This is a genomic window from Microbacterium sorbitolivorans (assembly GCF_003327285.1).
Taxonomy (GTDB): Bacteria; Actinomycetota; Actinomycetes; order Actinomycetales; family Microbacteriaceae; genus Microbacterium; species Microbacterium sorbitolivorans.
On the sequence record NZ_KZ848473.1, the window covers coordinates 227,660 to 335,457 of the forward strand.

126 protein-coding genes, 1 tRNA gene and 1 other RNA gene (2 of these 128 running past the window's edge) are annotated in these 107,798 nt (G+C 68.4%); 81 read left to right on the forward strand and 47 right to left on the reverse strand.

Annotated features, from left to right (window positions below):
- Nucleotides 1-43: the final stretch of a methionine ABC transporter permease gene (locus tag DTO57_RS01080; protein ID WP_114116385.1), read on the forward strand. It extends 626 nt beyond the left edge of the window; only the last 43 of its 669 coding nucleotides appear in the window; its start codon lies off the left edge, out of view; it ends in the stop codon at nt 41-43.
- Between the two features lie 60 nt (nt 44-103).
- Here the strand turns inward: DTO57_RS01080 and DTO57_RS01085 are convergent, their stop codons facing one another.
- From DTO57_RS01085 to xseA, 5 genes are read right to left on the reverse strand one after another with little or no spacing between them, the layout of a single operon-like run.
- Nucleotides 104-1,492 carry a class II fumarate hydratase gene (locus tag DTO57_RS01085; protein ID WP_114116386.1) on the reverse strand — a complete coding sequence of 463 codons (1,389 nt, stop codon included), beginning with the start codon at nt 1,490-1,492 and terminating at the stop codon, nt 104-106.
- Nucleotides 1,489-2,184, reverse strand: coding sequence for a carbonic anhydrase (locus DTO57_RS01090; protein ID WP_114116387.1), 696 nt, complete (start codon nt 2,182-2,184; stop codon nt 1,489-1,491). The genes DTO57_RS01085 and DTO57_RS01090 overlap by 4 nt, the downstream gene beginning before the upstream one ends.
- Nucleotides 2,177-2,842, reverse strand: coding sequence for a DUF4245 family protein (locus DTO57_RS01095; protein WP_114116388.1), 666 nt, complete (start codon nt 2,840-2,842; stop codon nt 2,177-2,179). The genes DTO57_RS01090 and DTO57_RS01095 overlap by 8 nt, the downstream gene beginning before the upstream one ends.
- Nucleotides 2,842-3,075, reverse strand: coding sequence for an exodeoxyribonuclease VII small subunit (locus DTO57_RS01100; protein WP_114116389.1), 234 nt, complete (start codon nt 3,073-3,075; stop codon nt 2,842-2,844). The genes DTO57_RS01095 and DTO57_RS01100 overlap by 1 nt, the downstream gene beginning before the upstream one ends.
- Nucleotides 3,076-3,085: 10 nt before the next feature.
- A complete protein-coding gene (gene xseA, locus DTO57_RS01105; RefSeq protein WP_114116390.1) occupies nt 3,086-4,378 on the reverse strand; it encodes an exodeoxyribonuclease VII large subunit in 1,293 nt (430 codons plus the stop codon).
- A 52-nt stretch (nt 4,379-4,430) separates the two neighbouring features.
- On the opposite strand from xseA, the gene DTO57_RS01110 reads away from it, so the two are divergent.
- Entirely contained in the window at nt 4,431-5,471 is a 1,041-nt protein-coding gene (locus DTO57_RS01110; protein ID WP_114116391.1) for a 4-hydroxy-3-methylbut-2-enyl diphosphate reductase, read from the forward strand.
- On the forward strand, nt 5,468-6,022 hold the full coding sequence (locus tag DTO57_RS01115; RefSeq protein ID WP_114116392.1) for a DUF6264 family protein: 555 nt from the start codon (nt 5,468-5,470) through the stop codon (nt 6,020-6,022). The genes DTO57_RS01110 and DTO57_RS01115 overlap by 4 nt, the downstream gene beginning before the upstream one ends.
- Before the next feature lie 61 nt (nt 6,023-6,083).
- Here DTO57_RS01115 and fbaA read toward each other — a convergent pair whose 3' ends face one another.
- Nucleotides 6,084-7,115 carry a class II fructose-bisphosphate aldolase gene (fbaA, locus tag DTO57_RS01120; protein WP_114116393.1) on the reverse strand — a complete coding sequence of 344 codons (1,032 nt, stop codon included), beginning with the start codon at nt 7,113-7,115 and terminating at the stop codon, nt 6,084-6,086.
- Nucleotides 7,116-7,306: 191 nt separating this feature from the next.
- Between fbaA and glpX the strand changes: the two genes are divergently transcribed.
- Together glpX and DTO57_RS01130 are read left to right on the forward strand one after the other, a co-directional pair.
- Entirely contained in the window at nt 7,307-8,308 is a 1,002-nt protein-coding gene (glpX, locus tag DTO57_RS01125) for a class II fructose-bisphosphatase (RefSeq protein WP_114116394.1), read from the forward strand.
- 24 nt (nt 8,309-8,332) lie between these two features.
- Nucleotides 8,333-8,533 (forward strand): UDP-N-acetylmuramyl pentapeptide phosphotransferase, encoded by a 201-nt coding sequence (locus DTO57_RS01130; RefSeq protein WP_114116395.1) that lies wholly within the window; start codon nt 8,333-8,335, stop codon nt 8,531-8,533.
- On the opposite strand, the gene DTO57_RS01135 is transcribed toward DTO57_RS01130, so the two are convergent.
- Nucleotides 8,514-9,731 (reverse strand): DNA recombination protein RmuC, encoded by a 1,218-nt coding sequence (locus DTO57_RS01135; protein ID WP_114116396.1) that lies wholly within the window; start codon nt 9,729-9,731, stop codon nt 8,514-8,516. The genes DTO57_RS01130 and DTO57_RS01135 overlap by 20 nt on opposite strands.
- Before the next feature lie 62 nt (nt 9,732-9,793).
- On the opposite strand from DTO57_RS01135, the gene ychF reads away from it, so the two are divergent.
- The 3 genes from ychF (at nt 9,794) to DTO57_RS01150 (ending at nt 12,030) form a co-directional block, all read left to right on the forward strand.
- Nucleotides 9,794-10,867 carry a redox-regulated ATPase YchF gene (ychF, locus tag DTO57_RS01140; protein ID WP_114116397.1) on the forward strand — a complete coding sequence of 358 codons (1,074 nt, stop codon included), beginning with the start codon at nt 9,794-9,796 and terminating at the stop codon, nt 10,865-10,867.
- Nucleotides 10,868-10,922: 55 nt separating this feature from the next.
- Nucleotides 10,923-11,357 carry a hypothetical protein gene (locus DTO57_RS01145; protein ID WP_114116398.1) on the forward strand — a complete coding sequence of 145 codons (435 nt, stop codon included), beginning with the start codon at nt 10,923-10,925 and terminating at the stop codon, nt 11,355-11,357.
- A 280-nt stretch (nt 11,358-11,637) separates the two neighbouring features.
- Nucleotides 11,638-12,030: a VOC family protein gene (locus DTO57_RS01150; RefSeq protein ID WP_114116399.1), complete on the forward strand. Its 393-nt coding sequence runs from the start codon at nt 11,638-11,640 to the stop codon at nt 12,028-12,030.
- 324 nt (nt 12,031-12,354) lie between these two features.
- Here the strand turns inward: DTO57_RS01150 and DTO57_RS01155 are convergent, their stop codons facing one another.
- Together DTO57_RS01155 and DTO57_RS01160 are read right to left on the reverse strand one after the other, a co-directional pair.
- Nucleotides 12,355-13,137 carry a MerR family transcriptional regulator gene (locus DTO57_RS01155; protein WP_229730346.1) on the reverse strand — a complete coding sequence of 261 codons (783 nt, stop codon included), beginning with the start codon at nt 13,135-13,137 and terminating at the stop codon, nt 12,355-12,357.
- A 41-nt stretch (nt 13,138-13,178) separates the two neighbouring features.
- Nucleotides 13,179-14,087: a DUF2268 domain-containing putative Zn-dependent protease gene (locus DTO57_RS01160; RefSeq protein WP_114116400.1), complete on the reverse strand. Its 909-nt coding sequence runs from the start codon at nt 14,085-14,087 to the stop codon at nt 13,179-13,181.
- A gap of 145 nt (nt 14,088-14,232) precedes the next feature.
- On the opposite strand from DTO57_RS01160, the gene DTO57_RS01165 reads away from it, so the two are divergent.
- From DTO57_RS01165 to DTO57_RS01175, 3 genes are read left to right on the forward strand one after another with little or no spacing between them, the layout of a single operon-like run.
- Nucleotides 14,233-14,514 (forward strand): type II toxin-antitoxin system RelE/ParE family toxin, encoded by a 282-nt coding sequence (locus DTO57_RS01165; protein WP_114116401.1) that lies wholly within the window; start codon nt 14,233-14,235, stop codon nt 14,512-14,514.
- Nucleotides 14,489-14,809: a HigA family addiction module antitoxin gene (locus tag DTO57_RS01170; RefSeq protein ID WP_114117235.1), complete on the forward strand. Its 321-nt coding sequence runs from the start codon at nt 14,489-14,491 to the stop codon at nt 14,807-14,809. Before DTO57_RS01165 ends, DTO57_RS01170 begins: the two co-directional genes overlap by 26 nt.
- Entirely contained in the window at nt 14,806-15,351 is a 546-nt protein-coding gene (locus DTO57_RS01175; protein ID WP_114116402.1) for an AAA family ATPase, read from the forward strand. The genes DTO57_RS01170 and DTO57_RS01175 overlap by 4 nt, the downstream gene beginning before the upstream one ends.
- A 91-nt stretch (nt 15,352-15,442) precedes the next feature.
- On the opposite strand, the gene DTO57_RS01180 is transcribed toward DTO57_RS01175, so the two are convergent.
- Nucleotides 15,443-15,697, reverse strand: coding sequence for a DUF1272 domain-containing protein (locus DTO57_RS01180; RefSeq protein ID WP_114116403.1), 255 nt, complete (start codon nt 15,695-15,697; stop codon nt 15,443-15,445).
- Between the two features lie 645 nt (nt 15,698-16,342).
- On the opposite strand from DTO57_RS01180, the gene DTO57_RS14830 reads away from it, so the two are divergent.
- From DTO57_RS14830 to DTO57_RS01195, 4 genes are all read left to right on the forward strand, one after another.
- Nucleotides 16,343-16,960: an alpha/beta fold hydrolase gene (locus DTO57_RS14830; protein ID WP_114116404.1), complete on the forward strand. Its 618-nt coding sequence runs from the start codon at nt 16,343-16,345 to the stop codon at nt 16,958-16,960.
- The gene (locus DTO57_RS14265) at nt 16,903-17,073 is read left to right on the forward strand and encodes a hypothetical protein (protein ID WP_162785598.1); all 171 of its coding nucleotides are present in this window, start codon (nt 16,903-16,905) and stop codon (nt 17,071-17,073) included. Before DTO57_RS14830 ends, DTO57_RS14265 begins: the two co-directional genes overlap by 58 nt.
- A gap of 301 nt (nt 17,074-17,374) precedes the next feature.
- Nucleotides 17,375-17,617 carry a type II toxin-antitoxin system Phd/YefM family antitoxin gene (locus tag DTO57_RS01190; RefSeq protein WP_229730345.1) on the forward strand — a complete coding sequence of 81 codons (243 nt, stop codon included), beginning with the start codon at nt 17,375-17,377 and terminating at the stop codon, nt 17,615-17,617.
- Nucleotides 17,614-17,871 carry a type II toxin-antitoxin system RelE family toxin gene (locus DTO57_RS01195; RefSeq protein ID WP_114116405.1) on the forward strand — a complete coding sequence of 86 codons (258 nt, stop codon included), beginning with the start codon at nt 17,614-17,616 and terminating at the stop codon, nt 17,869-17,871. Before DTO57_RS01190 ends, DTO57_RS01195 begins: the two co-directional genes overlap by 4 nt.
- A gap of 100 nt (nt 17,872-17,971) precedes the next feature.
- Here DTO57_RS01195 and DTO57_RS01200 read toward each other — a convergent pair whose 3' ends face one another.
- The 4 genes from DTO57_RS01200 to DTO57_RS01215 all read right to left on the reverse strand — a co-directional run bounded on the left by DTO57_RS01200 (nt 17,972) and on the right by DTO57_RS01215 (nt 19,653).
- Entirely contained in the window at nt 17,972-18,259 is a 288-nt protein-coding gene (locus DTO57_RS01200) for a transcriptional regulator (RefSeq protein ID WP_114116406.1), read from the reverse strand.
- A gap of 5 nt (nt 18,260-18,264) precedes the next feature.
- Nucleotides 18,265-18,696: a hypothetical protein gene (locus DTO57_RS01205; RefSeq protein WP_114116407.1), complete on the reverse strand. Its 432-nt coding sequence runs from the start codon at nt 18,694-18,696 to the stop codon at nt 18,265-18,267.
- A gap of 62 nt (nt 18,697-18,758) precedes the next feature.
- Entirely contained in the window at nt 18,759-19,217 is a 459-nt protein-coding gene (locus DTO57_RS01210; RefSeq protein WP_114116408.1) for a phage tail protein, read from the reverse strand.
- A 31-nt stretch (nt 19,218-19,248) separates the two neighbouring features.
- Nucleotides 19,249-19,653 carry an arsenate reductase ArsC gene (locus tag DTO57_RS01215; protein WP_114116409.1) on the reverse strand — a complete coding sequence of 135 codons (405 nt, stop codon included), beginning with the start codon at nt 19,651-19,653 and terminating at the stop codon, nt 19,249-19,251.
- A gap of 202 nt (nt 19,654-19,855) precedes the next feature.
- Here DTO57_RS01215 and DTO57_RS01220 point away from each other — a divergent pair, with 202 nt between their 5' ends.
- A complete protein-coding gene (locus DTO57_RS01220; protein ID WP_222843209.1) occupies nt 19,856-20,161 on the forward strand; it encodes a hypothetical protein in 306 nt (101 codons plus the stop codon).
- Between the two features lie 43 nt (nt 20,162-20,204).
- Here the strand turns inward: DTO57_RS01220 and DTO57_RS01225 are convergent, their stop codons facing one another.
- Together DTO57_RS01225 and DTO57_RS01230 are read right to left on the reverse strand one after the other, a co-directional pair.
- Nucleotides 20,205-20,402 carry a helix-turn-helix transcriptional regulator gene (locus tag DTO57_RS01225; RefSeq protein WP_114116410.1) on the reverse strand — a complete coding sequence of 66 codons (198 nt, stop codon included), beginning with the start codon at nt 20,400-20,402 and terminating at the stop codon, nt 20,205-20,207.
- Between the two features lie 2 nt (nt 20,403-20,404).
- The gene (locus tag DTO57_RS01230) at nt 20,405-20,803 is read right to left on the reverse strand and encodes a hypothetical protein (protein WP_114116411.1); all 399 of its coding nucleotides are present in this window, start codon (nt 20,801-20,803) and stop codon (nt 20,405-20,407) included.
- Between the two features lie 205 nt (nt 20,804-21,008).
- Between DTO57_RS01230 and DTO57_RS01235 the strand changes: the two genes are divergently transcribed.
- On the forward strand, nt 21,009-21,416 hold the full coding sequence (locus DTO57_RS01235) for a VOC family protein (RefSeq protein WP_114116412.1): 408 nt from the start codon (nt 21,009-21,011) through the stop codon (nt 21,414-21,416).
- Nucleotides 21,417-21,458: 42 nt separating this feature from the next.
- Nucleotides 21,459-22,409 (forward strand): type VI immunity family protein, encoded by a 951-nt coding sequence (locus DTO57_RS01240; protein WP_114116413.1) that lies wholly within the window; start codon nt 21,459-21,461, stop codon nt 22,407-22,409.
- A gap of 2 nt (nt 22,410-22,411) precedes the next feature.
- Here DTO57_RS01240 and DTO57_RS01245 read toward each other — a convergent pair whose 3' ends face one another.
- Together DTO57_RS01245 and DTO57_RS01250 are read right to left on the reverse strand one after the other, a co-directional pair.
- A complete protein-coding gene (locus DTO57_RS01245; protein WP_114116414.1) occupies nt 22,412-22,705 on the reverse strand; it encodes a DUF4287 domain-containing protein in 294 nt (97 codons plus the stop codon).
- An 88-nt stretch (nt 22,706-22,793) separates the two neighbouring features.
- A complete protein-coding gene (locus DTO57_RS01250) occupies nt 22,794-23,093 on the reverse strand; it encodes an EamA family transporter (RefSeq protein ID WP_229730344.1) in 300 nt (99 codons plus the stop codon).
- A gap of 13 nt (nt 23,094-23,106) precedes the next feature.
- Between DTO57_RS01250 and DTO57_RS01255 the strand changes: the two genes are divergently transcribed.
- Nucleotides 23,107-23,463, forward strand: a complete 357-nt coding sequence (locus tag DTO57_RS01255) for a LysR substrate-binding domain-containing protein (protein ID WP_114116416.1) — start codon at nt 23,107-23,109, stop codon at nt 23,461-23,463.
- Here DTO57_RS01255 and DTO57_RS01260 read toward each other — a convergent pair.
- Nucleotides 23,449-23,838 (reverse strand): barstar family protein, encoded by a 390-nt coding sequence (locus tag DTO57_RS01260; protein WP_114116417.1) that lies wholly within the window; start codon nt 23,836-23,838, stop codon nt 23,449-23,451. The two genes, DTO57_RS01255 and DTO57_RS01260, sit on opposite strands and share 15 nt — an antisense overlap.
- A 177-nt stretch (nt 23,839-24,015) precedes the next feature.
- Nucleotides 24,016-24,474, reverse strand: a complete 459-nt coding sequence (locus DTO57_RS01265; RefSeq protein ID WP_114116418.1) for a GNAT family N-acetyltransferase — start codon at nt 24,472-24,474, stop codon at nt 24,016-24,018.
- Between the two features lie 71 nt (nt 24,475-24,545).
- Here DTO57_RS01265 and DTO57_RS01270 point away from each other — a divergent pair, with 71 nt between their 5' ends.
- Nucleotides 24,546-24,629, forward strand: a complete 84-nt coding sequence (locus DTO57_RS01270) for a PhnA domain-containing protein (protein WP_229730373.1) — start codon at nt 24,546-24,548, stop codon at nt 24,627-24,629.
- A 69-nt stretch (nt 24,630-24,698) separates the two neighbouring features.
- On the opposite strand, the gene comJ is transcribed toward DTO57_RS01270, so the two are convergent.
- Nucleotides 24,699-25,190 (reverse strand): competence protein ComJ, encoded by a 492-nt coding sequence (gene comJ / locus DTO57_RS01275; protein WP_114116419.1) that lies wholly within the window; start codon nt 25,188-25,190, stop codon nt 24,699-24,701.
- Nucleotides 25,191-25,379: 189 nt separating this feature from the next.
- Here comJ and DTO57_RS01280 point away from each other — a divergent pair, with 189 nt between their 5' ends.
- A complete protein-coding gene (locus DTO57_RS01280) occupies nt 25,380-26,540 on the forward strand; it encodes an MFS transporter (protein ID WP_229730343.1) in 1,161 nt (386 codons plus the stop codon).
- Nucleotides 26,541-26,673: 133 nt separating this feature from the next.
- Here the strand turns inward: DTO57_RS01280 and DTO57_RS01285 are convergent, their stop codons facing one another.
- On the reverse strand, nt 26,674-27,504 hold the full coding sequence (locus DTO57_RS01285) for an endo alpha-1,4 polygalactosaminidase (RefSeq protein WP_222843210.1): 831 nt from the start codon (nt 27,502-27,504) through the stop codon (nt 26,674-26,676).
- Nucleotides 27,505-27,540: 36 nt separating this feature from the next.
- Here DTO57_RS01285 and DTO57_RS01290 point away from each other — a divergent pair, with 36 nt between their 5' ends.
- Nucleotides 27,541-27,894: a DUF2200 domain-containing protein gene (locus DTO57_RS01290; RefSeq protein WP_114116422.1), complete on the forward strand. Its 354-nt coding sequence runs from the start codon at nt 27,541-27,543 to the stop codon at nt 27,892-27,894.
- Nucleotides 27,895-27,897: 3 nt separating this feature from the next.
- Here the strand turns inward: DTO57_RS01290 and arfB are convergent, their stop codons facing one another.
- The gene (arfB, locus tag DTO57_RS01295; RefSeq protein WP_114116423.1) at nt 27,898-28,326 is read right to left on the reverse strand and encodes an alternative ribosome rescue aminoacyl-tRNA hydrolase ArfB; all 429 of its coding nucleotides are present in this window, start codon (nt 28,324-28,326) and stop codon (nt 27,898-27,900) included.
- 62 nt (nt 28,327-28,388) lie between these two features.
- Between arfB and DTO57_RS01300 the strand changes: the two genes are divergently transcribed.
- From DTO57_RS01300 to ssrA, 3 genes are all read left to right on the forward strand, one after another.
- Complete coding sequence (locus DTO57_RS01300; RefSeq protein ID WP_114116424.1) at nt 28,389-28,781, forward strand: fluoride efflux transporter FluC; 393 nt, start codon at nt 28,389-28,391, stop codon at nt 28,779-28,781.
- Nucleotides 28,778-29,134: a fluoride efflux transporter FluC gene (locus DTO57_RS01305; RefSeq protein ID WP_114116425.1), complete on the forward strand. Its 357-nt coding sequence runs from the start codon at nt 28,778-28,780 to the stop codon at nt 29,132-29,134. The genes DTO57_RS01300 and DTO57_RS01305 overlap by 4 nt, the downstream gene beginning before the upstream one ends.
- Nucleotides 29,135-29,237: 103 nt before the next feature.
- Nucleotides 29,238-29,605: a transfer-messenger RNA gene (gene ssrA, locus DTO57_RS01310) on the forward strand.
- A 60-nt stretch (nt 29,606-29,665) separates the two neighbouring features.
- Here ssrA and DTO57_RS01315 read toward each other — a convergent pair.
- Genes DTO57_RS01315 through DTO57_RS14835 form a run of 4 tightly spaced genes read right to left on the reverse strand, consistent with a single transcriptional unit; the run spans nt 29,666 to nt 32,167 of the window.
- Nucleotides 29,666-30,499 (reverse strand): Ltp family lipoprotein, encoded by an 834-nt coding sequence (locus DTO57_RS01315; RefSeq protein ID WP_114116426.1) that lies wholly within the window; start codon nt 30,497-30,499, stop codon nt 29,666-29,668.
- Nucleotides 30,500-30,524: 25 nt separating this feature from the next.
- On the reverse strand, nt 30,525-31,043 hold the full coding sequence (locus tag DTO57_RS01320; RefSeq protein ID WP_114116427.1) for a hypothetical protein: 519 nt from the start codon (nt 31,041-31,043) through the stop codon (nt 30,525-30,527).
- Nucleotides 31,040-31,816, reverse strand: coding sequence for an inositol monophosphatase family protein (locus DTO57_RS01325; RefSeq protein WP_114116428.1), 777 nt, complete (start codon nt 31,814-31,816; stop codon nt 31,040-31,042). The genes DTO57_RS01320 and DTO57_RS01325 overlap by 4 nt, the downstream gene beginning before the upstream one ends.
- Nucleotides 31,817-31,825: 9 nt before the next feature.
- Nucleotides 31,826-32,167: an MmyB family transcriptional regulator gene (locus DTO57_RS14835; RefSeq protein WP_222843211.1), complete on the reverse strand. Its 342-nt coding sequence runs from the start codon at nt 32,165-32,167 to the stop codon at nt 31,826-31,828.
- Here DTO57_RS14835 and DTO57_RS01330 point away from each other — a divergent pair.
- Nucleotides 32,151-32,594 (forward strand): aldo/keto reductase, encoded by a 444-nt coding sequence (locus tag DTO57_RS01330; protein WP_114116429.1) that lies wholly within the window; start codon nt 32,151-32,153, stop codon nt 32,592-32,594. The two genes, DTO57_RS14835 and DTO57_RS01330, sit on opposite strands and share 17 nt — an antisense overlap.
- Here the strand turns inward: DTO57_RS01330 and DTO57_RS01335 are convergent.
- Nucleotides 32,573-32,648 (reverse strand) — tRNA-Lys (locus DTO57_RS01335). The two genes, DTO57_RS01330 and DTO57_RS01335, sit on opposite strands and share 22 nt — an antisense overlap.
- Before the next feature lie 126 nt (nt 32,649-32,774).
- Here DTO57_RS01335 and DTO57_RS01340 point away from each other — a divergent pair.
- From DTO57_RS01340 to DTO57_RS01380, 9 genes are all read left to right on the forward strand, one after another.
- Nucleotides 32,775-33,776, forward strand: coding sequence for a LacI family DNA-binding transcriptional regulator (locus DTO57_RS01340; RefSeq protein WP_229730342.1), 1,002 nt, complete (start codon nt 32,775-32,777; stop codon nt 33,774-33,776).
- A 74-nt stretch (nt 33,777-33,850) separates the two neighbouring features.
- Complete coding sequence (locus DTO57_RS01345; protein ID WP_114116431.1) at nt 33,851-35,419, forward strand: FGGY-family carbohydrate kinase; 1,569 nt, start codon at nt 33,851-33,853, stop codon at nt 35,417-35,419.
- A 14-nt stretch (nt 35,420-35,433) separates the two neighbouring features.
- Nucleotides 35,434-36,138, forward strand: coding sequence for an L-ribulose-5-phosphate 4-epimerase (locus tag DTO57_RS01350; protein WP_114116432.1), 705 nt, complete (start codon nt 35,434-35,436; stop codon nt 36,136-36,138).
- 6 nt (nt 36,139-36,144) lie between these two features.
- Nucleotides 36,145-37,650 (forward strand): L-arabinose isomerase, encoded by a 1,506-nt coding sequence (gene araA / locus DTO57_RS01355; protein ID WP_114116433.1) that lies wholly within the window; start codon nt 36,145-36,147, stop codon nt 37,648-37,650.
- 81 nt (nt 37,651-37,731) lie between these two features.
- On the forward strand, nt 37,732-38,667 hold the full coding sequence (locus DTO57_RS01360; protein WP_114116434.1) for a sugar phosphate isomerase/epimerase family protein: 936 nt from the start codon (nt 37,732-37,734) through the stop codon (nt 38,665-38,667).
- A 15-nt stretch (nt 38,668-38,682) separates the two neighbouring features.
- On the forward strand, nt 38,683-39,633 hold the full coding sequence (locus DTO57_RS01365; RefSeq protein ID WP_114116435.1) for a 3-hydroxyacyl-CoA dehydrogenase family protein: 951 nt from the start codon (nt 38,683-38,685) through the stop codon (nt 39,631-39,633).
- 105 nt (nt 39,634-39,738) lie between these two features.
- Complete coding sequence (gene arfA / locus DTO57_RS01370; protein WP_114116436.1) at nt 39,739-41,250, forward strand: arabinosylfuranosidase ArfA; 1,512 nt, start codon at nt 39,739-39,741, stop codon at nt 41,248-41,250.
- A 12-nt stretch (nt 41,251-41,262) separates the two neighbouring features.
- Complete coding sequence (locus tag DTO57_RS01375; protein ID WP_114116437.1) at nt 41,263-42,507, forward strand: D-arabinono-1,4-lactone oxidase; 1,245 nt, start codon at nt 41,263-41,265, stop codon at nt 42,505-42,507.
- Between the two features lie 13 nt (nt 42,508-42,520).
- Complete coding sequence (locus tag DTO57_RS01380) at nt 42,521-43,522, forward strand: LacI family DNA-binding transcriptional regulator (protein WP_114116438.1); 1,002 nt, start codon at nt 42,521-42,523, stop codon at nt 43,520-43,522.
- Nucleotides 43,523-43,526: 4 nt separating this feature from the next.
- Here DTO57_RS01380 and DTO57_RS01385 read toward each other — a convergent pair whose 3' ends face one another.
- Nucleotides 43,527-43,796 (reverse strand): hypothetical protein, encoded by a 270-nt coding sequence (locus DTO57_RS01385; protein ID WP_114116439.1) that lies wholly within the window; start codon nt 43,794-43,796, stop codon nt 43,527-43,529.
- Nucleotides 43,797-43,840: 44 nt separating this feature from the next.
- Here DTO57_RS01385 and DTO57_RS01390 point away from each other — a divergent pair, with 44 nt between their 5' ends.
- The 6 genes from DTO57_RS01390 (at nt 43,841) to DTO57_RS01415 (ending at nt 50,880) form a co-directional block, all read left to right on the forward strand.
- Nucleotides 43,841-46,012, forward strand: a complete 2,172-nt coding sequence (locus DTO57_RS01390) for a bifunctional alpha,alpha-trehalose-phosphate synthase (UDP-forming)/trehalose-phosphatase (RefSeq protein WP_114116440.1) — start codon at nt 43,841-43,843, stop codon at nt 46,010-46,012.
- Nucleotides 46,013-46,418: 406 nt separating this feature from the next.
- Nucleotides 46,419-48,224, forward strand: a complete 1,806-nt coding sequence (locus DTO57_RS01395; protein WP_114116441.1) for an acetolactate synthase large subunit — start codon at nt 46,419-46,421, stop codon at nt 48,222-48,224.
- Nucleotide 48,225: 1 nt separating this feature from the next.
- Nucleotides 48,226-48,732 (forward strand): acetolactate synthase small subunit, encoded by a 507-nt coding sequence (gene ilvN / locus DTO57_RS01400; protein WP_114116442.1) that lies wholly within the window; start codon nt 48,226-48,228, stop codon nt 48,730-48,732.
- 48 nt (nt 48,733-48,780) lie between these two features.
- Nucleotides 48,781-49,806 (forward strand): ketol-acid reductoisomerase, encoded by a 1,026-nt coding sequence (gene ilvC / locus DTO57_RS01405; RefSeq protein WP_114116443.1) that lies wholly within the window; start codon nt 48,781-48,783, stop codon nt 49,804-49,806.
- Nucleotides 49,807-49,970: 164 nt separating this feature from the next.
- Nucleotides 49,971-50,327: a TraR/DksA family transcriptional regulator gene (locus tag DTO57_RS01410; RefSeq protein ID WP_114116444.1), complete on the forward strand. Its 357-nt coding sequence runs from the start codon at nt 49,971-49,973 to the stop codon at nt 50,325-50,327.
- A gap of 91 nt (nt 50,328-50,418) precedes the next feature.
- The gene (locus DTO57_RS01415) at nt 50,419-50,880 is read left to right on the forward strand and encodes a hypothetical protein (protein WP_114116445.1); all 462 of its coding nucleotides are present in this window, start codon (nt 50,419-50,421) and stop codon (nt 50,878-50,880) included.
- On the opposite strand, the gene DTO57_RS01420 is transcribed toward DTO57_RS01415, so the two are convergent.
- Both DTO57_RS01420 and DTO57_RS01425 read right to left on the reverse strand, forming a co-directional pair.
- The gene (locus DTO57_RS01420; RefSeq protein ID WP_114116446.1) at nt 50,857-51,594 is read right to left on the reverse strand and encodes a Pr6Pr family membrane protein; all 738 of its coding nucleotides are present in this window, start codon (nt 51,592-51,594) and stop codon (nt 50,857-50,859) included. The genes DTO57_RS01415 and DTO57_RS01420 overlap by 24 nt on opposite strands.
- 109 nt (nt 51,595-51,703) lie before the next feature.
- Complete coding sequence (locus tag DTO57_RS01425) at nt 51,704-53,275, reverse strand: HNH endonuclease signature motif containing protein (protein WP_162785615.1); 1,572 nt, start codon at nt 53,273-53,275, stop codon at nt 51,704-51,706.
- Nucleotides 53,276-53,546: 271 nt separating this feature from the next.
- Between DTO57_RS01425 and rpsA the strand changes: the two genes are divergently transcribed.
- From rpsA to coaE, 4 genes are all read left to right on the forward strand, one after another.
- Nucleotides 53,547-55,004 (forward strand): 30S ribosomal protein S1, encoded by a 1,458-nt coding sequence (gene rpsA, locus DTO57_RS01430; RefSeq protein WP_114116448.1) that lies wholly within the window; start codon nt 53,547-53,549, stop codon nt 55,002-55,004.
- Nucleotides 55,005-55,142: 138 nt separating this feature from the next.
- A complete protein-coding gene (locus DTO57_RS01435) occupies nt 55,143-55,637 on the forward strand; it encodes a hypothetical protein (RefSeq protein ID WP_114116449.1) in 495 nt (164 codons plus the stop codon).
- Between the two features lie 50 nt (nt 55,638-55,687).
- Nucleotides 55,688-56,569 (forward strand): hypothetical protein, encoded by an 882-nt coding sequence (locus DTO57_RS01440; protein ID WP_114116450.1) that lies wholly within the window; start codon nt 55,688-55,690, stop codon nt 56,567-56,569.
- Nucleotides 56,570-56,586: 17 nt separating this feature from the next.
- Nucleotides 56,587-57,186: a dephospho-CoA kinase gene (gene coaE, locus DTO57_RS01445; protein ID WP_114116451.1), complete on the forward strand. Its 600-nt coding sequence runs from the start codon at nt 56,587-56,589 to the stop codon at nt 57,184-57,186.
- On the opposite strand, the gene DTO57_RS14275 is transcribed toward coaE, so the two are convergent.
- On the reverse strand, nt 57,173-59,017 hold the full coding sequence (locus DTO57_RS14275; RefSeq protein WP_162785616.1) for an FAD/NAD(P)-binding protein: 1,845 nt from the start codon (nt 59,015-59,017) through the stop codon (nt 57,173-57,175). The two genes, coaE and DTO57_RS14275, sit on opposite strands and share 14 nt — an antisense overlap.
- A gap of 51 nt (nt 59,018-59,068) precedes the next feature.
- Here DTO57_RS14275 and uvrB point away from each other — a divergent pair, with 51 nt between their 5' ends.
- The 16 genes from uvrB (at nt 59,069) to DTO57_RS01535 (ending at nt 76,536) form a co-directional block, all read left to right on the forward strand.
- Entirely contained in the window at nt 59,069-61,150 is a 2,082-nt protein-coding gene (gene uvrB / locus DTO57_RS01460; RefSeq protein ID WP_114116453.1) for an excinuclease ABC subunit UvrB, read from the forward strand.
- 49 nt (nt 61,151-61,199) lie between these two features.
- Nucleotides 61,200-61,892, forward strand: coding sequence for a DUF4129 domain-containing protein (locus DTO57_RS01465; protein WP_114116454.1), 693 nt, complete (start codon nt 61,200-61,202; stop codon nt 61,890-61,892).
- Entirely contained in the window at nt 61,889-62,344 is a 456-nt protein-coding gene (locus DTO57_RS01470) for a hypothetical protein (RefSeq protein WP_114116455.1), read from the forward strand. The genes DTO57_RS01465 and DTO57_RS01470 overlap by 4 nt, the downstream gene beginning before the upstream one ends.
- A complete protein-coding gene (locus tag DTO57_RS01475; protein ID WP_114116456.1) occupies nt 62,341-63,306 on the forward strand; it encodes an AAA family ATPase in 966 nt (321 codons plus the stop codon). Before DTO57_RS01470 ends, DTO57_RS01475 begins: the two co-directional genes overlap by 4 nt.
- The gene (locus tag DTO57_RS01480) at nt 63,303-64,595 is read left to right on the forward strand and encodes a DUF58 domain-containing protein (RefSeq protein WP_114116457.1); all 1,293 of its coding nucleotides are present in this window, start codon (nt 63,303-63,305) and stop codon (nt 64,593-64,595) included. The genes DTO57_RS01475 and DTO57_RS01480 overlap by 4 nt, the downstream gene beginning before the upstream one ends.
- Nucleotides 64,592-65,089, forward strand: coding sequence for a hypothetical protein (locus DTO57_RS01485; protein ID WP_114116458.1), 498 nt, complete (start codon nt 64,592-64,594; stop codon nt 65,087-65,089). The genes DTO57_RS01480 and DTO57_RS01485 overlap by 4 nt, the downstream gene beginning before the upstream one ends.
- 49 nt (nt 65,090-65,138) lie before the next feature.
- Nucleotides 65,139-68,021 carry an excinuclease ABC subunit UvrA gene (gene uvrA / locus DTO57_RS01490; RefSeq protein ID WP_114116459.1) on the forward strand — a complete coding sequence of 961 codons (2,883 nt, stop codon included), beginning with the start codon at nt 65,139-65,141 and terminating at the stop codon, nt 68,019-68,021.
- 3 nt (nt 68,022-68,024) lie between these two features.
- Complete coding sequence (uvrC, locus tag DTO57_RS01495; RefSeq protein WP_114116460.1) at nt 68,025-69,881, forward strand: excinuclease ABC subunit UvrC; 1,857 nt, start codon at nt 68,025-68,027, stop codon at nt 69,879-69,881.
- Between the two features lie 13 nt (nt 69,882-69,894).
- Entirely contained in the window at nt 69,895-70,782 is an 888-nt protein-coding gene (rapZ, locus tag DTO57_RS01500) for an RNase adapter RapZ (RefSeq protein WP_373285630.1), read from the forward strand.
- A 115-nt stretch (nt 70,783-70,897) separates the two neighbouring features.
- Complete coding sequence (whiA, locus tag DTO57_RS01505) at nt 70,898-71,878, forward strand: DNA-binding protein WhiA (protein ID WP_114116462.1); 981 nt, start codon at nt 70,898-70,900, stop codon at nt 71,876-71,878.
- Nucleotides 71,879-71,992: 114 nt separating this feature from the next.
- A complete protein-coding gene (locus DTO57_RS01510; RefSeq protein ID WP_114117238.1) occupies nt 71,993-72,619 on the forward strand; it encodes a superoxide dismutase in 627 nt (208 codons plus the stop codon).
- Between the two features lie 100 nt (nt 72,620-72,719).
- The gene (gene gap, locus DTO57_RS01515; protein ID WP_114116463.1) at nt 72,720-73,727 is read left to right on the forward strand and encodes a type I glyceraldehyde-3-phosphate dehydrogenase; all 1,008 of its coding nucleotides are present in this window, start codon (nt 72,720-72,722) and stop codon (nt 73,725-73,727) included.
- Between the two features lie 94 nt (nt 73,728-73,821).
- Nucleotides 73,822-75,036, forward strand: coding sequence for a phosphoglycerate kinase (locus DTO57_RS01520; RefSeq protein WP_114116464.1), 1,215 nt, complete (start codon nt 73,822-73,824; stop codon nt 75,034-75,036).
- Entirely contained in the window at nt 75,027-75,815 is a 789-nt protein-coding gene (gene tpiA / locus DTO57_RS01525; protein WP_114116465.1) for a triose-phosphate isomerase, read from the forward strand. The genes DTO57_RS01520 and tpiA overlap by 10 nt, the downstream gene beginning before the upstream one ends.
- 110 nt (nt 75,816-75,925) lie before the next feature.
- A complete protein-coding gene (secG, locus tag DTO57_RS01530) occupies nt 75,926-76,180 on the forward strand; it encodes a preprotein translocase subunit SecG (protein ID WP_114117239.1) in 255 nt (84 codons plus the stop codon).
- Entirely contained in the window at nt 76,180-76,536 is a 357-nt protein-coding gene (locus tag DTO57_RS01535; RefSeq protein WP_114116466.1) for an RNA polymerase-binding protein RbpA, read from the forward strand. The genes secG and DTO57_RS01535 overlap by 1 nt, the downstream gene beginning before the upstream one ends.
- A gap of 69 nt (nt 76,537-76,605) precedes the next feature.
- On the opposite strand, the gene pgl is transcribed toward DTO57_RS01535, so the two are convergent.
- The 5 genes from pgl to tkt form a co-directional block, all read right to left on the reverse strand.
- Nucleotides 76,606-77,331: a 6-phosphogluconolactonase gene (gene pgl / locus DTO57_RS01540; RefSeq protein WP_222843212.1), complete on the reverse strand. Its 726-nt coding sequence runs from the start codon at nt 77,329-77,331 to the stop codon at nt 76,606-76,608.
- Nucleotides 77,328-78,263: a glucose-6-phosphate dehydrogenase assembly protein OpcA gene (locus DTO57_RS01545; protein WP_114116467.1), complete on the reverse strand. Its 936-nt coding sequence runs from the start codon at nt 78,261-78,263 to the stop codon at nt 77,328-77,330. The genes pgl and DTO57_RS01545 overlap by 4 nt, the downstream gene beginning before the upstream one ends.
- Nucleotides 78,260-79,807, reverse strand: a complete 1,548-nt coding sequence (gene zwf, locus DTO57_RS01550; protein WP_114116468.1) for a glucose-6-phosphate dehydrogenase — start codon at nt 79,805-79,807, stop codon at nt 78,260-78,262. The genes DTO57_RS01545 and zwf overlap by 4 nt, the downstream gene beginning before the upstream one ends.
- Nucleotides 79,808-79,887: 80 nt before the next feature.
- Entirely contained in the window at nt 79,888-80,994 is a 1,107-nt protein-coding gene (gene tal / locus DTO57_RS01555) for a transaldolase (RefSeq protein ID WP_114116469.1), read from the reverse strand.
- On the reverse strand, nt 80,991-83,075 hold the full coding sequence (gene tkt / locus DTO57_RS01560) for a transketolase (RefSeq protein ID WP_114116470.1): 2,085 nt from the start codon (nt 83,073-83,075) through the stop codon (nt 80,991-80,993). The genes tal and tkt overlap by 4 nt, the downstream gene beginning before the upstream one ends.
- Before the next feature lie 240 nt (nt 83,076-83,315).
- Between tkt and DTO57_RS01565 the strand changes: the two genes are divergently transcribed.
- From DTO57_RS01565 to DTO57_RS01575, 3 genes are read left to right on the forward strand one after another with little or no spacing between them, the layout of a single operon-like run.
- Nucleotides 83,316-84,287, forward strand: coding sequence for a heme o synthase (locus tag DTO57_RS01565; protein ID WP_114116471.1), 972 nt, complete (start codon nt 83,316-83,318; stop codon nt 84,285-84,287).
- 16 nt (nt 84,288-84,303) lie between these two features.
- Complete coding sequence (locus tag DTO57_RS01570) at nt 84,304-85,788, forward strand: MFS transporter (protein WP_308420486.1); 1,485 nt, start codon at nt 84,304-84,306, stop codon at nt 85,786-85,788.
- Nucleotides 85,785-86,930 (forward strand): hypothetical protein, encoded by a 1,146-nt coding sequence (locus DTO57_RS01575; protein WP_114116473.1) that lies wholly within the window; start codon nt 85,785-85,787, stop codon nt 86,928-86,930. Before DTO57_RS01570 ends, DTO57_RS01575 begins: the two co-directional genes overlap by 4 nt.
- A gap of 3 nt (nt 86,931-86,933) precedes the next feature.
- On the opposite strand, the gene DTO57_RS01580 is transcribed toward DTO57_RS01575, so the two are convergent.
- Nucleotides 86,934-87,980, reverse strand: a complete 1,047-nt coding sequence (locus DTO57_RS01580; protein WP_114116474.1) for a COX15/CtaA family protein — start codon at nt 87,978-87,980, stop codon at nt 86,934-86,936.
- Between the two features lie 234 nt (nt 87,981-88,214).
- Between DTO57_RS01580 and sufB the strand changes: the two genes are divergently transcribed.
- The 6 genes from sufB to DTO57_RS01610 all read left to right on the forward strand — a co-directional run bounded on the left by sufB (nt 88,215) and on the right by DTO57_RS01610 (nt 93,786).
- On the forward strand, nt 88,215-89,633 hold the full coding sequence (gene sufB / locus DTO57_RS01585; protein ID WP_114116475.1) for a Fe-S cluster assembly protein SufB: 1,419 nt from the start codon (nt 88,215-88,217) through the stop codon (nt 89,631-89,633).
- Between the two features lie 2 nt (nt 89,634-89,635).
- Nucleotides 89,636-90,826: a Fe-S cluster assembly protein SufD gene (sufD, locus tag DTO57_RS01590; RefSeq protein ID WP_114116476.1), complete on the forward strand. Its 1,191-nt coding sequence runs from the start codon at nt 89,636-89,638 to the stop codon at nt 90,824-90,826.
- A complete protein-coding gene (locus DTO57_RS01595; protein WP_114116477.1) occupies nt 90,823-91,149 on the forward strand; it encodes a non-heme iron oxygenase ferredoxin subunit in 327 nt (108 codons plus the stop codon). The genes sufD and DTO57_RS01595 overlap by 4 nt, the downstream gene beginning before the upstream one ends.
- 1 nt (nt 91,150) lies before the next feature.
- Nucleotides 91,151-91,921: a Fe-S cluster assembly ATPase SufC gene (gene sufC / locus DTO57_RS01600; RefSeq protein WP_114116478.1), complete on the forward strand. Its 771-nt coding sequence runs from the start codon at nt 91,151-91,153 to the stop codon at nt 91,919-91,921.
- 20 nt (nt 91,922-91,941) lie between these two features.
- Nucleotides 91,942-92,271, forward strand: coding sequence for a metal-sulfur cluster assembly factor (locus tag DTO57_RS01605; protein ID WP_114116479.1), 330 nt, complete (start codon nt 91,942-91,944; stop codon nt 92,269-92,271).
- A 108-nt stretch (nt 92,272-92,379) separates the two neighbouring features.
- Entirely contained in the window at nt 92,380-93,786 is a 1,407-nt protein-coding gene (locus tag DTO57_RS01610) for an MFS transporter (protein ID WP_229730341.1), read from the forward strand.
- A 9-nt stretch (nt 93,787-93,795) separates the two neighbouring features.
- Here DTO57_RS01610 and DTO57_RS01615 read toward each other — a convergent pair whose 3' ends face one another.
- Nucleotides 93,796-94,329, reverse strand: coding sequence for a TetR family transcriptional regulator (locus tag DTO57_RS01615; protein WP_114116480.1), 534 nt, complete (start codon nt 94,327-94,329; stop codon nt 93,796-93,798).
- Between the two features lie 55 nt (nt 94,330-94,384).
- On the opposite strand from DTO57_RS01615, the gene DTO57_RS01620 reads away from it, so the two are divergent.
- The 5 genes from DTO57_RS01620 to DTO57_RS01640 all read left to right on the forward strand — a co-directional run bounded on the left by DTO57_RS01620 (nt 94,385) and on the right by DTO57_RS01640 (nt 98,280).
- Entirely contained in the window at nt 94,385-94,981 is a 597-nt protein-coding gene (locus tag DTO57_RS01620) for a biotin transporter BioY (protein ID WP_114116481.1), read from the forward strand.
- Nucleotides 94,982-95,009: 28 nt separating this feature from the next.
- Nucleotides 95,010-95,687, forward strand: a complete 678-nt coding sequence (locus DTO57_RS01625) for an energy-coupling factor ABC transporter ATP-binding protein (protein ID WP_114116482.1) — start codon at nt 95,010-95,012, stop codon at nt 95,685-95,687.
- Nucleotides 95,684-96,277, forward strand: coding sequence for an energy-coupling factor transporter transmembrane component T family protein (locus tag DTO57_RS01630; protein WP_162785617.1), 594 nt, complete (start codon nt 95,684-95,686; stop codon nt 96,275-96,277). The genes DTO57_RS01625 and DTO57_RS01630 overlap by 4 nt, the downstream gene beginning before the upstream one ends.
- Nucleotides 96,274-96,594: a CHY zinc finger protein gene (locus DTO57_RS01635; RefSeq protein WP_114116484.1), complete on the forward strand. Its 321-nt coding sequence runs from the start codon at nt 96,274-96,276 to the stop codon at nt 96,592-96,594. Before DTO57_RS01630 ends, DTO57_RS01635 begins: the two co-directional genes overlap by 4 nt.
- Nucleotides 96,595-96,681: 87 nt before the next feature.
- Nucleotides 96,682-98,280: an ABC-F family ATP-binding cassette domain-containing protein gene (locus DTO57_RS01640; protein WP_114116485.1), complete on the forward strand. Its 1,599-nt coding sequence runs from the start codon at nt 96,682-96,684 to the stop codon at nt 98,278-98,280.
- 100 nt (nt 98,281-98,380) lie between these two features.
- On the opposite strand, the gene DTO57_RS01645 is transcribed toward DTO57_RS01640, so the two are convergent.
- Genes DTO57_RS01645 through DTO57_RS01655 form a run of 3 tightly spaced genes read right to left on the reverse strand, consistent with a single transcriptional unit; the run spans nt 98,381 to nt 99,842 of the window.
- On the reverse strand, nt 98,381-99,247 hold the full coding sequence (locus DTO57_RS01645) for an SURF1 family cytochrome oxidase biogenesis protein (protein WP_114116486.1): 867 nt from the start codon (nt 99,245-99,247) through the stop codon (nt 98,381-98,383).
- The gene (locus DTO57_RS01650; RefSeq protein ID WP_114116487.1) at nt 99,247-99,492 is read right to left on the reverse strand and encodes a hypothetical protein; all 246 of its coding nucleotides are present in this window, start codon (nt 99,490-99,492) and stop codon (nt 99,247-99,249) included. Before DTO57_RS01650 ends, DTO57_RS01645 begins: the two co-directional genes overlap by 1 nt.
- Nucleotides 99,489-99,842, reverse strand: a complete 354-nt coding sequence (locus DTO57_RS01655) for a DUF3099 domain-containing protein (protein WP_114116488.1) — start codon at nt 99,840-99,842, stop codon at nt 99,489-99,491. The genes DTO57_RS01650 and DTO57_RS01655 overlap by 4 nt, the downstream gene beginning before the upstream one ends.
- 109 nt (nt 99,843-99,951) lie before the next feature.
- Here DTO57_RS01655 and fabG point away from each other — a divergent pair, with 109 nt between their 5' ends.
- On the forward strand, nt 99,952-100,674 hold the full coding sequence (fabG, locus tag DTO57_RS01660; RefSeq protein ID WP_114116489.1) for a 3-oxoacyl-ACP reductase FabG: 723 nt from the start codon (nt 99,952-99,954) through the stop codon (nt 100,672-100,674).
- Nucleotides 100,675-100,767: 93 nt separating this feature from the next.
- Here fabG and serB read toward each other — a convergent pair whose 3' ends face one another.
- Nucleotides 100,768-101,400, reverse strand: coding sequence for a phosphoserine phosphatase SerB (gene serB / locus DTO57_RS01665; RefSeq protein ID WP_114116490.1), 633 nt, complete (start codon nt 101,398-101,400; stop codon nt 100,768-100,770).
- A 44-nt stretch (nt 101,401-101,444) separates the two neighbouring features.
- On the opposite strand from serB, the gene DTO57_RS01670 reads away from it, so the two are divergent.
- Nucleotides 101,445-102,242 (forward strand): ABC transporter ATP-binding protein, encoded by a 798-nt coding sequence (locus tag DTO57_RS01670; protein ID WP_114116491.1) that lies wholly within the window; start codon nt 101,445-101,447, stop codon nt 102,240-102,242.
- Nucleotides 102,243-102,324: 82 nt separating this feature from the next.
- Nucleotides 102,325-102,573: a type B 50S ribosomal protein L31 gene (locus DTO57_RS01675; RefSeq protein WP_114116492.1), complete on the forward strand. Its 249-nt coding sequence runs from the start codon at nt 102,325-102,327 to the stop codon at nt 102,571-102,573.
- A gap of 57 nt (nt 102,574-102,630) precedes the next feature.
- On the opposite strand, the gene DTO57_RS01680 is transcribed toward DTO57_RS01675, so the two are convergent.
- Nucleotides 102,631-103,539 (reverse strand): exonuclease domain-containing protein, encoded by a 909-nt coding sequence (locus DTO57_RS01680; RefSeq protein WP_373285628.1) that lies wholly within the window; start codon nt 103,537-103,539, stop codon nt 102,631-102,633.
- A gap of 60 nt (nt 103,540-103,599) precedes the next feature.
- Here DTO57_RS01680 and DTO57_RS01685 point away from each other — a divergent pair, with 60 nt between their 5' ends.
- Nucleotides 103,600-104,481, forward strand: a complete 882-nt coding sequence (locus DTO57_RS01685; RefSeq protein ID WP_114116493.1) for an alpha/beta fold hydrolase — start codon at nt 103,600-103,602, stop codon at nt 104,479-104,481.
- Here DTO57_RS01685 and DTO57_RS01690 read toward each other — a convergent pair.
- Complete coding sequence (locus DTO57_RS01690) at nt 104,478-104,957, reverse strand: Lrp/AsnC family transcriptional regulator (protein ID WP_114116494.1); 480 nt, start codon at nt 104,955-104,957, stop codon at nt 104,478-104,480. The two genes, DTO57_RS01685 and DTO57_RS01690, sit on opposite strands and share 4 nt — an antisense overlap.
- An 83-nt stretch (nt 104,958-105,040) precedes the next feature.
- Nucleotides 105,041-105,607, reverse strand: coding sequence for a histidine phosphatase family protein (locus DTO57_RS01695; RefSeq protein WP_162785618.1), 567 nt, complete (start codon nt 105,605-105,607; stop codon nt 105,041-105,043).
- Between the two features lie 42 nt (nt 105,608-105,649).
- Between DTO57_RS01695 and DTO57_RS01700 the strand changes: the two genes are divergently transcribed.
- Nucleotides 105,650-106,471 (forward strand): TrmH family RNA methyltransferase, encoded by an 822-nt coding sequence (locus DTO57_RS01700; protein WP_114116496.1) that lies wholly within the window; start codon nt 105,650-105,652, stop codon nt 106,469-106,471.
- Here the strand turns inward: DTO57_RS01700 and DTO57_RS01705 are convergent.
- Nucleotides 106,464-107,201 (reverse strand): SGNH/GDSL hydrolase family protein, encoded by a 738-nt coding sequence (locus DTO57_RS01705; RefSeq protein ID WP_114116497.1) that lies wholly within the window; start codon nt 107,199-107,201, stop codon nt 106,464-106,466. The genes DTO57_RS01700 and DTO57_RS01705 overlap by 8 nt on opposite strands.
- 163 nt (nt 107,202-107,364) lie before the next feature.
- On the opposite strand from DTO57_RS01705, the gene DTO57_RS01710 reads away from it, so the two are divergent.
- A protein-coding gene (locus DTO57_RS01710; RefSeq protein WP_114117243.1) for a DEAD/DEAH box helicase crosses the window boundary here: on the forward strand, nt 107,365-107,798 show its 5' portion. It continues 1,315 nt past the right edge of the window; only the first 434 of its 1,749 coding nucleotides appear in the window; it begins with the start codon at nt 107,365-107,367; its stop codon lies beyond the right edge, outside the window.

A 107,798-nucleotide genomic window follows, 5' to 3' on the forward strand; every position in this document is an offset into this window, starting at 1 on the left:
GGCGCTCGGTAACTGGCTGGCACGCCTCGTGCTTCGCCGCTAATCGGATACGCGAAAGGGCGGGCCAGGATGTGGATCCTGGCCCGCCCTTTGTGCATCGTGCTTAGCCCGCGTGGGTCATGCTGAGCAGGTCGAGCTTCTCGTCGAGCTGCTCGATCGTGAGCTCGCCGCGCTCGACGTAGCCGAGGTCGATGACGGCCTCGCGCACCGTGATGCCCTTGGCGACCGAGTGCTTCGCGATCTTCGCGGCGGCCTCGTAGCCGATGAGCTTGTTCAGCGGCGTGACGATCGACGGGCTCATGCCGGCGAGGGCTGTGACGCGCTCGACGTTGGCCTTGAGGCCGTCGACGGCCTTGTCGGCCAGCACGCGCGACGCGTTTGCGAGGAGGCGGATCGACTCGAGCAACGCGGTGCCCATAACCGGGATTGCGACGTTGAGCTCAAAGGCGCCCGAGGCACCGGCCCAGGCGACGGTGGCGTCGTTACCGATGACGCGCGCGCACACCATGAGGGTTGCCTCGGGGAGCACGGGGTTGACCTTGCCGGGCATGATCGACGAGCCGGGCTGGAGGTCGGGGATGTGTATCTCGCCGAGGCCCGTGTTGGGGCCCGAGCCCATCCAGCGCAGGTCGTTGTTGATCTTCGTCAGCGAGACGGCGATCGTGCGCAGGGCGCCCGACGCCTCGACGAGACCGTCGCGGTTCGCCTGGGCCTCGAAGTGGTCGACGGCCTCGGTTAGCGGCAGACCCGTCTCGGCGACGAGGTTCGCGATGACCTTCTGCGGGAAGCCCTTGGGGGTGTTGATGCCCGTACCGACGGCCGTGCCTCCCTGGGGAACCTCGGCGACGCGGGGGAGGGCCGCCTCGACGCGCTCGATGCCGAGACGCATCTGGCGGGCGTAGCCGCCGAACTCCTGGCCAAGCGTCACGGGCGTCGCGTCCATGAGGTGGGTGCGGCCCGACTTGACGACCGACTTCCACTCTTCGGCCTTGCGCTCGAACGACTTCGCGAGGTGGTCGAGGGCGGGGACGAGGTCGGTGATGAGCGCCTCGGTCACGGCAACGTGAACCGACGTCGGGAACACGTCGTTCGACGACTGCGACGCGTTGACGTGGTCATTCGGGTGCACCTCGCTACCGAGCTTCTCGGTCGCGAGGGTCGATAGGACCTCGTTCATGTTCATGTTCGAGCTCGTGCCCGAACCCGTCTGGTAGGTGTCGACCGGGAACTGGGCGTCGTACTCGCCCGTCACGACCTGGTCGGCGGCCCAGGCGATCGCGTCGGCGATGTCGCCGTCGAGCGTGCCGAGATCCTTGTTCGCGAGGGCGGCAGCCTTCTTGATGCGGGCGAGCGCGGCGATGTGGCGCGACTCGAGGCCCTTGCCGGAAATGGGGAAGTTCTCGACGGCGCGCTGGGTCTGCGCACGGTAAAGCGCGTCAACGGGGACGCGCACCTCACCCATGGTGTCGTGCTCGATACGGTATTCGGTCACTTCAGCGCTCCTTCATCGTGGGCGGTGGGTGTGGTTTCGGTCACGGTGTCGTCCGCGATTCCGAGCATGACGTCAGGGACAGCGGTGCCCTCGGCGAGACGGTAGTTTGCTCCCACGATGCCCAATGTGCCGTTCTCGACACCGGCCTTGATCATGTCGGAAGAGTGCATGAGCGCTTTGATCGTGTCGCGCAGGTGTTCCTGGCCGACGCGCCATGCATCGAGGGGCTCTCCGGTGCGGCCCGCCGCGATCTGCTCCTGGCGCACGCGGCGCGCGGCAGGAACGATCGGAGAGACCTGGCGCCATATTGACGGCGCGATGACGGGAGCGTCGGGCTCGAGGCTCTGGATCGCTGCCGCGACGGCGCCGCACGAGTCGTGGCCGAGCACGACGATGAGGGGGACGTCGAGGATATCGACCGCGTACTCGATGGTGCCCATGATGGACTCGCCGGTCACCTGGCCCGCGTTGCGAACGACGAACAGGTCGCCGAGGCCGAGGTCGAAGATGATCTCAGCAGCCAGGCGCGAGTCACTGCACCCGAAAAGCACGGCCAGTGGCTTCTGGCCCTCGGCGAGGTCCTCGCGGCGGGCGACGTCCTGGTGGGGGTGTGCGGGTGCGCCGGCGACGAATCGTCGGTTACCGTCCTGCATCCGTTGCCAGGCCTGCGTAGGGGTAAGACGGTCACTCATGTGTGGCCCCTTCCTGCTGCAAAGCAGCAATATCGTCAGCGACATGCTCGGCGAGCTGCGCCGTGATCTCCGCCGAAGCGGAGCCGTAGAGGAGAACGAAGTCGGTGCCGGCCTGCACACCGAGCGCGTACGAGATGTTGCTCGTCGACGACGGATCCTTCACGACGTATTCCGTGAATTCGACGCCGTCGATCGTGACGGTGCCCGTCGGCTGGGTGCCGCGGAGCGCCTGAGCGGCCCACACCTCGTCGGCGTCGAACGCCTGAGCGAAGCGGATGTACGCGTGGCCGGCGTCGGGGATCGAGTTGTAGTTGATCGTCCACACCGACGGCGAGCCGGGCTCGATCTCGGCGATGTTCATCGTCCACCCCTCCGGGGCGTCGGGCGTGACGACGGTGCGCTCGTACTGGTCGGCGACCTGAGAGGCGATCTCTGCCACGTCGGGCTGGGGCGCGTTGTCGACCTCGCCGCGAGGGACGATGAAGTAAACGACCGCGACGATCGCCAGGCTCACGACAAGCGCGAAGATGAGGTTCTTGAAGCTCTGGCTCTGCCGGTAGTTGCGCGAATTCTCGGCCTTGCGGGCCGCGGTCTCCTCGGGTGTCTCGGGGCGGCCGAGGTGCGCGGCGATGCGCGGTTCTGCGTTGCGGCGCGCCATTAGTTGTCGCCCTCCGCTGCCTTGTCGGACGCGGCCTTGGCCTCGTCGAGGCGGCGCTTCGCGCCGAGCAGCCACTCCTCGCAGCGGGCGGCGAGTGCCTCGCCTCGTTCCCACAGCGCGAGAGACTGTTCGAGGGACGACGCCCCCTGCTCGAGTTCGGAAACAACGCGGACGAGTTCGTCGCGGGCTTGCTCGAACGAGAGCTCCTGGATGTCGGGGAGAGAAGCAGTCATCGTTTCTATCCTACTTCCGCGAAGGGGCCGCCGCGGACGCGGTGCTGCCGTGCGAGGTCGCCGCGATGGCGCCCTCGTCGAGGGTGATGGTGAGGGCCGCGCCGTCGGGCGCCGACGCGGAGTCGCGCACGATGGATCCGTCGGCGAGCTGCGCGATCGCGTACCCGCGGGCGAGCGTCGACGCGGGCGAGAGCGCGCGCAGCGACGCGCGGAGCTCGCCCGTGCGGCGCTCGGCGCGATCGATTCCGCGGGCCATGAGGTCGCGGCCGCGGGACAGCGAGAGGAAGACCTCCTGCTGCCGCGAGCGGATCATCGAGTCGGGGTCGCGAAGCGAGGGGCGCGAGCGGATCTGCTCGACCTGCTGGATGCCGTGGGAGATCTGCTGTTGCAGGCGCGTCGTGAGCCGCGCGCGGAGCTGCCCGACGAGCGCCCGCTGCTCGCCCACGTCGGGCACGACGCGTTTCGCCGCGTCGGTCGGGGTGGAGGCGCGGAGGTCGGCGACCTCGTCGAGCAGGGGGCGGTCGTTCTCGTGGCCGATCGCACTGACGACCGGGGTCGTCGCCGCCGCGACGGCGCGGACGAGCTTCTCATCGCTGAAGCCGAGGAGCGTCTGCGGGTCGCCGCCGCCGCGAGCGATGATGATGACGTCGACCTCGGGGTCGGCGTCGAGCTGCTCGAGCGCCGCGAGGATCTCGGGGACGCTGCGATCGCCCTGCACCGTCGCGTGGATCGTGTGGAACTCGACCTGCGGCCAGCGCAACTGCGAGTTGCGGAGCACGTCTTTCTCGGCGTCGGAGCCCGCGCCTGTGATGAGACCGATGCGCGAGGGGAGGAACGGCAACGCCTTCTTCCGCGAGGCCGCGAACAGCCCCTCCTTCTGGAGCTGGCGGCGGAGCTTCTCGAGCCGCTCGAGCTGCGTGCCGAGCCCCACGTGTTTCATCGACGCGACCTGGAACGAGAACGAGCCGCGCTTGACGAAGTAGTCGGCCTTGAGGCACGCGATCACGTGGTCGCCGACGTGGAAGTCGTCGGTGAACTGCGCCACCACGTTCGACCAGACCTGCAGGTTGACCTGCGCGTCGGAGGTGAGGTCTTTCATTCCGCCGAAGACGTTGCGGCCGCGCACGTTCCACTGCGTGATCTCGCCCTCGACCCACACCGAGCCCCAGCGATCGATCGACGACTTGATCGTCTGGTTGAGGCGCGCCACCGACGTCGGCTGGTCGGGGCCGGAGTCGCGCGGCGAGACCTGATCGCTCGTCGGAGCCGCATCTGGGCCGGGAGAGGGCTGGAAGGTAGTCACACATCTAGGCTATTGCGGGCGTCTGACAAAGGAAGACACGTACCCTGGAGTCATGAGCCAGACCGCCGTAGCACTTCCGATCCCTCGCGTCCCCAGCCGGCGCGAGCGCCTCCAGGATATTCCCGTCGACGGTGACAAGCGGATCCTTCTTGCCGCGCCCCGCGGTTACTGCGCGGGAGTCGACCGGGCCGTGATCACCGTGGAGAAGGCTCTGCAGCGATACGGCGCACCCGTTTACGTGCGCAAGCAGATCGTGCACAACATCCACGTCGTGCGCGAGCTCGAGCAGCAGGGCGCGATCTTCGTGGAGGAGGTCGACGAGGTCCCTGAGGGATCCCACGTCGTCTTCAGCGCGCACGGCGTCTCGCCCATGGTGGTCGACGCGGCCGAGGAGCGCGGCCTGCAGGCCATCGATGCCACGTGCCCGCTCGTGACGAAGGTGCACCGCGAGGCCAAGCGCTTCGCGCGCGATGACTTCCACATCCTCCTCGTCGGCCACGAGGGCCACGAAGAGGTTGAGGGCACGGCCGGCGAGGCCCCCGACAACGTGACCATCGTCAACAACCCGGCCGAGGCCGACACGATCGAAGTCGAGGATCCGTCGAAGCTCGTCTGGCTCTCGCAGACGACCCTCTCGGTCGACGAGACGATGGAGACGGTGAACCGCCTGCGCGCGCGCTTCCCCGAACTGCAGGATCCGCCGTCGGACGACATCTGCTACGCGACCCAGAACCGCCAGGTTGCGATCAAGAAGGTCGCCGAGGGCGCCGATCTCGTGATCGTCGTCGGATCCGCGAACTCGTCGAACAGCGTGCGCCTCGTCGAGGTCGCGCTGCAGTACGGCGCGAAGGCCGCGTACCGCATCGACTACCCGGACGAGGTGCGGCAGGAGTGGCTCGAGGGCGTCAAGACCATCGGCATCACGAGCGGCGCGAGCGTGCCCGACGTGCTCGTGCAGGAGCTCATGCGCGAGCTTGCACACGCGGGCTACGGCGACGTCGAAGAGGTGCGCACCGCCGAGGAAGACCTGATCTTCTCGCTGCCCAAGGAGCTGCGCGACGGCCCGCGCGGCGGACGCCGGAGCCAGGAATGAGCGACGAGCGCCCGCGCCCGCAGTTCGGCGCGTATTCGAGCCCCGAAGAGCAGCGCGCTCGCAGCGGACAGGACGTCCCGAAGCGGGTTTTGGATCCGGCGCTCGTGCCGCGCGACATGCCGCCGGAGGACGCCGCGGCGCCCAAGCGACCCGGCCAGTATGAGCAGGTCAGCCAGGCGACCGTCGTCGATCGCGTGATCACCGTCGCGCTCATGGCGTTTGGGCTGTACTCGGTGCTCGGGGCGCTGCGGTCGTACACGGATCCGTACGCGCTGCTCGACGCGATCGGGATGAGCGACGTCGAGCTGACCGATCCCGCGGGCCTTCGCGTCGCGGGGATCGTCTCGATCGTCGTGATGCTGATCGGCTGGGGCGGCACGGTGTGGATTCTGTGGCGGCGGCACGCGCGCCGCAAGACGATGTGGTGGATCGCCGTGATCGCGGGCATCGTGTTCACGATCGTCGGGGCCCTGATCGTCGCGGTGCCGTTCGCGATGGATCCGGCGGTGCTGCAGAAGTTCGCGGAGCTGCAGGGCATCGAGCTGCCGTAACCGCACACGAAGATCGCCCCCGTTCCTTTCGGAGCGGGGGCGATCGTCGTCTGTCAGCGAATTAGGCGCTGATCGACTTGCCGAAGGAGCCGAGCTGCTTCGTCGCCTCGACCACGCGAGCGGCCATCGCCGTCTCGGCGACCTTGCCCCATGCGCGGGGGTCGTACTGCTTCTTGTTTCCGACCTCGCCGTCGACCTTCAGCACGCCGTCGTAGTTGGCGAGCATGTAGCCGGCGACCGAGCGCGTGAACGCGTACTGCGTGTCGGTGTCGATGTTCATCTTGATGACACCGTTCGCGACGGCCGTCGCGATCTCCTCGGCCGAGGAGCCCGAACCACCGTGGAACACGAGGTCGAGGGGCTTGGCGTCGGTGCCGAACTTCTCGGCGATGCCGGCCTGGATCTCACCCAGGAGCTCGGGACGGAGCTTCACTCCACCCGGCTTGTACACGCCGTGCACGTTGCCGAAGGTGAGGGCCGAGATGTACTTGCCCTTCTCACCGAGACCGAGGGCCTCGACGGCCTTGGTCACATCGCCGACGGTCGTGTAGAGCGCGTCGTTCGAACCCTCGTGCTGAACGCCGTCTTCCTCGCCGCCGACAACGCCGACCTCGATCTCGAGGATCGCGCCGATGTTGTGCGTGCGGGGGAGGAGCTCCTTGGCGATATCGATGTTCTCGTCGAGCGGCACGGCCGAGCCGTCCCACATGTGCGAGTTGAAGATCGGGGCGCCGCCGGCCTTCACCTGCTCCTCGCTCGCGGCGAGGATCGGGAGGAGGAAGTCGTCGAGCGCGTTCTTCGGGCAGTGGTCGGTGTGGATCGCGACCGTGACGCCGTAGCTGTCGGCGACGGTGCGAACGTACTGCGCCATGGCGATTGCGCCGGTTGCGCGCGCCTTGACGGTGTGGCCAGCGAAGTAGTCAGCGCCACCCGTCGTGACCTGGAGGATGCCATCCGAGCCAGCTTCGGCGAGGCCCTGCAGGACGGCGTTGATGGTCTGCGAGCTCGACACGTTGAATGCGGGGAAGGCGTATCCGCCATCCTTCGCACGGGTGAGCATCTCGGCGTACTGTTCCGGGGTTGCGACCGGCATTGTGCGTCTCCTTACGGATAGCGGTGTTGGGGTTCCAGCCTATTGTCTGCATGCCGCAGGAGGAATTCGAGACGGAGTCCGGGCGGGTGAAACGTCTCATTTATCTAAAATGTTAAAAACCGTAAATCCTTCGTTCTTGATGTTCGTTAAATGTGCGTTTCTTGCGTAGCGTTCTGAGTACTGTCGGAGTCATGACCGCTGATCACGAGATCCACGACACCGACGACCTCATCCCCCTGACGCCCGACCGCAACATCGCGCTCGAGCTTGTTCGCGCGACGGAGGCCGCCGCGATTCGTTCCGTTCCCTTCATTGGGCGCGGTCAGAAGGAACTCGCCGACGGCGCCGCCGTCGACGCCATGCGCGCCTTCCTGACGACCGTCGAGTTCGACGGCCGCATCGTGATCGGTGAGGGCGAGAAGGACAACGCGCCGATGCTGTTCAACGGCGAGCACGTCGGCACGGGCCGCGGTCGTTCGTACGACATCGCGGTGGATCCCATCGATGGCACGACGCTGACGGCCGAGGGCCGCAACAACGCCCTGAGCGTGATCGCGATGTCGGATCGCGGCACGATGCTCGACGCGTCGAGCGTCTTTTACATGGACAAGCTCGTGACGGGCCCCGCGGGCGTCGGCGTCGTCGACATTCGCCTCCCCGTGCAGGAGAACATCCGCTTGCTCGCGCAGGCGCTCGGTAAGCCGATCGACGAGATGGTGGTGTCGGTGCTGAACCGCCCGCGTCACCAGCAGCTGATCGCCGACATTCGCTCGACCGGTGCCGGCACGCGCCTCATGAGCGATGGCGACGTCGCGGGCGGCATCAACGCGGCGCGCCACGACGCGCGCACCGACATGTGTGTCGGCGTAGGCGGCAGCCCCGAGGGCATCGTCACGGCGTGCGCGATTAAGGCGCTGGGCGGACACATTCAGGGCCGCATGTGGCCCCGCGACGACGATGAGCGCCAGCGCGGCATCGATGCGGGCCTGCCGATGGACGATGTGCTCGAGGCCGAAGACCTCGTGAAGGGCAACAACACGATCTTCGTCGCGACGGGCGTGACCGACGGCGCCCTCGTTGCCGGCGTGAAGCGCCAGGACGGATACCTCTACACCGAGAGCGTCGTGCTTCGCGGTCACTCGGGAACCTTACGTCGAATCTCGAGCGACCACCTCGAGTCGAAGTGGCTCTAAGCCGACACATGCGATAATCAGGGCATGACCGAAGCCTCGGAAAAGTCTGCCTCTGAAGGTGCGCGCGCGGTGGTCGCCGACGCGCAGGATCCGGCACGCCGACCCGACGTGCTCTTCCGCGTGCGGCGACCCGAAGGCACTGAGCCGAGCGTCTGGTGGTCGGTCGGTGGCTTCGTGGTCATCGCCGCGGGCATCCTGCTCTCGCTTAACTGGCTTCCGGGCTAAGCTCCGCGGCGAGCATTTCGGGCGCCGATAGGCGGCGCACTGGCGAATCGATCACCTGGGGCGAACGCGCGCTATTGAGCTTGGACGCGTCGATGCCCGGGAACTTCCGCGCCGTGACGAGCACGCGCGATTCGAGCGAACCGACGAGACCGTTATAGGCGTCGACGGTTCGCTCGATCGCGCGGCGCATGTCGTCGGCCTTGCCCGCGAGCGAGCCGAGGCGCTCGTAGAGCTGGTTGCCGAGGTCGAAGAGCGTCTTGGCCTCGACCGAGACCTCCTGCTGAGTCCAGGAGTAGGCGACCGTCTTCAGAACGGCCCAGAGGTTGACGGGCGAAGCCAGCGCGACGCGCTTGCTGAACGCGTACTCGAGCAGCCCCGGATCCTCCGCGAGCGCCGCCGATAGCACCGACTCGCTCGGGATGAAGCAGACGACGAACTCCGGGCTTGCGTCGAGGCCCGTCCAATAGGCCTTCTTCGCGAGCGCGTCGACGTGCGCACGAACGGCCTTGACGTGCTTCTGCAGGAGCTCGGCGCGCCGCGCGTCGTCGTCTCCGACGGCCGTCTCGGGGATGGCCTCGGCGTCGAGGAACGCCGCGAGCGGCGCCTTCGCGTCGACCGCGATCGACGTGCCGCCCGGCAGGTGCACGAGCATGTCGGGGCGGCCCGCGCCCGCGTCCGACGAGATCGACGACTGCTCGTCGAAGTCGACGCGTGCGATGAGGCCGGCCGATTCGACGATGCGCCGGAGCTGGGTCTCGCCCCACACGCCGCGCGTCGTGTTCGAGCGCAACGCGCCGGCGAGCTGCTCGGTCGTCGCGCGGAGCTGCTGGTCGAGGGCATGCGCCGTGCGGAGCTGCTCGGACACCTGACCGAATTGCTCGGTGCGCTCGCGCTGCATCTCATCGACGCGCTGCTGCATGCGCTGGAGGGATTCGCGGACGGGGGAGAGCGCCTGCATGACGGCGCTCTCGCGCTGCGCCCGGAGCGCCTGCTCCTGGCGTTCGGTGCGGTCGCGCTCCGCGGCCTCGCGGGCGCGCTGCTCGGAGCGCTCGAGCGCCTCGCGCAGCCCCGCGGCCTCCGCGGTCGCCCTCGTGGCCTCCGCCTCGGATCCGGCCGAGCGTGACGCCCGCGCGAACCACCCGATGGTGGCGCCGGCGGCCACCCCGATCAGCACCATGAGAACCCAGAAAAACTCCATGGATCCAATTTCTCCCGAACCACTGACAAACGAACCAGGTGGCCCGGATAGAATCGACTCCCGTGGCTCTGACTATCGGCATCGTAGGACTTCCCAACGTGGGAAAGTCGACCCTGTTCAACGCTCTCACCGAGAACGACGTCCTCGCAGCGAACTACCCGTTCGCGACGATCGAGCCGAACGTCGGTGTCGTCGAGCTCCCGGATCCGCGACTGAACCGCCTCGCGGAGATCTTCGGATCCCAGAAGCTTCTTCCGGCGCCCGTGTCGTTCGTCGACATCGCCGGTATCGTGCGCGGCGCGAGCGAGGGCGAGGGCCTCGGCAACCAGTTCCTCGCGAACATCCGCGAGGCTGACGCGATCGCGCAGGTCGTGCGCGGTTTCACCGACAGCGACGTGACGCACGTCGACGGTCGTGTCGACCCGCACAGCGACATGGAGACGATCAACACCGAGCTGATCCTCGCCGACATGCAGACCCTCGAGAAGGCGGTTCCGCGTCTCGAGAAGGAAGTGAAGGGCAAGAAGGCCGACCCGGCCGTGCTCGACGCCTCCAAGGAAGCCCTCGCGATCCTCGAGACCGGCAAGACGCTGTTCCAGGCCGGCTTCGACACGACGCCGATCCGAGAACTCGGCCTGCTGACGGCAAAGCCGACGCTGTTCGTCTTCAACGTCGACGAGGGCGTGCTCACGGACGAGGCGCGGATGAACGAGCTCCGCGAGCTCGTCGCCCCCGCGAAGGCCGTCTTCCTCGACGCCAAGGTCGAGTCTGAGCTCGTCGGCATGGACCGCGACGAGGCGCTCGAGCTGCTTCAGGCTCTCGGCCAGCCCGAGTCGGGCCTCGACCAGCTCGCGCGCGTGGGCTTCGAGACCCTCGGCCTGCAGACCTACCTGACGGCGGGCCCGAAGGAGGCGCGCGCCTGGACGATCCGCAAGGGCGCCACCGCCCCGCAGGCCGCCGGCGTGATCCACACCGACTTCGAGCGCGGCTTCATCAAGGCCGAGATCGTGTCGTTCGAAGACCTCGACCAGTACGGATCCATGGCAGACGCCAAGGCCGCCGGCCGCGTGCGCATGGAGGGCAAGGACTACGTGATGGTCGACGGCGACGTGGTGGAGTTCCGCTTCAACGTCTGACCCTTCGATGAGCGGCGGTGCGTGAGTGGTCCCCGGGCGATCCAGGTGGATGCAGATGCATCTCGCGAGGAAGCACTGGGCGATCGTCGCTGTCACGGCGGCGCTGGTGGTCGGCGGGTGCGCGATGGCCTGGTCCTGGGGGATCTGGGGCGTGTTCGTCGCCTGTGCTGCTCTGACGTTGGTGGGTTCGACGGGCCCGGCTCTATTGCTTCTGCCGCGGTCCGCGGTGACGCCGATGCTGGTCGCGCAGGTGGCGTCGTGTGCGGTGTGGTTCATGCTCATCGGATGGGGGCTGGTCCTGCTGCTGGACCCGGCGTACACCGTCGGATGGGTGTTCCCAGGGAAGAGCGGCGTCGGCGCGCGTGTGGTGGACGAGGATGATGCATGGTGGATCGGCTGGCTGATCCTCAGCCTTGGGCTCTTCTGCACGGTGACGGTCATCGCCGTCGAGATCATTCCTCGCCTCCGCCGCGCGCGGCGGGAGTCGTGACCTCGAGGGCGTCGCGGTCCGGGGTGGGCTGTCCGCGGTGCCCGCGGGCCGCCCACCCGACGCGGTGGTTTCTCTCCAGAGGCTGCTCCGTGCCGGAACTTGGTGGAATTTGGTTCTGCCGTATCGCCTCCGGTAGTGCGTGGTGTCATGCGCTTCCGCTGCGTTTGGTCACCGCGTTGCTGCCCTTGTCCATGACCTCCCTGGTCCGCTCGTGTCGGTGGACAGCTGGATGACGACCCTGCGAGCCGATCCGCGAGACCCGTTGCCATACGATTGAGCGGTGACGACTCCTATACGCCGCGAGATCGGCCAAGTCTTCATCCCGGTGCGGGACATCCACCGCTCTGTCGACTGGTACGGCAGGCTGCTCGGTGCGGAGGTGTCCCTGCCTTCGCATGGCGACACGATCGTCGACGTCCCGATGGAAACGGGCCCCGGCCTTGCTCTGGACGCGAACGCGCCGTTCACGCCGGACGGTCCGCCACGCTTCTTCTGGTGGGCCGATGACCTCGGCGCAGTCGTGGCGCATGTGCGCGATCTCGGGGCCGAACTTGCCTCGGACGTAGTCGACATCGGGAGCGTGGCCTTCGTCCAGTTCCGGGATCCTGACGGGAACCTGCTCATGGTGTGCGCTCGAACCGAGGGCGACGAGTCCGCTCACACCGTTGTCTGACCGCCGGTGCGCGAAGGCGCGGCTCATCAGTGCTGGCCCGCACAACGACAGTGGCGGAGGAGATTGCTCGATGTCGGAATGGGGTGGATTTCCGTTTCTCGAACTAAACCTTTGGCGCGCTCGCACTTCCGGATTGAAGCCGACGCGCACAGCTTCGCTCGCCGTCAATAATCAGTACCGTGTCGAAGTCGGCGTAAGCCCTCTGTGTCAGCCTTGAGTGAGATCCCCGGTGACCCTCTGTGGATCTGTACCCCGGAGTTGCACCCTTACTGCAAAGTGACAGGTTGGTATGTACCGGAACTCGGTGGAGTTTAGATTTTCAAATTAACCTCTGAGGTCATCCGCAGGAGAAGGCTTTAGTCCTCGCACGTGAAGTCGCAACGCGTTTGCAGCGAAACTTGCGGCCTCCGGGGTTCCGAAGGCGACATGGAAGTCGGGGTTCGTTTCGTACTGGTCTGCGAGACCACGGATCATGTCGACGGACTTCGCCGTGTCGCCTGCATGGGTAGGAGTTCCCGGAATCTCCTTGAACCACTCCACGTGAACGGCCGCATGCTCCTGCGCTATCGCGGAGTCCAGTTCATGCCCTTCCTGCTGGATCACACGCCACCGGGTGAGTAGGGCGTCGGCTCTGACTTTCCATGCCTTTTGCTGCTGGACCGATTTCCCGTGCCACCACTGATTCGATGCGTCGAATGCGTCGCGGCCCCAGCGCTCGACGACCTCAACCTCATATCGGTCGTTGAATCCCTCGAGCATGACATCCATGCGAGGTTCGCGGCCCTGGCGACGCATGGACAAGGTGTGCTCCACCGCGTTGATGCGTCGATTCAGAGAGTCGCGTTCCCTAGCGAGATGCTCCAAGTGCCCGGTGAGCGCTTGGACTTCCACCTCAGGAGTTGTGGGCACATCAAGTACGTCCGCGATGTCGGCCAGCGGCATGCCCGTTTCTCGCAACAGCAGGATTCGCTGCAGGCGGGAGACTGCGTCGGGCCCGTAGTACCGGTAACCGTTGGACCCGACGCGGTCTGGCTCGAGCAGCCCAATCTGGTGGTAGTGACGCAGCGTTCGCCCGCTGATGCCCGCACGTTCTGCGAGCTCGTGCACGGTCCACTCCACGGACTGCCTCCAGCTGGTTGACGTCGTTCTCATTCTTCCCGATTGAGGCGCAAGCCCAGTTGAGGCGCGGCGACACGCAGAACCTCGTCCACAGGCACGGCAATGCTCTGTGCCGCGGTGGCTCCTGTGGCATCGAGGTAGGCGCGAACTAGCCGTATGCCGGCTGCGTAGCCAGCACCCGTGGGCAGACCAACTGGCTCTGCGCCGAGGAGGCGCGCGCTCGCGTCACCATGCACCCACGCCGTGAAGTTCTGCATGCCTGTGACGTGCAGCCCGCTTGCGACCTTCGCAAGGACTTCGGCATCGTTGTGGGTGCTTTCACTGACGAAATGCGTGTACCCGCGGTCGCCGAACAGCTCCGCAGCGAACACGTCCGCAAGCCCTTCCGAGATTACCTGCTCGCCGACGGTGACCGTCATCGGGTCCCATACGACTCCGCCCGGCGAGTACCGCACATTGTGGTGCAGTTCATGAACGGTAATCGCTTCGAGTCGCTCCAGAACCTGGGGCGTGGGCCAGACGGTGATGGTGATGTAGCCGCTGATTCCACCGAATGCGGACAGCCCCTGGATCTCGTCGACGAAGTGCTTGTTGTCGGGATCGGCTAACACGAGGAGCACCTGCAGATCGGGCACCTCGATGCCCGGGGCAGCTGCCCGGAGTGCCGCGGCTCCGGACTCGAGCGCCGTAGTGATGCGGTTCCAGGCGTCTGCCTCGACGAGACGCTCGAGGGCCCCCTGGATCGGTTCGGTTGCGCCCTCCCAGTCGAAGCCGAAGTTCTGTCGGTGCACGGTGGCCATGTCGCCCCCTCCCGGGATGAAGTGGTACATCCCAGCCAGGGGAGACCACATCTCACGGACCAGATCGGCGCGGTCATCGGGTGTCGCTGCGAGCACTCGGCGCATGCTCGACGCGCTGTCAATCACTGAAATAGTCATAGCAAGAGACGGTAAACCTTGCCGTTACGACAAGGTCAAACCCGGGGAGTAGCTAACTTCTCCAGAGGTTGGTATCTGCGGCGACGTGGTGGAGTTCCAGTTTAACGTATAGCGTTATTGACGATCTCCGTTATACACTTACCGTGTGATCAGATCGTTCGGGAGCAAAGACACCGAGCGCATCTGGCGTGAGCAGTACGTCAAGGGTGTTGATCGAGCCGTGCAGCGGGCGACGCTGCGCAAGCTCGAGCTGATTCATGCGGCGAAGGACGTCGACGACCTGCGGATCCCACCGGGGAACCGGTTGGAGAGGCTGGCCGGCGACCGTCGCGGTCAGCACAGCATCCGGGTGAATACCCAGTGGCGGATCTGCTTCGTCTGGAGAGATGGAGGTGCAGAAGATGTCGAACTCGTCGACTACCACTGAGGCCGACCTGATAGAGCCGATCCACCCGGGGGAGATCCTGATGGAGGACTTCATCGAGGGATTCGGGATCACTCAGAACAAGCTCTCGGTATCGATCGGTGTGCCGCCGCGGCGGGTCAATGAGATCGTGCACGGCAAGCGCGGGATCACTGCGGACACGGCGATCCGGCTGGCGCGCTACTTCGGCACGTCCGAGGAGTTCTGGATGAATCTGCAGTCGAACTACGAGCTTCGGCTCGAGCGCCGAGCGCTACGCGACAAGGTCGCTGAGATCACGCCGCTGCAGGTCGCATGAGACCTAAATTGACCGGCTCGGAAAGTTCTCGTCTGATCATCATCCGCGGGAACTCGGGCAGCGGAAAGTCGCACTTGGCGCACGCAGTCCGAGCTGCGCGACCGCGGGGCGTGGCGATCATCGCTCATGACGTGCTGCGGCGAGAGATCTTGCATGTTCGCGATCACCCCGGTGCATTGAGCGTTCAATACATCGATCTGTCGGCGCGATTCGCCCTCGATAACGGGCTCGACGTGGTGATCGAAGGCATCCTGCATTCCGAGAGTTATGGCGAGATGCTGTCTCAGCTGCGAGACGACCATCGTGGTCTGACTCGTTGTTACTACTACGAACTCAGCCTTGACGAGACACTTGAACGGCATCGAACTAAGGCGCTGGCCGCTGAGGTGTCGGAGGCTGACGTCGCATCCTGGTACCGCAGCGACGACCGAGTCGCTGCCTTGGATGAGGCGACGTTCGATGCCACAGTAAGCGCCGCCGAAGCTCTGCAGCGTGTCCTTATGGACGTGGGGTGGAGCAGAGACCTCGACACTGCCTTATAACTGATCCTCATGATGCCTGCCCTGACGTGATGCGGTCGAGTAACGAATCCGGCAGAGGTTGTTCCGTGCTGGAACGTGGTGGAGTTCCGCTTCAACGTGTGATCGCTGAGGCGGTGCGACCCACGCAGTCCGGTGCGATGACTCGGGTGTTCGACGGCGGGTGATCTGCGAGGGTGCTAGCCGGTCGGATCGGCCGAGGGGTGAGGTTGCCGGAGCAGTTGGGGCACGTCATGCTGAGGCGCTTGCGCGCGCATTCGCCGCACCAGGTGCACTCGAAGCTGCAGATGTAGACGTCGGGGTCGGATACCGCGAGGTCGCGGTCGCAGCACTCGCAGTTCGGTCGCAGTTCGGTCGCAGTTCCAACATGCCCCTAGTGTACTGGCGGCCTCGTGAGTGGTCGTGCCCACTGCTGGAGCGGCGCGCGGGACCATGCCGTCGGGGCCGGATCCGGTCGCGATCACGGACATCGGGCTTCGCCCGGTGATCCGTGTGCGCGGAGCGTGTGTTGAGGACGTCGTCTCCCGGGCGTGACCTGCGGCCCGCGGACTCGAAGCCGAGATGCCGAGTCGCACGCCCGACGATGTCGATGGCGATAGGGTCGTGAGGTCGGTCCGTGCCGGAACGCGGTTGAATTCAGGTTCAATGTCTAATACAGGCTTCTTGCCCACCTACCTGCGCATCAGTCCCTGACGCCGGGCACTCCCGTAACATTGCGGGTATGAATGGGGCGCTTTCGAAGGGTCGAGCGAATGTGCCACCGGCACGGGCTGGCCGACTTGACTCCACGGACCGCCGGTACGAGCCTTTCGTGCGCCTCGTCCCTGCACCAGTGCGGCGGGTGGCCTCGTCGTGGAGGTGGGATGCGCCGGACGGGGGTGGTTCGTGGGACCTGCACATCGAGCACGTGGGTGCCCCGACGGCTTCGGTCCGAATGCTGCTTGTCCATGGAGCGGGAGGGAACGCGGCGGCGATGTAGCCCTACGCTGCACACCTGAGTCGCCTGGGCGCTCGGATTACGGTGGTCGATCTGCCCGGTTACGGGCGAACGATCCGGGTGCGGCGTGGACGCCGCAGCGTTAGTTATGGCGACTGGCAGCAGCTGCTCGTCGATCTCGTGGGTCGCGAGCATGACGAGCGGCCACTCGTCCTCGTCGGGGCGAGCATGGGTGGTGCCCTCGCGGTCGACACCGCTGCAGTGACCGGACTGGCCAAGCGGGTCATCGCGACTTGCCTGCTCGACCCGACTCGGCTGGGCATCGCTGCCGCCATCGTGCGAGCCCCGTGGATAGCGCGGCTGGGATTGCCACTGCTGCATTTCGCCCGGGGGCTAGCGGCGAATCCACGGATCCCGGTCCGCGTGCTGACCCCTATGTCTGCGATTTCGAACGACCCTGGCCTCAGTCATGCAGTGCTCACCGACCCGTGCGGCGGTGGTGGCGCGATGCCGGTGGCTGGTACCGCTCGTTCCTCGAGGCAGGTCCGGCTATTCCACCCGAGCAATACCAAGGACCACCGGTCGTGCTGTTGCATCCGGCCGAGGATCGTTGGACTATGCCGGAGCTCAGCCTCGACTACCTTGGTCGGCTTCACGGCAAGGCCCGGGTCGTGATGCTTCCTGGCTGCGGCCACTTCCCCCTCGAGGAGCCCGGCTTCCAGGTCCTCCTGGACGAGGTTTCGGATGAGATGGAACAGGTGCTGGATGACCAGCGGAGAGGCAGCTGAGTCGGCCATTCGCGGTGAGGGACCGTAGCCCTGAGACCGGTCTGGCCCGGTGAGGCGTGTATGCGTTCCTGGCCGTGGCGACGTGGTGGAGTTCCGCTTCAACGTGTGAGCTCGCTTCCACCCCCTCGAGCTGCCTCGTCTGGACCTCTCGGAAGATGACCATCTGTGTCTTGGCGTGCTCGGGCCGGCGACCGGTCGGATCCAGGCGGCCACTGACTAGCGACCGCTCCGCGCTTCGGATGGCGTCATGGGCGAAGTCTTCACCCTCCCGATAATGTACATTTCCGGGTATTCTTGAGTCATGGAGATCACCGCAACCAAGGCGCGCGACCAACTCGGTCGGCTCATCGATCGGGCACACAGCGAGCCCGTTTACCTCACTCGTCACAATCGGCGAGTGGGTGCGATCGTGAATGCCGAAACGCTCGATCGGCTGATGGAAGCGGCGGAGGAGCTTGACGACATCGCGGCCTATGACGCGGCGAAGGCTGACGGCGGAGAGAGCATTACGCTCGATGAGCTCCGTCGCGAACTTGGCCTGTGACCTATACGGTTCGAATCGGGTCCGCCGCGCGCCGTCAGATCCGCAAGCTCCCGCGTGACGGTCAGGAGCGAGTCAGCGCCGTACTTGTCCTCCTGGCGGACGAGCCGCGGCCGCCCGCGTCGAAGAAACTCACCGGGCGTGACGCTTGGCGCGTGCGCACCGGGAGCTGGCGAGTGATCTACGAGATTCACGATAACGAACTGCTCGTCATGGTCGTCGCGGCGGGGAACAGGCGTGATGTCTACCAGCGCTGATGTAAGTCAAGCAGTGTGCTTTCCAGCGGGCTAAAGCTCTCACCGACGATGCGGGTGGTCTTGCGATGCATAGCGTTTTTCGTCGAAGGGCCCAGTCAGATTAGTTTCCGGCAATGCGATTCAGCGTCTCGATCAGGTTGCGGAACGTGCGTCGGCCCTCTGGGGTGAGTCGCACGAGTGTCGACCCGTACCGGTTCTTGCGTTCCTTGGAGATCTCGACCAGACCGCGCTCCTCGAGATCTCGCAGGATCTTGGATAGATCCGGCATCGAGAGATCCGTCGATTCTTGGAGCGCGGGATAGTCGGCTTGCTCGACCTGGCTGAGGTGCGACAGCGTGACGAATCGCTTTGGCGCAACGAGGTGGGGGTCGATGTCGGTGTATGCCATTGTGGTCAGCGGCGAATGAGAAGCACGAGGTAAAGCACGAGCCACGCGGCCGGTGCGAGGGCAGCAAACAGAAAACCCTCGGGCAGAGGGACTGTTTCTCCGTGAACGAGAACGCGCCAGATCGGGATCAGTAGCCAGACCGTGAATGCTGTCGCAACGGAAGCGCCCTTCAACCGAGGCTCGTTGGGGCGGTCGAGTCGGCTCTTGATCCATCCGTGCGCGATGACGATCGCGCCGAGGGCAAGGGGGATGGCCCACCACACGTGACCCACCATGGTGAGGAGCCCGGCGGCGAACGACAGTAAAACCGTGGCTGCCGTGCTGAGGTGATCGCGTGCGGTGAAGACGCGTCGAGGGCGACGCGGAATGGAGTCGAGCAAGCCCTGCGCGTGCTCAGGGGAGACGGGCGAGGGGCCTTGGGATCCGTCGGCAGGCATGCCTCACACCGTAGCAACTAGTTTCTAAATTTGAAAGTAGAGAATTGCTGCAACGCCCCGGATCAATACTCGCCCTTAATAACGAAGTAGGATCCGCGGATCGTGCCCGCGAGCTTCGACTTCTGACGCGCGAACTTGAAGGATCCAAGCTCCTCGGGGACCTCCATGCCATCGGAGAGCTTGAAACCCACGGCGTGCTTGCCGCCCTCCGCGAGCTCGTACAGAACATTGATCGACAGTCCCGATTCGTAGAACACGTACGCCCAACGGATCCCCGGCACGGGCGGCTCGGCGACCTCGAGCGCGGGGGAATCGATCACGATGCCGCGCTCGTCGGCCAGGATCTTCGTGACCCATGCCAGCGTCTCGGTGCCCTCGGCGGGCACGGTGGCGAAGTCGAGCTTGTACTTGTTGTGGATATAGCGCGCCTCGTTGGCGCGGAGGCCCGCGAGGGCGGGTGCGACGGGCGATGATTCCAGCCCGGAGGTGGAGACGTTCACGAAGTCGATAACGTGCGGCATGCGACCACGCTATACCTTCGGCGGCGGCTACTCAGCTGATTACGAGCTCGGCGATGAGCTTCTCGACGCGCGCGCGAATCTCGTCACGGATCCGCCGGACGGTGCCTTCATCCCGCCCGGCCGGGTCGTCGAGAACCCAGTCTTCGTAGCGCTTGCCGGGGAAGATCGGGCATGCGTCGCCGCAGCCCATCGTGATGACCACGTCGGACTCACGCACGGCCTCGACGGTGAGGAGTTTCGGCGTGTTCGATGCGATGTCGATGCCCTCCTCGGCCATCGCGGCGACCGCGACCGGGTTGATCTGATCGCGCGGCTCGGATCCGGCCGAGAGAACCTCGATCCGGTCCCCGGCAATGGCCTGCAGATAACCAGCCGCCATTTGCGAGCGGCCCGCGTTGTGCACGCAGACGAACAGGACGGTGGGCTTCTCGGCCATGATGCTCCGGCTCCTCGGCCATGATGCTCCGGCTCCTCGGTGGATGACGTTGCTAGTAATGCCCATTCTCTCGCAGGTGGGCGGGCCGCCGTCGAGGGTCAGCGGCTTCGACCGGCCCGTCACGGGAGCAGACGCCGAGTATCCTGGCGCCATGCGGATCACCGTGCCCGACGATTGCGGAAATTCTCCGAGGAATCTTCTCGTGAGCCAGCTCTCGGTCGACTGGGCCGCGGGCAACCTCGACGACGTGCGAGCGTGGCTCGCCGACGATGTTCGGTGGGAAGTGCTGGGGGATCCGGGCCGCGATGTCGAGGGTGCTCTCTCGCTCCCGCGCGATGTGCAGGAGGTTGAGGTTTATACCGCGATCAACCACGGCAAGGCGGCGAGCTGCAATGGCTGTCTGGTGACGCCGACGGAACAGATCGACTTCTGCCACGTCTTCCGCTTCTCTGGGGTGGCAAAAACCGCGAGAATCGTCCACATTCGCACGTATCTTGTCCGAAGCTGACATGTGGCGTCGCGCGGGGCGTGGCGGCTGACTGCGACGATTCTCAGTCGGCGCTGGGATCGAAGAGATCCTCGATCCGGCAGCTGAAGACATCGGCGAGCCGGAAGGCAAGGGGGAGCGACGGGTCGAATCGTCCGCGTTCGATCGAGATGATCGTCTGCCGCGAGACTCCGAGCTCATCGGCGAGACGCTGTTGCGACCAGTTGCGATCGAGCCGACGCTCCTGAAGCGAATTCTTCACCGTCAGCCGCGCTTCTTCGCCATGAGGTAGCGCACGAATGTGCTGAAGAAGGCGATCCAGATCACTCCGATGAGCGCCCAGGTGCCGTCGAGGGCAATGCCGGCGATCGAGACGACCGCGAGCGTGAGTCCCGTGAGCATGACCGTATCGCGGAGCGCGCCCGACATTGCGGCATCTAGCCACTTCGACTCCACCGACTCGTCGGGCCTGTCGATCGCGTCGCGGAGGGTCGAGCGATCGACGATCATCGCCCAGATGAGGCCGATGAACCCCCAGGACATGACGAGTGCGAATACCGCCGCGACGATAAGGGCCTGCTCGCCCTCGGCGACATCCGTGAGGAGCGTGAGTGCGCCGACCCCGATGGCCAGGAGCAGCCCAGCGGGTACTGCGACGGCCATTGCGGGGACCCTGCCCTGTGCGAACCGGGTCTGCCCCCAGCGTGTTTTGGTGTTCATGATCTCTTCCGTTGTAAAGCAGCCTTAACGTGTGAAGCTAGCTTGACATGCAAAGGTTGCTTTACACAAGCCCGGGGCTCCAAAATTCGAATGTCACCGCTGGGTGCAATCATGAGAGCCTCGTCATGAGACCGCAGAGGAGGCCAGCGTGGACCAGAGGGTGAGTTTCATTACATTGGCGGTGGCCGATGTGCGCCGCAGCCGACAGTTTTACGTCGACGGTTTGGGGTGGCGGCCGATGTTCGAGAGCGACGACGTGCTGATGCTGCCGGTGGGTGAGCACCTCATGCTGTCGCTGTGGAGCGTCGAGGGATTCACCGCCGAAATCGGGCATGCCCCGGCCGCGGGCATCGCGCCGTTGACCCTCTCGCACAACATGCCGACCGAGGCCGGCGTTGATGAGGTACTCGCGATGGTGGCTTCGTTGGGCGCCGAAGTGAGTTCCGCAACGCGACGCGAGTGGGGTGGATACTCCGGCTACTTCGTTGATCCCGATGGCTTCCGGTGGGAGGTCGCGATGAACCCGGGGCCGACCGGCGATTATGTGTTGCCGTAGAGTCGCGCCCGCGCGCGCGTATTGGGATTCGGGGGAGGCGAGATGGGCGACCTCGACGAGCTGACGATCCCGGCGCCCCAGACCGGGGCTCCGCTGCAGAGGCTCGGAGTCACCGCGCAGCTGTACATCCCCGACGGGCACCGGCCGGATCCGCGGCGCGCGGCGCTCGCGGTCGTGCGCGACATCGTAGAGCTCGCGCCGGGACGGTTCCCGCTGTGGATGGGGAGCGAGCACAACCGGCCTCGCCAGGTGCGCGAAGGTACCGGCGACGAAATGGCGCGCTCTGCGGAACGGGTCATCGATCACCCGGATCAGGTGTTGAGCATCGCGCTCCTGCAGCGCGAGAACCCACCACGCTGGCAGGCGGAGACGATGATGCTCGCGGAGGATCCGCGGCGTTCCTGGCTCTCGCGCGTGACCTTTTCGGCGCCGCCGTCCTTCGCTCTCAGAGACACGGAACGATACGTCGACCTCGTCGCGCGGTGGGCGCAGGCGACGCGGCCCCAATACGGCACGGCCGGGCTCGCCCTCGTCGACGAGGCGGGCATGGTGCACCACCGCGGCGGTGCGGCGCTTCCATGGCTCGATCGCTATCCCGGGCTCGACTGCGAGACGTTCAACCTCCAGCCCAAGCCCGGCCGCTACATGACGGTGAACTGGCTTACAGTCGTCGGGGATCCCGTGATCGACGAACTCGGCGGAGACGACGCGATTCGGTCGCGGCTGGCGCTCGCCGCGGAAGAACGCGGCATCGAGACCCCGCGGATCCTGCGCTACGACGGCGGCGTCGTGATCCGCGCGAGCGACCTGCCCCTTCTTGGCGACCGCGGGAGGGGTGACATTCCCGCCCCGTATCGCGTGGTCAACGCGGCGCTCCGCGAGGCGCGCTTCGAGGACTATCCCGAGGGCCCGAACATGCACCTCATCGACGCGCCGCGCGGCACCGACCTCCGGCAGGCGACCCTCGATTGGATCCGCCGCTTCGACGACTGATCTCAGCTCGCGGGCTTGGTCGCGACGCCGTCGAGCCAGAGGGTCTCCGACTCGTCGCGGTGCACGCCGTCGGATCCGACATGCTTGCTGCTGATCGTCGGGCCCTTCTGGATCACGTGCACGAGCGCCATGCCGTGCCCGCGGCCGAGGTCGTAGTCGTCCTTCAACCAGGTGAGGATCTCGCCGGCCTTCACGCCGTCTCTATCGAGCCCCTTCTCGTGCGCGATGTCGACGAGCTGGCGCGGCGTGAGACCGGTCTTCTTTTCGATGGTGTCGAGGTATGCCTGAAACGACATGCGTGCTCCCGTGTGTGCGAACGGCGGTGATCGGTACCGAATGTAGCGACTGCCGGCCGCGGGCGCGACGGGGTTCGGTGGAAAGTCCTCAGCGGGATCCGTCTGTCAGCTCGGCGGCGTAGGCGCGCATTGAGCGCCGGGCAGCCCGCGGCGAGCGCGGGGCCGGGAGCTGCCCCGCGAGCATCGCGACGAGCGAGATGGCGAAGCCGAGGATCTGGATCGGGGCGAGCGCCTCGCCAGCGATGAGGGATCCGAGCGCGGCGGCCATGAGCGGCGAGAGGAGTCCGAGTAGCGCGGTCGAGGTGACGGGGAGCAGGCCGATGCCCGCGAACCAGAGCGTGTAGGTGAGGAGCGCGCCGACGAGCCCGAGCCAGGCATACTCGAACACGGCGGAGCCGTCGATGTCCCAGGATCATCCGCTCGCGCGCTGCCGCGCGCTGAGCCTCGAAGATATGGCCGGCACGCCGTTCGTCGATTTCCCCGAGGGAACCCCGGGGCAGATCCAATCGGATCTCGCGTTTCTTGCCGCTGGCGTGCGCCGCGATGTCGCGTTCGAGGCGACGAGTGTCGACGTGATCGTCGGGCTCGCCCGACAGGGGATCGCAGCCGCACTGCTCTCACCGGCGCTGGTCACGGGTGACCTCGTGGCGATCGAGGTCGAGGCGGGCCCCACTCGCGTCGAGTATCTGGCGTGGAGCGACTTCAACCCGTCGCCCGCCCTGCGCGCGTTTCTCGCGTCGGCGCTACTGCAGGCGTAGCTCGATCGCCGGGTGATCGGCGAAGATGTCGAGCACGATCTCGAAGTACGTCGGTCCCGTGCCGGCGCGGAGCGCCGCGAGGTCGCGTCCGAACTTTTCGGCGTTGGACGTGCCGGGCTGGGCGAGCTTGTCGAGGATCCACCGCTCGGTCGCGTCGAAACCGAGCGACGCGCGGCTGTGCGCGTGGTCGTCCCAGACGACGACCGCCGGATCCCCGTCGCGGGCTTCCGCGTCGAGCCGGTAGAGCACGTCGTTCAGCGCGTCGAGGCTCGCGCCCATCCGCCAGTCTTCGTCGCGCATGAACTCGTGATTGAACTGGTCATAGAGGTCGGCGATCTCGTCGACGCTCGCGCCGTGGATGCGGTACTCGGGCATGGAGCTACCCTGTCACACGGGTGCGCTCAGACCGCGAGCCAGTTCTCTTGGTAATCCTCGAGGCGCTCGCGCGAGGGGTAATCTGTCGATCCTTGGACATGGGTTCGTTTCCGCGATTCTCGGACAAAGCAGTGGGCCGGTCGGCGGCCTCACGACGCAGTCTAGGGTCGCGCCGCGTCAGAGCGCGATCGTGAAGTAGACGCTGTTTGGATCCTCGACATACGTGCCGAACGGGCCACACTGCTCAAAACCGGCGCTCCGATAGAGGCTCCGCGCGGCCGAGAAAAAGTCGACGGATCCGGTCTCGAGCGATACCTGCCCGACGCCGCGTGATCTCGCGTCGTCGAGCGCCTCGGCGAGGAGCGTGCGTGCGATGCCCTGCCCGCGGTGGTGAGGCGAGGTACGCATGCTCTTGAGCTCCTCGTGGCCGTCGTCCATCACGGCGAGCGCGACCGTTCCGACGATTTCTCCGCCGATGTGGGCGCACCAGAGGCGCACCCATGGGCAATCGAGCTCTGACAGCTGCAAGGCATGACGTGACTCGGGCGGGGCCGTCGGCTGCATATCGTCGAGGTGTTCCTGGAGGAACCGGGCGAGTGCCGGATCCGTGAAATCGGCGGGGGAAATACTCAGCACGGTTCACATACTTCCATGCGCAGCAGACTCCCCGTTCCGGGGCATCGCAGGGCGGGCAGCTCGCTTACCACATGTGCGACCACGATATCGATGCGACGGTGCCCGGCTTCGGCCGTATGCAGCTGAAGTCGAGCGTGGTGAAAAAGGCTCTCTGACCCCGACCTCGCGAAATCGGCGCCGCACCTATGGTCGACCCGGACCCGTCCCGCGGTGAATAATGCCTTCTAGAAGAGGCCGGTCTGCAGGGGGGCGCCGACCTCGCCGCCCCACTCGTCTTCGAGGAAGTAGCGCGGGGCGCTCGGCGTCTGTGTGGGCACGAAGGTGAAGCGGTAGTAGATCTCTTCCTCCTCGTCCTCGCCATCGCAGATCTCGAAGTACACGTCGTAGTGTCCGGCGGCGAGGTCGATCTCGACGGGGAAGCTCTCCATCGCCGATGCGACCTCGACGAGCCCCGGGTTGGTGACGACGAACGGCGCGGCGATGCCGCGCGCGGCATCGGGGTCCGGGGCGAAACCATCGGTCACCGCAAGCTTCACGTTGGCGCCGAACGTCTCGTCGGGCAGCGGGTCGAACGTGAGGTAGTCGGGGTACAGGATCGCGCCCTGGTCGGCGTTACCCTCGCCCCACTCCGCGAACTGCTCGTCGAAGGGGCGGGACCGGAGGACGATCTGGTTGTGCGAGATCAGCAGGTCGACGGTCTGCTCGGTGCTGGTCATTTCGGCTCCTTCGCTGGGCGTTGTTGGCCACGACTATACGGATCCGGCGCCAAAAGAGGGCGCGCACGGCGCTGAACGGCGCGTGAACTCTTCTGAGGTGGGAGCTATGCGTGGGTGCTGCCAGGCTTGGCGCCCGCCCGGGTCTAGCATCGTCACTATTCCCGACGACAGAACGGAGCGGAAGCCCCCGTGAGCCCCGCGCGCCTCTTGGTTCCCAGCTCGGCCATGCTCTGGGGCATCCAGGCCTCGTTCCTCAGCCCCGCCCTCGCCCTCATCCTCGTCGACCTCTTTGACGCGACGACCGCCGAGGTCGGCTGGGTGCTCGCGGCGTACAACGCCAGCGGCTTCGTCTTCTCGCTCCTGATCCCCGCTCTCGCCGATCGGCGGCGCGACTACCTCGGCCCGATGCTGCTGTGCGGCGTGCTGACGTGCCTGCTCGCGGGCGCGCTCAGCATCGTGACGACGATCCCCCTCGCGGCGATCGCGCTCATCGTGCTCGCGGGGCCCGCGGGCGTCGGTAGCTCGCTGCTCTACGCGCACCTCCGCGCGACGGGTGCGCGCCCGGCGGACGTCGTCAATACGCGCGCGATCTTCTCGGTCGCCTGGATCGCGGGTCCGCCGCTCGCGACCTTCATCATGGGATCCTTCGGCACCCGCGCGATCCTCGTCGCGATCGCCGCCGTGGCGATTCTCGGGATGGCGACGACCGCCGCGATGATGCGCGGCAAACATGGGGGCACTGCGGCATCCGGCCCGAAAACCGAGGCGGAGCCGGGCGAGGCGGTCGGGAAGCTCGGCATCGTGCTCATCGTCCTGGCGTTCGTTCTTCTGCAAGCAGGCAACTTCACGGGCATGAGCATCATGGCGGTCTACGTGACCGAGACGCTTCACATCGACATCATCTGGGCCGGCATCGCCCTCGGCGTCGCGGCCGCCCTCGAGGTTCCCGCGCTCCTCATCATCGGCCGCATCGGCGAGCGCGTGTCGCCGCTCGTGCTGATCGCGACGAGCTGCCTGGCGGGCATCGCCTACTACGCGGGCGTCGCCTTTGCGACGGGGCCGGTGGCGCTCATCGCCCTGCAGATCCTCAACGCCTGGGCCTTCGCCGGCATCGCGGGCGTCGGCCTCACGCTCTTCCAGCAGCTGATCCCGCGCCCCGGGCTCTCGACCGGCATCTTCCAGAACACCCGCCGCATTGGCGCGATCGTCGCGGGCCCGGTGATCGCGATCGGCGCGATGACGGCGCTCGAGCAGCGCGGAATCTTCGTCGCGTGCGCGATCATCACGGCGGTCGCGCTCGTCGTCATCGCGCTCGCCGCGCGCGCGAGCGGCCGCCGGGCACCGCGGTAGCGGATCCGGCGGCCGGGGTCGTCAGTCGCCCGTGACGACGAGCTCGGGAACGGCGCGCGAGACGTGCAGGTCCCAGTACAGCTCGGCGAGCGTCGTGAATGAGTAACCGACCGCGGGCGCGCCGAGTAGCGCGTCAGCTGGGGCAGCGCTCCAGCACGTAGTCCTCGTCGTCGGGCGTGACGAGGTCGCGGTCGCGCAGGATCATCGCGGCGGGGGAGTCGGCGTCGGCGCACACCTCCGCGAAGCTACGGGGGAGCGTATCGGTGTACTCGATGTCGATCACCGCGTCGCCGTACGCGTCGGTGTACGCCGTGCACTCGTCGTACGCCGCGCACTCCTCGGCGACGGCGAAGTCGAAGCCGGCGTCGTTCCGCAGGCGGTCGGTGTGCTCGGCCGAGTTCTTCTGCCCGGCGGCGAGACCCGCCTCGTGCGCGATGCCCGCGAGCTTCTCGGCGAGCGCGAGGTTGTCGTCGATCGTGAGCGCGTCGCCCGATCGCGAGAAGCTGTCGAGGTTGTCGAACTCGACGGCGTCGAACCCGTCGTCCGCGCACCCGCGGATCCAGGATCCGAGTACCTCGGCGATCGCGTCGCGCTTGTCGGCCGTCGACGTGTCGAGCAGCACCTCGTCGGGCCAGTCCGGGTCGGCGACGGGCTCGCCGTCGCGCGTCAGGAGGAGGTCACTCGACCAGGCATCGAGGTCGCCCGGCTGTGTCTGGAAGGCGTTGACGTAGCAGACCGAGTACACGCCGTCCTCGGGCTCCGCCGTGCGGTCGCGGACGACGAGCTCAACGTCGTCCTGCGGCGTGTACGCGCCACCGAGCTGGTAATCGAACGCGGTGACGTCCGGGAACCCGACGGTCTCGGATCCGTTCGCCGGGCCATCGGATCCGCACCCCGCGGCCGTGACGGCGATCGAGCAGAGCGCGATCGCGGTGATCGCTCGGGACCGGAGGATGCTTCGCACCGAATCAGCGTAGCTGGCGTGGCGTACGCTCGAGCCATGGATCGCAATCAGCGCGTCTTTCAGATGACGTTCGCATCGGTGTACCCGCTCTACGTCGCGAAGGTCGAGCGCAAGGGCCGCACGGAGGCCGAGCTGCGCGAGGTCATCTCGTGGCTCACGGGCTACGACGACATGGGAATCGACGCGCAGATCGCCGAGGAGAAGACGTTCGAGACGTTCTTCGCCGAGGCCGACCTGAACCCCGCGTCGTCGCTCATCACGGGCGTGATCTGCGGCGTGCGCGTGCAGGAGATCGAGGATCCCCTGATGCAGAAGATCCGTTACCTCGACAAGGTCGTCGACGAGCTCGCCAAGGGCAAAGCGATCGAGAAGATCGAGCGCACCCTGTAGCCGCTAGTCGCCCGCGGGGCGGCGGCGCGACTGCTTGAGCTCCGCGCGCTGGCGCTTGCCCTCGAGCCTGCGCCGCTGCGATCCGCGGGTCGGCTTCGTCGCCCGACGCTGCACCTCGGGCATGACGGCGTCGCGCAGGAGCTCCGCGAGCCGCGCGCGAGCCGCCTGCCGGTTCTGCCGCTGCGAGCGCTCCTCGGACGCGGCGATCGTGACGACGGGGCGCCCGAGCTTCGCGAGGATCCGCGCACGCTGCGCGTCGGTAAACGACGCGGACGACGCGACATCGAAACTCAGCTGCACGCGCGAGTCGGTCGTATTGACTCCCTGGCCGCCGGGGCCCGACGACCTCGAGAACTGTTCGACGAGCTCGGCCGCGGGCACGCGGATGCCACCCGGGGCACCGGGGCCGGGCGGCACGAGCAGGTCATCCATCCCTCCATTGTCTCGCGTCGCGGGGCGCGGCATAAACTGCACGAGGAGAGAGGGAGAAATACGTGAGGCTACACCCCGCGATCCTCGTCGGTCTCGGCGGCGCGATCGGCACGGTCGTGCGATATCTGCTGGGCCTCGCGGTTCCCGGCATCGTCGGCATCTTCGCGATTAACCTCTCGGGTGCGCTGATTCTCGGCTGGCTCCTGACGGCGCTCAGGATGCGCGGGCCCGACGAGGGCCGCCGCGCGAGCGTGCGGCTGTTCGCCGGCACCGGCGTGCTCGGCGGCTACACGACCTACTCGACGTTCGCGTTCGGATCCGCCGGGCTCGTCACGGGCGGCGACGTCGCCCTCGGCATCGCCTACGCGCTCGCGACGGTCGTGCTGGGCACGGCGTGCGCGGCCATCGGGATCCTGCTCGGCCGCCGCTTCTCGGGCGCGGGGGAGAAGAAATGACCCTGCTCCTGGCCCTCGCCGTCGGCGCCGCGGGCGGCGTCGGCGCAGCACTCCGCTACCTCGTCGACAACGCCGTCCCGGCGCGGATCCGGGCGCGGTATCCGTGGGGAATCGTGCTCGTCAACCTCACCGGATCCTTCGCCCTCGGCGCGCTCACGGGCGCGGTACCCGGGATGTGGCTGACGATCGTCGGCACGGGGCTGCTCGGCGGGTACACGACGTTCAGCACGGCGGCGGTCGACGCCGCGCGCCTGCTGCTCGATCGCCGCATCACCGCGGGCGTCGTCGGCACCCTCGTGACGATGATCGGGTGCGTGGCGCTCGCCGCGCTGGGCTACGCCGTCGCCTCGTAATGGGGTAGACTGAACTGCTCGGGAGCAATCCCGATTCGATCACGCGAGAGCGTGGTGGCAATTCCACAGCGTGTGTATGCGGTTCCCTTCGACGAAGGATCCCGGGGCTGATCGGTTTCGACAGTCGCTGCTGATCTGAGTGAAGCGGGCCGAGGATGCAGAGTTATCTCGTAAACGCTCTCTGCAAACCAATAAGTGCCAACTCTAAGCGCACTGACTTCGCCCTCGCTGCCTAAGCGAGCCCGAGTCCGTTAGACCGTGGGCGATCCCGCCACGGACCCTAACGTCATTTAGGGATCTTGCTGTGACACGGGGTCGCGACGTGTCACGGGACTTTTCTGCGGCTGGGCCCGTCGATCTATGTGTCTGTGCTAAAGATCGGGGCCGAGTAGAACGCCTCCATAGACTGCGCCCGGAGAAACCTTAGTGAACCGGTGCTGGACGCGGGTTCGATTCCCGCCAGCTCCACGACCGCAATGCACATGCTGTTCACGCGAATGCCCCGGAACCCTCACGGTTCCGGGGCATTCGTCATTCTGCGGGCTCTTCTTCTTCTTCAACGCCGCTGTAGTCGAGGCTGTCGGCGCCGTGCTCGGCCTGGTCCGCCGTGAACTTCTGCTCGCCCAGATAGGTGACGACGTCGGCGCGGGGCACGGGCGATCCGCCGGAGAACTGCTTCGCGGCCTCGACGGCCTCGGCGTTCCAATCGGCCTCGACATGCGCGACGCCGTACGTCGCCTGCTCGGTCGTGAAGCCGTCGTAGGTGACCTGCGTGATGAGCATCTGCTGCGAGAACGCGGTTGAGTCGACGTAACCCTGGGCGGCCTCCGTGGCCTCGGCGTTCCAATCGGCGCCGCATGCGTCGGCGGCCTTCTCGGCCTGCTCGGTCGTGTAGCCGCGGAACTCGAGCTCAGAGATCAGGCCGCTGCGCGAGAGCGCGCGCGCCCGCACGGCTTCCTTCGCGACCGCGGTCGCGTCGGGGAGCCCCGGATCCGCCGTGTTGCTCGCCTTCGGCGTCGGGGTGCTCGTCGGCGCGGTGGTCGGTTCCGACGACGGATCCGCGTTCGGCTCGGCGGACGGATCCGCAGGCGTTGTCGCGCCGGGTTCCGCGGGCGTCTGCGGATCCGCCGGTTGCGAGCCCGTGCCGGCGCTCGGCGCCGACGCGGTCGGGGAGGGCGTCGCGGTCGGCGTGCTGGTCGCGGTGGGCGTCGGTGTTGCCGTCGCCGCGCCCCACCACGCGCCCGTCTCGGACGGAATCGCGTCGGTGGGGGTCGATGCGCAGCCCGCCGCGAGGGCGAGCGTCAGCGTCGCAAGCGCGACGACCGACACCTGCTTCGCGCCGCGAAAGAACGTGTGCTGGGCCATGACTCGATGTTATCGAGGGGCGCGGTCAGCCCCGCCAGGTGACCAGCGCGAGTCCGGATTTGGTGTCGGCGAGCGCGACCCAACCGGGCGCGAACTGGTAGGTGATGACCTCGTCGGCGTTCTCGGCGTAGCTGCGCTCGGGGTCTTCGCTGAGGTAGACGTACTCGCCGTCGTCGGAGTGGATCCACCCGTTGTCTTCGAGGTAGGTCTGCATCTCGGTCGAGGTGGCGTCGTCGATCGGCGCCCAGCCGTACATCTGGCCGCTGTCGAGGCCCGACTCGTCGCCCCAGACGCACTGGATCCCGCCGTCGAGCACGTGCTCGCCGATGCGGAACTGCGAGGCCTGGGCGCCCCAGCCGAGGTCCTTCAGCTGGTCGACGAACGAGGTGCGCATGATCGAGTCGCACGTCATGTCGACGGCGGGCGTCGTCACGGCCTGCGTCGGCGTCGAGACGGGCGTGGGATCGGCGTCCGCGTCGGCGGAGCAGCTCGCGAGGGCGAGCGCCGCGACGGGTAGGGCGAGGACGGCGGCGGCGCGCTTCACTCGGATCCCCCTGCGAGCGCCGCGAGGACGTCGTCGTGCAGGGCACCGTTGGTGGCGATGGCCGAGAGCGTGTCGAGCGAGTCGGATCCCTCGAGCGAGGTGAACCGGCCGCCAGCCTCGCGCACGATGGCGGCGGCGGCCGCGACGTCGTACTCCTTGACGTCGAACTCGCCGACGATGTCGACGCGGCCCTCCGCGAGGAGCATGTAGGCCCAGATGTCGCCATAGGCGCGGTCGCGCCAGACGCGCTCCTGCAGGGCAAGGAGGGCGTCGAGGTGGCCGGCGTCGCGCCACTGCGCGATCGACTGGAAGCTGAGCGACGCCTCGTCGAGCGAGTCGACGCCCGACACCGCGATGCGGCGGTCGCCGTCGGTGAAGGCGCCGAGACCGTTGGCCGCCCACCAGCGGCGGCCCATCGCGGGCATGCTGACGACGCCGGCGCTGATGACGCCGTCGATCTCGAGCGCGATCATGGTGCCCCAGGCGGGCACGCCACGCAAGAAGTTCGCGGTGCCGTCGATCGGGTCGATGATCCAGCGGCGGTCGCCCTCTGTCGCGCCGTACTCCTCGCCGAAGATGGCGTCGCCGGGGCGCTCGGCCTCGATGAGGTCGCGGATGGCGCGCTCCGCGGCGAGGTCTGCCTCGGTCACGTGCGACCGGTCGGCCTTGAGGCTGACGGCGAGGTCGGCGCGGTCGAAGCGCGACATCGTCTGCTCGTCGGCGGCGTCCGCCAGTCGGAGGGCGAAAGCGAGATCTTCGGCGAGAGCGACCATGCCCTCAGGCTACCGGCGACGACATAGGCGCCGGGTGCGTACGCGCCGTCCTCCGGGCACCTTGAAAGGAACGGGGCCGTCAGCCGGCCTGCCGCGCCGCCTGCCGCTGTTCCGCGACCCACGAGGTGAGCAGCGCGAGGGTCTCGGCGTCGAAGTCGAGCGTGATCTCGCCGAACAGGGGCGGCGGAACCGTTTGGCTCCCGTGTCGTGGGTACGCACGTCGTGCGCGGCGCAGCGGGTGCGCAAACCCTCGCTGCGGGTAGAGAGCTCGCCGATGAGCTTGATGAGCGCGGTGTCTCGCGGGTTCTGACCCGCCCGGTAGCGCAGGATCGCGATGGGCGCGTTCGCCACCGCCGACTACGGCAACGAGCGGGGAGTCGGCGAGGGGGGGAAGCGCTCCGGTCTCGCCCGCGACGACGTGTTCGTCGAGACGAAGGTCTGGACGGTCGACCACGGCTACGAGCAGTCGCTGCACGCGTTCGACAAGAGCGCCGCGAAGCTCGGCATCGACCAGATCGACCTGCTGATCCTGCACCAGGCATGCCCGAAGTCGTTCGACAAGACGATCGGTGCTTACCGCGCGCTCGAGAATCTGCACGCCGACAACACGGTGCGCACCATCGGCGTGAGTATCCTCCTCCCGCATCTCGGAAGGCCCGGCGCCCGTGATGTGCGCGGGTCGGGCCTTTTGGTGCCCGCGCCGCGGCGCACGAAAAAGGTCCCGATTCGCTGTTTCCAGCGGATCGGGACCTTCTGTGGTGCGCCCCCAGGGACTTGAACCCTGAACCCATTGATTAAGAGTCAATTGCTCTGCCGATTGAGCTAGAGGCGCATGTCTTCGGAGCTCATTTCGCCCCGGCAACAAGGAATACATTACGGGGATCCGGATGCTCGCGCCAATCGAAGTGCACGGCGGGCGTGTCTGAATGGCGGCTGGGTGGGCGATACGCTGGTGCGCATGCCTTCTACTCGTCCGCCCTCGATGGCCGACGTCGCCGCGGCGGCGGGCGTCTCGCACCAGACCGTCTCGCGGGTGCTGAACGGCCACTCGTACGTGAAGGAATCGACGCGCGAGCGCGTGCTCGCCGCGATCGACGAGCTGGGCTACCGCCGCAACCAGGCCGCGCGCACGCTCGCGACGAGCCGGTCGGCGACGATCGGCATCGTCGCGACGGATACGGCGCATTTCGGCCCCTCGAGCACCGTCCTCACGGTCGAGCAGGCCGCGCGAGACGAGGGCCTGTTCGTGTCGATCGCGACGGTCGCGTCCGACGACCCGGGCGCCGCGATCGAGCAGCTGATGGATCAGGGCGTCGACGGCATCGTCGTCGTCGCCCCGCACGTCGAGGTCGCGAAGCTCCTCGACGAGGCGCCCGTGCGGATCCCGATCGTCGTGATCGCGGCGCGCTCGGACGCGCCGCGCGAATCGCAGGTCGCCTATATCGCGGTCGATCAGGCCACGGGCGCGGCCCGCGTGGCCGATCACCTCGTCGACCTCGGACACCGCGGCCTCGCCCACATCGGCGGCCCCGCCGACTGGTTCGACGCGATCGAGCGCTCGCGCGGCTTCGGCGAGCGCGCGCGGGAGCGCGGCGCCGAGGTGCGGATCCTGCCCGCCGGCGGGTGGGGAGCGCGGCAGGGATACGACGCGGGTCGCGAGATCGCCGCCGCCGTCGCGGCGGGGGAGGTGACCGCCGTGTTCGCGGCGAACGATTACCTCGCGATCGGCGCGATGCGGGCGTTCGGTGAGGCGGGGATCCGCGTGCCGGGCGACGTCTCGGTCGTCGGCTTCGACGACGTCGAGGGATCCGCGTTCCTGTCGCCCGCGCTGTCGACGGTGCGGCAGCCCTTCGCGGAGCTGGGGCGCGCGGCGGTGCGCGCGCTGCTGACGCATGGCGAGGCGGCGCGCCTGCTGCCCGAGCTCGTCGAGCGCGAGAGCGTCGACGGCCCGCCGAGATAGACACGCGGACGGGGTCGCGCGCACCACATGTGAGCGCTAACATAATCTCAGCACCCCTCGACGAAAGCGAAGCAATGACGCAGCTGTCCTCTTCCGGCGCCACCGCGCTCGGCATCGAACTCGGATCCACGCGCATCAAGGCGTGCCTGACCGACGCCTCGGGCGCCGTTCTCGCCGTCGGCAGTCACGAGTGGGAGAACTCGCTCATCGACGGCCTCTGGAGCTACTCGCTCGACGAGGTGCACGCGGGCGTTCGCGCCGCGTACGCCGACCTGGTGGCCGCGCTCGGCGAGGCGCCCTCGACGATCGACGCCATCGGCGTCTCGGCGATGATGCACGGCTACCTCGCGTTCGACGAGGCCGGCGACCTGCTCGTGCCGTTCCGCACCTGGCGCAACGTCAACACGGGCCGCGCCGCGGCGGCCCTCTCCGACGCGCTCGACATCAACATCCCGCTGCGCTGGTCGATCGCCCACCTCCACCAGGCCGTGCTCGACGGCGAGGAGCACGTCGCCCGCATCGCCCACGTCACCACCCTCGCGGGCTACGTGCACGAGAAGCTCACGGGCGAGCGGATCCTCGGCGTCGGCGACGCGTCGGGCGTCTTCCCGATCGACTCCGCGACCGGCGGCTACGACGCGGCGCGCCTCGCGGCCGCGGAGTCGCTGATCCACGAGGCGGGCGCCTCGCACCTCAGCCTCGAGGCCGTGCTCCCCGAGGTCCGCTCGGCGGGCGAATCGGCCGGCCGCCTGACCGCCGACGGCGCGGCCTTCCTCGACGCGTCCGGCACGCTGGCCGCCGGATCCCTCGTCTGCCCGCCCGAGGGCGATGCCGGCACCGGCATGGTCGCGACGAACGCGGTCACCCCTCGCACCGGCAACGTCAGCGCCGGCACCAGCATCTTCGCGATGATCGTGCTCGAGAACGCGCTCGCGTCGCGCCACGAGGAAATCGACCTCGTGACGACCCCCGCCGGCCACCAGGTCGCGATGGTGCACTGCAACAACGGCGCCAGCGAGATCGGCGAGTGGGCGGGCGTCTTCCGCGAGTTCGCGCGCGCGATCGGATCCGACGCGTCGGCCGACGACGTGTTCGGCGCCTTCCTCGCCGGGGCCCTGGAACAGGGATCCGATGACGGCCTCTACGCCTATAACCACCTCTCGGGCGAGCCGATCGCGGGCCTCGAGGCGGGTCGCCCGCTCGTCGCGCGCACGCCCGACTCGCGCCTCACCCTCGCGGGCCTCGCCCGCTCGCAGGTGCGCGGATCCTTCGCGACCCTCGCGCTCGGAATGAAGACCCTCGCCGCCGAGGGCGTCGCGGTCGACGGGATCCGCGCGCACGGCGGCGTCTTCCGCACCGCCGGCGTCGCGCAGACCCTGCTCGCCGAGGCGCTCGGCGCGCCCGTCACCGTCGGTGAGGGCGCGAGCGAGGGCGGAGCGTGGGGCATGGCGCTCCTCGCGGCCTACGCGCTCGCTGAGGCCGACGAGTCGCTCGCCGAGTGGCTCGGATCCGCCGTGTTCGCGGGCGAGGAGACCTCGACCGTCGAGGCTGACCCGTCGGCCGTCGCCGACCACGCAGCCTTCCTCGACCGCTGGGCCGAGGGACTCGAGACCGAGCGCGTCGCGGCGCGCACCATGAAGTGACCCCAGGAGACGAGATGACGACCACACTTCCCGCAGACGGCCCCATGCGCGCCGCCATCGACGCCGCAAAGCAGCGCGTCGCCGACCTGCACGCCGAGCTTCCGCGCTGGAACCTCGTCGCGTGGACGGCCGGCAACGTGTCCGAGCGCGTGCCCGGCACCGAGGGCTTCGACGACGTGCTCGTCATCAAGCCGTCGGGCGTCAGCTACGACGAGCTCGATGCCGACGCGATGGTCGTCTGCGACCTCGACGGCAACCTGCTCGAGGGATCCCGCAACCCCTCGTCCGACACCGCGGCGCACGCCTACGTGTACCGCCACATGGCCCACGTGAACGGCGTCGTGCACACGCACTCGACGTACGCGACCGCCTGGGCCGCGCGCGGCGAGGAGATCCCGTGCGTGCTCACGATGATGGGCGACGAGTTCGGCGGGCCGATCCCCGTCGGCCCATTCGCGATCATCGGCGACGACTCGATCGGTCACGGCATCGTCGAGACCCTCACGGGCCACCGCTCGACCGCCGTGCTCATGCAGAACCACGGCCCCTTCACGATCGGCACGTCGGCGAAGGCCGCCGTCAAGACCGCCGTGCTGCTGGAAGAGGTCGCGAAGACGGTTCACGTCTCGCGCCAGCTGGGCGAGCCGCTGCCGATCGAGCAGACCCACATCGATTCGCTTTACGACCGTTATCAGAACGTCTACGGACAGAAGGGCTGAGACCCCATGACTAAGCCATACGCAGACAAGAAGGTCTGGTTCCTCACGGGCAGCCAGGGCCTCTACGGCGAGGACACGCTGCGCCAGGTTGCCGAGCAGTCGCAGGGCGTCGTTGCCCTGCTCGACGGCGCCGAGCAGATCCCCGCACCCATCGAGTGGAAGCCGGTCCTCACGGACGCCGACTCGATCCGCCGCGCCATGCTCGACGCCAACTCGGCCGACGACGTCATCGGCGTCGTCGTCTGGATGCACACCTTCAGCCCCGCGAAGATGTGGATCAAGGGCCTCGAGGAGCTCAACAAGCCCCTCCTGCACCTGCACACGCAGGCGAACGTCGAGCTGCCGTGGAACGACATCGACTTCGACTTCATGAACCTGAACCAGGCCGCGCACGGCGACCGCGAGTTCGGCTACATCGCCACGCGCCTCGGCAACGCCCGCAAGACCGTCGTCGGTCACGCGAGCGACCCGCGCGTGCTCGGCGAGGTCGAGACGTGGATCCGCGCCGCCGCGGGTATCGCGGAGGCGAAGAGCCTCAAGGTCGCCCGCTTCGGCGACAACATGCGCTTCGTCGCCGTCACAGAGGGCGACAAGACCGAGGTCGAGACGAAGCTCGGCACCGAGGTCAACACCTGGGGCGTGAACGAGCTCGTCGAGAAGGTCGACGCGGCCACCGACGCCCAGATCGACGCGCTCGTCGCCGAGTACATCGAGCAGTACGACGTCGTCGAGGAGCTGCTCCCCGGCGCCGAGCGTCACGAGTCGCTGCGCGACGCCGCGGCGATCGAGATCGGCCTGCGCGCCTTCCTCGACGAGGGCGGCTTCAAGGCGTTCACCGACAACTTCGAGGACCTCGGCGCGCTCAAGCAGCTGCCGGGCATCGCGGTGCAGCGCCTCATGGCCGAGGGCTACGGCTTCGGCGGCGAGGGCGACTGGAAGACCGCCATCCTCGTGCGGCTCTCGGCCGTCATGGGCGCGGGTCGCGAGGGCGGCGCGAGCCTCATGGAGGACTACACCTACGACCTGACGCCGGGCGACGGCAAGATCCTCGGCGCGCACATGCTCGAGGTGTCGCCGTCGCTGTCGAGCGCGAAGGCCCGCGTCGAGATCCACCCGCTCGGCATCGGCGGCAAGGCCGACCCCGTGCGCCTGGTCTTCACGGCCGACGCCGGCCCGGCCGTCGTCGTCGCCCTGAGCGACATCCGCACGCGCCTGCGCCTCGTCGCGAACGTCGTCGAGAACGTGGATCCGCCGGAGCTGCCGAACCTGCCCGTCGGCCGCGCCGTGTGGCAGCCGAAGCCCGACCTGCCGACGTCGGCGGCGTGCTGGATGGCGGCGGGAGCCGCGCACCATACCGTCATGTCGACGGCCGTGGGTCTCGACATCTACCGCGACTTCGCCGAGATGGCGGGCATCGAGCTGCTCGCGATCGACGAGGACACGACGCTCCGCGGCTTCCGCAACGAGCTGAAGTGGAACCAGGTCTACCACCACATCGCCGAGGGCTTCTAAGCTGAATGAATCCGGTCGTGCGGGGTCTCACGACCCTGCGCGGCCGGATTTTCTCGTTCTTCAACAACGGAGTTGAGCCGAATGATCAGCGCACCCTTGACCCGCGATACCTGGCCGATAGCGACCTGCATGCACGGCTTCGCCGCCGTCGGCCGCGACGGCACCCGCCTGCACGACGCGCCGCCCGAGACCTGGGACGCCATGTTTGCGCAGATCGAGAACCTCGGGTTCACGGCGGTGGAGATCGCCGATAGCCACATCCGCCCGTCGGAGCTCACGCCAGAGCGCCGCGGGCTGCTGAAGCAGATCGCGACGAGCCACAGCGTCGAGCTGACGAGCGTGCACGTGCAGCGCCAGAGCGTCATCGAGCCGGGCAGGGGAGAGGAGAACCTCGCCCATGCCCACGCCGAGATCGACGCGGCCGCCGAACTCGGCATGCGCGTCTTTTCCACGGGCCTGCACCAGCCGTTCTCGGAGGCCCAGCGCAGGGCGCTGTGGTTCTGGACGGCGCCGGGGCCGGTGGATCCGGACGACGAGGACACCCGCGCCCTCGCGGTGCGGCGCCTGCGCGAGCTCGGCTCGCACGCCGCCTCCGTGGGGCTGCCGATGGCGCTCGAGATGTACGAGGACACCTACCTCGGGACCGCGGACAGCGCCGTGCGGCTCATCGAGGAGATCGACCTCGACAACGTCGGCCTCAACCCCGATATCGGCAACCTCGTGCGCCTGCACCGCCCCATCGACGACTGGCGCGAGATGCACGAGAAGACGCTGCCCTACGCGGTGTACTGGCACGTGAAGAACTACGCCCGCGACGAGGCGGGCGACGGCAGCTGGTTCACCTCGGTGCCGACGAGCATGGAGCTCGGCCTCATCAACTACCGCGAGGTGGTCGCCCGCGCGATCGAGCTGGGCTTCCGCGGCCCGTTCCTCATGGAACAGTACGGCGGCGACAGCCTCGGCGTCTGCGCGACCAATCGCGACTACCTGCGCACGCTGCTGCCGGCGAGCGCCTGAACGAGGAGCGGGACAATGACGAACCCCACCTACGCCGTCATCGGAAGCGGATACATGGGCGGCGGCATCGCGCAATCGCTCGCGCTCTCGGGCGCCGACGTGCGCATCGCCGACGTGAGCCTCGATATCGCCACCGCCAACCGCGAGCGCCTCATCGCCGAGGCGGCCGCGTTCGAGGGCGATGAGCTGTTTCCGGAGGGCGCGGCCGAGTTGATCGCCGAGCGCGTCACCGCCGCGACCGTCGAGGACGCCGTCGACGGCGCGAGCTTCGTCGAGGAGGCCGTGCCTGAGAAGATCGAGATCAAGCACGAGACGCTGCGGCGCGTCTCCGCCGCCGCCGCACCCGACGCGATCATCGGATCCAACACCTCGACGATCCTCATCTCGCGCATCGCGGAGGCGGTGGAGCGCCCCGAGCGCTTCCTCGGCGTGCACTTCTCGAACCCGGCCCCGTTCATCCCGGGCGTCGAGTTGATCCCGCACGCGGGCACCGACGAGCGGATCCTGCCCACGGTCGAGGCGATCGTCGCCGCGACCGGCAAGCAGACCGCCCGCATCACCGACGCCACGGGCTTCGTGCTGAACCGGTTGCAGTACGCGCTGTTCCACGAGGCCACGCAGTTGGTCGAGGAGGGCGTGGCAACCGCCGACGACATCGACACGATTGTGCGCACGACCTTCGGCTTCCGGCTGCCGTTCTTCGGCCCGTTCGCGATCGCCGACATGGCCGGCCTCGACGTGTACGCGTTCTGCTATGCCTCGCTCCAGACGCGCTGGCCCGAGCGATTCGCGACGCCGGATTCGCTCGCGGAGCTCGTCGCCGCGGGCAAGTTCGGCACGAAGTCGGGCGCGGGCTACCTCGACGTTCCCGCCGAGCGCACGGCCGAGCTCGTGGCCTATCGCAACCGGGCCTACGTCGCGATGCAGAAGCTGCTCGACGAGCTCGGCCCGGCGCCGATTCACTAGCGGTTTCGCCAGCCGCTTGACACGCGCCGCCTTCCTCTGCGATCCTCAATTTCAACGTTTACTTACAACGTTTACCGATTTTGCCAGCGTCAAGCAAGGAAGCTCATGTCCCACGCGTACCTCACCGTCGATCCGCGCTTCGCGATCGGTCCGATCCGCCGCAACATCTTCGGCGGCTTCGTCGAGCACCTCGGCCGCCACATCTACAGCGGCATCTTCGAGCCCGGCCACCCGACCGCCGACGCCGAGGGCTTCCGCCAGGACGTCATCGACCTCGTGCGCGAGCTCGGCGTCGAGACGATCCGTTACCCCGGCGGCAACTTCGTCTCGGGCTTCCGCTGGGAGGACAGCGTGGGCCCGGTCGACGAGCGCCCGCGCCGCCTCGACCTCGCCTGGCACTCGACCGAGACCAACGAGGTCGGCCTGCACGAGTTCGCCTCGTGGCTCGAGAAGGTCGACAGCGAGCTCATGATGGCGATCAACCTCGGCACGCGCGGCGTGCTCGAGGCGCTCGACCTCTTCGAGTACACGAACGTGTCCGCCCAGACCGCGCTCACCGACCAGCGCGCCGCGAACGGCCGACAGGACCCGTTCGGCGTGAAGATGTGGTGCCTCGGCAACGAGATGGACGGCCCGTGGCAGCTCGGCCACCGCTCGGCAGACGACTACGGCAAGATCGCCTCGCAGACCGCGAAGGCGCTGCGCCAGGTCGACAACGGTGTCACGCTCGTCGTGTGCGGCTCGTCGGGCGCCGACATGCCGACGTTCGGCGAGTGGGAGCGCGTCGTGCTGCAGCACTCGTACGACGACGTCGACCTCATCTCGTGCCACGCGTACTACGAGCCGAAGTCGGGCGATCTCGACTCGTTCCTCGCCTCGGGCGTCGACATGGACGGCTTCATCGATACCGTCGTGAAGACGGCCGATCACGTGGGCGCGGTCCGCGGATCCTCGAAGAAGATCGACATCTCGTTCGACGAGTGGAACGTCTGGTACCAGAGCCGCTTCGAGAACGAGGAGCGGATCCAGGATCCGGAGGCCTGGCCGATCGCGCCCCGCCTGCTGGAGGACATCTACTCGGTCATCGACGCCGTCGTGTTCGGCGACCTCATGATCACGCTCCTGCGCCACGCCGACCGCGTCGCGAGCGCCTCGCTCGCGCAGCTCGTCAACGTCATCGCGCCCATCATGACCGAGCCGGGCGGCATCGCGTGGCGCCAGACCACGTTCTTCCCGTTCTCGATCACCTCGCGCCTCGCACGGGGCACGGCGCTTGAGGTCAAGGTCGACGCCCCGACCTACGAGACGAAGCGCTTCGGCACCGTCTCGCTGATCGACACGGTCGCGACGCATGACGCCGAGACGGGGGAGAGCGCCGTCTTCCTCGTGAACCGTTCGCAGACCGAATCGATCGAGGTGACGGTCGACACGACCGCCCTCGGTGCCACGGAGATCCGCGAATCGCATACGCTTGCCGATAACGATATCCACGCGAAGAACACTCTCGAGGATCCGGAGCGTGTGACGACGCACGAAAACGTCTCAGCGCGCCTCGAGGACGGCGCCCTCAAGGTCACTCTGCCGCCCGTATCCTGGACTGCGATCGCACTCTCCTAACGAAAGACGGCAATGACGCAAGAACGTAATTGGGCTGAGAACTTCACCTACTCCGCGGAGCGCGTGGCGCGACCGCAGTCCACCGACGAGCTGCGCGATGTCATTCGCGGCGGCGGCCAGATCCGGGCGATCGGGTCGCGCCACTGCTTCAACGACATCGCCGACACGACGGGCACCCTGATCTCGCTGGCAGAGCTGCCGCGCGAGATCGAGGTCACGGGCGACAGCGTGAAGTTCTCGGGCGGCCTCCGCTACGGCGACATCGCACCGGTGCTCCAGGAGCACGGCCGCGCCCTCGCGAACCTTGCGTCATTGCCGCACATCTCGGTCGCCGGCGCGATCGCGACCGGTACCCACGGATCCGGTGACAAGCTCGGCTCGCTCGCGACCGCCGTGCGGTCGATCACCTTCGTGACGAGCGAGGGAGACGAGGTCGTCTTCGAGGGTACCGACACCGACTTCGGTGGCGCGCCCGTGCACCTCGGCGCTCTCGGAATCGTGACGGAGCTCGAGCTCGCCACCGAGCCGAGCTACGACATCGCGCAGCACACCTTCGACGGCCCGCGCTGGGCCGATGTTCTCTCGGACTACGACGCCGTCACGGGCCTCGGCGACAGCGTGAGCCTGTTCACGACGTGGCGCGACACCGAGCGCGCCGACCAGCTGTGGGTGAAGACCCGCGGCAACGGCGTCGACGAGCGGGTCGTCTCGCGCCTCGGCGCAGTGCCGGCCGATGGCGCGCGCCACCCGATCCTCGGCGTCGACCCGATCGCCTGCAACCCGCAGCGCGGCGTCAAGGGCCCCTGGTTCGAGCGCCTGCCGCACTTCCGCATGGACTTCACGCCGAGCGTCGGCGCCGAGCTCCAGAGCGAGTTCCTCATCGCGCGCGAGGACGCCCCGGCGGCGATCGAGGCCATCTCGAAGATCGCGCACGTGATCTCGCCACTGCTGTTCGTGAACGAGATCCGCTCGGTCGCGGCGTCGGAGCTGTGGCTCGACCCCGCCTACGGCCGCGACTCGGTGGCGCTGCACTTCACGTGGCACCGCGACGAGCCCGCCGTGCGCGCCGTGCTCGTCGAGCTCGAGGCGGCGCTCGCGCCCTTCGGCGCCCGTCCGCACTGGGGCAAGGTCTACACGACCCCGGGCGAGGCCGTCGCGGCCCTGTACCCGCGCTTCGACGACTTCCGCGAGCTGCGCGCGAAGCTGGATCCGGCTGGCCGCCTGCTCAACGAGTACAGCCGCCGAATCGGCCTCTAAGAGGGGAGTGCGGGTGGTCGCCACGCTCAAGGACGTTGCGGCGCGCGCGGGCGTGTCGATCAAGACCGTCTCGAACGTGATCCACGGCCACCCGCACATCCGCGACACCACGCGCGAGCGCGTCGAGCAGGCGATCGTCGAGCTCGAGTACTCGCCGAACCACACGGCCCGCAGCCTGCGATCGGGGCGCACGGGCGTCATCACCCTCGCCGTGCCGGATCTCTCGCTGAGCTACTTCGCCGAGCTCGCGGGCTCAGTCATCGCGGTCGCGGAGGAATCCGGCCTCGCGGTGCAGGTCGAGCAGACGGGCGGCACGCGCGAGCGCGAGATCGCGCTGCTCAAGACGCCCCGCGTGCGCATGACCGACGGGCTGCTCTTCAGCCCGCTCGAGATGGACCGCGGCGACATCGACGCGCTCAGGGTCGGTTACCCGCTGGTGCTGCTCGGCGAGCGCATCTTCGACGGCCCCGCCGATCACGTGACGATGCAGAACACGGAGGCCGCGCGCGCCGCGACCGAGTACCTCATCGACCGCGGCCGGCGTCGCGTGGCGGTCATCGGCGCCCACGAGGGCGAAGAAACCGGATCCGCCGGCCTGCGCCTCGCGGGCTATCGGCAGGCGCTCGAGGCGCGCGGCATCGCCTACGACGCCGCGCTCGCCGAGCCCGCCGAGGCGTGGCACCGCCGCAACGGCGTCGACGCCACGCGCGCGCTGCTCGCGCGCGGGGCGAGGTTTGACGCGCTCTTCGCTCTGAACGATGCGCTCGCCTTCGGCGCGCTCCGGGCGCTCGAGCGACACGGCCTCGCGGTGCCGGACGACGTCGCCGTCATCGGCTTCGACAACGTCGACGAGAGCGCCTTCTCGATTCCCGCGCTCACGACGGTAGAGCCCGGCCGCGAGTGGATCGCGCGCCAGGCGGTCGCGATGCTGTCGCGGCGGATCGAGGATCCGCAGGCCGACCCGACGACGCTCTTCGCGTCCTACCGCATCGTCGAACGCGAGTCGACGCCGTAGGGCGTTACTTCTTCTTGCTCTTCTTCGGCTTCGACGCGCCGCGCACGTACTTGTACTCGGAGCCGGCGATGGGAGAGTCCGCCGCGACGACGCCGCCGTTCGAGGCCTTCTTGATGTCGAGGATCATGCCGATCGACAGCATGACCGTGATGCCCCAGCTGAGCCACGCGAGCGCGACGCGCCACGTGAACGCCTGCTGATCGGATCCGCGAAGGAGCGAGTATCCCTGAGTGACCGCTCCGATGATGCCCGTGCCGAGAAGATACTTGCGCATGACCTCAGGCTACTAGGCTGGCCGCAGAGAAGGAGCGTGCAAACATGTCGCAAGCTGAACTTGTCATCGTCGCCAACCGCCTCCCCGTCGACCGCGTCGAGGGTCCCGATGGGGAACCCACATGGCGCACGTCGCCCGGAGGACTCGTGACGGCCCTGGAGCAGGTGATGCGGGGCATGCACGGCGCCTGGGTCGGCTGGGGTGGCAAGGCGGATCTCGACCTCGAGCCCTTCGACTTCGACGGCACGAGGCTCGTGCCCGTCTCCCTCACCGAGTCCGAACTCCGCGACTACTACGAGGGCTTCTCGAACGGCACGATCTGGCCGTTGTATCACGACGTCATCGCGACGCCCGAGTTCAAGCGCTCGTGGTGGGACGCATACGTGCGGGTGAACCGCCGCTTCGCCGAGGCCGCGGCCGCGAACGTCGCCGAGGGCGGCTTCGTCTGGGTGCACGACTACCAGCTGCAGCTCGTGCCGCAGATGGTGCGCGAGCTTCGCCCCGACGTCACGATCGGCTACTTCCATCACATTCCGTTCCCGGCATATGCGCTCTACGCGCAGTTGCCGTGGCGCCGTCAGGTGCTCGAGGGTCTCCTCGGCGCCGACGTCATCGGCTTCCAGCGCGTCGCCGACGCGGGCAACTTCCAGCGGTCGATCCGTCGCCTGCTGCACTATCCGACCAAGGGCGACACCGTCACGGTCCCCACGATCAACGACCAGCCGCGCACCGTCATCTCGAAGGCGTACCCGATCTCGATCGACGTCGACACATTCCTCGAGCTGGCGCACAAGCCCGAGGTGCTGGCCCGCGCGGCCGAGCTGCGCGAGCAGTTCGGATCCACGAAGCTCATGCTCGGCGTCGACCGACTCGACTACACGAAGGGCATCCGCCATCGCCTGAAGGCCTATGGTGAGCTGCTCGCCGACGGCCACCTGACGGGCAAGGACGCGACCCTCGTGCAGATCGCGAGCCCCTCGCGCCCCGGCGTCGAGGCGTACCAGGACCTGCGCAACGAGATCGAGATCACGGTCGCGCGCATCAACGGCGACTACTCGACGGTCGAGACCACACCAATCCGCTACCTCCACCAGGGCTACCCGCGCGAGGAGATGGTCGCGCTCTACCTCGCGGCCGACGTGATGCTCGTCACCGCCCTGCGAGACGGCATGAACCTCGTCGCGAAGGAGTACGTGGCGGTGCGGCAGGACAACTCGGGCGTGCTCGTGCTGAGCGAGTTCGCGGGCGCCGCCGACGAGCTCGGTAGCGCGCTCCTCGTGAACCCGCACGACATCGAGGGCATGAAGGACATCATGATGCGCGCCCTCGCGATGCCCGAGGCCGAGCAGGCGCGGCGCATGAAGACGATGCGCAAGAAGGTCATCGACAACGACGTGGCGCGCTGGGGCCGCAACTTCGTCGCCGACATCGACCACATCCGCGAGCGCCGCGCGCACGCCGCCGTGGTCGGGGAGCGGATCCGGCAGGTCGCCGCGGCGCCGAAACTCTTGATCGCGCTCGACTTCGACGGCACGCTCTCGCCGCTGGTCTCGGATCCCATGGCCGCCCGCGCGATCCCGGCGGCGGCGCGCGTGCTCGATCGCCTCTCGCACCTCGAGGGCGTGACGGTCGCGCTCGTGTCGGGCCGCTCGCTCGGCGACCTGCGCGTGATCGCGGAGCACCGCAATGACTCGCTCGTCTGGCTCGTCGGATCCCACGGCAGCGAGCGCTGGACGCCCGCCGGGGGAGCGGAGGCCGCCGAGACGGATCCGAGGGCCGCGGCCCTCCGGGAGGGCGCCGAGGCGCTCGTCAAGGATCTCGAGGGGGCGTGGATCGAGGACAAGAGCTTCGGCTTCGCCCTGCACACGCGCACCTCGCCCGACGGCGTGGACCCGCGCGCCCAGGCCGCGCTCGACGCCTACATGTCCGAGCAGGCGCCGGAGTGGCGCCGGCGCGAGGGTAAGCACGTGCTCGAGTTCTCGTGGCGACACGAGGGCAAGGACACGGCGCTCGCGCTCCTGCGCGCCGAGCTCGGCGCGGACGCCGTCGTGTTCGCGGGCGACGACGTCACCGACGAAGACGCGCTCCGCTCGCTCGAGGACGGCGACCTCGGGATCCGGGTGGGATCCGGCGACACGGCCGCGCATACACGTGTCGACGATCCGCGGGCTCTCGCCGCGTTGCTCGGACGGATCGCGGATCTGCGCGCATCTTGACCAGTGGGCACGCGACGCGATGACCAAAACGCGCAGGAGTCCGTGAGAATCCTGAGTGTCGAATACACTCGATGTGTGAGTGAGGAAGCAGGGCCCCGCGCCGATGCAGTAGGCTTGACCTACGGTCGATTCACCGGCGGCACAACCGGTCCGCGAGTCGATCGGGTCGCGTCTTCACGCGATGGTGATCTGACCCGGGTCGTAGTCCTCTCTCGCACGTTCGACATACTCGTCGGCGCTCGCGAGTTCGTCTCCCGCCGTTCTGGCCTGAGGCACTCCCGCCCGCGTTATACCCGCGGTGTTCTCGCGCAGTTCGCGAAGCCCGTCCTCACCTTCGCTCACCGAGCGGTATCGGGTTAATGCCCGTACTGCGCAAACCGACGTTCGACTGAATCAGGGAAGCATTATGCCCGCAGAATCAACCTCCGCCATTCCTCGGCCCCCGGCCGGATCGGCAGCCAACGCCCCCGTCATGACGGGTGCCGCGGCCGTGGTCCGTTCGCTCGAGCTTCTCGGCGTCGACGACGTATTCGGTCTTCCCGGCGGCGCGATCCTGCCCGCATACGACGCGCTGATGAACGCGACGTCGCTCAACCACATCCTCGTTCGCCACGAGCAGGGTGCGGGCCACGCGGCAGAGGGATACGCGGCCGCCAGCGGAAAGGTCGGCGTCGCGATCGCTACGTCGGGCCCCGGCGCCACGAACCTCGTCACCGCCATCGCCGACGCCTACATGGACTCGGTGCCGATGGTCGCCATCACCGGTCAGGTGTTCTCGACCCTCATGGGAACCGACGCGTTCCAGGAGGCCGACATCGTCGGCATCACGATGCCGATCACGAAGCACTCGATCCTCGTGAAGCGCGCCGAGGACATCCCCGCCGCGCTCGCGCAGGCGTTCGAGATCGCCTCGACCGGCCGCCCCGGCCCCGTGCTCGTCGACATCACGAAGGACGCACAGCAGAACGAGGCGCCGTTTATCTGGCCGCCCTCGTACGACCTGCCCGGCTACCGCCCCGTCACGAAGGCGCACGGCAAGCAGATCCAGGCCGCGGCCGCGCTCATCGCGCAGGCCGAGCGCCCCGTGCTCTACGTCGGCGGTGGCGTGATCCGCGCCCGCGCGTCGGAGGAGCTGAAGACCTTCGCCGAGACGACCGGCGCGCCCGTCGTCACGACGCTGATGGCCCGCGGCGCGTTCCCCGACTCGCACGAGCAGCACCTCGGCATGCCCGGCATGCACGGCGCCGTTCCCGCCGTCCTCGCGCTGCAGGAGAGCGACCTCATCGTCGCCCTCGGAGCCCGCTTCGACGACCGCGTCACCGGCAAGACCGAGCTGTTCGCGCCGCACGCCAAGGTCGTGCACGTCGACATCGACCCCGCCGAGATCGGCAAGATCCGCGCGGCCGAGGTGCCGATCGTGGGCGACGTTCGTGAGGTGCTGGTCGACCTCGACACCGCCTACCGCTCGACCGTCGCGGGCCAGGCGCCCGACTTCACGGCCTGGTGGGAGCACCTCAACGACCTGCGCGAGCGCTACCCGCTCGGCTTCACGGCGCCGACCGACGGCCTGCTCGCTCCGCAGCACATCATCTCGCGCATCGGCGAGCTGACGGGCCCGGAGGGCGTGTACGTCGCCGGTGTTGGCCAGCACCAGATGTGGTCGGCGCAGTTCATCAAGTACGAGCGCCCCAACTCGTGGCTCAACTCCGGCGGCGCCGGAACCATGGGCTACTCGGTTCCCGCCGCGATGGGTGCGAAGGTGGCGCAGCCCGATCGTCCCGTGTGGGCGATCGACGGCGACGGCTGCTTCCAGATGACCAACCAGGAGCTCGCGACCTGCGTGCTCAACAACATCCCGATCAAGGTCGCGGTCATCAACAACTCGTCGCTCGGCATGGTGCGCCAGTGGCAGACGCTGTTCTACGACGGCCGCTACTCGCACACCGAGCTCAACACGGGTCACGACTCGCGACGGATCCCCGACTTCGTGAAGCTCGCCGACGCATACGGCTGCCTCGCGATCCGCGTCGAGAAGGAAGACGAGATCGACGCGGCCATCCAGCTCGCGCTGGAGACGAACGACCGTCCTGTCGTCATCGACTTCGTCGTCTCGAGCGACGCGATGGTGTGGCCGATGGTTCCCCAGGGCGTCAGCAACAGCTACGTCCAGTACGCACGCGATCACGCGCCGGCATTCGACCAGGAGGCATGACATGTCGACACACGTTCTGAGCCTCCTCGTCGAGGACACCCCGGGCCTGCTGTCCCGCGTCTCGGGCCTGTTCTCGCGCCGTGGCTTCAACATCCACTCGCTCGCGGTCGGTGTGACCGAGGTCCCGGGCCTCTCGCGCATCACGGTCGTCGTCGACGTCGACGCCCAGCCGCTCGAGCAGGTCACGAAGCAACTCAACAAGCTCATCAACGTCGTGAAGATCGTTGAGCTCGACCCGGCCGCCTCGGTGCAGCGCCAGCACATGCTCGTCAAGGTGCGCGCCGATAACGCGACGCGCGCCAACGTGCTCGAGGTCGTGAACCTTTTCCGGGCGAGCGTCGTCGACTACGCGACCGATGCTCTCGTGATCGAGATCACGGGCGACCAGGGCAAGGTCGACGCCTTCCAGAAGGCGATCGCCCCCTTCGGTATCAAGGAAATCTCGCAGTCGGGCCTCCTCGCGCTCGGCCGTGGACCGAAGTCGATCTCCGAGCGCGCGCTGCGCTGATCGACGACAACAGACATCACCCAAACCACTCAAACAAGGAGCAACACCGTGGCAGAGATCCTCTACGACCAGGACGCAGACCTGTCGATCATCCAGTCCAAGAAGGTCGCGATCGTGGGCTACGGCTCGCAGGGTCACGCACACGCGCAGAACCTTCGCGACTCGGGCGTCGAGGTGGCCGTCGCACTGCGTGAGGGCTCGAAGTCGGCCCAGAAGGCGGCCGACGATGGCTTCCCCGTGAAGAACGTTGCCGACGCGACCGCGTGGGCCGACGTCATCATGATCCTCGCGCCGGACCAGAGCCAGCGTTCGATCTACTCGGAGAGCATCAAGCCGAACCTCGCCGAGGGCAAGGCCATCGCCTTCGCGCACGGCTTCAACATCCGCTTCGGCCTCATCGAGGCGCCCGAGGGCGTCGACGTGATCCTCATCGCCCCGAAGGCCCCGGGCCACACGGTGCGTCGCGAGTTCGTCGCCGGCCGCGGTATCCCCGACATCATCGGTGTCGAGAAGGACGCCTCGGGCAACGCCTGGGCCCTCGCCCTCTCGTACGCCGCCGGTATCGGTGGCACCCGCGCGGGCGTCATCAAGACGACCTTCACGGAAGAGACCGAGACCGACCTCTTCGGCGAGCAGGCCGTGCTCTGCGGTGGCATGAGCCACCTCGTGCAGGCCGGCTTCGAGACCCTCACCGAGGCGGGCTACCAGCCGCAGATCGCCTACTTCGAGGTTCTTCACGAGCTGAAGCTCATCGTCGACCTCATGTGGGAGGGCGGCATCGCCAAGCAGCGTTGGTCGATCTCGGACACCGCCGAGTTCGGTGACTACGTCTCGGGCCCCCGCGTCGTTGACCAGCACGTCAAGGACAACATGAAGGCCGTTCTCGCCGACATCCAGTCGGGCGCGTTCGCCAAGCGCTTCATCGACGACCAGGACGCCGGTGCGCCCGAGTTCAAGAAGCTCCGTGCCGAGGAAGAGCAGCACCCGATCGAGACCACCGGTCGCGAGCTGCGTGCCCTCTTCTCGTGGCAGGGCGGCGACGACGACTACACCGAGGGCACCGCTGCGCGCTGACCTCGCTGTAGTCGCGACGGCAACGCCCGTGGTTCGCTCCGCTCACGGCGATGCTCGCGCATCGCGGACCGAGGGCACCGCTGCGCGCTGAATGACCCAGTAACACCAGAGAACCGCCCCCATGCAATCCGCGTAGGGGCGGTTCTTGCGTCTATGGTCACTTCATGGACGAGAAACATGTGCGGGAGTTTCGTGCACTCCTCGACGAACGCGGCGACGAGACCCTGCGAGCGCGGATGCGCGGTAGCGAAGACCTGAGCGAGCTGGTCGACGCGCGATCGGCGGCGACGGCCGACGACGAGCACGACCCAGAGGGGACGACCCTCGCGGAGGAGTGGTCGCGCATCGCGGGCCTCGACGCCGAGGCCGAGCGACAGCTGCGCGACATCGAGGCCGCGAAGCGCCGGATCGACGACGGCACCTACGGAGTCTGCGCGTCGTGCGGCAAGCGGATCCCGGTCGCGCGGCTGCGGGTGCGGCCCGCGGCGACGATGTGCGTGGAGTGCGCGTCGAAGGTCTAAGTTCTCCACAGATTTCGCGGATCCGCGATATCCATCCACAATCGGCGGCTTTCGCCAGCGGGAGCGGTCTCGTTTGAGTCAGTCTTGCGGCATGACACAGAACGAGAATCTCCTCGACCTTGACCACCGCCCGCTCACCGACGACCGCGATCTCGAACGCCTCGTGGGGGCGCTGCTCGACACGGCGCTCGTCGAGAGGGCCTGGATCATGTTGCTCGACGACCAATGGCGGTCGACGAAGGTGATCATCCCGATCAACGACCTGCCGCAGGATCCGATGTCGCCCGCCGCGATGCCGAGCAGCGGCCCGGTGAGCGCCGCGCGCGTGTTCGGCGAGCGGATCGCTCAGATCATCGAGCAGACGCCGGCCGCGGCCGTGGTGGTGATCTGGGAGCGTCCGGGAGGGCCGGGTTCGGATCCGAAGCTCATGCGCTGGGTCGACGGCATGCGCGACGGATTCGCCGCGAACCCGCGTGCCCTTCGAGCCCAGCTGGTGCTGACGAACGAGGGCGTGCAAACGCTCGGACGGTCAGCGCTGCGCCCCGCCGCGTGAGGCCCGCCAGCGCATGAACGCTATTAGCAGGGCCGCGAAGAGCGCGAACCCGCCCGACATGACGACGACGTAGATCATCACGCCGCCCCAGCCGCCCTGCACGTGCGGGTTCAGGAAAGGATACGGGTACCAGTACGGTGCGCCGCCGACGGGCGAGATGATGAACGGCGCGCGCACGATCGTGTAGGCGAGGTACGCGATGGCGTAGCCGACGGGCAGGAAGATCGTGCCCCACGGAACCCGTCGCGGCCTCGGCGACACGATTACGTCGGCGAGCATGACGAGCGGGATGACGACGTGCATGAGCTCGTTCGTCCAGTCGACGAACGGCGCGATGCCGCCGCTGCGATCCTCACCGCGGAGCAGCACGTTGTAGACCACGCCCGTGAGCAGGATGCAGCAGGCCGCGAGGATCTGGAAGCTCGCGAGGGCGATCGGTTGGGGGAGCCCGCGGCGCCCGCGGGTGAAGCCCCAGATCGATGCGAGCGTGAGGTAGACCGCGACGAAGATGTTCGACTCGATCGTGAAGTAGCTGAAGAAGTTCGCGACGTAGGTCGGCACATGCGATCCGGACGCCGTCGGGTTCGTGCGCACATACGCGAGGTCGTGCAGGAGCAGATAGATCACGCCGACAGCGGCCGCGATCGCGGCGACCGCTCGGACGATCGACCAGAGGGTAAGAAAACGAGAACCGGCGGCGGTGGCGGAGGGCATCTGCACATCGTATCGAGCACCCCACGGCGCGCGCGGAGGCGTGGCCGGGTGCCTGGCTGTCGCGTCAGCGCGCGGCGTCGGCGCGATCGCGTGTCTGGCAGGCAGCACGTCAGCACCCGCTCTCCGACGGCGGATTCTGGCGCCGGATACGCGACTCCGCGCGGCGGATCCGTTCGTCGTCGGCCTCGAAGCGCTCGTCCTCGCGCTCGCGGAGGTCGGCGGCATCGTGCCCATCCCGCACCGCGGCCTCGGCCCGCGTGGCGGCCGCATCCGGCGCTGTACTGAAGAAGACGCGGCTCAGCGGATCATCGGTCAGGGTCTGACCCAGGGGAGTCGTGAACTCGATCACGCCTCCCGGCTTTTGACGCACGCGCCACCCGGATTGATGCTTCATCTGGTGATGGCCCGGGCACAGCGCCTCGAGGTTATCGATCGAGGTGGGCCCGCCCCGGGCATGGTCGAGCCCGTGGTCGATATCGCACGCGTGACCGGCGGTCTCGCACCCCGGAACGCGGCACGTCATGTCGCGCGCGAGTAACAATCGTCGCTGTTCGGCCGTGGGTCGATATCGGTCGGTCGCAGCTATTTCTCCGGTGTCTTCGTGGATGAAGATGCGTTCCCATCCGGGCGCGAGGCCCGCGAGGATCCGGAGTGTATCGGGCGAGGCGAGTGTGCCGTCGTCGAGCCAACCGACGCCCTCGTTGGGGTCGATCATCTGCGACACCGGGATCGTCACCTGGACGATCGGCTGGATCGCCGTGAGCGAAGCGCCGGTGCCGTTCATGAAGAGCTCGTGCGCGGAGGGTTCCGACGACAGCAGCATGTCGAGCAGCAGGTCGGCGCGGATTTGGCCGACCGTTCGGTGATCGGTCGCCGCCAGGTAGAGCGCATCGATACCCGCAGTATCGCCGCCTGTGGTGTTACCGCTTGTCTTGTCGCCGCCTGCGGTGTGATCGTCTGCGATGTCGTCGGCCGCGGCCACGCCGTGCTTGCGCTCGTACGCCTCGGCGGCGCGTAACCGGTCGTTATGGATTGTGCGCGCCATGTCGATAAGCCGCGAGAACACCGATCTGGTCTCGACCGTCGGCCCGACGATGCGCAACTCGCTCATGCCCTCGCCGAGGTCGGTGAGGGTGACGCGGCGCCGGGCCCGCTCGGCCTCGTGCCGCTCGCGGAATGAGCGCTTGTCGATCTCGGCCGCCTGCTTCTTGACGATCTTGCCGAACTGCCGTGACGTGCGTCCCTTGGCCCACTCGGGCGCGTGCGCGTCGAGCGATGCGCGCGCACCCGGATCCAGCGGAGATGCCGCGATGGCGACCAGCTCGGCCTGCCGGCGCGTGATCCGGCCGTCGCCGAGCGCTTCGAGAGTGTTCGGGCAGGTGTCGGTAATGAGCTCGGCGGTCGAGAGGGCGATGCGGGCATCGGCGGGGGAGACCCGCATCGCGGGGGCCGCCTCGGCCGCCAGCGAACGCCGGGTATAGTCGCGGGCGCCCGGGCGGGGAGACTGGGCCGCTTGTTTGTCGGCGATGCTTGCTAGCGTCGCGAGCGCACGGATCCGCTGGCCTTCGATCGCCGCCACGGCGCGCTCGATGCTCGCAAGCTCCGCGATCGCGGAGCGCGCGGCGCCGACTTCCTCGGTGGTCAACCCATCGAGACTGTCATCGAAAGCTGCGGTGCTCATGCCCACATTCTATCGAAGTTAAATACGAAGAACAAGAGATAAGATGTGAGCGAGTATCGAATTTTTGTGACAATGTGTCGGCGAGTGACGCGAATTGCTGTACGGAGTCGCCTCCGGCCCACTCTGTGCTAATCTTGAGTGTCACTCGTGCGCGCTGTGTGCGCGTGTGACGCTCCCAATCCAACTGCTTCGGACCCACGAAGTGTCGCTCGCACGTAAGCGGGCGGCGGGTTCGCAAGCCCGAGATAGACCCCTGAAGGCTAACCACTACATGACTAACGAAACGACCGCCCCGGCAACCACGCAGGTCGCGATCAACGACATCGGCTCTGCTGAGGACTTCCTTGCCGCGGTCGAGAAGACTCTCAAGTTCTTCAACGACGGCGACATCATCGAGGGCGAGATCGTCAAGATCGACCGCGATGAGGTTCTGCTCGACGTCGGTTACAAGACCGAGGGTGTCATCCCCTCGCGTGAGCTCTCCATCAAGCACGACGTCAACCCTGACGACGTCGTCAACGTTGGTGACCAGATCGAGGCCCTCGTTCTCCAGAAGGAGGACAAGGAAGGTCGCCTGATCCTGTCGAAGAAGCGCGCCCAGTACGAGCGTGCTTGGGGCGACGTCGAGCAGGTCAAGGAGAACGACGGTGTCGTTAAGGGCACGGTCATCGAGGTCGTCAAGGGTGGTCTCATCCTCGACATCGGTCTCCGCGGCTTCCTCCCCGCCTCGCTCATCGAGCTGCGCCGCGTGCGCGACCTGACGCCGTACCTCGGCCAGGAGCTCGAGGCCAAGATTCTTGAGCTCGACAAGAACCGCAACAACGTGGTTCTCTCGCGCCGCGCCCTCCTCGAGGAGACGCAGTCGGCTACCCGCGCTCAGTTCCTCAACGGTCTGCACAAGGGCCAGGTCCGCAAGGGCCAGGTCTCGTCGATCGTCAACTTCGGTGCGTTCGTTGACCTCGGTGGCGTTGACGGTCTCGTCCACGTCTCGGAGCTCTCCTGGAAGCACATCGACCACGCCAGCGAGGTCGTCGAGGTTGGTCAGGAAGTTACCGTCGAGGTGCTCGAGGTCGACCTCGACCGCGAGCGCGTCTCCCTCTCGCTCAAGGCGACGCAGGAAGACCCGTGGCAGGTCTTCGCCCGTACCCACCAGATCGGTCAGATCACCCCGGGTAAGGTCACGAAGCTCGTTCCGTTCGGTGCGTTCGTTCGCGTTGCCGACGGCATCGAGGGTCTCGTTCACATCTCGGAGCTTTCGCACAAGCACGTCGAGATGGCAGAGCAGGTTGTGTCGGTCGGCGAGGAGCTCTTCGTCCGCGTTATCGACATCGACCTCGACCGTCGCCGCATCTCGCTGTCGCTCAAGCAGGCCAACGACATGGTTGACCCGAACGGCACCGAGTTCGACCCGTCGCTCTACGGTATGACCACCGAGTACGACGAGAACGGCGAGTACAAGTTCCCCGAGGGCTTCGACCCCGAGACCAACCAGTGGCTCGAGGGCTACGACGAGGCTCGCGTCGCCTGGGAGAACGAGTACGCAGCGGCTCAGGCTCGCTGGGAGCAGCACAAGGAGCAGGTTGCCAAGGCCATCGAGGCCGAGGTGAACGCCGAGGACGTTGCTCCTTCGGCTTCGAACAACAGCTTCTCCTCGGAGAGCTCCTCGACCGGCGCCCTTGCCGACGACGAGGCTCTCGCGGCGCTCCGCGAGAAGCTCGCCGGCAACTAAGCCAGTCAGCTAGCTAAAACGGGTCGGATCCTTCGGGATCCGGCCCGTTTCGCGTTCCGGATCCCCGGTCAGCGGGCGAAAATGACGCCCTGTGGATAACTTTCGAGGCCGTTCCGCGATTTCGTCTAACCTGTCGGCATGCCTCGTTTTATCGCCGCAACAGTGGTCGTCCTCGCCGCCACAGCCACTCTCGTGGGCTGCACGGAGGAGAAGGAGCCCGAGCCCCAGTGGACCGAGGAGAGCGCCTACGCGGCGGCGGAGGAGACGTATAAGAGCTATTTCGAGAGCAGCCGGTTCGATGCAACGCCGGGCGGGGCCATTCAGTACGTAACGGGCGATCTTTACGAGGTTCAGAAAGCCAGCGATGAGCGGTACGCGAAACACACCATCGAAGTGCGGGGTGACACGTACATCGAAGAATTTGTGCCGCAGTCGTTTCGAACAGTTGGAGCGGAGGTCGCAGTTGAGGGGTACGCATGTATCAACCAGGAGACCCTTGAACTCAACGTTGACGATCAAGGATGGGTTCATCCAGACCAGACCGACGTGTACTCAGTTGATCTGTCGTTCGCGTCAGTAGGTAACGAGCTCAAGCTGGCCAATCTCGAACTTGGGGGCGTCGAAAGATGCTAGCGAGCGCGATCCTATTTGCTCTGGTCATTGGTACGAAGGGCAACCTTGGGATGGTGGCATCGCCGGGCGACTTGGGTGAGATCGCGACCTGCACACAACAGGATGCCGCTACAGGCCTCTGCGACGGAAACAACGAAGGCGATCTCGACCTCGAGGAATTCCGCCCCGGCAACCCCGGCAACCCCGCCCCACAAAACCCAAACCCAAACCCCAACCCCAACCCCCAGCCCGGCAACAACCCGGGTCAACCCCAAAAGCCCAACCCCGGCACCCCGCAGCAGCCCGCGAACCCGAACCCGGATCCGGGCCCCGCCAACCCCGACGGCGGAGGGTGGCTCTGTGAGGATCCGGGAGGCGGTCTGCTCAACGGCGGGTGTCTCACGCCCGAGGATCCGGAGGAGGGAGCGGATCCCGACCCGCAAGAACCCGAGCGGCCGGTGATCCCTCCCGAGATCGATCAGCGCGACGTCGCGAGCTTCGCCCCGCAGGCGACGAGCCCGACGATCGAGCCGTTCGGCGTCGCGATCAAGAACGCTCCGATGAACGTGGCGTTCAGCGTCGAGCCGCACACGGTCGGCGGCAGCCTGTTTGAGCTCCCGGTCAACGTCACCTTCACGCCAGACATCATCACGATCGACTACGGCGACGGCACTCAGGCCCAGGTATCGGGCTCGGCGGCAACGTGGGACGGCCTCGGCCAGCAGCAGCTCACCCCGACGGGCACGAGCCACACCTACGGTGAGCGCGGCACCGTGACCGTCACGGTCGACGTCGCCTACGTGGCGACGGTCGACTTCGGCCCGTGGGGCGTGTACCCCGTGTCCGGCCACATCGTGTCCTACGGCTCCGGAACCGACGTGCAGGTCTACGAGAAACAGTCGTACCTGGTCGAGCGAACGTGCCGGGAGGATCCGCAGGGCCCCGGCTGCTGAGGGGTAATCTCGTACGCATGCCGCTTATCGCTCTGACCGGGGGGATCGCCTCGGGGAAGTCGACCATCGCGGGCCGCCTCGCCGAACACGGCGCGATCGTCGTCGACGCCGATCGGACGGTCCGTGAGCTCCAGCAACCCGGCCAGCCGCTCTTCGCCCAGATCGTCGAGGCGTTCGGCGACGGGGTCGTCGCGGCCGACGGATCCCTCGACCGCCCGGCCCTCGGATCCATCGTTTTTGGCGATCGCGAGAAGCTCGCACGGCTCAACGCGATCGTCCACCCGGCCGTCAAAGACGAGACGCAGCGCCGCTTCCGCGAGGCCTTCGCCGCCGACCCGAACGCCGTCGTGGTCTACGACGTGCCGCTCCTCCAGGAGGCGCGCGGTACGGGGGAGTGGGACCGCGTGGTCGTCGCGCACGCGCCCGCCGAGGTACGGATCCGGCGCATGGTCGACAACCGCGGAATGACGCCGGAGGACGCGGCGGCGCGCGTGCGCAGCCAGGCCTCCGACGACGAGCGCCTCGCCCTCGCCGACGTCGTGATCGACACGGCAGGCACCCTCGAGCACACGCTCGAACAGGCCGATCGCCTGTGGGCGGAGCTCAGCGCCCGCTGACCCTCAGCAGGCTCCGCGCGATGCGATCGCACTCGCGCAGCATCGTCGCGTTCGCGCCCGGCATGGGGCTGATGAGCGCGTCGTGCATCGTCTCGTCGAGCGGGATGCCGGCGACGTGCAGCGAGGCGTCGAGGGATCCGTCCGCGTGCACGACGCGGTGCGTCGCCGGATCCACGTCGATGCCGCGCGTCGCCACGGCCGATCCGTTCCGCGATCGCAGCGCGAAGGGCCGGATCCGCCCCTCGTCCGCGAGAGATCTCATCAGCGGATCCGCGCTGTTTCTCGCGTCGTGGGGCCGGACGAGCGCGTCGATCAGCACCTTGGCGCTCGCGACCGTGTCATTCGTGAGGGTCGAGCGCACACGAAAGACACCGCCCGTGACGGAGACGGTGCCGGGGCCGAGGAAGCGCACGAGCCCGGCGTCGTGGAGGGCGAGGAGCTGGCGGTTTCGGAACGCCGGCGGGCCGGATCCTGCGCTGCCGCCGACCGACTTCAACTCGCCGTAGCCGAGAACGGACGACTCCTGATCGAACCTGCCGAAGCTTCCCGCGCGATGGGCCACGCCGCGCGCCTGCGAGAGCGACCAGAGAGCGGCCTTTTCCGGGCTGCTCGTTCCCTTCTCCGCCTCGGCGAGGTCGTGCGCGACGAACCGGGCGATGGATCCATCGACGTCGTCGACATCCACCGCGGGACGAATCAGTGCCTCGAGGTCGAGCACATCGGCCGAGTGAGGGGCGACGGCTGCCGCGAGGCCCGCGAGCGATCCGTCGGAAGCCTCGACGGCATCGAGCGCGGCGGGAAGCTCGACGGAGCCGGGTCTCACGCGTTCGAGAGCGACGTAGTACGCCTCGTAAGCGTCTTTGCGGATGAGCGGCCACATCTCGCGATCGACGTCGATGACGTCGCGCGTGTCCCAGCTGGTGCCGCGCAGGTGCCGCTGGGGCGCACGCGGCGGCAGGGATCCGTAGAGCGACTTTGCGCGATAGGGAAGCCCGCGCGGCGAGGTCACGAGCAAGCGCGGTTCGCGGCCGGAGGGCACGTAGCGGCCGCCCTCGAAGCGCCCGCCGCGGCCGATCATGAGGAGCGCCATGGCATCGAAGAAGCCCATGCCGAGCCCGCGCACGATGACGTCGGCGCCCGCCGGCACGAGGTCGAGGCGCTGCTCGATGGGGCTGCCGGGCAAGATCCAGATGGGGCCGGAGACGGGGAGGGAGCCGGCGACCCGTCGATCGTGGTGGACGGCCTCGTCCCCGTCGGCATCGAAGAACGGCTCACCGGCAGGTGCCAGCCACCCCGGCGCGAGGGCGATCGCGCGGGCGGCGATCTCGGATCCGTCGGCGAAGAGCAGCGCGTCGCCGTCGACGCGGACGACGCGGCCGAGCTTTTCGCGGATCCGCACCCCGCGCGGCGCGCCCGCGATCGCGCGATCGAGGCACCAGCGGATGTACTCGCCGAACAGCGCGCGGCTGGGGTGTGATTCGGGGCGCTGCGCCGCGAGCTCGTCGCGGTAGTCGCCCACGAGACCGGGGCGCACGGCGAGGGATCCGTCGAGCGCGCCGAGCGACCACTCGTGCAGGTTCGGGCCGGGGAGCACGGGGCCCGCCATGTCGACGGAGTCGTCGGTGAAGAGGGTGACGGCGCCCGCGAGCGTGTTCATGCACATCTCGCGCGTCTGATCGGTGCGCCACACCCGGCCCGCGCCGACCTCGACGTCATCGATGAGGAGGATGCCGAGCGGGGTTCCGGGGGCGAGATTCGCGAGGATCCGCTCGACCAGCAGCACCCCTCGCGGGCCGCCGCCGACGATGGCGATGTCGGTGCGGGAGGTCACCCATCCATTCTGCCCGGTTCCCGTGTCAGTGGTTCGGCATAGCCTTAATACATGGAGACGAGACGCAGCGTACGGCCGTTCGAGGTCATCAGCGAGTACGAACCTTCCGGCGACCAGCCGAAGGCCATCGCAGAGCTCGCGGCGCGCATCAACGCCGGCGAGACCGACATCGTGTTGCTGGGTGCGACCGGTACCGGTAAGTCGGCGACGACGGCGTGGCTGATCGAGCAGATCCAGCGGCCGACGCTCGTTCTCGCGCACAACAAGACGCTCGCGGCGCAGCTCGCCAACGAGTTCCGCGACCTCATGCCGAACAACGCCGTCGAATACTTCGTGTCGTACTACGACTACTACCAGCCCGAGGCGTACGTCCCGCAGTCAGACACCTTCATCGAGAAAGACTCGTCGATCAACGCCGAGGTCGAGCGCCTGCGCCACTCGACGACGAACTCGCTGCTGAGCCGTCGAGACGTCATCGTGGTGAGCACCGTCTCGTGCATCTACGGCCTGGGTTCGCCCGAGGAATACCTGCGCTCGCTCGTCGCGCTGCAGGTGGGCGAGCAATACGACCGCGATGCGCTCATCCGCGCCTTCATCAACATGCAGTACAACCGCAACGACGTCGACTTCTCGCGCGGCAACTTCCGCGTGCGCGGCGACACGATCGAGATCATCCCGGTGTACGAGGAGTACGCGATCCGCATCGAGATGTTCGGCGACGAGATCGAGCAGATCCTGAAGCTGCACCCGCTCACGGGCGACGTCGTCGAGCGCATGGACGCCGTCGCGGTGTTCCCAGCCACGCACTACGCGGCCGGCGTCGACACCGTCGCCCGCGCGATCAAGACGATCGAGGAGGAGTTGGCCGAGCGCCTCGCCGAACTCGAACAGCAGGGCAAGCTTCTCGAGGCGCAGCGCCTCAAGATGCGCACGACCTTCGACCTCGAGATGCTGCAGCAGATCGGCTTCTGCTCGGGCATCGAGAACTATTCGCGCCACCTCGACGGGCGTGGCCCCGGCGAGCCTCCGCACACGCTGCTCGACTTCTTCCCCGACGACTTCGTCATCGTGATCGACGAGTCGCACGTCACGGTGCCGCAGATCGGCGCGATGTACGAGGGCGACGCGTCGCGCAAGCGCACGCTCGTCGACCACGGCTTCCGCCTGCCGAGCGCCCTCGACAACCGCCCGCTACGCTTCGACGAATTCAAGGAGCGCATCGGCCAGGCCGTTTACCTGTCGGCGACCCCCGGGCGCTACGAGATGGACATCGCCGACGGCGTCGTCGAGCAGATCATCCGCCCGACCGGCCTCGTCGACCCCGAGGTGGTCATCAAGCCGATCGAGGGGCAGATCGACGACCTGCTCGAAGAGATCCGCGTGCGCGCCGCGAAGGACGAGCGCGTGCTCGTGACGACGCTCACGAAGAAGATGGCCGAGGAGCTCACCGACTTCCTCGACGAGCACGGCGTGCGCGTGCGCTACCTGCACAGCGACGTCGACACGCTCCGCCGCGTCGAGCTGTTGACCGAGCTGCGCCAGGGCGTGTACGACGTGCTCGTCGGCATCAACCTGCTCCGCGAGGGCCTCGACCTTCCCGAGGTGTCGCTCGTCGCGATCCTCGACGCCGACAAGGAGGGCTTCCTCCGCAGCACCACCTCGCTCATCCAGACGATCGGCCGCGCGGCCCGTAACGTCTCGGGCGAGGTGCACATGTACGCCGATCGCATCACCGACTCGATGAAGCGCGCGCTCGAAGAGACCGAGCGCCGCCGCGACATTCAGCTCGCCTATAACCGCGAGCACGGCATCGACCCGCAGCCGCTCCGCAAGAAGATCGCCGACATTACCGACCAGCTCGCCCGCGAGGAGGCCGACACGGCCGAGCTACTCGCGAAGCGCGACAGGCGGGTCAAGGACGGCGGCCGGGGCAGGGCCGCGACGCCCCTCAAGAAGCACGACGGCATCGCGGCCGAGGGCGCGGAGCAGCTCGAGGAGACGATCGCCGACCTCACGCAGCAGATGGTGCAGGCGGCCGAGCAGCTCAAGTTCGAGCTCGCCGCGCGCCTGCGCGACGAGGTCAGCGACCTGAAGGCGGCGCTCCGGCAGATGGAACAGGCGGGTCACGCATAGGTAGATAGGGTGAGGGAATGCATCGTTGCCGCGTCATGAGTCTTCGCGCATGAGGCGATGGTGGGCGCCGGCCGGCGCGACGCTGTGCCTCGCGGTCGTGATGGTCGCCGCGGCCGTGCAGGGCACGCCGCGCTTCGACCCGCCCGATTGGGACTTCGGCTCGCGCGGCGGCCAGATCATGCCGACGCTCAGCGAGGCGCCGCCCGAGACGCCCTTCGAGTTCTTCCCGCAGCAGGAGCCGGGGAACGGCGGATCGGTCGTGGGCTGGATCCTGATCGCGCTCGCCGCGGCGGTTGCCGGCGTGCTGCTGTTCTTCCTCGTCCGCGCCCTCATCCGGGCGTGGCTCGCGCGCGTCCCGCGCCGCGCCGTCGAGGCGCCCGGCGCCGAGACCTTCGTCTCCGATCGCGAACCGGATCCGGAGGCCGCGGCCCCCGAGATCCGGCGCGGTATCGCGTTCGCTCGCCGGGTGATCGACCAGCACGCCGCGCCGTCCGACGCGATCGTCGCCGCGTGGGTGGGCCTCGAGCAGAGCGCCTCCGACGCCGGGCTCGTGCGCGGCACCGCCGAGACGCCCGCCGAGTTCGCGCTGCGCATCATCACGCACCGCGAGGCGATCGCGGGCGATGCGCGCGAGCTCCTCCGGCTCTACGAGCGCGTGCGCTTCGCCGGCCGCGTCGCCACCGAGGACGACCGCGCCGCCGCGCGCCGCGCGCTCGAGGCGATCGAGGAGGGCTGGCGATGAGCCTCATGCGCCTGGTCTGGGCCGCCGTCGCGACCATCGTCGCGACGATCGCGTTCGTCGTCATTGGCGTCGAGCCGCTCTTCGCCCTCGCCTACGGCCTGCTCGCCGGAGTGGTCGCGCTCCTCACCGTCCTCCGCGGTGCGGGCGCGGGCGTGCCGCCGTCGCCGCACCATCGCGGCGACCCCGTCACCCGCGGATCCGAGATCTCGCGGCTCGCGTGGGGCTTCAACCCTCGCACCCAGCTCGCGGGCGAGATCGTGGCGAGGCGCGCCCGCGCCGTCCTCCGCCGCAGGCTCGCCCGGGCGGGCATCGACCCCGACACCCAGCCCCAGCGCGTCGACGAGATCCTCGGATCCGGCGTGTGGGAGCGCCTCTCGTCACGCAAGGCCAGCGCGGCCGACATCGACCGCGCGTTCGCGGCAACCGACCCCGACACCCAGGAGACCCCATGACGAACACGACCGAGATCGCCGAGGCCGGCCGAAAGATCCTCGACGCCGTGAAGACGGTCGTCGTCGGCATGGACGATCCGCTTGAGATCGCCCTCGGCGCGATCCTCGCCGGCGGGCACGTGCTCTTCGAGGACGTGCCGGGCCTCGGCAAGACCGTCGCGGCGCGCAGCCTCGCCTCGGCGCTGGGCCTCGACTTCCGCCGCCTGCAGTGCACGCCCGACATGCTCCCGGGCGACGTGACGGGGTCGTACGTCTACGCGCCCGACACGGGCGAGTTCGTCTTCCGGCCGGGCCCCATCTTCACGGGGCTGCTGCTCGCCGACGAGATCAACCGCACGACGCCCAAGACGCAGTCGTCGATGCTCGAGGCGATGGCCGAGCGGCAGGTGACGGTCGAGGGCACGAGCTTCCCGCTTAACAAGCCGTTCCACGTCATCGCGACGTCGAACCCCGTCGAGTATGAGGGCACCTACACCCTTCCCGAGGCGCAGCTCGACCGCTTCATGGTGCGCCTCTCGGTCGGCTACCCCGAGGCGGCCGACGAGGCGCAGATCCTGATGGGGCGCGTCGCGCGCCGCACCGAGGAGACCCACGTCGACGCCGTCATCGACTCGGCGACGCTCCGCGAGATCCAGGCCGCCGTCGAGGCGATCCACGTCGACCCCGACGTCGCGCGCTACTGCGTCGACATCGCGCGCGCGACGCGGTCGGCGCAGCACGTCGCGGTCGGATCCTCGCCCCGCGGATCCCAGTCCCTCCTCCTGCTCGGGCGCGCGCTCGCGGCGCTCGACGGTCGCGAATACGTGCGCCCCGACGACATCAAGCGCGTCGCCGTGCCGGTGCTCGCCCACCGCCTCACGCTCACGCCGCAGGCGTGGGCGCAGGGCGTCGACCCGCAGCGCATCGTCGAGGGCGTGATGCGCGAGGTCGCGGTGCCGCCAACCGTCGGCGCCGCGGCATGAGAAGCCCCGCCGTCATCGCGGCGGCCGTCGGCGCCGTCGCCCTCGCGGGCATCGGCCTGCTCGCATCGCGCCCCGACGTCGTCGTCCTCGCAGTGCCGCTCGCGCTCTGGGCGCTCATCGTGGCGCGCGCGGAGGACAAGCGCGCGGAGGACAAGCGCGCGGAGGACAAACGTGCAGGGCGCGAAGCCCCGACCGATCCCATCCGGATCCGCGCCCTGCCCGACGCGGACCCCGGCACGCTCGTCGACGAGATCGTCGTCGACGCGCCGGGGGAGATGGCCGAGCTCGAGGTGGTGCACTCGGCGCGGCGCACCCGCCGCGCGATCGTGCCCGGGCGCGCCGCGATCACCGCGCGCACGGCGGTGCTGCACTCCGGCCCCGTCGAGTCGACGCGCGTGACGGGCCGCGCCCTCGACCGCGACGCCGCCGCGATCGGCGAGGAATGGGCCTCGATCGTGCAGCGCCGGTCGGTCGCGCCGGCCGAGCGCGCGCTGCCGCAGATCCCGTTGGCGCCGCGTCTGACGGGGCTGCACGGCGCGCACGACGGATCCCGTCCGGGCCAGGGCGGCGACTTCCGCGACATCCACCCGTTCGCTCCCGGGGATGAGCTGCGCCGCGTCGACTGGCGCGCCACCGCCCGCGCGGCCCGCCGGCCGGGGGAGCTGCTCGTGCGCCGCACGAACTCGCTGAGCGACGCGTCGGTCGTGATCGCGGTTGACGCCGCCGACGACCTCGGCGAGGTCGCCGCGACGTGGGGCGAGGACGACCTTGAGCGCAGCGGCACGACCTCGCTCGACCACGCGCGCGAGGCCGCCCGCTCGCTCGCGACCGCAGCGATCGCCGACGGCGACCGCGTGGCGTACCACGTGCTCGTGCAGGGCGGCCGCTCGGTGCGCGGCGGCACCGGATCCCGCCACCTCGCCCGCCTCGTCGCCGCGATCGCCGACACGGGGCAGGCGGGCGACGACTCCCGCTATCGCCGCACCCCGCCCGTCCCGCACGGCTCGGTCATCGCCGTGCTGTCGACCTTCTTCGACGGCGCGGCCGCCGAGCTCGCGCTCATGTGGCGCGCTGCGGGGCACCGCGTCATCGCGGTCGACACCCTGCCGGAGCTCGACCGCGCGCGCCTCTCGGAGCGGCAGACGCTCGCCCTGAAGATCGTGCTCGCCGAGCGCGACGAGGTCTTCCGCGACCTCGCCGCCGCCGGGGTCGAGCGCGTGCGGTGGGACGACGACGCGGCCCTCTCCCTCGGAATCGTCGCGCGCACGCGCCAGGGAGGCGGGCGATGAGCCGCGACGAGCTCGCGATCGGGGCGGCGATCCCCGGCTTCGCGCTCCGGATCCTCGGCGTCGCCGTCGTCGCGGGCGCGGCCCTCGCGTTGCAGCCGGCGCCGTTCCTGCAGATCGCGTCGATCGTGCTGGCGGTCGCCGGCGCGGTCTTCCCGCGCACGGGCCTTTCCTGGGTCGCCCTGCTGGTGGTGCCGCTCGCGCTGCTCGTCGGCGACGCCTCGCCGGCCCGCACCGCCATCGCGATCGCCGCCGTTCACCTCGGCCACGTGCTCGCGACCCTGTGCCTCGCGATCCCCGGCCGCAGCCGCGCCGCGCTCGCGGCGCTCGCCCCGACGGCGCGCCGGTGGATCGGCGTGCAGCTCGTCTCGCAGGTGGTCGCCGCGGCGATTTTGCTCGTCCCGCGCGCCGACGGATCCGGGCTCGCCTGGGCCGCCCCGATCGGCGCGATCGCGGTCGCGGGGCTCGCATACCTGCTGCTGCGGCGCACAAACTGAGGAGCGAAAATCGCCCCTCGCGAACAAAGTTTCGAATAGGATAGAGATCGTGCCGATCATTCCCGTGGAAACCGACCAGAAGATCACCGTGCGCGGTGCCCGCGTACACAATCTGAAGAACGTCGATCTCGAGATCCCGCGCGACAAGATGATCGTGTTTACGGGCCTCTCCGGATCCGGAAAGTCGTCGCTCGCGTTCGACACGATCTTCGCGGAGGGCCAGCGACGCTACGTCGAGTCGCTGAGCGCCTACGCGCGTCAGTTCCTGGGCCAGGTCGACCGGCCCGACGTCGACGCGATCGAGGGCCTGAGCCCCGCCGTGTCGATCGACCAGAAGTCGACCAACCGCAACCCGCGCTCGACCGTCGGCACGATCACCGAGATCTACGACTACATGCGCCTGCTCTGGGCGCGTGTCGGAATCGCGCACTGCCCCGAGTGCGACGCCGTGATCGAGCGGCAGACGGTGCAGCAGATCGCCGACCAGCTGATTGAGCTGCCCGAGGGCACGCGCTACCAGGTCGTCGCGCCCGTCGTCAGCCAGAAGAAGGGCGAGTTCGTCGACCTCTTCGCCGAGCTCGCGTCGAAGGGTTTCGCTCGCGCGATCGTCGACGGCGACATGGTGCAGCTCGCCGAGCCGCCGAAGCTCAAGAAGAGCTATAAGCACGACATCTCGGTCGTCGTCGACCGCCTCGTCGCGCGCGGCGAGAGCATCATCGGCCGCGTGACCGACTCGGTAGAGACGGCGCGCGACCTCGCAGGCGGCGTGATTCAGGTCAACTACGTCGACGCCGAGGGTGACGAGGCGTGGCAGTCGTTCAGCGAGAACCTCGCCTGCCCGAACGGCCACACGCTGCAGCTCACCGAGGTCGAGCCGCGCACCTTCTCGTTCAACGCGCCCTTCGGCGCGTGCCCCGCCTGCTCCGGCCTCGGCACGAAGATGTCGGTCGACGTCGACCTCATGCTCGCCGACGAAGACCTCTCGATCGCCGAGGGCGTCATCATCCCCTGGTCGACCCAGGGCAAGGGGCTCGCGCAGTACTTCGAGCGCCTCATGGTGGGCCTTTCGGAAGACCTGAACTTCTCGCTCAACACGCCGTGGGCTGGCCTGCCCGAGTCGGTGCGCGAGGCGGTGCTGTACGGCCAGGACTACAAGGTCAATGTGCGGTACAAGAACCGCTGGGGCCGCGAGGTGCGGTACGCGAGCGGCTTCGAGGGCGTCGTGCCCTACATCGAGCGCCAGTACGCGCAGGCCGAGTCTGACGCGCAGCGCACCCGCTGGGCCGACTACCTGCGCGAGATTCCCTGCTCCGTCTGCCGCGGCGCGCGCCTCAAGCCCGAGGTGCTCGCGGTGAAGGTCGCCGGCCTCTCGATCGCAGAGACCGCCGACCTGAGCCTCGACCAGACGATGGACCTCGTGAACTCGATCGAGCTCACCGAGCGCGAGGCTCAGATCGCCGCGCAGGTGCTGCGCGAGATCCGCGTGCGCCTCGAGTTCCTGCTCCGCGTCGGCCTGAACTACCTCACGCTGAGCCGCGCCGCGGGTTCGCTCTCGGGCGGCGAGGCGCAGCGCATCCGCCTGGCGACGCAGATCGGCACGGGCCTCACGGGCGTGCTGTACGTGCTCGACGAGCCGTCTATCGGCCTGCACCAGCGCGATAACCGCCGCCTGATCGGCACGCTCGAGGCGCTCCGCGACCTCGGTAACACCCTCGTCGTCGTCGAGCACGACGAGGAGACGATCGAGGCGAGCGACTGGGTCGTCGACATCGGGCCGCTCGCGGGCGTCGGTGGCGGCGAGGTCATCCACTCGGGCCCGTACGAGCAGCTCGCGAGCGAAGCCCGCTCGATCACGGGCGATTACCTGTCGGGCCGCCGCCAGATCGAGACGCCGAAGAAGCGCCGCAAGATCGACAAGAAGCGCACGCTCAAGGTCGTGGGCGCCCGCGAGAACAACCTGAAGGACGTCGACGCCGAGATTCCCCTCGGCGTGATGACGGCGGTGACGGGCGTCTCCGGATCCGGCAAGTCGACGCTCATCAACGACATCCTGTATCGGGTGCTCGCGCAGAAGCTCAACGGCGCGCGCAGCGTGGCCGGCAAGCACAAGCGCGTCACGGGCCTCGAGCACCTCGACAAGGTCGTGCACGTCGACCAGGCTCCGATCGGCCGCACGCCGCGCTCGAACCCGGCGACCTACACGGGCGTCTTCGACCGGATCCGCAACCTCTTCGCCGAGACCCCCGAGGCGAAGGTGCGCGGCTACCAGTCGGGCCGCTTCAGCTTCAACGTCAAGGGCGGCCGCTGCGAGGCGTGCTCGGGCGACGGCACGCTCAAGATCGAGATGAACTTCCTGCCCGACGTGTACGTCGACTGCGAGGTGTGCGACGGCAAGCGCTACAACCGCGACACGCTGCAGGTGCACTACAAGGGCAAGAACATCGCCGAGGTGCTCGAGATGTCGATCGCCGAGGCGGCCGACTTCTTCGAGCCGATCCAGGCGATCCACCGCTACATGAAGACCCTTGTCGACGTGGGCCTCGGTTACGTGCGCCTCGGGCAGGCGGCGACGACCCTCTCGGGTGGCGAGGCGCAGCGCGTGAAGCTCGCGACCGAGCTGCAGAAGCGCAGCCGCGGCCGCAGCGTCTACGTGCTCGACGAGCCCACGACGGGCCTGCACTTCGAAGACGTCAACAAGCTACTGCAGGTGCTGAACGGCCTCGTCGAGAAGGGTAACTCGGTCATCGTGATCGAGCACAACCTCGACGTGATCAAGTCGGCGGATTGGATCATCGACCTCGGCCCCGAGGGCGGATCCGGCGGCGGCACGATCGTGGCGACGGGCACCCCCGAGCAGGTCGCGAAGAACCCCGAGAGCCACACGGGCGCCTTCCTGTCGGAGGCGCTGGGCTTCACGGCGCGCGGAAAGTAACGCATGGCCGACGACCTGCCGTACAAGCCGGCGCCGGGGGAGATCCCGACGAACCCGGGCGTCTACCGCTTCCGCGGCGACGACGACCGGGTGCTGTACGTGGGCAAAGCCAAGAACCTGCGCCAGCGGCTCTCGAACTACTTCGCGCCGCTCGAGACGCTCCACGAGCGCACCCGGCGCATGGTGCTCACGGCGACGCGGGTCGACTGGACGGTCGTGCCGACCGACGTCGACTCGCTGCAGCTCGAGTATCAGTGGATCAAGCAGTACAACCCGCCGTTCAACGTCAAGTACCGCGACGACAAGTCGTACCCGTTCCTCGCGATCACGCTGGCCGACGAGGCGCCGCGCGTGATGATGACCCGCAACCGCAAGATCCGCGGGGCGAAGTACTTCGGGCCCTACCCGAAGGTGTGGGCGGTGCGCGACACGATCGACCTCATGCTCAAGGTCTTCCCGATCCGCACCTGCAACGACGCGCAGTACCGGCGGGCGATGCAGACGGGTAAGCCGTGCTTCCCCGGCCAGATCGGCAAGTGCGGCGGGCCGTGCTCGATGACGGTGTCGATCGAGGAGCATCGCAAGATCGTCGACGACTTCATCGCCTTCATGCAGGGCGGCGACGAGCGGTTCACGATCGAGCTGACGACGCGCATGAAGGCGGCCGCGGCGGCGCTCGACTTCGAGCAGGCGGCCATCTACCGCGACAAGCTCGAGTCGATCGACGCGGTGCTGACGAAGAGCGCGCTCGTGCTGCCCGATAGCGAAGACGCCGACCTGTTCGGCATCGTCGGCGACGAGCTCGATGCGGCCGTGCACCACTTCATCATCCGCGGCGGCCGCGTGCGCGGCGCGAGCAGCCACATCGTCGAGAAGGAGCTCGACCTGACGAACGGCGAGCTCGTCGACCAGGTGCTCCAGCGCACCTACGGCGACGCGAAGGGATCCGACATCCCGCGCCGGGTGCTGGTGCCCGAGGCCCCCGCGACGAAGGCCGAGCTCGAGGAGTTCCTGAGCGAGCGGCGCGGCACGCGCGTCGAGATCGCCGACGCGCTGCGCGGCCAGCGCGCCGAGCTCATGCGCAACGCGACCCTCAACGCCCAGCAGGCCCTCGTGCGCCACAAGTCGCAGCGCACGAGCGACTACTCGACCCGCACGCAGGCCCTCGCCGACCTGCAGGAGGCGCTCGGCATGCCCGACGCCCCGCTGCGCATCGAGTGCTACGACATCTCGCACCTGCAGGGCACGAACGTCGTCGGGTCGATGGTGGTCTTCGAGGACGGCCTGCCACGTAAAGACCAGTACCGTGCGTTCGGCATCGCCGAGACGACCGACGACACCGACAGCATCTACCAGGTGCTCTCGCGCCGGCTCGCGCGGCTCGACGAGTCCGGCGATCCGGAACAGACCGGGAAGCCGCGCTTCTCGTACCCGCCGCAGCTCCTGCTCGTCGACGGCGGCCAGCCGCAGGTCAACGCGGCGGCGCGCGCCCTGGCCGAGTCGGGCCACACCGAGATCGCGCTCGCGGGCATCGCGAAGAGGCTCGAGGAGCTCTGGCTGCCGGGCGACGATTTCCCTGTCATCCTGCCGCGCACCTCCGAGGCGCTCTACCTCGTGCAGCGCCTGCGCGACGAGGCCCACCGCTTCGCGATCACGCACCAGCGCGCGAGGCGCAAGCGCGACATCCGCACGGTGCTCTCGGAGATCCCGGGGCTGGGGGAGTCGCGCATCAAGGCGCTCCTCAAACACTTCGGATCCGTCGCGGCGCTGCGCGAGGCGACCGCGGATCAGATCCAGGAGCTCCCCGGCATCGGGCCGAAGCTCGCCCAGACGATCTTCATGCACCTCGCACGGGGCTGAGAGGCGCGATAGTGTGGCTAGCGTGAGCGGCACCGTACAGACCCAGGGCGAGGTTTTGATCGTCACCGGCATGTCCGGTGCCGGGCGTTCGACGGCGGCCGATGCGCTCGAAGATCACGGCTGGTACGTCGTCGACAACCTGCCGCCGCAGATGCTCCGGCCCCTGCTCGAGCTCGCGGGCCGCATCGACGGCAAGCTCCCGCGCATCGCGGCGGTCGTCGACGTGCGAGGCGGCGAGATGTTCGCCGATCTCGCCCAGATCGTGCACCAGCTCCGCGAGGCCAATAACCTCCGCATCGTGTTCCTCGACGCCTCGGATGATGCCCTCGTGCGCCGCTTCGAGCAGGTGCGCCGCCCGCACCCGCTGCAGGCCGACGGCACGCTTCTCGACGGGATCCACGAGGAGCGCCGGCTGGTGCAGGCGATCCGCGATCGCAGCGACGTCACGATCGACACCTCCGACCTCAACGTGCACCAGCTCGCGAACCGCATCTCCGACCTCGTGCTGGAGGAGGGCGCCCCCCGCCACCGCACGACGATCCTGAGCTTCGGCTTCAAATATGGGCTCCCGGTCGACGCCGACCTCGTCGCCGATATGCGCTTCCTCCCGAACCCGTTCTGGATCGACGAGCTGCGATCGCTGTCGGGCGAGGATCAAGCGGTGAGCGATTACGTGCTCGCGCAGGACGGCGCGGAGGAGTTCCTCGACGCGTACGTCGCGGCGCTGCGGCCGATCCTCGCGGGGTATCAGCGCGAGAACAAGAGCCACTCAATGATCGCCATCGGCTGCACCGGCGGGAAGCACCGCTCGGTCGCTATGGCACTCGCGCTCGGGGAGCGACTGGCCGCCGAATCCGACCTCCGCGTGCGGGTCAGGCACCGCGATCTCGGGCGCGAATAGCGTCATTCATACCGTTCTCCGCTGGGAGTTCTGCCACGGTTTTTGTGGGCATCGGCCGGTAGGCTTAATGGCCCGCTCCCGTTGGAGCGCACACGATTTTTGAGTGAGGAGTTCCGTGGCACTGACTGCCGAAGTGAAGGCTGAGCTGATCTCTGTCCGCGATCCGCGACCGACTGTTCGGGTTGCCGAGACGACCGCGCTTTTGCGCTTCGCCGGTGGCCTGCATTCGATCGCGGGTCGGGTCGCCGTCGAGGCCGAGGTCGATGACCGTCGGCTCGCGATCCGCACGGCGCGCGACATCGCCGAGATCTACGGGGTGCGCCCCGAGCTCGCGCACATCCAGGCTTCTGGTGCCCGCGAGGGCGAGCGCTTCGCCGTTCGCGTCGTGCACGGCGGCGAGCAGCTCGCCCGCCAGACGGGGCTGCTCGACCAGCGTCGCCGCCCCGTGCGCGGTCTTCCGAACCGCCTGACGACCGGCAACGCCGACGACCTCGCCGCCATCTGGCGCGGCGCGTTCCTCGCGAGTGGATCCGTGTCGGAGCCCGGCCGTTCGGCGTCGCTCGACGTCGCCTGCCCGTCGGGCGAGGCGGGCATGGCGCTCGTCGGTGCCGCGCACCGCATCGGGATCCAGGCGAAGCAGCGCGAGGTGCGCGGCGTTCCGCGCGTCGTGATCCGCGACTCGGAGGCGATCCGCTCGATGCTCCTCGCGATGGGCGCCAAGCAGGCCGCCGCGAGCTGGGACGAGATGCGCCAGCGCCGCGAGGTGCGCGCGGGCGTGAACCGCCTCGTGAACTTCGACGACGCCAACCTCCGCCGCTCGGCGCAGGCGGCCGTCGCCGCGTGCGCCCGCGTGGAGCGCGCGCTCGAGATCCTCGGCGAGGACGTGCCCGATCACCTCAAGCAGGCGGGCGAGCTGCGCCTGTCGCACCGCGACGCCAGCCTCGACGAGCTCGGCCAGCACGCCGAGCCGCCGCTGACGAAGGACGCGGTCGCCGGCCGGATCCGCCGCCTGCTCGCGATGGCGGACAAGCGGGCCGCCGCTCTCGACATCCCGGGTACCGAATCGGCCGTGCCGGTGGAGGACGCCGCAAAGTAGGCGGTCACGCGGCGTCATTCGTGTGCGCCGCGACGCCGTACTTTCAGTAGGATGGGATTGTCCGCTCGGATCGCGAGGTGCGATGCCGAGAACCCGGCAAAGAGAGAAGGCATGATGGCCACGTACACTCTTCCCGAACTCAGCTACGACTACGGTGCGCTCGAGCCGCACATCAGCGGTCGCATCATGGAGCTGCACCACTCGAAGCACCACGCTGCTTACGTCGGTGGCGCGAACACGGCCCTCGAGCAGCTCGCTGAGGCTCGTTCGACGGGCAACTTCGGCTCGATCAACAAGCTCGAGAAGGACCTCGCCTTCAACCTGGGCGGACACACGAACCACTCGATCTTCTGGACGAACCTGACCCCCGAGGGCCAGGAGCGTCCGGAAGGCGAGATTGCTGCTGCGATCGAAGAGCACTTCGGATCGTTCGAGGGCTTCCAGGGTCAGTTCAACGCTGCCGCCCTGGGCATCCAGGGCTCCGGCTGGGCCGGTCTGTTCTGGGACTCGATCGGTGAGAACCTCATCATCCAGCAGTTCTTCGACCAGCAGTCGCAGTTCGCTGCCGGCACTGTGCCGATTCTGCTGCTCGACATGTGGGAGCACGCGTTCTACCTCGACTACCAGAACGTCAAGGCTGACTATGTCAAGGCCTTCTGGAACATCGTGAACTGGGACAACGTTGCCGAGCGCCTGGCGACGGCCCGCGAGAAGACCTCGGGCCTGCTGATCGCACGCTGACGCGACACCGGGCCCGACGAGTGCGGTTCTGAGGGCCCGGTGCTTCCTCATCAACCCATAAATCGCCTGTTCTCAGGCATATACCCCTAGGAGACACAGAGTGTCCGCACGGATCGGTATTAACGGCTTCGGCCGCATCGGACGCAACTTCCTTCGCGCTGCGCTTGCTCAGGGCGCGGACATCGAGGTTGTGGCTGTCAACGACCTCACCGACAACAAGACGCTGGCTCAGCTTCTGAAGTTTGACTCGGTGGGCGGCCCCCTCGGCCGCGAGGTCAGCTACGACGACGAGTCGATCACGGTCGACGGCAACGTCATCAAGGCCTTCGCCGAGCGCGACCCCGCCAAGCTGCCCTGGGGCGAGCTCGGCGTTGACATCGTCATCGAGTCGACCGGTTTCTTCACCAAGCCCGAGGCTGCCGAGGCGCACATCGCCGCCGGCGCCAAGAAGGTCATCATCTCGGCCCCCGCCAGCGGCCCGGCCCCGACCTTCGTGCTCGGTGTCAACGAGCAGGATTACAACCCCGAGACCGACCACGTCATCTCGAACGCGTCCTGCACCACGAACGCTCTCGCCCCCCTCGCCAAGGTCTTCAACGACGCCTTCGGCATCGAGCGCGGCTTCATGATGACCGCTCACGCCTACACCGCAGACCAGAACCTGCAGGACGGCCCCCACAAGGACCTGCGCCGTGCGCGCGGTGCCGCGATCAACATCGTTCCGACCTCGACCGGTGCCGCCAAGGCCATCGGCCTCGTGCTGCCGGAGCTCAACGGCAAGCTCGACGGCACCAGCTACCGCGTGCCGGTTCCCACGGGCTCGATCGTCGACCTCACCCTCGTTACCAAGGACGGTCTGACCGCCGAGGAGATCAACGAGGCGTACAAGAAGGCCGCCTCGGAGGGCTCGCTCAAGGGCATCCTCGAGTACTCGGACGACCCGCTGGTCTCGAGCGACATCCAGCAGAACCCGCACTCGTCGATCTTCGACTCGGGTCTCACGAGCGTCTCGGGCAACCTCGCGAAGGTGTCGGCCTGGTACGACAACGAGTGGGGCTACTCGAACCGCCTCGTCGGCCTCGCGTCGTTCGTCGGTTCGAAGCTCTAAGCTCGCACCCTCATCACTGATGACCGAACGCCCGTCCGCGCCCGCGACATGTCGCGGCCGGGCGGGCGTTCCGCATAGATAGATAGGTGTACCCATGACTCTCCGTACCCTGGAATCGCTGGGCGATCTCGCCGGCAAGCGCGTCTTCGTGCGCTGCGACTTCAACGTGCCGCTGTCCGACGGCGTCATCACCGACGACGGCCGCATCCGCGCCGCGCTCCCGACCCTCAAGGCACTCCTCGAGGCCGGCGCGAAGGTCGTCACGAGCTCGCACCTGGGTCGCCCGAAGGGCGAGCCCGAGGCCGCGTACTCGCTGGCACCCGTCGCCGCCCGCCTGGGCGAGCTTCTCGGATCCCCGGTCGCGTTCGCGACCGACACCGTCGGATCCTCCGCGCAGGAGACCGTCGCGGCTCTCGAAAACGGCCAGGTCGCCGTGCTCGAGAACCTCCGATTCAACGCGGGCGAGACGAGCAAGGACGTCGCCGAGCGTCGCGCCTTCGCCGAGCAGCTCGCGCAGTTCGCCGACGTGATGGTGTCCGACGGCTTCGGCGTCGTCCACCGCAAGCAGGCGAGCGTCTACGACCTCGCGCAGATCCTCCCCTCGGCCGCGGGCACGCTCGTGGCTCACGAGGTGAGCGTTCTCGAGCGCCTGCTCGAGGCACCCGAGGCGCCGTACACGGTCGTCCTCGGCGGCTCGAAGGTCTCCGACAAGCTCGGCGTCATCGACAGCCTCCTCCCGCGCGTCAACAAGATCCTCATCGGCGGCGGCATGGCCTACACGTTCCTCGCCGCTCAGGGCTACGCGATCGGTAAGAGCCTCGTCGAGACTGACCAGATCGACACCGCGAAGGGCTACCTCGCGCAGGCGGCCGAGCGCGGCGTCGAGCTGATCGTTCCCGTCGACAGTCTGATGGCCGAGTCGTTCTCGGCCGACGCCGGCTTCGAGAACGCGCCGAGCGAGAACCTCGAGGGCACGAGCTTCGGCGCCAGCGCGCTCGGGCTCGACATCGGACCGGCGACCGCCGAGGCTTTTGCCGAGGCGATCCGCTCGTCGAAGACGGTGTTCTGGAACGGCCCCATGGGCGTGTTCGAGTTCCCGAACTTCGCCGGCGGCACGAAGGCCGTCGCCGAGGCCCTCACCCAGACAGACGGCCTCACGGTCGTCGGTGGCGGCGACTCCGCCGCAGCCGCCCGCACGCTCGGCTTCGCCGACGACCAGTTCGGCCACGTGTCGACCGGTGGCGGCGCCAGCCTCGAGTTCCTCGAGGGCAAGAAACTCCCCGGACTGGAGGTCCTCGGATGGGCGTGACCCGTACCCCGCTGATCGCGGGCAACTGGAAGATGAACCTCGACCACCTGCAGGCGGTCGCTCTCGTGCAGAAGCTGCACTGGAGCCTGAAGGACGCCGACCACGACTTCGACAGCGTCGACGTCACGGTCTTCCCGCCTTTCACCGACCTCCGCAGCGTGCAGACGCTCCTCGACGCCGACAAGATTCCCTTCGGCCTCGGCGCGCAGGACCTGTCGGTGCACGACTCGGGCGCCTACACGGGTGAGATCTCGGGTGCGTTCCTGTCGAAGCTCAGCGTCGGTTCGGTCATCATCGGCCACTCCGAGCGCCGCGACTACCACGCGGAGGACGACCAGGTCGTCGCCGCGAAGACGCAGGCCGCGCTGAAGAACGGCCTCGTGCCGGTCATCTGCGTGGGCGAGACGAGCGAAGACCTCGAGAAGTTCGGCGCGAGCGCCGTTCCGGTGGGCCAGCTCGAGGTCGCCCTCGAGAACGTCCCGGCCGACGCCGAGATCGTCGTCGCGTACGAGCCCGTCTGGGCCATCGGATCCGGCCAGGCGGCCACCCCCGAGCAGGCGCAGGACGTCTGCCAGAAGCTCCGCGAGGTTATCCGCGCGAAGCTGGGCGACGACGCGGCCGACAAGACCCGCGTGCTCTACGGCGGATCCGTGAAGTCGGACAACATCGCGTCGTTCATGCGCGAGCCCGACATCGACGGCGCCCTCGTGGGCGGCGGCAGCCTCAAGGTTGACGAGTTCAGCTCGATCGTGCGCTTCAAGAGCCACGTCGGCGTCTGATGACACCCCGTGCGGCTCGCCGAACCCCAGCGGGTCGGCGAGCCGCACAAACCCGATAGACTTGCTCCTTGTGCGGCCAGATCCGGTCGTACGACGGAAAGGCATCCCTCGTGCACATTCTCGAGATCATTCTGCAGGTCCTGCTCGGCCTGACGAGCCTCCTGCTCACGCTGTTCATCCTCATGCACAAGGGCCGCGGTGGCGGCCTCTCCGACATGTTCGGTGGCGGCATGTCGCAGGCGATGAGCAGCTCGGGCTCCGCTGAGCGCACCTTGAACTACATCACCATCACGGTGTCGCTCGTGTGGTTCCTGTCGATCGTGGGCCTCGGCCTGATCACGAAGTTCCAGGTTCTGGGCGCCTGATGGCTGGCCAGGGATCAACGGCGATCCGCGGCACGCGGATCGGTTCCGGCCCGATGGGCGAGGAAGACCACGGTCACCACGCCGAGCGCAAGGCCGTCGCCTACTGGGACGCCGAGGGCAACGAGATCGTCCGCTACTACGCGGCCGACGTTCCCGACGAGGAGATCCCGGCGACGGTCGATCACCCGCAGTCGGGCCTTCCGGCCGGTCGCGACCGAGACAACCCTCCCGTGCCCGAGAAGCTGCAGGCGTACAAGTCGCACCTCGAGTACGTGAAGGAGCGGCGCACCGACGAGGAAGCCGAGACGCTCCTCGAGGAGGCGCTCACGAAGCTACGTGAGAAGCGCGGCGAGTAAGGCCGCCGCTCATCAGACCACGAAGAAACGCCCTGTCCGATCGGACAGGGCGTTTCTCATACCCGTGGCTCAGAGTCCGGCGGCGGCCTCGTCGAGGAACAGCACGGTCTCGATCGAGCCCTCAGCCTGCGCCGCGGGGGCGTCCTGCGGGGCCGCGTTCGCGCGGATCTTCGTGACGGCCTCAGCCTTGTCGGCGCCCGCGACGACCATCCAGACGCGCAGGGCGCCGTTGATGATCGGGAGCGTGAACGTCACGCGCTCGGGCGGCGGCTTGGGGGAGTTGCGGATCGGCAACACGGTCGCCTCGGTCGCGAGGATCTCGTCGCGTCCAGGGAAGAGCGACGCGATGTGCGCGTCCGGACCGACGCCGAGGAAGACGACGTCGAACGCCGGCGCGGCCGCGCCCTCCGGTGCGGCACCCGCGAGCTCGGCGGCGTAGGCCGCCGCGGCGTCGTCGAGGGATCCGTCCTCGATGCTCCAGGGCTCGTGGACGACGGCGCCCGCCAGCTGCGCGAGCGGCTCGCGCGCGGGCGTGATGTTGCGCTCGGCGGACTCGCGCTCGGTGAAGCGCTCGTCGCTGTACCAGAAGTGCACGCGCGACCAGTCGACCGCGCCCCGGCGGTCGTGGGCGGCGAGCACCTCGAGCACGGCGGATCCCATGGATCCGCCGGTCAGCGACACGTGCGCGTCGCGCTCGGCCGTAGCCGGCGCGAGCACGTCGATGAGGCGGGACGCGGCGACGGCCGCCAGCTCATTCTTGCTGGCGGCCGTCACCTCTTCGCGTGCGATGCTCACGCCGTCGCCTCGGGCAGCGCGCGCCACCCCTCGGTGATGACGCGGCCGTACAGGCGGTCGCCGTCGAGGCGTCGCAGCTCTTCCGCGATGCACTCGCGGAGCGAGCGGCGGGGGAGGAGCAGGTCGTGGTCCGGCTGACCGGGCTGCGTCAAGACCGCGTGCGAGTCGGTCTTGCGCTCGAGCACGATATCGCCCGACTCGCGGGTGAGGGTCACGGAACGCATGCCGTGTGCCCACTCCGCGGCGTCCTCGTTGCGCCACGTGACCGGTGCGTCGAGGGCCATGCCGAGCCACGCGGCGAGCAGGGCCGTCGACGGCGAGTCGGCGGCACCGCACACCTTGACGGCGGTGACCTTCTCGAACGGCGGCTGGTCGAGGACCGCGGCGAGGTGCTCGCGCCAGCGCGTCAGGCGCGTCCAGGCGAGGTCGGTGTCGCCGGGGCGATACGTCTCGTCGAGGCGGGCGAGGCGCTCGTCGGGGTTGCCGGCCGTCGACGAGTCGGTGATGCGTCGCTGGGCGATGCGTCCGAGCGGCGTGAGCGCCGGCGCCTCGGGGGCGTCGTCGCCGGGCCACCACGCGACGACGGGGGCGTCGGGAAGGAGGAGGCCCGTGACGAGCGACTCCGAGTTCTGCGCGGCCTCGCCGTAGGCGTGGAGGATGACGACCTCGCTCGCGCCGGCGTCGCCGCCCACGCGGATCTGCGCGTCGAGGCGGGGCTCGTCGGCGGCATGGGTCACGACGGCGATGACGCGCATGGGGTGCTCTCGCGACGCGTCGTTGGCGGCCTCGATGGCCTCCTCGACGGGGCGATCGTCGGCCTTGATGATGAGCGTCAGCACGCGGCCGAGGGCGACGGCGCCGCCCTCTTCACGCAGGCTGACGAGCTTCTTCGCGACCTTGCTGACGGTCGTTTCGTTCAGATCGATGATCACGGGCGCCTCCAGACGCGGCCATCCTGCGCGAGCAGGGCATCGGCGGATGCGGGGCCCCACGAGCCGGACTCGTACTGTTCGAGGGGCTCGTCGAGCGAGGCCCAGTACTTCTCGATGGGGTCGAGGATCCGCCACGAGAGCTCGACCTCCTCGTGACGCGGGAAGAGGGGCGGGTCGCCCAGCAGTACGTCGAGGATGAGGCGCTCATAGGCCTCGGGGCTCGCCTCGGTGAAGGCGTGGCCGTAGCCAAAGTCCATCGTGACGTCGCGCACGTGAGTGCCGTTGCCGGGCACCTTCGAGCCGAAGCGCAGGGTGACGCCCTCGTCGGGCTGAACGCGGATAACGAGCGCGTTCTGGCTGAGGTCCGACGACTGACCGCGCGAGAACAGGTGCGTCGGGGCCTCCTTGAAGACCACGGCGATCTCGGTCACGCGGCGGCCGAGGCGCTTGCCGGTGCGCACGTAGAACGGCACGCCGGCCCAGCGGCGCGTGTCGATCTCGAGCTTGATGGCGGCGTAGGTCTCGGTCTTCGACTGCGGATCCATGCCGTCTTCGTCGAGGAAGCCGGTGACCTTCTCGCCGCCCTGCCAGCCGCCGGCGTACTGGCCGCGCGCGGTCGCCTTCGAGAGGTCCTCGGGCAGCACGACCGCCTCGAGAACCTTCTCCTTCTCGGCACGCAGGTGCTCGGCGGAGAGGCTGATGGGCTCCTCCATGGCCGTCAGGGCGAGGAGCTGGAGGAGGTGGTTCTGGATGACGTCGCGGGCGGCGCCCACGCCGTCGTAGTAGCCGGCGCGGCCACCGACGCCGATGTCCTCGGCCATCGTGATCTGCACGTGGTCGATGTGGTTGCGGTTCCAGATCGGTTCGTACAGCTCGTTGGCGAAGCGCAGAGCGAGGATGTTCTGCACCGTCTCCTTGCCGAGGTAGTGGTCGATGCGGAAGATCGAGTCGCTCGGGAAGGCCGCCTCGAGCGAGTCGTTCAGCTCGCGGGCCGACTCGAGGTCGTGGCCGAACGGCTTCTCGATGACGACGCGGCGCCAGCGGTCACCGTCGGAGTTCTCGTCGACGAGGCCCGACTGCAGTAGCTGCTGGGCGACGACGTCGAAGGCCTTCGGCGGGATCGACAGGTAGAAAGCGTGGTTTCCCATGGTGCCGCGCTCGCGGTCGAGCGTGTCGACCGTCTCGCGCAGGCGCGCATACGCGTCGGGGTCGTCGAACGTGCCCTGCACGAAGCGAATGCCCTGGGCGAGCTGCTGCCAGGTCTCCTCGCGGAACTCGGTGCGAGCGTTCTGCTCGACGGCGTCGTGGACGACCTGGGCAAAGTCTTGGTCTTCCCAGTCGCGGCGGGCGAAGCCGACCAGAGCGAAGCCGGGCGGCAGAAGGCCGCGGTTCGCGAGGTCGTAGACCGCGGGGAGGAGCTTCTTGCGGGCGAGGTCGCCTGTCACACCGAAGATGACGAGGGCGCTCGGGCCCGCGATGCGATTCAGGCGACGATCGTCGCTATCGCGCAGCGGATTGTCGCCGCGCGTGATGGGAGCTGGCATGGATTCCTTCACATCGCGTGGGGCTTATAGCCCACACCGGGCCCCTCGTACGTGGACGAGGGGCCCGGTCACATTGGGATTTAGCGGGCCGCTGCGAGAGCGTCGGCCACGGTCTTCTGCAGGTCGTGCCACGAGGCGATGAACTTCTCCACGCCCTCGTCTTCCAGCACCTGCGTGACATCGGCGAAGTCGACGCCTGCGGCGGCGAGCTTCTCGAACACCTCGTGAGCGTCCGCGTAGTTCGGCGTCACGGTGTCGCCCGTGATGGTGCCGTGGTCGTGCGTTGCCTCGAGGGTCTTCTCGGGCATCGTGTTCACGGTGCCCTGCGCGACGAGCTCCGTCACGTAGAGCGTGTCGGGCAGCGACGGGTCCTTGACACCGGTCGAGGCCCACAGTGGGCGCTGCACGTTGGCGCCGGCGGCGACGAGCTCGGCCGCACGCGACTCGGCGAACTTCTTCTCGAAGAGCTCGTAGGCGAGGCGCGCGTTGGCGACGCCAGCCTTCGAGGTGAGGGCGAGGGCCTCGTCGGTGCCGAGGGCCTTGAGGCGGTTGTCGACCTCGGTGTCGACGCGCGACACGAAGAACGAGGCAACCGAGTGCAGCTTCGACAGGTCGTGACCCGCCTCGCGAGCCTGCTCGAGGCCGGCGATGTAGGCGTCGATGACCTCTTCGTAGCGCTCGAGCGAGAAGATCAGCGTGACGTTGACCGAGATGCCGGCGCCGATCACGGCGGTGATGGCGGGGAGGCCTGCCTTCGTCGCGGGGATCTTGATGAGGGCGTTCTCGCGGTCGACGCGGGCCCAGAGGTCCTTCGCCTGAGCGATCGTGGCGTCGGTGTCGTGGGCGAGGTCGGGGGAGACCTCGATCGATACGCGGCCGTCGACGCCGTTCGTGGCGTCGTAGACGGGGCGGAAGATGTCGCAGGCGTCCTGGACGTCCTTCGAGGTGATCGTGAAGATCGCCTCGTCGGTCGACGCGTCGGCGGCCGCGAGCTCGGCGACTGCGTCGGCGTAGCTCGCACCGTTCGAGAGCGCGCCGGCGAAGATCGTCGGGTTGGTCGTGACGCCCGAGACGCTACGCGTCTCGATGAGCTCGGCGAGGTTGCCCGAGGTGATGCGGCTGCGCGAGAGGTCGTCGAGCCAGATGCTCACGCCTGCGGCGGCGAGCTGTGCGGTGTTAGCGGTCATGCTGCGTTCTCCTTGATGGTCTCGCGAGCGGCCTCGACGACCGCCTCGGTCGTGATGCCGAACTTCGTGAAAAGGGTCTGGTAGTCGGCCGATGCGCCGAAGTGCTCGATCGAGATCGAGCGACCGCGGTCACCGACGATGCCGCGCCACGGCGAGGCGATGCCGGCCTCGACCGACACGCGAGCCGTGACGGCCTTCGGCAGCACGCTCTCGCGGTAGTCCTCGTCCTGCTCGGCGAACCACTCGAGCGAGGGGACCGACACGACGCGGGCGTTCACGCCCTCCTCGGCGAGCTTCGCGCGGGCCTCGACGGCCAGCTGAACCTCGGAACCGGTGGCGATGAGGATCACGTCGGGCGTGCCGTTCGGCGCGTCCTGCAGAACGTACGCACCCTTGCCCGTCAGAGCGGCCGAAGCGAACTCGTCACCCGAACGGTCGTAGTTGGGCAGGTTCTGACGCGTGAGCGCGAGGCCGACGGGGCCCTCGTGGCGCTTGAGCGTCTCGAGCCAGGCGTATGCCGTCTCGTTGGCGTCGGCGGGGCGCACGACGGCGAGGTTCGGGATCGCGCGGAGCGCCGCGAGGTGCTCGACCGGCTGGTGCGTCGGGCCGTCCTCGCCGAGGGCGATGGAGTCGTGCGTCCAGACGAAGATGCTCGGGATGTTCATGAGCGCCGCGAGACGAACCGCGGGGCGCATGTAGTCGGCGAACTGCAGGAAGGTTCCGCCGTACGAGCGGGTCTTGCCGTGCAGGGTGATGCCGTTGAGGATCGCGGCCATGGCGTGCTCGCGGATACCGAAGTGCAGCACGCGACCGTAGGGCGAGCCCGTCCAGTCGTGCGTCGACCACTCGGCGGGGATGAACGACTTCGCGCCCTCGATGGTGGTGTTGTTCGAGCCCGCGAGGTCGGCGGATCCGCCCCAGAGCTCGGGGAGCTCGGGTGCGAGGGCGTTGATGACCTTGCCGCTCGCGGCGCGCGTCGAGGTCGAGCTGCCGCCCTCGAAGACGGGGAGGGCCTGCTCGATGTTCTCGGGGAGCTCGCCGGCCTCGAGCCGGTCGAGGAGCGCCTTGCGCTCGGGGTTCGCCGAGGCCCAGGCGTCGAAGCGCTCCTGCCATGCGGCGTGGGCGTCGGCGGCGCGGGCGGAGAGCTCGCGGGTGTGGGCGATGACCTCGTCCTCGACCGCGAAGCTCTGCTCGGGGTCGAAGCCGAGCACCTGCTTGGTGGCGGCAACCTCGTCGGCGCCGAGCGCGTTGCCGTGAACCGACTCCGAGCCCTTCTTGTTCGGCGCGGGGTAGCCGATGAGCGTCTTCAGGACGATGAGCGTGGGCTTGCCGGTCTCGGCCTTGCCCTCCTCGATCGCCGCGTTGAGCGCAGCGACGTCCTCGACGTACTCGCCGCTCGCGGTCCAGTCGACGTGGAGAACCTGCCAGCCGTACGCCTCGTAGCGCGCGGCGACGTCCTCGGTGAAGGCGACGTTCGTGTCACCCTCGATCGAGATCTGGTTCGAGTCGTAGATCGCGATGAGGTTGCCGAGCTGCTGGTGACCGGCGAGCGAGGAAGCCTCGCTCGTCACGCCCTCCTGCAGGTCGCCGTCGCCGGCGATGACGTAGACGAAGTGGTCGAACGGGCTCTCGCCCGCCGAGGCCTCCGGGTCGAACAGGCCGCGCTCGTAGCGCGAGGCGTAGGCGAAGCCCACGGCCGAGGCCAGGCCCTGGCCGAGCGGGCCAGTGGTGATCTCGACGCCGTCGGTCTCGCCGTACTCGGGGTGACCCGGGGTCTTCGAACCCCACGTGCGCAGCGCCTTCAGATCGTCGAGCTCGAGGCCGAAGCCGCCGAGGTACAGCTGCACGTACTGCGTCAGCGACGAGTGCCCCACCGAGAGGATGAAGCGGTCGCGGCCCAGCCAGTGCGTGTCAGCGGGGTCGTGGTTCATCACGCGCTGGTACAGCAGGTACGCGACGGGGGCGAGGCTCATCGCCGTACCCGGGTGTCCGTTGCCAACCTTTTGCACGGCGTCAGCCGCCAGTACACGTGCCGTGTCCACGGCTCGTCGATCGATGTCGTCCCAACGCAGATCTGCCACGGGACCGCCCTTCCGTCAGTGGTGGTGCGCCAAGGCATTGGCGCACGGGCGATGTGCCCGGGCGGCCTCGACGCGCGTTTCCACTAACAGCTTAGTGAAAGCTGGGGGCTCCGGCGCCACTTCCGTGACGCTCAAAGTCGCGCATGGGTGACGACGGACGTGGGAGATCCCTGATCGGGAGAACTTCTACATGCCATAGAATGATTTCGTTTGGTCGCAGAAAGATCCGGAGGGCACGAGTTGTCGACGAGTTCACGCTCTGAGCAGGCCTCGACCGAGGTAAAGCAGGGCACGCCCCGCGCCGAGAAGCGCGGCTTCCGTCGCACGCTCGCCGCCTACGTGGCGCTCACGAAACCGCGCGTCCTCGAACTGCTGCTGGTATCGACGGTTCCCGTCATGTTCCTCGCCGCCGACGGAGTGCCGAACCTCTGGCTCGTGCTCGCGACGGTCATCGGTGGCGCGATGAGCGCCGGATCCGCCGCGTCGTTCAACATGTACATCGATCGCGACATCGACATGAAGATGAAGCGCACGAAGAACCGCCCGCTCGTGACCGGCGAGGTCACGCCGCGCGAGGTGCTGGTGTTTTCGTGGGTCCTCGCGATCGTGCAGGCCGTGTGGTTCCTCGTCTTCACCAACGTGCTGACGACCGTGCTCAGCTGTGTCGCGATCTTCTTCTACGTCGTGATCTACACGATCATCCTCAAGCGCCGCACCGAGCAGAACATCGTGTGGGGCGGCATCGCCGGCTGCTTCCCGGTTCTCATCGGCTGGGCTGCCGTCACGAACTCGCTCGACTGGGCGCCCTTCGTGCTCTTCGTGCTGATCTTCCTCTGGACCCCGCCGCACTACTGGCCGCTGTCGATGAAGTACGCGGGCGACTACGACGAGACCGACGTGCCGATGCTCGGCGCGACGCGCTCAGGCCAGCAGGTCGGCCTGCAGGTCGTGCTTTACGCCTGGGCGACGCTCGCGTGCTCGCTCCTCCTCATCCCGATCGCGCACATGGGCATCGTCTACACCGCGTCGGCCCTCGTCTTCGGTGGCTGGTTCATCTACGAGTCGCACCGCATGTACAACATGTCGGTGCGCGCGAAGGCGGGCGTCGAGCAGGGCTCGGAGGCGCGCCCCATGCGCGTCTTCCACGCCTCGATCACCTACCTCACCCTCGTGTTCCTCGCCGTCGCGGTCGACCCGCTGCTCCCGTTCTGACGGGTAGCCTGAGGGGGTGAGCGTCCCGGAAACCCCGCCCCCTACCCGCACGATCACCCTCGACCACAAGGCCAGGTGGCGTGCCTTCGGGGCGAGCGTGAGCGTCTCGGCGCTCACGATCATGGACATCTCCAAGGTCAACGTCGGCCTCGCCTCGATCGAGGAGGCCCTCGGCGGCGGATCCACCGAGCTGCAGCTCGTCGTCTCGGGCTACATCCTCGCCTTCGGCCTGGCCCTCGTGCCGTTCGGCCGCATCGGCGACCAGCGCTCGCGCCGCACCCTCATGATCGTGGGCCTCATCGGCTTCACCCTCGCGAGCGCGCTCTGCGCCCTCGCCCCGAACATCTGGGTCCTCGTCATCGCCCGCTTCCTGCAGGGCGTCGCCGCCGGCGTGCAGATGCCGCAGGTGATGGGTACGATCCAGCAGATCTTTACGGGGCGCGAGCGCGGCATGGCGTTCGGCCTCTTCGGCGCGATCATCGGCCTCTCGACGGCGTTCGGGCCGACGCTCGGCGGCCTCATGATCGCCCTCGGCGGGCCGGAGGACGGCTGGCGCTGGATATTCTGGCTCAACGTGCCGCTCGGCATCGCCGTGATCGCCGTGCTCTGGAAGGTACTGCCCGAGGTGCGCCGGCCCGACGGCGCCAAGATCTCGCTGGATCCCGTGGGCCTCGTGCTCTTCGCCGTCGCGGTCGCGACGCTGATGTTCCCGTTCCTGCTCACGACCGGCTCGCCGGACGACTCGCCCCAGCGCTGGTGGCTGCTCGTGCCGTTCGCGATCGTCATCGTCGGTTTCGTGATGTGGGAGAACCACTACGCCTCGCGGGGCGGCGCGCCCCTCGTGCCGATGGGCCTGTTCAAGATCGGGTCGTGGCGCAACGGCACGATGCTGCAGGCACTGTACTTCGCCGCAATGCCCTGCGTGTTCCTGCTGACGGCGCTGTACCTGCAGCAGGGCCTGGGGCTGTCGGCGCTCGTCGCCGGCGCCGTTACGATCGGCTTCGCGCTGCTGAGCGCCTACTCGTCGTGGGTGAGCGGCAAGCTCGTCGCGCGCTTCGGGCGCTCGCTCGTCATCTTCGGCCTCGCGCTCGTGCTCGTCTCGGTGATCGCGCTCATCGCGGCCGCCCACTACGTGCCGCAGGCCGCGACCCCGTGGGTCATGGCCGGCATCATGGCGGTCGGCGGCCTCGGCGGCGGCTGCGTCATCTCGCCGAACCAGACCCTCACCCTCGCCGAGATCCCGCCGTCCGAGGGCGGGCTCGCCGGATCCGTCGGCCAGCTCGGCCAGCGCGTCGGCAACGCGATCGGGGCGGCGATCTCGCTGAGCCTGTTTTACGCGACGATCTCGCGCGCGGGCAGCGGCGCCTCGCACACCGACGTTTACAACGACGCGTACGCCATCGGGCTGCTCGCCGTCGTGCTCTTCCTCGCGGCGTCGCTCGCGGTCGCGTTCGCCGACCTCGGCAAGCGCCGCCGCCTCGCCCGCACGGAGGCCGCGTGAGCGCGCGCCGCGGGCGCTGGATCCCGTGGGCCGTGACCGGCGGCATCGTGCTCGCCGGGGGAGCGGCCGCGGCGTTCGTCGTGTTCCCGGCGCTCGAGCACCGCAGCGCTGAGGATCGCTACGCGGAGGCCCAGGCCGCGTGGCAGGAGGCCCGCGAGGGGCTGCAGGCCGAGCAGACCGGCTGGGACGCGGCCGACGCGCGGGCGCAGGACGCCCTGACGGTTGCCGCCGCCGTGACGCCCGACGCGGCGCTGCCGTATCTCGACGCGGATCTCGTGACCGAGGTGAAGGGCGCGGCGAGCGATATCGAGGCCGCCTACGACGACGTTCCGGATCCGGTGGTCGCGCACCTTGCGCTCCCGAACCCGCAGACGACGGACGAGCTGATTGACGCCGCCGATGAGCTCGACGCGCTCGCGGGCGAGTACGAGCGGGCGGCGGGGCAGTACGACGACGTCGAGGCCCGCGTCGCCGAGCTCACTCCCGGGCTCGAGTCGGCGGCCGAGGCCGTGCGCGCGTCGATCCCGGACGCGGCCGCCGCGGTCGAGGAGGCGAACATCTCGTCGACGGCGCAGTCGCGGATCCGCCTGCACTACGCCGCCGACGCCGCCGCGACGAGCGACGACAGCGTCGAGTACTACGTCACTGCCTACGCCGAGGCGGCCCAGGCCGTCGAGCAGTCGCAGGCCGACGAGATGGCCGAGAAGGATCAGGGCGACGGCCTCATCGACGCGCGCCTGGAGGTCGAAGAGTTCGTGCGCTCGATCACGGGCGGCGTGCGCGTCGACTTCGACTGGGCGCCGATCGTCAACGGCCTGGGCGACGGCGACTCCGCCGGCGGTCGCGTGACGTGGCAGTACCTCGACGGCGGATCCGCGACGATGGAGCTCTCGAACTCGGTCGCGGCGAACTGGCCCGACTCGCGCTACGAGTCGCTCGTCGCCCACGAATCGGGCCACGTCATCACGGCGAAGTGCCAGGACATGCTGGTCGACACCTTCGAGGGCGACGCCGAGCTGATGGCGACCGCGTGGGCCATCGGCATGGGCTACACCGACTCGTGGGGCAACGGCGTCAACTTTTATTACGACGGCGTCGCGCCGACCCAGGATCTGGTCGACGCGACGACAGGGTGCCGCTGAGGCTTACGCGGTCACCGGGCGCTTCAGGCGGAAGACCATCACCACGAAGGCCGCGGCGGAGAGCGCCGCGAGCACCATGTGGATGCCGACAAGCAGCGGCGGCAGGGCGTCGCGGGCCTGGATCACGCCGACGATAATCTGCACGACGAGAACGCCGATGAAGGTCGTCGCCCAGGGGCGCGTCGGCAGGTTCTTCAGCCACGCCGTGACGACGAGCACCATCGCGAGCGCGAAGAGCGTGTAGCCCGGCCACGAGTGCACGTGGGCGAGGAACGAGGCGTCGAAGCCGTTGCGCTGCACGTTCGCGTCGCCCGAGTGCGGGCCGCTGGCCGTCGTCAGCACGCCGAAGGCGATCGTGATGGCGAGCACGAGCGACGTGACGTGCGTCAGGATCATGTACCACTTCGGCGTCGCGAGCTCGCGCGGGCCGGGCACCGCGCTCATCCGGACGATGAAGGCGGCGGTCACGCAGACGAGCGCGAGCGACGAGGCGTAGTGGAAGCCGACGATGAAGGGGTTGAGGCCCGTGAGGACGGCGCTGCCACCCACAACGGCCTGTGCCATGACGCCGGCGAGCACGATCCACGCGAGCGTCAGCAGGTCGCGGCGCACGGGGGTCGTGATAAGCGAGAAGACGGCGCCGACGATAACCGCCAGGAGCAGGACGACCGACATCACGACGGTGCCGACGGACCCGAGGCCGAGCGCGCTGAAGATCATGTACGAGGCGGCCGCGACGACGACGCCGCCGACGGCGAAGATGACGGCCGGGATGACGGCGCGTCGGCCGCCCGCGGCGGCGAGGGCGAACAGGAGCACGAGCAGGGCGATGATCCCGACCGCACCCGTCATGGTGCGGTTACCGAACTCGATCAGCCCGTGGATCCCGAGCTCCTGGGTCGGGATGAGCGACTCGGGGGTGCAGAGCGGCCACTGGTCGCAGCCGAGTCCGGATCCGGTGAGGCGCACGGCGCCACCCGTACCGATGATGATCACCTCCGCGAGGAACGAAAGCCAGGCGAAAACCCTGAGTGCGGGGGAGATGGTCATACGTAATGCTCCTGAACCTGCCCTGGGAGCTCCGCGCGCGCCGGGCGCGCCCCAGGGGGAGACCTGTAGAATTGAGCGATGAAGGAGAAGGCGCGCGAAAGCGCACCGGATCCGACAACAAGTCTAGGCGCAGGGCCTGCGTCGAAAATGAGGGTCCACCCACACCGCGTCCACTCCGATGCGGCGGAACAGCTAATACTGTTCGGGACCCACTGAAGGAGAGTGTGAGCCGACATGTCTGATGTGTTGATCGATCGCCCAGAGCTCGAAGGGCTGGGGGTGTATGAGTTCGGCTGGCACGACTCCGACGCCGCCGGCGCGAGCGCACAGCGCGGCCTGAGCGAAGCCGTCGTCCGCGACATCTCGGGGCTGAAGAGCGAACCCGAGTGGATGCTCAAGACCCGCCTCAAGGGCCTGAGCCTCTTCGAGAAGAAGCCGATGCCGACGTGGGGTGCCGACCTCAGCGCCATCGACTTCGACAACATTAAGTACTTCGTGCGCTCGACCGAGAAGCAGGCCGAGAGCTGGGAAGAGCTCCCCGAGGACATCAAGGAGACGTACGAGCGTCTCGGCATCCCGGAGGCGGAGCGTCAGCGCCTCGTCGCCGGCGTCGCCGCGCAGTACGAGTCGGAGGTCGTGTACCACCAGATCCGCGAGGACCTCGAGGCACAGGGCGTCATCTTCATGGACACCGACACGGCGCTCCGCGAGCACCCCGAGTTCTTCGAGGAGTACTTCGGCACCGTGATCCCGGCGGGCGACAACAAGTTCGCCGCGCTGAACACGGCCGTGTGGTCGGGTGGATCCTTCGTCTACGTCCCGAAGGGCGTGCACGTCGAGATTCCGCTCCAGGCCTACTTCCGTATCAACACGGAGAACATGGGCCAGTTCGAGCGCACGCTCATCATCGCCGATGAGGGCAGCTACGTGCACTACATCGAGGGTTGCACGGCGCCGATCTACAAGTCGGACTCGCTGCACTCGGCCGTCGTCGAGATCATCGTGAAGAAGAACGCCCGCGTTCGCTACACGACGATCCAGAACTGGTCGAACAACGTCTACAACCTCGTTACCAAGCGCGCCATCGCGGAAGAGGGCGCGACCATGGAGTGGGTCGACGGCAACATCGGCTCGAAGGTCACGATGAAATACCCGTCGATCTTCCTCATGGGCGAGCACGCCAAGGGCGAGACGCTCTCAGTCGCCTTCGCGGGCCCTGGCCAGCACCAGGACGCCGGCGCGAAGATGATCCACATGGCGCCCTACACGCAGTCGTCGATCGTCTCGAAGTCGATCGCCCGCGGCGGCGGCCGCGCGGGTTACCGCGGCGAGGTGCGCGTCGACGAGAAGGCCCACCACTCGTCGAACTCCGTGATCTGTGACGCCCTGCTGGTCGACACGCAGTCGCGTTCCGACACCTACCCGGCGATCGACATCCGCGTCGACGACGTCGTGCTCGGCCACGAGGCGACCGTGTCGAAGGTCAGCGAAGAGCAGCTGTTCTACCTCATGAGCCGCGGTCTCGAGGAGACCGAGGCCATGGCGATGATCGTGCGCGGCTTCATCGAGCCGATCGCTCGCGAGCTGCCGATGGAATACGCGCTGGAACTCAACAAGCTCATCGAGATGGGCATGGAAGGATCGGTCGGCTAAGCATGACGACTGTGCAGACTCACGAGGACCCGGCTCGCGCCCTCACCGACGGCGCCTTCGTCCCCGTGCAGACCCGTTCCGAGCGCCCGCGCTCGTTCGAGCCCGCCGACTTCGGCACCCCCACGGGTCGCGAGGTGAACTGGAAGCACACGCCCATGGCGCGCATCGCCCCGCTGTTCGCCCCGGCGACCGCGAACGACGGCGTGAGCTATTCGTTCTCGTCGGGCGAGGAATTCCTCGCCCCCAGCCTCAAGGTCGGCGACGCGCCGCGCGGTGAGTTCTTCGTTCCCGAAGACATCACGGGCGCGCTCGCATGGCAGGGCTCGGCCGAGGCGATGCACATCAGCATCCCGCGCGAGGACGAGCTCGAGGCTCCGATCGTTCTCGACATCGAGGGTCAGGGCGCCGACAAGCGCGCCGACGGTCACATCGTCATCGAGGCCGGCGCGATGAGCAAGGCGATCGTCGTGCTGCAGCACACCGGTGCGGCGCAGTACAACCAGAACCTCGAGATCCTCGTGCGCGACGGCGCCGACCTCACGGTCATCGCGCTGCAGAAGTGGGACGACGAGGCCGTCCACGCCTCGGCCCACCAGGCGACGGTCGGCCGCGACGCCAAGCTCACGCACTTCGTCGTGAGCTTCGGCGGCGGCGTCGTGCGCGTCAACCCGAACCTCGACCTGACCGGTCAGGGCGCGGAGGGCCAGATGTACGGCCTCTCGTACGCCGACGACGGCCAGCACCTCGAGAGCCAGGTGTACATGCACCACAACGGCCCCGAGACGACGGGTGACGTGCTCTACAAGACCGCGCTCCAGGGCAAGACCGCCCGCGCCGTCTGGATCGGTGACGTGCTCATCGGTGCCGGCGCGACCGGAACCGACTCGTACGAGGCGAACCGCAACCTGCTGCTCACGAACGGCGCCCGCGCCGACTCGATCCCGAACCTCGAGATCAAGACCGGCGACATCAAGGGCGCCGGACACGCGTCGGCGACCGGTCGCTTCGACGACGAGCAGCTGTTCTACCTGCAGGCCCGCGGCATCGGCGAGCTCGAGGCCCGCCGCCTGATCGTGCTCGGCTTCCTCTCCGAGATCCCGCAGAAGATCCAGGTTCCGGAGCTGCAGGAAGCGCTCCTCGCCGAGATCGAGCGCGAGATCGCGACCGGCGTTGCCGTAGGAGTCACGGCGTGAGCGCCGAGCGCGTATGCGGCCTGAGCGAGCTCGTTCAGGACGAGGCGCGCCGCGTCGAGGTTGGCGGCGTCCCCATCGCCGTCGTGCTCGACTCGAACGGTGAAGTGCACGCCATTGGCGACACCTGCACGCACGGCGAGATCTCCCTCTCCGAGGGCTTCGTCGAGGGCGACACGCTCGAATGCTGGGCACACGGATCCGCATTCTCGCTTCGCACCGGCAAGCCCCTGAACCTCCCTGCTTACGAGCCCGTCCCGGTCTACGCCGTCCAGATCGACGGCGACGACGTGCTCATCGACATCAATGTGAAGAAGGAAAACTGACATGGCTGTCCTCGAAATCCGAGACCTGCACGTCACCGTCGAGACGGACGAGGGCACGACGCCCATCCTCAACGGCGTGAACCTCACCATCAACAGCGACGAGACGCACGCGATCATGGGTCCGAACGGATCCGGTAAGTCGACGCTCGCGTCGACGATTGCGGGTCACCCGAAGTACACCGTCACGGGCGGCACGATCACGCTCGACGGCGAAGACGTGCTCGAGATGAGCGTCGACGAGCGTGCGCGCGCGGGCCTGTTCCTCGCGATGCAGTACCCCGTCGAGATCCCCGGCGTGACCGTCACGAACTTCCTCCGCACCGCGAAGACGGCGATCGACGGCGAGGCGCCCTCGATCCGCACGTGGACGAAGGACGTCAAGGAGGGCATGGCGAACCTCCGCATGGACCCGAAGTTCGCGCAGCGCAACGTCAACGAGGGCTTCTCGGGTGGCGAGAAGAAGCGCCACGAGATCCTGCAGCTCGAGCTCCTGAAGCCCCAGATCGCCATCCTCGACGAGACCGACTCCGGCCTCGACGTCGACGCGCTCAAGATCGTGTCGGAGGGCGTGAACCGCGCGAAGGAGAACACCGGCCTCGGCGTTCTGCTCATCACGCACTACACGCGCATCCTGCGCTACATCAAGCCCCAGTTCGTGCACGTCATGGTCAAGGGCAAGATCGCCGAGGAGGGCGGCCCCGAGCTCGCCGAGCGCCTCGAGAACGAGGGCTACGCGGCCTACCTCCCCGAGGGCGCGCCCCTCGAGGGCTGAACGGGATTAAGGTAAGCCTTATGACCGCCACCCTCTCGCCCGAGAAGTACGACGAGGTCACCGAGGCGCTCAAGGACGTCATGGATCCCGAACTCGGGGTCAATGTCGTCGACCTGGGCCTCATCTACGACCTCGCCTGGGATGACGAGAACGACGCTCTCGTCATTCACATGACGCTGACGAGCGCCGGCTGCCCCCTGACCGACGTGCTCGAGGAGCAGACGGCTCAGTCGCTCGATGGCGTCGTCGAGCAGTTCCGCATCAACTGGGTGTGGATGCCGCCGTGGGGCCCCGAGCGCATCACCGACGACGGACGCGACCAGATGCGAGCCCTCGGCTTCGCCATCTGATCCACCCACGCTTCACGCCCCGCACGTTCGCGAACGTGCGGGGCGTTTGCGCATCCGGGGGACATAGGATCTATCGGTGACGATCTCCCCTGAATCGGGACGCGCGCTATGACGCACGCAGACCCGGCGAGTTACTCCGGCGCGATCCCGATGCAGCCGCCCGTCGGCGCGGGCATCTGGCGCCGCCCCTACCTGCTCACGACCGTCGGCGCCGTCGCGCTGATCTTCCTCGCGGCGATGCAATCGCTCGCCGTGACGACGGTCATGCCGACCGTCGCAGCCGATCTCGGCGGTGCCGAGCTCTACGCGGTTGCGTTCAGCGGATCCTTCGCGACGAGCATCATCGGCATGGTCGCCGCCGGCGCGTGGAGCGACCGGAAGAGCCCCGCGCAGGTGATGTGGGCGGCAGTGATCGGGTTCGCGGCGGGGCTCGTCGTGTGCGCGCTCGCCCCCTCAATGCTCGTGCTGGTGCTCGGCCGCCTCGTGATGGGCCTCGGGTCCGGCGGCCTCGTCGTCGCGCTGTACGTGATCGTCGCGCGCGTCTACCCGCCGAACCTGCATGGCCGCGTGATGGCGTCGTTCGCCGCGGCGTGGGTCGTTCCCTCGCTTGTCGGCCCCGCGGGCGCGGGCGCCGTGACCGAGTTCCTGCACTGGCGCTGGGTGTTCGCGGGCGTCGCGGCGCTGGCGGCCGGCGCGTTCGCGATGCTGGCCGCGCGCCTGCGGAAGCTCGACCTCACGGCCCCGCACCCCGACACCTCGCCCGTCGCGGGCCGCCTCGGCCTCGCCGTTGTCGTCGCGATTGGCCTCCTCGCCGTGAGCCTCGCGGGGGAGGCGCCGGGCGGCACGACCTCGTCGATCCTGCTCGCGGCGGGTGGCTTCGTCGTCGTGCTCTTCGCGATGCGGCCGCTCGTGCCGCGCGGCACGTTCGTCGCCCGGCGCGGGCTGCCGAGCGTGATCCTCACCCGCGGGCTCATCGCGGGCGCGTGTTTCGGATCCGAGATCTACCTGCCATACCTGCTGCAGCAGCACTACGGCTTCTCGCCGACGTGGGCGGGCCTCGGCCTGACGGTCGGCGCGATCACGTGGGCGATCGGATCCGAGACCTCGGGCCGCTGGGGCGCCCGCATCGGCAACGCGCGCCTCGCCGTCGGCGGCGCGGGGCTCCTCGCGCTCGCGGTCTCGACACTCGCGCTGTCGGTGTGGCTCGACCTGCCGGCGTGGATCCCGATCGTGTTCTGGGGCTTCGGATCCCTCGGCATGGGAATGCTCTACCCGCGCACGACGGTGCTGTCGCTCGCGTACTCGACCACGCGCAACCAGGGCTTCAATTCGTCGGCCCTGCAGATCTCCGACGGCGTGGGAACGTCGAGCTCGATGGCCGTCATGGGCCTCGTGTTCGTCGCGGCGCCCGCGGCATGGGCGTTCCCGGCGGTCTTCGGCCTCGGCCTCATCATCGCGCTCGTGGCGCTTATCCCCGGCCTCCGCCTCGGTCACGCCGGCGAGATGGGGCGCTGACGGCGCGCGTTACGGCGCACCCGTGAGGGCCGCGAGCCCCGCCTCGAAGTCGGCCTCGGTGGAGGCGGCGACCTCGCCGGGCGTCGCGTCATAGGCGCCGATCGCGGCGGCCTGCATGCGCTGCTGCACGAGGTAGCAGTGGCCGAGCAGGAACTGCGCGAGCACGGTGGCGTCGCGGGCCGCGTCGGCGGATCCGGCGGCCGCGTACGCGTCGCGGAGCCGGCCCTCGAGGGATCCGGATCCGAGGCCGAGCGCGGCCGTCGACACGACGACCTCGGCGCCGTCGCGGTGCGCGAGGAGCGCGGCGCGGAGCGCGCGGGCCGCATCGGGGACCGACGCCCCGGCGGCCGCCTCGCCGACGATGCGGTCGGCGAGGGCCGCGAGCAGGGTCTGCTTGTTTTCGACGTGCCAGTAGAGCGCGCTCGGCTGCACCCCGAGGGCGCCCGCCACGCGGCGCATCGAGAGGTCCGGCAGGCCGATCTCGTCGAGCAACGAGAGGGCGGCGTCGACGATCGAGTCGACGCTGTGTCCGGATCCGCGCATGCCATGAGTATACTTGAACACCGTTCAGTGAACACTGTTCAGGAAAGGATTCAGAATGCGTGATGTGTGGGAGGCGCGTGACATCGCACGCGTCGCCGTGTTTACGGCGCTTATCGTGGTGCTCGGCGCCATCGGTCCGATTCCGGTGCCCGGCCTCGTGCCGATCACCGCGCAGACGCTCGGCGTCATGCTCGCCGGCGTCGTCCTCGGCCCGAAGCGCGGGGGAGCGGCGATCCTCGTCCTCTTCGCGCTCGTCGCCATCGGCCTGCCGGTGCTCGCGGGCGGGCGTGGCGGCCTCGGCGCCTTCGTGGGCCCGACCGCCGGATACCTCATCGGCTGGCTCCCCGGCACGATCGTCGCGGGCCTCATTGCCCACGCGGGCGCGCGCCGGCTCTCGGCCTGGCGGGTCGCCCTCGCGTCGGTCGTCGGCGGCATCGTCTGCATCTACGCGTTCGGGATCCCCGGGGTCTCGATCGCGACGGGGCTCGCGCTCTCCGACTCCGCGATCTCGGCCGTCGCGTTCCTTCCGGGCGACCTCATCAAGGCGGTCCTCACGACGATCATCGCCGTCACGCTGTATCGCGCCTATCCGCCGGCGTTCCCGGCGAAGATCCGCGCGGCGCGCACGGCTCCCGCGAGCGTGCCCGCGTGAGCGCGCGCCTCGCGAGGCGGCCGGCCGCATGATCCGCGCGACGGGGCTCGGCGTCTCGATCGACGGCGCCCGCATCCTCGAGGGCGTCGACGTGAGCCTCGACCAGCCGCGGATCGCGGTGATCGGGGCCAACGGATCCGGCAAGTCGACGTTCGCGCGCACGCTCAACGGCCTCGTTGCGCCGAGCGAGGGATCCATCGAAGTTGCGGGCATCGACGTTGCTCGCGACAAGAAGGCCGCGCGCGACGCCGTCGGCTTCCTCTTCTCGAACCCCGGCGCGCAGATCCTCCTGCCGACGCCGGTCGAAGACATCGAGCTCTCGCTCAAGGCCGCGGGCGTGCCGCGGGGCGAACGCAAGGCGCGCGCGCTCGACGAGCTCGCCGCGCGCGGCCTCGGCGACCACGCGCACCAGCCGGCGTATAGCCTCTCGGGCGGCCAAAAGCAGCTCCTCGCGCTCGCGGCCGTGCTCGTGCGCCGGCCGCGCGTGCTCGTCGCCGACGAGCCCACGACGCTTCTCGACCTCGGCAACACCCGCATGATCGGCGAGCTGCTGACCGGCGGGGCCGCCGAACAGGTCGTCATCGTGACCCACGATCTCGAGCTCGCCGCCCGCTGCGACGTCGCGCTGCGCTTCGACGCGGGGCGGCTCGCGCAGGTCGGCGAACCCGCCGAGGTCATCGACACGTACCGGGCGGCGTTCGCGTGATCCCGATCGTGCTCGCCCGCCGCACGGTGCTGCATCGCGTGCCGGCGGGGTGGAAGCTCGCGGGGCTCCTCGTGCTCTCGATCGCCTGCGCGATCGTGGCGCGGGAGCCCGTGGGCGCGGCGGCGGTCCTCGCCGCAACGCTCCTCGTCTACGCCGCCGGCGGCATTGGCATCGCCGAGTGGGCCCGCCAGGTGTGGCAGGTGAAGTGGCTCGTCGTGCTCCTCGTCGCCATGCAGGCGATCTTCCTCGGCTGGGCCGACGCCATCACCGGCACGGCGCGCATCATCGGCATCATCCTCATCGCGGCGGCCGTGACCCTCACGACGCCGACGGGCGAGATGCTCGACGCGATCGAGGCCGGCCTCGCGCCGCTGCGCTGGATCCGCGTGGATCCGTCGCGGGTCGCCTTCACGATCGCGCTCACGATCGCGATCATCCCCGTAATCGCGCAGCTCGCGGCGCAGATCCGCGAGGCACAGCGCGCCAGAGGAGTGCGGCTCGGGGTGCGCTGGATCGTGACGCTGCTTGTCGCCGCGCTCCGCTACGCCGACGACGTCGGCGACGCCATGACGGCGCGGGGCATCGCGTGATCCGCGAGCACGAGGTCCGCGGACGCGTCGTCGACGATGAGACCCGCTGCGCGCACTGGCACGGCCCGGACGACGTGCTCGCGATCCTCTTTCCTTGCTGCCACGAGTGGTATCCCTGCCGCGACTGCCACGACGAGGCCGCGGGGCACGCGGGCGAGGTCTGGCCCGAAGGATCCGGCGACGAGCGCGCCCTGCTCTGCGGGCGCTGCGACCGCGAGACGTCGATCGCTGAGTACCGCGCGACGTCGGCCTGCGGATTCTGCGGCGGCGCGTTCAACGAGGGATGCCGCACCCACGCGCACCTGTACTTCGCGTAGACCGTTTGCACGGCTGAGCCTCCCTATACTGGGAGGCTGGCCCGCTCCGGGCCGACATTCCTCCCGCGAAGAACAGGTGACCCCTCCGTGCTTGCCGTCAGTGACCTCGAGATCCGCGTCGGTGCACGCCAGCTGATGAGCGGCGTGAACTTCCGCGTTGCCGCCGGCGACAAGGTGGGCCTGGTGGGGCGCAACGGCGCCGGAAAGACGACGCTCACCCGCGTGCTGTCGGGCGACCTCGTCCCCGCCGACGGATCCGTGAAGATGTCGGGCGAGCTCGGCTACCTCCCGCAGGATCCGCGATCGGGCGACCCCGAGGAGCTCGCGCGCACGCGCATCCTCAACGCCCGCGGCCTCGGCGACCTGCAGGCCGGCATCGCGAAGGCGACCGAGGAGATGAGCAGCACCGATCCGAACGTCGCCGAGAAGGCGATGCGCCGCTTCGGCCGCCTCACCGAGCGCTTCGAGGCCATCGGCGGCTACACGGCCGAGTCCGAGGCCGCCGTCATCGCGAACAACCTCTCGCTTCCCGACCGGATCCTCGACCAGCCGCTCAAGACCCTCTCGGGTGGACAGCGCCGCCGCATCGAGCTCGCGCGCATCCTCTTCAGCGACGCCGACACCATGATCCTCGACGAGCCCACCAACCACCTCGACGCCGATAGCGTCGTGTGGCTGCGCGACTTCCTCAAGTCGTACCGCGGCGGCCTCATCGTCATCAGCCACGACGTCGAGCTCGTCGGCGAGACCGTCAACCGCGTGTTCTACCTCGACGCGAACCGCCAGGTCATCGATATCTACAACATGGGCTGGAAGCACTACCAGCGCCAGCGCGTCGCCGACGAGGAGCGCCGCAAGAAGGAGCGCGCCGGCGCCGAGAAGAAGGCCTCCGTGCTGCGCCAGCAGGCCGCCCGCTTCGGCGCCAAGGCGTCGAAGGCCGCCGCCGCGCACCAGATGGTCGCGCGCGCCGACAAGCTCCTCGCGGGCCTCGAAGAGGTGCGCCAGGAGGACCGCGTCGCCGCGATCCGCTTCCCGAAGCCGGCCGCGTGCGGCAAGACACCGCTCATGGCGAGCTCGCTGTCAAAGTCGTACGGCGCCCTCGAGATCTTCGCCGGCGTCGACCTCGCGATCGACCGCGGATCCAAGGTCGTCGTGCTCGGCCTCAACGGCGCCGGAAAGACGACGCTCCTGCGCATCCTCGCGGGCGTCGACGAGAGCGACACCGGCCAGATCGAGCCCGGCCACGGCCTCAAGATCGGCTACTACGCGCAGGAACACGAGAACCTCGACGTGAAGCGCAGCGTGCTCGAGAACATGATGTCGGCGTCGCCGCACCTCAACGAGACCGAGGCGCGACGCGTGCTCGGATCGTTCCTGTTCACGGGCGACGACGTGCTGAAGCCCGCCGGCGTGCTCTCGGGTGGCGAGAAGACCCGCCTCTCGCTCGCGACCCTCGTCGTCTCGAGCGCCAACGTGCTGCTCCTCGACGAGCCCACCAACAACCTCGACCCCGCCAGCCGCGAGGAGATCCTCGGCGCGCTCGCGCACTACGAGGGCGCCGTCGTGCTCGTCTCCCACGACGAGGGCGCCGTCGAGGCGCTCAACCCCGAGCGCGTGCTGATGCTGCCCGACGGCGTCGAGGACATCTGGAATAAGTCCTACTTGGACCTGATCACTCTCGCCTGAGGTCCCGGGACACGCACTCCGCCGCGTTGTCGGTCACTCGACGCACCATCGTGCGCCTGCGTTCCTCCGCCTTGCGGCGCACGCGCCCCGGAACCTCAGCTTAGAGGGCGTCGAGGAGGGCGTCCTCGACCTCCATGTCCTCGTCGCGGCGCTTCTCGCGCTTCTTCTTCGGCTTGCGGGGGCGCGGCGTCTCGTCGAGATCGTCGAGGTCGTCGTCCTCGTCCGGATCCTCGGTCTCCTCGCGGCCCGCGCGGATCTCGGTGCGGATCATGTACCCGATGAAGACGAAGCCCATGACCGCGAACAGGATCCACTGCACCGCGTACGACAGGTGCGGGCCCGGATCCTGTTCCGGCTCGTCGATCGCGAACGGGCGTTCGGCCGCGGCGGGATCCTCGCTGTCCATGAGCGCGTAGACGTCGGAGATCGTCTCGCCGCCGACGATCTCCGCGATCGAGGGCACGTGGATCGTCGGAACCTGCCCCTCGGGCGCCGTGCGGCCCGATCGGGGGAGCGCCTCGCTGGGGCGCAGGCGCGCGACGACGGTGATCTCGCCCGTCGGCACCGCCGGGACGGCGTCGGGACGCTCGGCCGAGATGCCGGGCGAGACCCAGCCGCGGTCGACGATGATGATGCGGCCGTCGTCGAGCTGGAACGGCACGAGCGCCTCGTAGGCGCTGACGCCGCCCTGCGAGCGGTTGCGCGCGAGGATCTGCTCGTCGGCGAGGTACTCGCCCGTGAGCTCGACGGGGCGCCACTCGTCGTCGGCGTCGAAGCCGCTCGTGCCCTCGATGAGGTCGGCGAGCGGCACGACAGCCGCGTTGTAGTTGTCGGCGATGAGGGCGTTCGCGTGCGAGCGCTGCTCGTTTCGCGAGAACTGCCAATTCGCGAGGAACGCGCAGGCGACCGCGAACAGGATCGCGAAGACGACATAGCCCGACCAGCGGCGGATCCGCGACGCGCGCATCAGGCGCTCACCTCCGGAAGCTCGATACCGGATCCGTCGACGACGCCGTCGACGACCGTGACGGGGAAGGCGCGCGAGGTGAGGAATTCGCGCAGGTACGGGGCGTGCTCATCGCACGCGAGCCAGACCTTGCGGCGCTCCGGCCCGTGGATCCGCGGGTTGCGCCACACGACGCTCGATCGCGCGTCGGCCGTGCAGCCGGCGCGCGAGCACTGCGGTGAATCGGGGGAGAAGCCGAAAATCATGCCTGGGGGTCGTCTTTCGATGTCTCGCTGATCTGGATGACCGCGTCGTCGTCGGGGGCGTCGCCCGCGGGCGCGGTGCGCTCGAGCGAGAGCTCGGGGCGCTCGGCGCTCGCGCCGCCGGAGCGGCCGACCTGGTTCGCGAACATCACGGCAAACCACGGCAGGAAGACGAAGCCCGCGCCGAACACGAACGTGTACCAGCCGAACGGCTGGATCACGACGGCGAGGATGAGGCAGGCAAGGCGGATCGCCATCGTGATGACGTACTGCTTCATGCGAGCAGTCTCGTCGTCTCCCGGTGCCGCCTCGAGCGAGGTCGCCGAGGGCGTGGCTCGCCTGCGGTTCTTCATCCCTCCAGTTTAGGTCTGCATTCCTTATCGCTGGCCCGACGCCAGCTCGCGCGGCTGGCCGCCCGTTAGAGTGGTCAGCGGCCGATTTTTCCCACACTCAGGAGCATCCATGAGCACAGCTGCCACCTCCGACCGCGCCGCCCTCGTCACGGGAGGAAACCGCGGCATCGGACGCGCCATCGCCGAGCGCCTCGTGCGCGACGGTTATCGCGTGGCCGTCACCGCCCGCAGCGGATCCGGCCCCGAGGGTACGCTGACCGTCATGGCCGATGTCAACGACGCGGCCTCGCTCGACGCGGCCGTCGCCCAGGTCGAGAAGGAACTCGGCCCGATCACGATCGTCGTCGCGAACGCCGGCATCACGAAGGACACGCTGCTCTTGCGCATGAGCGACGACGACTTCTCGGCCGTCGTCGACACCAACCTCGGCGGCGCCTTCCGCACCGTGAAGCGCACCATCAAGAGCATGATCAAGGCGCGCCACGGCCGCATCATCCTGATCTCGAGCGTCTCGGGCCTCTTCGGCGTCGCGGGTCAGGCCAACTACTCGGCGTCGAAGGCGGGCCTCGTCGGCTTCGCCCGCGCCGTCACGCGCGAGCTGGGCGGGCGCGGCATCACGGCGAACGTCGTCGCCCCCGGCTTCATCGAGTCGGACATGACGGCGGAGCTCGACGACAAGACGCAGGCCGAGTACAAGAAGCAGATCCCGGCCGGCCGCTACGGCACGACTGAGGAGATCGCGGGCGTCGTCTCGTGGCTCGCGGGTGACGAGGCCGCCTACATCTCGGGCGCCGTCATCCCGGTCGACGGCGGCCTGGGCATGGGCCACTAACCCCGCCCCTCAACTCTGCAATTCTCCGCGGGGTCATCTGCTGTTCGCAGATGACCCCGCGGAGAATTGCTGTCTGGGCGGGAAAGTGAGGAATCACGGCAGCAGCGGGATGACCTGCGATAGGTCGACGGGGCCGACCGACATCATCGCCGCGGCGCGCACGGCCGGCTTGGCGTTGAAGGCGAGGCCGAGGCCGGCGGCCGCGATCATCTTGAGGTCGTTGGCGCCGTCGCCGATCGCGATCGTGCGGTGCACGGGGATGCCGTTCTCGGCGGCCCAGGCCGCGAGGTGATCGGCCTTCGCCTGCGCGTCGACGATGTCTCCGTCGACCTCGCCCGTGAGGATCCCGTCCTCGACCGCCAGGCGGTTCGCGCGCCACATGTCGACGCCGAGCGTCGGCGCGAGCGTGTCGAGGATCTCGTGGAAGCCGCCGGAGACGACGCCGACGAGCCCGCCGCGCTCGTGCACCGCCGCGGTCAGCTCGCGGACGCCGGGGGTCGGCTCGATGCGCGAGAGCACGCGCTCGAACGACGCCACGGGCACGCCCTGGAGGGCCGCCACGCGCGAGCGCAGGCTGCTCGCGAAGTCGATCTCGCCGCGCATCGCGGCCTCGGTCGCGGCGGCCACTTCGGCACCGCGCCCCGCCTCGTCGGCGATGAGCTCGATAACCTCGTTGCGGATCAGGGTGGAGTCGGCGTCGAGAACGACGAGAAAACGCGCAGTCACCCGCTCAACATTAGCGGCCCGCGCGAGAAAGGTAAGCTCGAGGCATGACCTCCGTGCTCGAGCTGAACGACGTCGTCGTGCGTCGCAATGACCGCCATATCGTCGATCACCTCACCTGGACGGTGAACGACGACGAGCGTTGGGTCATTCTCGGCCCCAACGGCGCCGGCAAGACGACCCTGTTGCAGATGGCCGACACGATGATGTTCCCGACGGCGGGAACGGTCGACGTGCTGGGCGAGCGCCTCGGCAAGACCGACGTCTTCCAGCTGCGACCGCTCATCGGCTTCGCCTCGACGGCGCTCGCGCGGCGGATCCCCGCCGACGAGACCGTGCTGAACGTCGTGCTCACCGCCGCCTACTCGGTGATGGGTCGCTGGAACGAGGAGTACGAGGGCCTCGACCAGGAGCGCGCGCACGAGGTGCTCGCCGATTGGCGCCTCGAGCACCTCGCCGACCGCCACTTCGGCACGCTCAGCGACGGCGAGCGCAAGCGCGTGCAGGTCGCGCGCGCCGTGATGACCGACCCCGAGCTCCTCCTCCTCGACGAGCCGACGGCGAGCCTCGACCTCGGCGCGCGCGAGGAGCTGCTGCAGCTCCTCACCCGCTACGCGGCGGAGCCCACGACCCCCGCGATGGTGATGGTGACGCACCACGTCGAGGAGATCCCGGTCGGCTTCACCCACGTGCTGCTCATGCGCGAGGGGCAGGCCGTCGCGCAGGGCCCCCTGAAGCAGACGCTGACGCGCGAGAACCTCGAGAAGACCTTCGGCTTCCCGATCGCGGTCATCGAGCACGGCGGACGCTGGGTGGCGCGCGCAGAGGCCCCCATCTTCGGCTGATAGAATCGTCCTTTGGCGCTCGAGGTGCGCCTGCGTTTCGGCGCGATTCCCTCCTCACCCCACAATTTCTGAAGGATTCCTCATGCAGGCTGACATCCACCCCAACTACGACTACGTCGTGTTCCGTGACCTCGGCTCGGGCGAGACGTACCTCACGCGCTCGACCGCCAAGAGCGACAAGACGATCGAGCTCGACGGTACCGAGTACCCCGTGATCGACGTTGAAATCTCGGCGTCGTCGCACCCGTTCTACACGGGCAAGCAGCGCATCATGGACTCGGCCGGTCGCGTCGAGAAGTTCAACCAGCGCTTCAAGAACTTCGGCAAGTAATTCGCCGTACGAAAAACGGGGGCTCGCGTCAGCGGGCCCCCGTTTTTCGCGTCCTCGCTACTTGATGGGCCAGGATCCGTCGATCTTCTCGTCGGGCGAGAACTTGCCGACCTTGACGAAGTAGCGCGTGAGGTCTGCCGCCTGCTCCGCGGCCCACGTCACCTGCGCGTCGTGCAGCTCGGGGAGCGTCGCGGGGAGGTCGCGGGCGAAGCGGGCGACGAGCGCGAGTGCGATGCGGCCGGCGGCGATCGCGTCGGCCGCGGCGTTGTGCGCGTCGAGCAGCGCGACGCCGTAGTGGGCCGCCACGATGTCGAGCGTGCGCTTGCCCCTGCGGTACGTGTCGACCTTCTTATCGATCACGAGCGGGTCGACGACGGGCGACGGATCCTCGATCGGGTCGAGCCCGTGCCGGATCGCCTCGTGGCGCAGGAGCGAGAGGTCGTAGGCGGCGTTGTAGGCGACGACGGGGATCCCCGCCGCGAGCAGCGCGCGCAGGTCGGCGACGATCTCGCCGACGACCTCGCGGGCGTCGCGCCCCTCGGCGCGGGCGCGCTCGGTCGTGACGCCGTGAACGGCGGTCGCGCCCGCCGGAATCTCGATTCCCGGATTCGCGAGCCAGCGGCGCTCCTCGATGACGGATCCGCTCTCGTCGAGCACGCCGAGGTATGCCGTCACGACGCGGTCGTCGCGCGTGCTCACGCCGGTCGTCTCGAGGTCGAAGACGGCGATGCGGGTGAGGAGGGAGTCGGCGGCGGGGATGTAGCCCGCCACGATGTCGTCGAAAGCCATGTCGCGCTCCTGGGCGTCGTCGAGAAAGCGCCGGTCGAAGAGCGCCGGCGAAAGACTATCGTCCCGCACGCGTGCCCGCCGAGCGCTGGGAACGGATCCACGCGGCACCCACGAGGTGCGCTCGCCGCGGTCCGTCACCGCGAAGAGCGGCGGGGGATCAGGCCACGTGGTCTTCATACCTCCTGACGCTATGCGCCCCGCCGTCGATCGCGAGGAGACACGCCCTACAGTGGAAGGGTGCACGTGACCTCCCCATATTCCGAGCTATTGAATCGCATGCCGGCGACGCGCCACACGGCCTCCGCCGGGGGAGTGTCGACCGCGTATTGGGAGTACGGACCCGCCGACGCCGAGACGACGATCGTGGCGGTGCACGGCTTCCGGGGCGACCACCACGGGCTCGAGCCCGTCGTCGCCCACCTGCCGGGCGTGCGGTGGATCATGCCGGACCTGCCGGGCTTCGGCGAGACAGGCCCGATCCCCGGTCGCGCGCACGACCTCGACGCGTATGCCGAGTGGCTCGCCGCCTTCGCGGCCGCGGTCGCCCCCGGCGCGGTGATCCTCGGGCACTCGTTTGGGTCCATCGTCGCGTCGGCGGCCGTCGCGAGGGGCCTGGAGACGCCGCGCCTCGTGCTCGTGAACCCGATCGGCGCGCCGGCGCTCGAGGGGCCTCGCGGCGTGCTCACGCGACTCGCCGTCTTCTACTACTGGGCGGGCGCGCGCCTGCCCGAGAAGCTTGGCACGTGGCTGCTGCGCACCCCGATTATCGTGCGGATCATGAGCATCGCGATGGCGAAGACGCGCGACAAGCGCCTGCGGCGCTGGATCCACAGCCAGCACGATCGATACTTCTCGGGCTTCTCCGATCGCGAGACGCTGCGGCAGGCGTTCGTCACGAGCGTGTCGCACGATGTGCGCGAGTCGGCCGGCGCGATCGCCGTGCCGACGCTGCTCGTCGCGGCGGTGCAGGACGACATCACCCCGATCGCCGCGGAGCGCCGCCTCCGCGAGATGTTCGACGATGCCCGGCTCGCCGAGATCGACGGCGTCGGGCACCTCATCCACTACGAGAAGCCGCGCGAGGCCGCGGATCACATCGAGCGGTTCCTGGGCGTTTAACGCCGGTTCTCGCGGCGGGCGAGCTCCATGAGGCCCGTCACGCGGTAGGGGATCGACTCGCTCATCACGAGGCGGGTCTCCGAGCGCTCGATGCCGGGGATCGCGAGGATCCGCGCGTCGACGTCGAAGAGGTGGCGCGCGTCGCGACAGGCGACGAGGGCGAAGAGATCGACCTGGCCGGAGACGCCGTGCGCCTCGACGACCTCGGGGACGCGGCGGAGCTCCTCGATGATCTGGGGGAGGCGCGACTGGTCGAGCCCGATCGAGACGAAGGCCTGCAGCGGGAACCCGAGCGCCGACGGCGAGATCGAGCGCTCGAACGACTGGAACACGCCCGACTGGTCGAGGCGCGCCATGCGCGCCTGCACCGTGTTGCGTGAGAGGCGCAGCTTCTCGGCGAGGGCGACGACGGTCGCGCGCGGGTCGGCGCTCAGCGCCGCGATGAGCTCGAGGTCGACGTGATCGAGAGAAGTCATAACGCCCAAGTATAGGGCGTGCGACGTTGCGATCTGCTCAGACTGTCGAGCAGATTCGGGGAAAGCGTGGAGAGATGTTCAGATCAGCGGGGCGTGCCGTTGTATCCGATGACCCGGATGTCGTCGCCTGCGACCTCGACGATCTGCTGCGAGCAGTTCGCGACGTACTCGCCCTCGCGGGGCAGGGATCCGCCGGACGCGTGCCGCAGCACCGTCGCGATGAGCCCGCCGTGCGCGACGGCGATGACGTCGCGGTCGCCCGCAGACTCGGCGATCTCGCGCAGCGTCGCGAGCGCGCGCTCGGTCAACTCGTCGAGGGTCTCGGCGTTCGTGGCCTGACGGTCGGGGAAGGCCGCGTAGTAGTCGCTCGCGGTCATGCCCTCGGCGACGCCGTAGAAACGTTCCTTCAGCCCGTCGTAGTGCGCCGAGACCTCGAGACCGACGGCGCGGCCGATGATCTTGGCCGTCTCGTTCGCCCGGTCGAGCGGGCTCGCGACGAGCACCTGGTAGTCGCCGCCGCGGAGGGCCTCGCCGGCCCCCGCCGCCTGCGCGCGGCCGGTGTCGTTCAGGGGGATGTTGCTGTGCCCCTGCACCTTGCCGAGTCGGTTCCATTCGGTTTCGCCGTGGCGCACAAGAGCAATCAGAGTCACCCTCACACCCTATGACATGCGCGTGACTGCGAAGATGTCGGAATGCACCTCGAACGCGTCACCTCCGCCGACGACGACCGGCTCGCCGACTACCGCGACCTCACCGACGTCGCCCTGCGCCGCAAGCTCGAGCCCGAGGGCGGGCTCTACATGGCCGAGTCCGGCAAGGTGCTCGCCCGCGCCCTCCGCGCGGGGCACGAGCCGCGATCGATCCTGACGGCCGAGAAGTGGCTCGGCGAGATCGAGGGGATCCTGGGCGAGCGCGACACGACCGTCTACGTCGTCGACGACGAGATCGCCGAGCGCACGACGGGCTTCGCCGTGCACCGCGGAATGCTCGCAGCGATGCACCGCCCCGGGCTCCCGGCGGTGGCCGACGTGCTGGCGGAGGCCCGCACGGTTCTCGTGCTCGACGGGCTCGTCGACCACACCAACGTCGGGGCGGCGTTCCGTGGGGCCGCGGGCCTCGGCGCAGACGCGGTGCTCGTGACGCCGCGCTGCGCGGATCCGCTCTACCGTCGCAGCGTGCGCGTGTCGATGGGCACCGTCTTCCAGGTGCCGTGGACGCGACTGCCCGAGTGGAAGGGCGGCGCCGCGCGCGACGCGCTCCACGACGCCGGCTTCCACATCGCGGCCATGGCGCTCGCCGACGACGCCGTCGCGCTCGACGACTTCGCGGCGAACCGCCCCGAGCGGGTGGCGTTCGTGATGGGATCCGAGGGTCCGGGGCTCGACCGCGCGGCGCTCGTCGCGGCCGATACCAAGGTCATCATCCCTATGGCGGGTGGCGTCGACTCGCTGAATGTCGCGTCCGCGAGCGCCGTCGCGCTCTGGGCGCTCCGGCACCCGCCGCGCGTCAGCTGAAGTCGGGTCGCTTCGCGCTCCGGCCGTCGCCGGACGACTGGTGGCGGAGGCGCCGCAACACCCACGGCACGAGGTGCGTGCGCGCCCAGACGAGGTCGTCCTTGCGCGCGTCTCGCCAGTTACGTTCGGGTACCGGATCCGGAACCATCGGCTGGAGCGCGTTATCGACGTTGAGCGTGCGGAGCACCATGCGGGCGACCTCGTGGTGTCCGAGGGGGTTGAGGTGTAGGCGGTCCTCCGACCAGAAGCGCGCGTCCTGGATCTCCTTCAGCGCCCACAGATCGGCGACGATCGCGTCGTAGCGCTCGGCCGTGGCCCTCATGCTCTCGTTGTAGATCGCGACCTTGCCGCGGAACGGGCGGAATACGGGGTTCCAGCCGACGTCGAAGCCTGTGAAGACGACGATCGCCGCGCCCGAGGCGCTGAGGCACCGGATCACGTCGTCGAAGAGCTCGGCGATCTCGTCCGGATCCGTGCCGGGGCGGATGACGTCGTTGCCACCCGCGCAGATCGTGATGAGGTCGGGCTGGAGCGCGAGCGCGGCGTCGATCTGGTCGTCCGAGATCTGCCGGATGAGCTTGCCGCGCACCGCGAGGTTGGCGTAGGCAAAGTCGTCGACCTGACCGCTCAGCACCTCGGCGACGCGGTCGGCCCACCCGCGGTTTCCACCGGGGGAGGACGGCTCAGGGTCGCCGATGCCCTCCGTGAACGAGTCGCCAATGCTGACCATGCGGCGCCAGGGGTGCGCGCCTTCGTTGCCAACAAACGGTGTGCGGGGATCGCCCTCAGATACTGTCACCCCTGAGAACTTAGTCGCCTCGCGCGGGAATCGCCATCAGCTGTGAGGACCCGAAAAGGAATGTCGGAGGCCGCGACTATCGTTGTGGATCGTGGTGCTGAGTCCTTCCTATCCCCAGCGTGCCCCCCGAGGCACGGCCGGCGCCCTCCGTGCCTGGCAGCAGGAGGCGCTCGATCAATTCTTTGAGCAGAACAAGCGCGATTTCCTTGTCGCGGCAACCCCCGGTGCGGGTAAGACGACCTTCGCCCTGACGGTCGCGCGCGAGCTGCGGCTGCGCGGTGATATCGACCGCATCGTCGTCGTGTGCCCGACCGAACACCTGAAGACGCAGTGGGCCGACGCGGCCGCGAGGGTGAGCATCAGGCTCGACCCCGAGTTCAGCAACCAGAGCCCCTACCTCCCTCGGCACTATCACGGCGCCGTCGTGACCTACGCGCAGGTGTCGGTGAAATCGAGCGTGCACCGCAAGCTCGTCGCCGATGCCCGCACCCTCGTGATCCTCGACGAGGTGCACCACGGTGGCGACGC

What these genes read in the sequence shown, in the direction of transcription:
- DTO57_RS01090 (WP_114116387.1), bottom strand. Translation starts at nt 2,184, where the DNA reads ATGAGTGACCGTCTTACCCCTACGCAGGCCTGGCAACGGATGCAGGAC.
- DTO57_RS01095 (WP_114116388.1), bottom strand. Translation starts at nt 2,842, where the DNA reads ATGGCGCGCCGCAACGCAGAACCGCGCATCGCCGCGCACCTCGGCCGC.
- DTO57_RS01100 (WP_114116389.1), bottom strand. Translation starts at nt 3,075, where the DNA reads ATGACTGCTTCTCTCCCCGACATCCAGGAGCTCTCGTTCGAGCAAGCC.
- DTO57_RS01110 (WP_114116391.1), top strand. Translation starts at nt 4,431, where the DNA reads ATGAGCCAGACCGCCGTAGCACTTCCGATCCCTCGCGTCCCCAGCCGG.
- DTO57_RS01115 (WP_114116392.1), top strand. Translation starts at nt 5,468, where the DNA reads ATGAGCGACGAGCGCCCGCGCCCGCAGTTCGGCGCGTATTCGAGCCCC.
- fbaA (WP_114116393.1), bottom strand. Translation starts at nt 7,115, where the DNA reads ATGCCGGTCGCAACCCCGGAACAGTACGCCGAGATGCTCACCCGTGCG.
- glpX (WP_114116394.1), top strand. Translation starts at nt 7,307, where the DNA reads ATGACCGCTGATCACGAGATCCACGACACCGACGACCTCATCCCCCTG.
- DTO57_RS01130 (WP_114116395.1), top strand. Translation starts at nt 8,333, where the DNA reads ATGACCGAAGCCTCGGAAAAGTCTGCCTCTGAAGGTGCGCGCGCGGTG.
- DTO57_RS01135 (WP_114116396.1), bottom strand. Translation starts at nt 9,731, where the DNA reads ATGGAGTTTTTCTGGGTTCTCATGGTGCTGATCGGGGTGGCCGCCGGC.
- DTO57_RS01145 (WP_114116398.1), top strand. Translation starts at nt 10,923, where the DNA reads ATGCATCTCGCGAGGAAGCACTGGGCGATCGTCGCTGTCACGGCGGCG.
- DTO57_RS01160 (WP_114116400.1), bottom strand. Translation starts at nt 14,087, where the DNA reads ATGACTATTTCAGTGATTGACAGCGCGTCGAGCATGCGCCGAGTGCTC.
- DTO57_RS01170 (WP_114117235.1), top strand. Translation starts at nt 14,489, where the DNA reads ATGTCGAACTCGTCGACTACCACTGAGGCCGACCTGATAGAGCCGATC.
- DTO57_RS01175 (WP_114116402.1), top strand. Translation starts at nt 14,806, where the DNA reads ATGAGACCTAAATTGACCGGCTCGGAAAGTTCTCGTCTGATCATCATC.
- DTO57_RS14265 (WP_162785598.1), top strand. Translation starts at nt 16,903, where the DNA reads ATGCCGGAGCTCAGCCTCGACTACCTTGGTCGGCTTCACGGCAAGGCC.
- DTO57_RS01190 (WP_229730345.1), top strand. Translation starts at nt 17,375, where the DNA reads ATGGAGATCACCGCAACCAAGGCGCGCGACCAACTCGGTCGGCTCATC.
- DTO57_RS01200 (WP_114116406.1), bottom strand. Translation starts at nt 18,259, where the DNA reads ATGGCATACACCGACATCGACCCCCACCTCGTTGCGCCAAAGCGATTC.
- DTO57_RS01205 (WP_114116407.1), bottom strand. Translation starts at nt 18,696, where the DNA reads ATGCCTGCCGACGGATCCCAAGGCCCCTCGCCCGTCTCCCCTGAGCAC.
- DTO57_RS01210 (WP_114116408.1), bottom strand. Translation starts at nt 19,217, where the DNA reads ATGCCGCACGTTATCGACTTCGTGAACGTCTCCACCTCCGGGCTGGAA.
- DTO57_RS01215 (WP_114116409.1), bottom strand. Translation starts at nt 19,653, where the DNA reads ATGGCCGAGAAGCCCACCGTCCTGTTCGTCTGCGTGCACAACGCGGGC.
- DTO57_RS01230 (WP_114116411.1), bottom strand. Translation starts at nt 20,803, where the DNA reads ATGGCCGTCGCAGTACCCGCTGGGCTGCTCCTGGCCATCGGGGTCGGC.
- DTO57_RS01240 (WP_114116413.1), top strand. Translation starts at nt 21,459, where the DNA reads ATGGGCGACCTCGACGAGCTGACGATCCCGGCGCCCCAGACCGGGGCT.
- DTO57_RS01245 (WP_114116414.1), bottom strand. Translation starts at nt 22,705, where the DNA reads ATGTCGTTTCAGGCATACCTCGACACCATCGAAAAGAAGACCGGTCTC.
- DTO57_RS01255 (WP_114116416.1), top strand. Translation starts at nt 23,107, where the DNA reads ATGTCCCAGGATCATCCGCTCGCGCGCTGCCGCGCGCTGAGCCTCGAA.
- DTO57_RS01260 (WP_114116417.1), bottom strand. Translation starts at nt 23,838, where the DNA reads ATGCCCGAGTACCGCATCCACGGCGCGAGCGTCGACGAGATCGCCGAC.
- DTO57_RS01270 (WP_229730373.1), top strand. Translation starts at nt 24,546, where the DNA reads ATGTGCGACCACGATATCGATGCGACGGTGCCCGGCTTCGGCCGTATG.
- comJ (WP_114116419.1), bottom strand. Translation starts at nt 25,190, where the DNA reads ATGACCAGCACCGAGCAGACCGTCGACCTGCTGATCTCGCACAACCAG.
- DTO57_RS01290 (WP_114116422.1), top strand. Translation starts at nt 27,541, where the DNA reads ATGGATCGCAATCAGCGCGTCTTTCAGATGACGTTCGCATCGGTGTAC.
- arfB (WP_114116423.1), bottom strand. Translation starts at nt 28,326, where the DNA reads ATGGATGACCTGCTCGTGCCGCCCGGCCCCGGTGCCCCGGGTGGCATC.
- DTO57_RS01305 (WP_114116425.1), top strand. Translation starts at nt 28,778, where the DNA reads ATGACCCTGCTCCTGGCCCTCGCCGTCGGCGCCGCGGGCGGCGTCGGC.
- DTO57_RS01315 (WP_114116426.1), bottom strand. Translation starts at nt 30,499, where the DNA reads ATGGCCCAGCACACGTTCTTTCGCGGCGCGAAGCAGGTGTCGGTCGTC.
- DTO57_RS01325 (WP_114116428.1), bottom strand. Translation starts at nt 31,816, where the DNA reads ATGGTCGCTCTCGCCGAAGATCTCGCTTTCGCCCTCCGACTGGCGGAC.
- DTO57_RS01330 (WP_114116429.1), top strand. Translation starts at nt 32,151, where the DNA reads ATGGGCGCGTTCGCCACCGCCGACTACGGCAACGAGCGGGGAGTCGGC.
- DTO57_RS01340 (WP_229730342.1), top strand. Translation starts at nt 32,775, where the DNA reads ATGCCTTCTACTCGTCCGCCCTCGATGGCCGACGTCGCCGCGGCGGCG.
- DTO57_RS01345 (WP_114116431.1), top strand. Translation starts at nt 33,851, where the DNA reads ATGACGCAGCTGTCCTCTTCCGGCGCCACCGCGCTCGGCATCGAACTC.
- DTO57_RS01350 (WP_114116432.1), top strand. Translation starts at nt 35,434, where the DNA reads ATGACGACCACACTTCCCGCAGACGGCCCCATGCGCGCCGCCATCGAC.
- araA (WP_114116433.1), top strand. Translation starts at nt 36,145, where the DNA reads ATGACTAAGCCATACGCAGACAAGAAGGTCTGGTTCCTCACGGGCAGC.
- DTO57_RS01360 (WP_114116434.1), top strand. Translation starts at nt 37,732, where the DNA reads ATGATCAGCGCACCCTTGACCCGCGATACCTGGCCGATAGCGACCTGC.
- DTO57_RS01365 (WP_114116435.1), top strand. Translation starts at nt 38,683, where the DNA reads ATGACGAACCCCACCTACGCCGTCATCGGAAGCGGATACATGGGCGGC.
- arfA (WP_114116436.1), top strand. Translation starts at nt 39,739, where the DNA reads ATGTCCCACGCGTACCTCACCGTCGATCCGCGCTTCGCGATCGGTCCG.
- DTO57_RS01375 (WP_114116437.1), top strand. Translation starts at nt 41,263, where the DNA reads ATGACGCAAGAACGTAATTGGGCTGAGAACTTCACCTACTCCGCGGAG.
- DTO57_RS01385 (WP_114116439.1), bottom strand. Translation starts at nt 43,796, where the DNA reads ATGCGCAAGTATCTTCTCGGCACGGGCATCATCGGAGCGGTCACTCAG.
- DTO57_RS01390 (WP_114116440.1), top strand. Translation starts at nt 43,841, where the DNA reads ATGTCGCAAGCTGAACTTGTCATCGTCGCCAACCGCCTCCCCGTCGAC.
- DTO57_RS01395 (WP_114116441.1), top strand. Translation starts at nt 46,419, where the DNA reads ATGCCCGCAGAATCAACCTCCGCCATTCCTCGGCCCCCGGCCGGATCG.
- ilvN (WP_114116442.1), top strand. Translation starts at nt 48,226, where the DNA reads ATGTCGACACACGTTCTGAGCCTCCTCGTCGAGGACACCCCGGGCCTG.
- DTO57_RS01410 (WP_114116444.1), top strand. Translation starts at nt 49,971, where the DNA reads ATGGACGAGAAACATGTGCGGGAGTTTCGTGCACTCCTCGACGAACGC.
- DTO57_RS01415 (WP_114116445.1), top strand. Translation starts at nt 50,419, where the DNA reads ATGACACAGAACGAGAATCTCCTCGACCTTGACCACCGCCCGCTCACC.
- DTO57_RS01420 (WP_114116446.1), bottom strand. Translation starts at nt 51,594, where the DNA reads ATGCCCTCCGCCACCGCCGCCGGTTCTCGTTTTCTTACCCTCTGGTCG.
- DTO57_RS01425 (WP_162785615.1), bottom strand. Translation starts at nt 53,275, where the DNA reads ATGAGCACCGCAGCTTTCGATGACAGTCTCGATGGGTTGACCACCGAG.
- rpsA (WP_114116448.1), top strand. Translation starts at nt 53,547, where the DNA reads ATGACTAACGAAACGACCGCCCCGGCAACCACGCAGGTCGCGATCAAC.
- DTO57_RS01435 (WP_114116449.1), top strand. Translation starts at nt 55,143, where the DNA reads ATGCCTCGTTTTATCGCCGCAACAGTGGTCGTCCTCGCCGCCACAGCC.
- DTO57_RS01440 (WP_114116450.1), top strand. Translation starts at nt 55,688, where the DNA reads ATGGTGGCATCGCCGGGCGACTTGGGTGAGATCGCGACCTGCACACAA.
- coaE (WP_114116451.1), top strand. Translation starts at nt 56,587, where the DNA reads ATGCCGCTTATCGCTCTGACCGGGGGGATCGCCTCGGGGAAGTCGACC.
- uvrB (WP_114116453.1), top strand. Translation starts at nt 59,069, where the DNA reads ATGGAGACGAGACGCAGCGTACGGCCGTTCGAGGTCATCAGCGAGTAC.
- DTO57_RS01465 (WP_114116454.1), top strand. Translation starts at nt 61,200, where the DNA reads ATGAGGCGATGGTGGGCGCCGGCCGGCGCGACGCTGTGCCTCGCGGTC.
- DTO57_RS01470 (WP_114116455.1), top strand. Translation starts at nt 61,889, where the DNA reads ATGAGCCTCATGCGCCTGGTCTGGGCCGCCGTCGCGACCATCGTCGCG.
- DTO57_RS01475 (WP_114116456.1), top strand. Translation starts at nt 62,341, where the DNA reads ATGACGAACACGACCGAGATCGCCGAGGCCGGCCGAAAGATCCTCGAC.
- DTO57_RS01480 (WP_114116457.1), top strand. Translation starts at nt 63,303, where the DNA reads ATGAGAAGCCCCGCCGTCATCGCGGCGGCCGTCGGCGCCGTCGCCCTC.
- DTO57_RS01485 (WP_114116458.1), top strand. Translation starts at nt 64,592, where the DNA reads ATGAGCCGCGACGAGCTCGCGATCGGGGCGGCGATCCCCGGCTTCGCG.
- uvrC (WP_114116460.1), top strand. Translation starts at nt 68,025, where the DNA reads ATGGCCGACGACCTGCCGTACAAGCCGGCGCCGGGGGAGATCCCGACG.
- DTO57_RS01510 (WP_114117238.1), top strand. Translation starts at nt 71,993, where the DNA reads ATGGCCACGTACACTCTTCCCGAACTCAGCTACGACTACGGTGCGCTC.
- DTO57_RS01520 (WP_114116464.1), top strand. Translation starts at nt 73,822, where the DNA reads ATGACTCTCCGTACCCTGGAATCGCTGGGCGATCTCGCCGGCAAGCGC.
- tpiA (WP_114116465.1), top strand. Translation starts at nt 75,027, where the DNA reads ATGGGCGTGACCCGTACCCCGCTGATCGCGGGCAACTGGAAGATGAAC.
- DTO57_RS01535 (WP_114116466.1), top strand. Translation starts at nt 76,180, where the DNA reads ATGGCTGGCCAGGGATCAACGGCGATCCGCGGCACGCGGATCGGTTCC.
- zwf (WP_114116468.1), bottom strand. Translation starts at nt 79,807, where the DNA reads ATGCCAGCTCCCATCACGCGCGGCGACAATCCGCTGCGCGATAGCGAC.
- tal (WP_114116469.1), bottom strand. Translation starts at nt 80,994, where the DNA reads ATGACCGCTAACACCGCACAGCTCGCCGCCGCAGGCGTGAGCATCTGG.
- DTO57_RS01580 (WP_114116474.1), bottom strand. Translation starts at nt 87,980, where the DNA reads ATGACCATCTCCCCCGCACTCAGGGTTTTCGCCTGGCTTTCGTTCCTC.
- sufB (WP_114116475.1), top strand. Translation starts at nt 88,215, where the DNA reads ATGTCTGATGTGTTGATCGATCGCCCAGAGCTCGAAGGGCTGGGGGTG.
- sufD (WP_114116476.1), top strand. Translation starts at nt 89,636, where the DNA reads ATGACGACTGTGCAGACTCACGAGGACCCGGCTCGCGCCCTCACCGAC.
- sufC (WP_114116478.1), top strand. Translation starts at nt 91,151, where the DNA reads ATGGCTGTCCTCGAAATCCGAGACCTGCACGTCACCGTCGAGACGGAC.
- DTO57_RS01605 (WP_114116479.1), top strand. Translation starts at nt 91,942, where the DNA reads ATGACCGCCACCCTCTCGCCCGAGAAGTACGACGAGGTCACCGAGGCG.
- DTO57_RS01610 (WP_229730341.1), top strand. Translation starts at nt 92,380, where the DNA reads ATGACGCACGCAGACCCGGCGAGTTACTCCGGCGCGATCCCGATGCAG.
- DTO57_RS01615 (WP_114116480.1), bottom strand. Translation starts at nt 94,329, where the DNA reads ATGCGCGGATCCGGACACAGCGTCGACTCGATCGTCGACGCCGCCCTC.
- DTO57_RS01620 (WP_114116481.1), top strand. Translation starts at nt 94,385, where the DNA reads ATGCGTGATGTGTGGGAGGCGCGTGACATCGCACGCGTCGCCGTGTTT.
- DTO57_RS01625 (WP_114116482.1), top strand. Translation starts at nt 95,010, where the DNA reads ATGATCCGCGCGACGGGGCTCGGCGTCTCGATCGACGGCGCCCGCATC.
- DTO57_RS01645 (WP_114116486.1), bottom strand. Translation starts at nt 99,247, where the DNA reads ATGCGCGCGTCGCGGATCCGCCGCTGGTCGGGCTATGTCGTCTTCGCG.
- DTO57_RS01650 (WP_114116487.1), bottom strand. Translation starts at nt 99,492, where the DNA reads ATGATTTTCGGCTTCTCCCCCGATTCACCGCAGTGCTCGCGCGCCGGC.
- DTO57_RS01655 (WP_114116488.1), bottom strand. Translation starts at nt 99,842, where the DNA reads ATGAAGAACCGCAGGCGAGCCACGCCCTCGGCGACCTCGCTCGAGGCG.
- fabG (WP_114116489.1), top strand. Translation starts at nt 99,952, where the DNA reads ATGAGCACAGCTGCCACCTCCGACCGCGCCGCCCTCGTCACGGGAGGA.
- DTO57_RS01670 (WP_114116491.1), top strand. Translation starts at nt 101,445, where the DNA reads ATGACCTCCGTGCTCGAGCTGAACGACGTCGTCGTGCGTCGCAATGAC.
- DTO57_RS01675 (WP_114116492.1), top strand. Translation starts at nt 102,325, where the DNA reads ATGCAGGCTGACATCCACCCCAACTACGACTACGTCGTGTTCCGTGAC.
- DTO57_RS01680 (WP_373285628.1), bottom strand. Translation starts at nt 103,539, where the DNA reads ATGAAGACCACGTGGCCTGATCCCCCGCCGCTCTTCGCGGTGACGGAC.
- DTO57_RS01690 (WP_114116494.1), bottom strand. Translation starts at nt 104,957, where the DNA reads ATGACTTCTCTCGATCACGTCGACCTCGAGCTCATCGCGGCGCTGAGC.
- DTO57_RS01700 (WP_114116496.1), top strand. Translation starts at nt 105,650, where the DNA reads ATGCACCTCGAACGCGTCACCTCCGCCGACGACGACCGGCTCGCCGAC.
- DTO57_RS01705 (WP_114116497.1), bottom strand. Translation starts at nt 107,201, where the DNA reads ATGGTCAGCATTGGCGACTCGTTCACGGAGGGCATCGGCGACCCTGAG.